Below are 115,343 nucleotides of genomic sequence, written 5' to 3' on the forward strand. Positions count from 1 at the left end.
TGTGCTCACGAGTCTGCGGCATCGGGCCGTCAGTCGCAGCAACAACCAGAATTGCGCCGTCCATCTGCGCAGCACCGGTGATCATGTTTTTCACGTAGTCGGCGTGCCCTGGGCAGTCAACGTGCGCGTAGTGACGGGTCGGGGTATCGTATTCAACGTGAGACGTGTTGATGGTGATACCACGTGCTTTTTCTTCCGGTGCGTTATCGATCTGGTCGAATGCACGCGCGCTACCACCGTAGGTTTTAGCCAAAACGGTAGTAATAGCAGCGGTCAGCGTTGTTTTACCATGGTCAACGTGGCCGATAGTGCCGACGTTAACGTGGGGTTTTGTACGTTCAAATTTTTCTTTAGACACGGCGATATTCCTTACTCTAATGCTCTCTCCCTATGGAGAGAGCACGGGATCAATGTGTTAAACCCGGATTATTTACCACGGGCTTCAATAACGGCCTGAGCTACGTTGTTCGGCGCTTCAGCGTACTTCAAGAACTCCATGGAGTAAGAAGCACGGCCCTGAGTCTGCGAACGCAGATCGGTAGCATAACCAAACATTTCAGACAACGGAACCTGGGCACGAACAGACTTGCCAGTTGCGATATCTTCCATGCCTTCAATCATGCCGCGACGACGGTTAAGGTCACCGATTACGTCACCCATATAGTCTTCCGGCGTTTCAACTTCAACCTTCATGATAGGTTCAAGCAGAACAGGTTTCGCTTTACCGAACGCTGATTTAAACGCCAGAGAAGCAGCCAGTTTAAACGCCAGTTCGGAGGAGTCGACATCGTGGTAAGAACCGAAGTGCAGACGAACTTTGATATCAACTACCGGATAACCCGCCAGAGGACCAGCTTTAAGCTGTTCCTGGATACCTTTATCAACGGCAGGGATGAATTCTTTAGGAATTGAACCACCCACGATGTCGTTAACAAATTCGTAGCCAACACCACCTGGTTCCAGCGGGGACATGTCGATAACAACATGGCCATACTGACCGCGACCACCAGACTGTTTCGCGTGTTTACCTTCAACGTCCGTAGCAGTTTCACGGATAGTTTCACGGTAAGCAACCTGCGGTTTACCAACGTTAGCTTCTACGTTGAACTCGCGACGCATACGGTCAACCAGGATTTCCAGGTGAAGCTCACCCATACCTGCGATGATCGTCTGGCCAGACTCTTCGTCAGTCCATACGCGGAAAGACGGGTCTTCTTTTGCCAGACGTCCCAGAGCCAGACCCATTTTTTCCTGGTCAGCTTTGGTTTTTGGTTCAACAGCAACGGAGATAACCGGTTCAGGGAACTCCATACGCTCCAGAATAATCGGTGCGTTTGGATCACACAACGTATCACCCGTCGTTACGTCTTTCAGACCGATTGCCGCAGCGATGTCGCCCGCGCGAACTTCTTTGATCTCTTCACGCTTGTTGGCGTGCATCTGAACGATACGACCGAAACGTTCACGTTGCGCTTTTACTGAGTTCAGTACGGTATCGCCGGAGTTAACCACACCGGAGTACACGCGGAAGAACGTCAGGTTACCCACAAACGGGTCGCTGGCAATTTTGAATGCCAACGCAGCAAACGGTTCTTTATCGTCAGAATGACGCTCAGCCGGCGTATCTTTACCGTCGTCCAGAATACCGTTAATTGCAGGTACATCGGTCGGAGCCGGCAGATACTCAATAACCGCGTCCAGCATTGCCTGTACGCCTTTGTTCTTGAACGCGGAACCGCAGGTAACCAGAATGATTTCGTTGTTCAGAACGCGCTGACGCAATGCTTTCTTGATTTCTTCTTCGGTCAGTTCTTCACCGCCGAGGTATTTGTCCATCAGCTCTTCTGACGCTTCAGCCGCAGACTCAACCAGATTCTGGTGCCATTCCTGGGCCAGATCCTGCATATCAGCCGGAATCTCTTCATAAGTGAAGGTAACGCCCTGATCGGCGTCATTCCAGTTGATGGCTTTCATTTTCACCAGGTCAACAACACCGGTGAATTTTTCTTCTGCGCCGATCGCCAATTGAATTGGAACCGGGTTTGCTGCCAGACGCGTTTTGATCTGGCTGACAACACGCAGGAAGTTCGCGCCCATACGGTCCATTTTGTTAACGAACGCAATACGCGGAACTTTATATTTGTTAGCCTGACGCCATACGGTTTCAGACTGTGGTTGAACACCACCAACCGCACAGTAAACCATTACTGCACCGTCGAGTACACGCATGGAACGTTCTACTTCAATCGTGAAGTCAACGTGTCCCGGGGTGTCGATGATGTTAACGCGGTGTGGTTCAAACTGCTTAGCCATACCAGACCAGAAAGCGGTAGTCGCAGCCGAGGTGATAGTGATACCACGCTCCTGCTCCTGCTCCATCCAGTCCATGGTAGCCGCGCCGTCATGAACTTCACCGATTTTATGGTTTACACCTGTGTAGAACAGAATACGTTCTGTCGTGGTGGTTTTACCGGCGTCGATGTGTGCACTGATACCGATATTACGGTAGCGTGCAATGGGTGTTGTACGAGCCATTTGTTTCCTCTATATCCTAGGGCGTTCAATTTCGTTAACCCAAGCGGGTTGGCTTTTTGAAGCGCCCGCCTGGTTAGCATAACTACAGCGAAGGGATTACCAACGGTAGTGAGCGAACGCCTTGTTGGCTTCAGCCATACGGTGAACGTCTTCACGTTTCTTGACAGCAGTACCTTTGTTTTCTGCTGCATCAGAAAGTTCGTTCGCCAGGCGCAGAGCCATGGATTTATCACCGCGTTTACGAGCAGCTTCAACGATCCAACGCATTGCCAGAGCATTACGACGAACCGGACGGACTTCAACTGGTACCTGATAAGTAGAACCACCAACGCGGCGCGACTTAACTTCGACAGTCGGGCGCACGTTATCCAGAGCGACTTCAAAAGCTTCCAGATGATCTTTACCAGAACGCTGAGCCAGGGTCTCCAGCGCGGTATAGACAATTGCTTCTGCAGTAGATTTTTTACCATCTACCATCAGGATGTTTACAAATTTAGCCAACAGTTCTGATCCGAACTTCGGATCCGGCAGAATTTTACGTTGACCAATGACGCGACGACGTGGCATGGGAATACTCCGTTGTTAATTCAGGATTGTCCAAAACTCTACGAGTTTAGTTTGACATTTAAGTTAAAACGTTTGGCCTTACTTAACGGAGAACCATTAAGCCTTTGGCTTCTTCACGCCGTACTTGGAACGGGCTTGCTTGCGGTCTTTAACACCTGAGCAGTCCAGCGCGCCACGAACGGTGTGGTAACGCACACCTGGCAGGTCTTTAACACGACCGCCACGGATCAGGATCACGGAGTGTTCCTGCAGGTTATGACCTTCACCACCAATGTAGGAGGTGACTTCAAAACCGTTGGTTAAGCGAACACGGCATACTTTACGCAGTGCGGAGTTCGGTTTTTTCGGAGTGGTGGTATATACACGGGTACATACACCACGTTTCTGCGGGCAGGCTTCCAGCGCCGGAACGTTGCTTTTAGCAACCTTCAGGGAGCGCGGTTTGCGTACCAGCTGGTTAATTGTTGCCATTCAAAAAGCTCCTGGTTTTTGCTTCGTAAACACGTAATAAATCGTCGCATACTTGCGCAAGGCAAAGTATGAGGACGCAGAATTTTAGGGCTGGCAGTGGAAGGAGTCAAGAAATATACAAAAAATCAGCGCTACCAAGCCAGCTGTTGCGGATGTTGAACCGTCAATTGAACAAACTGATTATAGCCAATTAATACGGCACCGCGTGAAATTCGTGCAGTAATACCCCTGGCTTCGGCATCGTTCTGAATAACATACAAAGGGATAGCCGATTCATAGAGGCGTTTCTCTATATCCGTTTCGGCCAGTGCGGCAATCACCCCGTCCTGCATTAAAACCAACACATCTCCAGATTTCAGGCAGCGCAGAAGCGCGTCCATGTCACTGTGATAGGGGGAATGTGAAAGCGTGTGCAACATAAATAAGAACGCCTGTCGCTAAAAGGAGAGAACCGAATGATAATCGGCCAGCTTGTCGTGTAATGCTTCGGGGTCAAGCAATTGGATATCCAGAACCCAATCAGTCGCCATATCGATACCACGCTGCCGTATTGATGTTTCGCATGCGTAGCAATGTTCAATGTCGTAAAGAGGCAGCACACCAAAAGTCGCGATATAGTTACGCATCAGAATCTTTTCAGGCTGCTGTGCTGGCAAAAGTTGCAATACACCATCACCGATAAAGAATACGCCAATTTCTTCGGTTAGCGCGGACATCGCTAAAAGCGCATCCAACCCTTCACGGCCAGAGGCGCTGCCGTGAGGTGAATGACTGAAAACAAAAGCAATACGTTTCATAGCGCAGCCTTAAGGACACATTAAAACTGTATGACCCGATCGCATACCAGTACGGATTGAGCCAACGTTCCCAAACCGCTCAGTGTAAAGCCGGCTTGCAGGTTGGCGCTACCCAGCTTGAGTTGTTCAGCCTGCTGCCGATCCGTGACACCACGCCGCAACGCGGCAGCAATACAGACGTTCAGGGCCACGTCATGTTCCTGCCCCAAGCGTCGCCAGGCGCGAACAAGATCAAATTCATCGCTTGCCGGTGACGTCAGCTGATTGGCATTCAGCACACCTTCACGATAGAAAAACACGCTTTCCAACCGATGACCTTCCGTCAATACCGCTTGCGCGAACTGAAAAGCGCTGCTCGCCTGCTGTGTTCCGTAAGCGGGCCCGGTCACCAACAGACAATAACTCAAACTCAGCATCCGCGATCGTGTCCGCTGAAATCGCCGCTTTTAAACTGACGAATATAGAGATACACCGTGTGTTTGGAAATATTCAGACGCTCGGCGACCTGATTAATGGCATCTTTAATATCAAAGATGCCTTTCTCATACAGGTTCAGCACGATCTGTCGATTTTTGGCATTGTTGGAAACGTTGCGATCGGCATTCACTTCCTCAATGGAGAATTCCAATGTTTGAGCCACGAGATCGTCAACCGATGAGGCAAAGTTGACCGACGAAGCCACCTCGTGCATTTCGGGTGGAATGAATGTTTGAACAATCTGAGAAAAAGGCACATCCAGATTCATATTGATACAGAGTAATCCAATCACTCGCTGATCGCGGTTGCGAATGGCAATCGTGACTGATTTCATCAGCACGCCGCTTTTAGCGCGGGTGAAATAAGCCTTGGATACACTGCTGTCCTCTCCGGCCATATCATGCAACATACGCAATGCAAGGTCGGTGATCGGCGAGCCGATTTTCCTGCCAGTATGTTCACCGTTCGCAATCCGCACAGCAGAGCATTTCAGATCTTCAAGCGAGTGCAGAACAATCTCGCAATGCTCACCGATTAGCATGGCCAGACCATCGACCACCGCTTCATACGATTTCAGGATCTCATAATCCGTCTGGCTAAACGGACGTTCATCCAGCAAATCAAGGTCATAAGATTCGCCGGATACAAGCGAATTAGACATGGCAGACACCACCCTCAACGTCATCTATTTATTGTATTGACAGGGGACATAGTCTAGCAAATGTCCCCTCTCTCGTCCCCGAATTTAACGGCGTCGTTTCCAGACGTTGAACCCACTCATCTTTTATTGAACAGATAAAAAAAACCGCAGGCACATAACCTGCGGTTGATACGGCGTCGTCATTCAATCAATGAATTATTGCGCGCTTTTTTCATCAGCAGGTTTTTCTGCTTTGGCATCATCCGCTGCTTTCACGTCAGCTTCAGATTTGATATCCAGCAGTTCAACGTCAAACACCAGTGTAGAGTTGGCAGGAATGCCGGGCACGCCGTTTTCACCGTAAGCCAGTTCTGGTGGAATAACCAGCTTGATTTTCCCGCCTTTCTTCACGTGTTTCAGACCTTCAGTCCAGCCTGGGATGACACCATCCAGACGGAAAGAAAGTGGCTCGCCACGTTTGTAGGAGTTATCAAACTCACTGTTGTCCACCAGCGTACCTTTGTAGTTAACCACCACGGTATCGCTATCTTTTGGCGCGCTACCGCTGCCTTCTTTCTCAACCTGATAAAGCAGACCGGATTCGGTTTTCTTCACGCCTTTCTCTTTGGCGAAAGTATCACGATACTTCGTGCCTTTGTCTGCGTTATCCTTCGCATCCTGCTTCATTTTGGCTTCTGCCGCCGCTTTTACCCGGCCTTCAAAACTTTGCAGCGTTTTCTCGATCTCTTCATCATTCAGTTTGCTCTTATCGGCAAACGCATCCTGAACACCGGCAATCAGTTGATCTTTATCCAGTTTGATACCCAGCTTTTCCTGCTCCTTCAGAGAATTGTCCATGTAACGCCCCAAAGATGCACCTAACGCGTAAGCCGCAGCCTGTTCATCATTCTTGAATTTGGCTGTCGTCGCCGTATCAGACGCCTGCGCCGTTTCCGCCGCCAGCACATGGCCGGCATTCAGCGTCAGAGCCATTGACATTGCTAACAGCGTTACTTTAAACAGTGATTTCATCCATTTCTCCAGCATCTGGAGCAACGCGCTCCAGCCATCATTAAAAATAAATTCGCGCCTACTATAACTGTGCAAATGAAGACAACACAACGACACGCGCGACAAACCTTTGATAAAAAAACGTCTGGAACGTTTTTTAACGCCGCGGGTGGCGGCCCGAAGGGCGACGGGCAGGATAGTCCGCCGTAAAACATCGCTGCGCTATGTTGACCTGAAGAACAAATCCCACTTACAGGGCAGACCCAAATCCTCAGATAGTCTATTGCTCCCTATTCCGACCGTTTTTACTACCAGAAGTTTCCGCTTTCTGACAAACTCTAAGAGAAGAAGAAGTAAGGGGAATAGCCATGTCACCGTTTTTACTTGAAGAACGGCTCGAACTACTGGAAAGCCGTCAGGCCTTTCAGGAACTGACGATAGAAGAGCTGAATCAAACCATCGTTCAGCACGAGCGAGAAATTAGCCGGTTACGTGAGCAAATGCGCCTGTTAACGGAGAGATTGCGGACTCAGCAAACTTCGTTAATCGCATCACAATCGGAAGAAACACCGCCGCCGCATTACTGATTTCAGACCGCTTAGCGCATCAATACATGAATCGTCAGCCGTAAAAAAACCTCAGAGCAATAGCCACTGCTCTGAGGTTATCTATACATCCTTCGCTTGGCGGGCAAAGCCAATCTTCATCCGCACAACGATTTCTGTCGGCCGTCGTTCTAAACGGATTAGTGGCAGCCGCACCCGCCATGTCCGCCACAGCCGCCTTTACCGTGTTCATGGTCATGATCGTGATCGTGGCCATGACCGCCACAGCAGCCGTCACCGTGCTCATGATCGTGCTCACCGTGGACATGTCCATGAGCCAGTTCTTCTTCAGTTGCTTCGCGGATCGCGATAACTTCAACATTGAAGCTCAGATTCTGGCCGGCCAGCATATGGTTGCCGTCAACCACAACGTGATCGTCTTCTACTTCCGTGATTTCAACCGGAACCGGACCCTGGTCGGTTTCAGCCAGGAAACGCATACCAACCTGAAGCTCATCCACGCCCATGAAGACATCTTTAGGAACGCGTTGAACCAGGTTTTCGTCATAGTTGCCGTAAGCATCATTGGAACCAATGTTCACATCGAAACGCTCACCCACACCACGACCTTCCAAGGCGTTTTCCAGGCCGGAAATCAGCGAACCATGACCATGCAGATAGTCCAACGGCGCACTCACCGGAGACTCATCAACCAATACACCATCTTCTGTACGTACCTGATAGGCCAGGCTGACCACCAGATCTTTTGCTACTTTCATGATATCTCCTACCGTTGGAAATCAAACTGGCGCAAATTGTAGCTGAAAAAAATCCCCCTGTACCGTCCGGAATCAAAAATCGTCGGGAACGACTTTTAACACCGCTTACGGTATCCAACCCGCCATCAATCAGGATGAAAAATGCCGATGATTTCCTGAGCCGGTCGTTCCGGCGCAGTTGGCGGTATATCCCGTTGACTTTGGTGGTAACCACATTTTACGCAAGTTACAATTTCTGTTTCGTCTTCACGCCCTACGGCCAGCGTATCCAGCGCCTGACATTGGGGACAGACGGCCCCAGCGATAAACCGTTTACGCATTGTTCATGACCTATTGTTCCTGCATTCCGCTATTCCACTTCATCCCAATCGTCAGGCCGACGCCGTTCACGCTGCATTTCCCGCTGGAAAATATCTTCCAGCTCGCGACGCGCCTCTTTGACGCGGGATATCTGGGCAACATCGCTTTGCAACTGCGGCATGAGTTCACGCAGCATACGCATATCCAGACGCCGGAAATGCTGCTGGGCGCGAAATGCCTGATGAGGATGCATTCCTAACGACATCAGCGCCTTGCGACCCAATTCCAGCGCACTGGAAAACGTTTCACGCGAGAAATGCCTGACGCCAGCCTGCAAAAGCTCATGCGCCTCAACGCGCCCGCGCGCCCTGGCCAAGATTTCCAGATGAGGAAAATGCTGTTGGCACAGACGTACAATCTCCATGGTATCTTCCGGCGCATTACAGGTAATAACAATCGACTGCGCTTGCGCCGCCCCTGCCGCCCGCAGTAACTCCAGCTCCGTCGCATCGCCATAGTACACTTTATAACCATAGCTTCTCATCAGGCTCACTGCGCTGATATCGCGCTCTAATACCGTAATCCGCATTTTGTTTGCCATCAACAAGCGGCCGATAACCTGTCCGAAGCGGCCAAACCCCACGACAATGGCCTGCGGCTCATCATCTGCAACGTAGGGCTTCTCGTCGGAGACGTCCTGTAGGTTATAACGACGCGCCAGAATACGGTCAATCGCCTGCATTAATAGCGGCGTCGTCATCATGGATATCGTCACCGTCACCAACAGCAGCGGCAGTTGTTCGCCTTTCAGGACGTTATACGTCGAAGCGGCCGAAAACAGGACAAACGCGAACTCTCCGCCCTGGCTCAAAACACCGGCAAACTGCAAACGCTCCGAACGACGCATCCGGTTGATCCGCGCCAGAACATAAAGCACCGTACCTTTGACCGCGACCAAAACCAATACGGCAACCAGCACCTTGACGATATGGGTATAGAGAATGCCCAGATTCAACGCCATCCCGACAGAGATAAAAAACAGCCCCAGCAACAGCCCTTTAAAGGGTTCAATGGCGATTTCCAGCTCATGACGATACTCACTTTCCGCCAGCAATACGCCCGCAATAAACGTACCGAGCGCCATGGAAAACCCCAGCGTTTCCATAAAGAGCGCAGAACCCAACACCAGCAACAGCGCGGCGGCGGTAAAAACTTCACGCACGCCGGACGCCGCAATGAAGCGGAACAACGGGCGCACCAGATAGCGGCCGCCGATCAACATCCCCACAAAGGCTGCGACCTTAAGCCCTATATGATTCCAGTCATCCACTTCGCCCTGAACCCCGGCCAAAATCGGGATCAGCGCCAGAGCGGGAATCACCGCCAAATCCTGAAACAGCAGCACAGAGAAACCAAGCTGGCCTGATTCGCTGCGGTTCATGCCTTTTTCACGCATCAGTTGCAGCGCCATCGCCGTAGATGACATGGCAAGGCCGACACCGCCGATCAAGGCCGACTGCCAGGAAAAATCCGTCAGGTAAAGCGCGCCCCCCAATATCACCGTACTCAGACCGACCTGCGCCGCCCCCACGCCGAAAATGGAACGCCGCAGCGTCCACAGCTTGGTCGGATTTAGCTCCAGACCGATGATAAACATCAGGAAAACCACACCCAGCTCAGAGAAATGCAGGATCGCATCGACATCCCGGATAAAACCCAATCCCCAGGGGCCAATGGCGATCCCGGCGATCAAATATCCCAATACCGCACCGATCCCCAATCGTGCCGCAATAGGTACGGCTACCACCGCCACAAATAAAAACAGCACCCCGGCGGTCAGTAGCGCAGAACTCTCCATAATTATTGTTCCTTTTTATCGAGAGGGGATGCCAGCCATTCACCATAAGCCCGGGCGTAACTTGCCAAAACATCAGGTTGCAGACGACGCGCCCAGTAAACAATCATCGGTTGCATCCAGTGCATACGGCACATTCCCGCCGTCAGCTCAAAAGGATGCAGCAGGTCCCCGATAGGGAAACGGTTATTACCTTCAGCCCGATAGGCATACTCAGGCTCTCCCGTGGTAATCACCGAACGCCAGTATTTTCCTTCCAGCGCATTGCCGCCAATACCATTGGCAAAACCGCGCGACAAAACCCGATCGAGCCATTCCTTCAGCAAGGCCGGGCAACTATAGGTATAAAATGGGTGTTGAAAAACAATTACGTCATGCTCACGCAGCAGCCGTTGTTCATGGTGAATATCGATAAAAAAATCAGGATAATGCGCGTACAGATCGTGCACCGTTACATTATCCAACTGCTGTGCCGGTTGCAGTAAAACCCGGTTGGCTACCGAGTCCTGTGATTCCGGATGGGCATACAGCAGCAAAATCTTCGGTGGCTGCAACATCATTCCCCTCCAAGGCGTCGTCATGGTAAGCGTTTTCCGTTACCATGCAGCGCAACGACTACAAACAGGACGCCGTGAGTCCTGCTATCATGTCCATAATTTAACATACTCTGAACATATGGCGCTTTATGATTGTTTTCTCTTCGCTGCAAATTCGACGTGGCGTGCGCGTTTTATTGGATAACGCGACAGCCACGATTAATCCGGGTCAGAAAGTCGGTTTGGTCGGTAAAAACGGCTGCGGCAAGTCTACGCTGCTATCATTACTAAAAGGTGAAATCAGCGCCGACGGCGGCAGTGCCACGTTCCCTCAGAATTGGGCGCTGGCATGGGTGAATCAGGAAACCCCGGCGCTGGATGTCCCGGCGCTGGACTACGTCATTGACGGCGATCGCGAATTTCGTCAGTTGGAAGCCGAACTGCACACCGCCAACGAAGAGAACAACGGACACGCCATTGCAACACTGCACGGTAAACTGGACGCCATTCAGGCATGGACCATTCAGGCCAGAGCCTCAAGTTTGCTGCATGGGCTCGGCTTTTCTCAGGAACAACTACAGCAGCCCGTCAGCGCGTTTTCCGGCGGCTGGCGCATGCGTCTCAACCTGGCGCAGGCGTTACTTTGCCGCTCTGACTTGCTGCTGCTGGATGAACCAACCAACCACCTCGATCTCGATGCCGTCATCTGGCTGGAGAAATGGCTGAAAAGTTATTCGGGTACGCTGGTGCTGATTTCGCACGACCGTGATTTCCTCGATCCCGTCGTCAATAAAATCCTGCATATCGAGCAGCAAACGCTGAACGAATACACGGGCAACTACTCCTCTTTTGAACGCCAACGGGCAACCCGGCTGGCGCAACAGCAATCGCTGTATGAGCATCAACAGGAAAGAGTGGCGCATTTGCAACACTATATTGACCGTTTCCGCGCCAAAGCAACCAAAGCCAAACAGGCGCAAAGCCGGATAAAAATGCTGGAGCGGATGGAGTTGATTGCCCCGGCCCATGTGGATAATCCTTTCCGTTTCAGTTTCCGCCCGCCTGAATCGTTACCAACCCCGCTGCTGCGCATGGAAAAAGTCAGCGCCGGCTACGGTGATAAACTGATTCTTGAGTCAATCAAACTGAATCTGGTGCCTGGATCGCGTATTGGACTACTCGGTCATAACGGTGCGGGCAAGTCCACGCTGATCAAACTGCTGGCGGGAACGCTTGCCCCGATACACGGTGAAATCGGCCTGGCTAAAGGGGTAAAACTGGGATATTTCGCCCAGCATCAGTTGGAGTTTTTACGCGCCGATGAATCGCCATTACAGCATTTGGTGCGTTTAGCGGAACGGGAAACCGAACAGCAACTGCGTGATTACCTCGGCGGTTTCGGTTTTCAGGGCAATAAAGTCACGGAAATCACCGAACGGTTTTCCGGGGGCGAGAAAGCCCGGCTGGTACTGGCACTGGTCGTCTGGCAGCGTCCAAACCTGTTGCTGCTGGATGAGCCGACCAACCACCTCGATCTGGATATGCGTCAGGCACTGACCGAAGCGTTGATCGATTTCGAGGGCGCGCTCGTTGTGGTATCGCACGATCGACACTTGATCCGATCGACGACGGACGATCTTTATCTGGTCCATGACCGTAAAGTCGAGCCTTTCGATGGCGATCTGGAAGACTATCAGCAATGGCTGGGCGGCCTGCAACGTCAGAATAATGCCGCAGACGAAACGCCGAAAGAGAATACAACCAACAGCGCACAAGCCAGAAAAGAACAAAAGCGACGAGAAGCAGAGCTGAGAACACAAACGCAGCCGCTGCGTAAGCGGATCGTCAGGCTTGAACAGCAAATGGAAAAACTGGGCGACGCTTTAAGTGCGATCGAGGCACAGCTGGCAGACAGCGAACTTTATGATATCAGCCGCAAAGCAGAGTTGACTGATTGTCTGCAACAGCAAACCAAAATCAAAACGGATCTGGAAGAAACGGAGATGGCCTGGCTCGACGCTCAGGAACAGTTGGAGCAAATGAATCAGTCGTTGTCATAGTTGTTCCCGGTTGCGAGCGGGTAAGGCGGTTATCAGCTCGCAACTCTCGGATTCTTAACAACAGACGGTTCTCAACAACGGGCGGCTAATGCCAAATCAGTAGTACACAAGCCGCAGTCAGCAGACCCATCGATACATTAAAAATCACCCAGGATTTCTTACTGCGGAGCAGACGGCCAATCAAGGTACCAAATCCCAGCCATATGACGCCCGACACGGCATTCACCAGCACCATCCCAATGCTGATCGCAATGACTGACTGGTTATATCCCTCGCCCGCCAGACTGAAACTGGCGACTGCCCCCAGCGCCATCAGCCACGCTTTCGGATTCAAAAACTGTAGCAGCCATCCCTGATAGAGCCGCACCGGCTGAGGCGGCGCAATGGATGTTTCGAGTTTCTCGTAGGCCGCCGTGGCAATTTTCCACGCCAGCCAAAGCAGATAGGTACTGCCGAGCACCTTAAGAACCCAGTGCAAAGAGGGGTAGACCAGAATCAGACTACCGACGCCAAAAGCCACCATCAGCAAAATACTCTGCATCCCCAGCATGATCCCCAGCATCAGCCACAGCGAGCGTAGAAAACCAAAGTTGGCGCCAGAGGTCGTCAGCAACATATTATTCGGTCCGGGCGTAATCGCAGCAACCCAGAGAAAGCCTAACATCGAGAGAAATAAACTCAGTTCCATGGAGTGGGCGCCCCTCGCCCGACAGCATTGATTTGATACCGTTTTTGTCGTGTGCTTTGCAAGCACCTTAATTTTTAGCAAATTACGATCTTCAGCTTCAACAACTATCGGCTTCACCACATGATGGTTTCTGACAAATAGTCGTTTTTAAAAATAGTGATTAACTGGCAGCATCGAAGCTAACAGTGTGATATTGATCGCACAAGATCTGACAACAAGATTTTATTTACATTATGTATGACGTTTTTCGCCCGCTTAGCGGCGCCAGTAACCCCCATCTTCAAACGCTGCTGCCGAGGCTGGTGCGCCGCAGAGCATTGCTACAGCCTATCTGGCAACGGCTTGAACTGCCTGACGGCGACTTTGTCGATCTGGCCTGGAGCGAAGACCCGACACAGGCCCAACATAAACCTCGAGTGGTGCTGTTTCACGGTCTGGAAGGCAGTTTCCATAGCCCGTATGCGCATGGTCTGTTACATGCCTGCCGACAACATGGCTGGCTGGCCGTTATCATGCATTTTCGCGGGTGCAGCGGTAAACCCAATCGAATGAAACGCATCTATCACTCCGGCGAAACGGAAGATGCCAGCTACTTTCTGCAATGGTTGCAGACCACGTTTGGCGAAGTCCCTACCGCAGCGATTGGTATTTCCCTGGGCGGCAACATGCTGGCCTGCCTGATGGGCAAACAGGGCGATCGGTGTCTGTTATCCGCCGCCGTGATAGTTTCTGCCCCCTTGATGCTGGAACCCTGTAGCAGGCGTATGGAACAGGGGTTCTCTCGCGTTTATCAGCACTATTTGCTGCGTTTGCTGAAGCAGAATGCGGCCCGTAAACTGGTCGCTTACCCCGGCACGCTGCCCGTTCAGTTGGCACAGTTGAAAAAAATCAAACAGCTGCGGGAATTTGATGACGTGATTACTTCACCGGCGCACGGATTCAGCGATGCCGCCGATTATTACCACCGCTGTAGCGCCCTGCCCCTGCTGCCGCAGATACGAAAGCCGCTACTGATTATTCAGGCAAAAGACGATCCGTTCATGACCGAAGATGTTATTCCCGATTTTTCCCAGTTACCGTCTAATATTGAATATCAACTGACGGATTATGGCGGACATGTGGGTTTTGTCGGCGGATCGTTTCTGAAGCCGGAAATGTGGCTTGAACAGCGTATTCCGAGTTGGCTTACCCCGTTTCTGGATAATGTTTTTTCTGGATCTCTTTATTTTGGAAAAGAATCGTGATTATTCCCTGGCAACAACTCGATCCTGAAACGCTGGATAACCTCATCGAATCTTTCGTGCTGCGAGAGGGAACCGACTACGGCGAGGAGGAACGCTCGCTGGCGCAAAAAGTCGCTGACGTTCGCCGGCAGTTGGAATCTGGCGAAGTCGTGCTGGTCTGGTCTGAATTGCATGAAACCATCAACATCATGCCTCGCGGCCAATTTAACGTCGGTGAGCATCACTCGTATTGAACGAATAAACATGCTAAAAGCCATGTATATAAAACAATGGATATCCGTTCCCTTTTTTGATGACGCTCGGTCTCTGTGATGGAGATGCGGATGAGCGCCACCATCACGGAGTTACGCGTCTCATGTCACATAAACATCCAATTATTGCTGTCACCGGCTCCAGCGGTGCGGGAACCACTACCACCAGTCTGGCGTTCCGTAAAATTTTTCAGCAGTTAAACATGCGGGCCGCCCAGCTTGAAGGGGATAGTTTTCATCGTTATACCCGTCCGGAAATGGATATGGCCATTCGCAAAGCGCGCGATCTTGGCCGGCATATCAGCTACTTTGGCCCTGAAGCCAATGATTTCAGCTTGCTGGAACAGTCATTCATTGAATATGGCCAGCATGGTCAGGGGCAAACCCGTAAATACCTTCACACCTATGACGAAGCCATTCCCTACAATCAGGTTCCCGGCACATTCACGCCGTGGGAACCCATGCCGGCACCGACCGATGTGCTGTTTTATGAAGGCCTGCATGGCGGAGTGGTTACTGACCAGCACAATGTGGCTCAGCACGTTGACCTGCTGGTGGGCGTGGTGCCCATCGTCAACCTCGAATGGATTCAAAAACTGATTCGTGATGTCAATGAACGCGGGCATTCACGCGAAGCCGTCATGGATTCCGTCGTGCGTTCCATGGAAGATTACATTACCTATATCACACCGCAGTTTTCACGCACGCATATTAACTTCCAGCGCGTTCCCACCGTGGATACGTCCAACCCGTTTGCTGCCAAGTCCATTCCTTCGCTGGATGAGAGCTTCGTAGTGATTCACTTTCAGGGACTGGATAATATTGATTACCCTTATCTGCTCGCCATGTTGCAAGGGTCATTCATTTCTCATATCAATACGCTGGTTGTCCCTGGTGGAAAAATGGGGCTGGCGATGGAGTTAATCATGGCGCCGCTGGTACAACGACTGCTGGAAGGGAAAAAGATCGAATAAGCCCGCGGCGGCACGATAAATGAAGCGCATCGCGCCACCACGATCGCAAGCATATCAGTTAGGGCGAAGGTTACCCCCCAACCTCATGGCTGTGCGTGACTTCAACGGACTGACCCAACATCAATGCAACAGAGCAGTATTTCTCGGCTGACAGCGCCACGGCTCGTTCTACCGCTTGATCGGTCAGCCCTTTTCCCGTCACGATGAAATGCAGATTAATATGGGTAAACAGACGCGGGGCTTCCGTTCTCCGTTCTGAAGTCAATTTCACTTCACAATCGACAACATTGTGACGTCCTTTTTGCAAAATCGACACGACATCAATCGCGCTACAACCACCAACCGACATCAAAACCATTTCCATCGGACTCGGCGCCTTATCACCCGCATTACCATCCATCAGAATCTGATGCCCTGATGAGGATTCGCCAAGAAACGTTAAGCCTTCAACCCATTTAACCCGTGCCTGCATGGTGCCTCCATTAAAAAATTTTTGAAATTTTATACTGTTACTATACAAAAACATCCAATAACCGGAGCTTTATCATGCTGAAGCGAGACAACACAAGACACTTCCTTCAAGCTGTGTTAAAAACGAGAATAGAATCTGCCTTTTCTGGACAAACTCAGATACAAGGAAGATGATGGCGTCGCCAGATATCAGGTTCCAGTATATTCCCTGACGTCATTCTGCTCACACGGATTTTGATTTTTTAGCAGTAACCACGCCGTACAGGGAACTCTGAGCCCTGTGATTTGCGCAGTGAATTACAACAGAGGATGATAGCGAATGGTTCTCGGCAAACCGCAAACAGACCCAACTCTCGAATGGTTCCTTTCTCATTGCCATATCCATAAGTATCCATCGAAGAGCACGCTTATTCACCAGGGTGAAAAAGCAGAAACGCTTTACTACATCGTGAAAGGCTCTGTCGCAGTGCTAATCAAAGATGAAGAAGGCAAAGAAATGATTCTCTCTTATCTCAATCAGGGAGATTTTATCGGCGAGCTTGGCCTGTTTGAAGAAGGTCAGGAGCGCAGTGCCTGGGTACGGGCAAAAACGGCTTGTGAAGTCGCTGAAATTTCTTACAAGAAATTCCGGCAGCTGATTCAGGTCAATCCAGATATCCTCATGCGTCTGTCCGCACAAATGGCGAGCCGTCTGCAGGTTACGTCGGAAAAAGTCGGTAACTTGGCTTTTCTTGATGTGACAGGCCGTATTGCTCAAACGTTGTTGAACCTGGCGAAACAACCCGATGCCATGACGCATCCGGATGGCATGCAAATAAAAATTACCCGTCAGGAAATTGGACAAATTGTTGGCTGTTCGCGTGAAACCGTGGGCCGCATTCTAAAAATGTTGGAAGACCAGAACCTGATCTCCGCACATGGCAAAACGATTGTCGTTTACGGCACTCGTTAAATCCTACTTAACCCGACAAAAAAAGCGTGAAGGCAACTTCACGCTTTTTTAATGATTTCAGGGCAATGACACATTAACCTGCGGCATTAACCACTTGCTCAACGGCTTTCGCAAACTTCGCCATTCCTTGTTCGATATCCTGCTCCTCAATAATCAGCGAAGGTACAAAGCGAATCACATTTGGTCCCGCCATCAGCACCATCACCCCTTGTTCCGCGGCTGCGGCTAAAAAGTCGCCTGCCCGCCCATGCCATTCCGGTTTCAGTTCAGCGCCCAACAATAAGCCCATGCCACGAACCTGCTCGAAAATACCGTACTGATGGTTAATCTTTTCCAACGCACTGATAAATCGATCGTGACGCTCCGCCACCCCCGCCAACACTGCTGGCGTATTGATCGTATCCAGCGCCGCTTCCGCCACGGCGCAAGCCAGAGGGTTACCGCCATAGGTCGTACCGTGTACGCCGACCGTCATCACAGAGGCAATGTCTTCGGTCGTCAGCATCGCACTGATCGGGAAACCGCCGCCCAACGCTTTCGCCGTGGTCAGGATATCCGGCGTAATACCGTAATACATATAGGTAAACAGTTTGCCCGTTCTGCCCATTCCACTTTGCACTTCATCAAAAACCAATAGCGCCTTATGCCGATCGCACAATTCACGCACGCCTTGCAGAAACTCCGGCGTGGCAGGCATGATTCCGCCCTCGCCCTGCACCGGTTCCAGCACAACCGCACAGGTGTGGTCATCCATCACCGCTTTGACCGCCGCCAGATCGTTAAAAGGCACATGCACGATATCCGCGGGTTTGGGTCCAAAACCGTCGGCATATTTTGCCTGCCCGCCAACCGAGACGGTGAATAACGTTCTTCCATGGAACGCGTTATAAAACGCAATAATCTTGGTTTTATATGGGCTATGGCGTTTGATCGCATAGTGGCGCGCCAGTTTAAAAGCCGCTTCGTTTGCCTCGGCCCCGGAGTTAGCAAAAAATACCCGATCGGCAAAGGTCGCATGAATCAGCTTGCTGGCAAGACGTAGCGCCGGCTCATTGGTAAAAATATTGCTGGTGTGCCACAGCTGTTCTCCCTGCTGTTTCAACGCGGCAACCAGAGCAGGATGGCAATGGCCAAGCGCGGTAACCGCAATACCGCCAGAGAAATCAATATATTCCCGCCCTTGCTGATCCCATACCCGGCTTCCCTTACCTTTCACCGGCACAAACTGCGCTGGTGCATAAACCGGCAGAATCACTTTATCGTGAGTTTCTCTCGTTACTGCTTTGTTCTCTGTAGCCATTTGCTGCCCCGCTCTGATATCCCATTGTTCCGAATGAAAATATAGTCATTAAATATGCATAAAAAATCAAATTCAGGCAATATTAAATCACCAACGCCGGGCAATTACTTGCTATACGATTAGATTTTAAGGAAATTATCCAGAAACTGATGCCCCTGCTGACTAAGTATGCTTTCAGGATGGAACTGTACTCCTTCCAATGGCAGTGCCCGGTGTCGAATTCCCATGATCTCATCGCGTTCACCGTCGCACTCGCTCCAGGCCGTCACCTCAAAGCAGTCAGGCAACGAGTCCGCCTCAATGACCAGCGAGTGGTAGCGCGTCACCGTCAGTGGCTGAGACAATCCGGAAAAAACCCCCGTCTTGTTATGGGTGATGAGAGAGGTTTTACCATGCATGACCTGTCTTGCCCGTACAACGCGCGCGCCAAATGCCTGCCCCAGCGCCTGATGACCAAGACAGACGCCCAGAATCGGTAATTTATCGGCGAAATGGCGGATCACCGCCAGTGAGATACCGGCTTCATCCGGAGTGCAGGGCCCCGGGGAAATCACCAACCGATCGGGCCCAAGCTGTTCGATATCCGCCAATTTCAGCTCATCGTTACGCTTGACCAGAACGTCGGCGCCCAACTCACAGAAATACTGATACAGGTTATAGGTAAAGGAGTCGTAGTTATCGATCAGTAACAGCATGCTTCGCCTGAAATCCTCATTTAAAAAACGCCCTCACGTCTACATACCACCACAAAGTGACATTAATCATACATGGCAACGATGATAAATCGCAGGGCTCGTAACGTCGGTCACCGATCAGATGACGCCGGGTTACAGCAACGGGCGAGCTCGCTTGAATAAGTGGGTTTCGCGATGACCAATGTAAAAAAGGCCAGATTCTGGCCTTTCTTCATGTTCTCGATCCAATATGTCGTTCGGCTCAGGGCAGCACTTTCGCTGACTGAATAACGATAGGTTTGGTTGGCACATTCTGATAAGGGCCGACGTTTTCAGTCTGCACCTGAGAGATCTTATCCACGACTTCCATGCCTTTCACCACCTTCCCAAAGACGGCATAGCCGAAATCGCGCTGACCATGATCGAGAAAGGCGTTATCTGCCACGTTAATAAAGAACTGGCTGGTAGCGCTGTCTTTTTCCGCCGTACGCGCCATAGAAATGGTACCGCGCAGGTTACGCAAACCGTTGTCCGCTTCGTTCTTGATCGGAGGATTAGGGGCTTTCTGTTTCATATCACTGCTAAAACCCCCACCCTGAACCATGAAGCCCGGGATCACACGATGGAACGTCGTACCGTTATAGAAACCGCTGTTAACGTACTCAACAAAATTTTTCACCGAGACCGGTGCTTTTTGATTATCCAACGCCAGTTCAATATCCCCGGCCGACGTAGTCAGCTGTACGTGCGTGGTGCCAGAAGCGGCCAATACCGGAGAGAGCGCGGTCAGTGAAATAAAGGCTGCTGCCGCAACCAGAGTACGTTTGAACATTGAGAATTCCTTTTTGAAGAGGCCAACTACAGAAAGCGTAGTGATTGTAAATATCCACACTCTTCAAAGCCACCCATTTACCTTTTTTTACGTAGCAAAGTCCGATTGTAACGAGCGGTTAAGCACAAAACCCATTGCGGGAGCGTTTTCAACGTCGCCTGCGACGGCCCAAAGGGTGGCGGGCAGGATAGACCGTCATAAAAAAGAGCTGGCACTAAAGTCAGCTCCAGAGGTTTTATTACATGATATGAAAGAGAATTACCCCATACGTTCCGAACGCACAGCCAAATCGCGGCTGTACTGACGGCTGGCATCCACCAGCATCGTGGTATAAGCATTCTTTGGCGTATCCCGGGTTAAATCGCCAATATCCAGCGTTTCGAGTATTCGTCCGTATTGCATCACCGCGACCCGATGGCATAAATGAGAAATAACGCCCAGATCGTGCGTGACCAACAGATACGTCAATCGCTCCTGCTGTTGCAATTCAGCCAGCAGATTAAGAATTTCCGCCTGCACGGAAACATCCAGCGCAGAGGTCGGCTCATCCAGCAGCAACACCTGAGGTTCCAGAATCAAGGCGCGGGCAATCGCCACACGCTGGCGCTGCCCGCCCGAAAGCTGATGCGGATAGCGGCGGCGAAAGTGCGTCCCCAGGCCTACTTTCTCCAGCAGCGTATCAATACGATCGTCACGGTCGTTAAAACGGTGGATTGACAGCGGTTCTTCCAGAATCGCTTCCACCGTATGACGAGGATGCAGGGAGCCATAGGGGTCCTGAAAGACCATCTGCACTCGACGGCAGCGATCCTGATCGATACGGTGCGCCAGTTGCTGACCATCAATCAGTAAACGTCCTTGCCAGTGATTAAACAATCCGGCCAGGCATTTCAGCACGGTCGTTTTACCCGAGCCTGACTCACCGACCAGACCGAAAATATCACCATCGTCAACGGTAAGATTCACGTCATACAGAACCTGATTCTGTGTACTTCCCTGACCAAACGACAGATTAAGGTTATTCACTTCAATCATGGGTCTGTTCATATTCGTGGACTTGTTCATCGTCGCCATACCGGCTCCTTACTCATTAATCCAGGCGGGATCGCGGTTCATCACAGGCAGGCGCGGACGCGGATGGTCAATATCCGGTAGCGAATTCAGCAAACCACGGGTGTAAGGATGCCGTGCATTATCCAGATCGGCGGCGGCGATGGACTCCACCACCCGCCCGGCATACATCACCAGCACCCGATCGCAGAAGCTGCGAACCAGATTGATGTCATGGCTGATAAAAATCAGCCCCAGCCCACGTTCGCCGACCAGATCGTCGAGCATTGCCAGCACCTGTAAACGCACAGAAACATCCAGCGCCGACGTCGGTTCATCAGCAATCACCACTTCCGGTTCGGTGATTAACATCATCGCAATCATGATGCGTTGCCCCTGCCCGCCTGAAATTTCATGGGGATACAGGTTATATACCCGTTCCGGCTGGCGGATGCGTACCACGTCCAGCATCGCCATTACTTTTTCCTTCGCTTCGCGGCGTGAAACGCGATGATGAGCCAGATAGGCTTCTGCGATCTGATCGCCAACGCAGACCACCGGATTCAATGAATATTTTGGATCCTGCATAATCATTGAAATGCGTTTCCCGCGGATCTGACGCATCCGGGCCTCATCTGCTTTTAGCAAATCCGTGTCGCCGAAACGTAGCCGATCTGCCGTAATACGCGCGCTGTGCGGGTGCAAACGCAGCAAGGCGCGCCCCACGGTTGATTTACCCGAGCCTGACTCGCCGACAATGGCCAGCTTTTCACACCCCAGCGAGAAAGAGACACCGCGCACGGCATCGGTGACCACCTCGCCATTGACAAAACTTACCCGCAGATTTTCAACGTCCAGCAGCGGATCCGCCGGCGGTACGCGCCGGGAAAGATTATTCAGTTCTGGGATCGAGGATGTCACGTAGGCCGTCTCCAAGGAAATTGAACGCCAGGCTGTTGATCAAAATCGCCAGCCCCGGAATAGTCACTAACCACCAGCACTCCATCATGTAACGGCGACCGGCCGAAATCATGGCTCCCCACTCAGGATCGGGCGGCTGAGCCCCTAATCCCAGGAAACCCAGTCCGGCGGCGGTCAGAATAATACCCGCCATATTCATGGTGATACGGATAATTACCGATGGCAGACACAGCGGTACAATGTGATGCAGCAGAATGCGAAGAGAGGATGCCCCTTGCAGTTTCACGGCAGAAACAAAATCGGCATGACGCAAGGACAGCGTTTCGGCCCTTGCCAGACGGGCAATCGGCGGCCAGGCGGTTAGCGTAATCGCGATAATCACATGCTCCAGCCCGGGACCAAGCGCAGCCACAAACGCCAGCGCCAGCACCAGACTGGGGAAAGAGATGAAAATGTCGGTGATGCGCATCAGGATGGTATCAACGATGCCGCCGTAATAACCCGCGACCACGCCCAGCAGCAGACCAATAGGCCCAACGGTTACCGACACCAGCGCCACAATATACAGCGTGATGCGCGAACCATAGACCAGGCGGCTAAAGACATCGCGGCCAAACTCATCGGTGCCAAACCAATGGGCGGCGCCCGGTGCCTGTAACGCATTGGCCAGGTCCTGCACCAGCGGATCGTGCGTGGCGATCCACGGTGCGAAAATCGCCACCAACAGCAGCATCAGCACAATAGCGGAACCTATCGCGGTCAGCGGGTTACGCATCATCAACAGCAGAAACCCGGCGATCCGTGCACCGCGCAGCCTCAGGCGGCCCACTCGCTTTTCGGGTGGCGTGCGCGCGATCGATTTACCAACGGTCGATTCACGAACTACCGGCGGCTCAGAGGAAATATTCATGCGTTCGTCCTCGGATCAAAAATTTGATACAGCATGTCCGACAGCAGGTTGAGAGTGACGAAAATCAGCCCCACCAGCAGTACGCATCCCATAACCGCGTTCATATCTCCCAACAGCAGACTGCCGGTCAGATAAGAACCAAAACCCGGCCATGAGAATACGGTTTCGATCAGCACCGCCCCTTCCAGCAGTGAGCCATAAGCCAGCGCCACGACCGTCAGAAGCTGCACCAGAATATTGCGAAACGCGTGGGCCCAGACGACCCGGAATTCAGACAGACCTTTTACCCGCGCGGTAATGATGTATTCCTGCGAGAGCTGCGCCAGCATAAAGCTGCGCGTCATGCGGCTGATATACGCCAGAGAATGAAACCCCAGAATGGTGGCAGGCAATACCAGATGGTTCAGCGCGCTGCGAAAAACCTCCCAGTTTCCTTCCAGCATCGCATCCAGCAACAGCAGGCCGGTACGATTTTCCACCAGACCGTCATACGCCATGTCCACCCGTCCGGCGCCGCCGACCCAGTTGAGCCAGGCATAAAACACCAGCAGCCCCATCATCCCGACCCAGAATATCGGCGTGGAATAGCCAGCCAGACTGATAAAGCGCACAACGTAATCCGCCCATTTGCCGCGTCTTGCCGCCGCCAGCACGCCAAGCGGCACGCCTAAACCGGCACCGACGATAATCGCCATCGTGGCAAGCTCAACGGTGGCGGGGAAAACCCGGATAATGTCGTCCATTACCGGTCGCCCCGTCAGAAGCGCATTACCGAGATCGCCGTGCATGAGCGAATTGAAGTAGATAAAAAACTGCACATACAGCGGCTTATCCAACCCCAGTTGCTGATAAACCTGTTGATAAGTACTTTGGTCGGCATCCTGTCCGACAATCGCCAGAACCGGATCGATTGGCATCACGCGGCCAATCACGAAGGTCAGGATCAATAATCCGAACAGCGTGACGACAACCTGAAACAGACGTTTTGCCAATCGACGCAATATCCCACCCGGCTTGATCCAGTCAGAGAAAACCATGTTCTTTCTCCTGATATCCCGTTAACGGCGACGTTAAGTCCCCACTAACGCAGTTATGTCGTTTTTGACGTTCCCGAGCGGGATGATTAGCCGGCAGCAGCCCGGCCAATCATCCGCGGAAAGCGTGGAAACTAGCGCTGTTTATAGACCTCGCGCAGCTGTGTCGTAGAGGACGGATGCGGCACATAGCCTTTCACGTCTTCCCGCAACACGATGGAATCGATCATCTGCGACACCGGAATGATGGCCGGAAACAGTTCTTCATAACGATTCTGGATGTTGATATACATCTGCTTCTGTTTCTGAGGATCTTTCTCCAACAGCGCCTGATCAATCATGTCGTTCAGGGGTTTATCGTAGAAAGAGGTGCGCCAGCCCTGGAAATTGGTCAGTTTGGCCTCGTCGCTGTTATCCGGATTGTAGACAACGGAGCGCAGGCTGGAGTGAGGATGCGGATCGACGCCGCCGCCGCCGCGGCCAACCAGCATATCGAATTTACGATCGCGCATTGCGCCATAAACCTGATTACCGGTACCGGAGATAATTTTGGCTTTGATGCCGGCCTGCGCCAGCGTTGACTGCACCGACGTCGCCAGATTCAGGAAAGGCTGATCCGACAGCACACGCAGCGTGGTTTCAAATCCATTCGGATAGCCCGCTTCCGCCAGCAGCGCTTTTGCCCTCGTCACATCCAGCTTGTAGCCGGGATCCGGCAGCGTGGCATCCATCCCTTGCTGGATGGGACGCTGGTGGTAGAAACCGTAACCGGTCATCACCGTTTTGTTAATACCATCATAATCAATGAGATAACGAACCGCTTCGCGCACCTTGGGCTTCGCGAAGTATTCATTCTTCAGACTCATCGCGACGTAATACAGCGTGCCTTTTTTCACCTCATCCACGACAACGTTCTTGTCCTGTTTCAGGGCGTTAATATCCGGCACCGACATCCCGGAAGCGACATCAATATCGCCTTTTTCAATCATCAGGCGCAGCGCCTGCGACTCGGTCATATGACGGAAAATGACGCGTTTCATTTTGGCATCACCGTGCCAGTTGCCCTCAACCCGGCTGATGCGCAACACATCTTTCGCCTGCCATACATCCAATTTGAACGGGCCAGATCCCGCTTCGTTAGTTGTCAGCCAACCGTTGCCCCAGTCGCCGTTTTTCTCATGCGCCATCACCGTTTTGCTGTCCAGCACCGATCCGCTGCCCAGCGTTGCCAGCGAATAGATAATCAGTTTGGGATCGTTTGGTTTGGGTAATTCGATTTCGATCGTATGGTCATCTTTGGCGCGGATCATTTTCTCCACGTTTTCCGCCGTGAAGCCATAGGATTTCCAGGTCGTGGCCTGCGCCATGTTGAGGTTAAGCAGCCGCTTCATCGACCAGGCGAAATCTTGCGCCGTAACAGGGTTGCCGGAATGAAATTTCGCGTTGTCCACCAGATTGAAGGTAATGACGTTGCCGTCATCGCTCACGCTCCAGCTTTTCGCCAGAGCAGGCTGGACGCTACTCAGGTTTTCCGGATCGAGCACCACCAGCGAGTCATACAGATTGACGATAATGCCCACCACTTCGTTTCCCGTCATCGCGGCCGGATCGAGCGAGAGCATATTGTTCATGTTCATACCGACGATCAGCTGATCGTCCGGCGTTTTGGCTGACAGCATGGCCGGTGTTACGGCCATACACAGGGTACTTAACAGTAGGGTACGGAGTATTGCTCGTGCTTTCATTATTCTTCTCCAGGTGTGGAAGTATGGAAGACGACAACTTTTTATTTTTTAAAGGGTTCGTTCTTTCAGATCGGACGAAAAATTTTATTCTTTGCTTAAGGTATGCCCCTCAATCCAGTCAAAATTGATATCTTCTCCCAGTCCCGGACGCTGGGGCAGATGCACAAAACCCTCGTCATCCATCGGATCAACAATCGAATTCAGGTAAGCGGCAGGTTTGTCGTAATCAAGGAAGGGGTGCAACAGTCCGCGCTCATACCAGCGGCAGTTCTTGATTGCACCGACCACAGCCAGATTCGGTGCGCCGTTGCCATGAATTTCGCAATCCATACCGAAGGCTTCCGCCAGGCTGGCGACCTTCATACACGGCGAGAGGCCGCCCACGCCTTGTACGCCCGCGCGCAAAATATCGCATGCGCCTTCTTTCACCCAGTCAGCACGGCTGAAGTACTTGCCTGACAGGCTTTCCGGTCCAATCACATCGATATCCAGATTTTTGGTCAGCCAGCTGTAAGACGCCATGCTCTGTTCTTCCATCGGCTCCTCAAACCAGGTGAAACCCAGCTTCTGAAGCTCACGGCCGATATACAGCGCATCGCTGCGGCTGTACCAGTGGTAGCCATCCAGCATCAGGCAAATATCCGGACCGACCGCTTCACGCACCGCGGCGCACGCCCTCACGTCCATCTTCGGGCTCGGCGCAAACGATACTGGCGGCATCCAGGTGTGCAGCTTGATCGCTTTATAACCGCGTTGCACCAGTTTCTCGGCGAACTGGCCGTACTCTTCCGGCGTGGATAAACCGCCTTCCAGCTCATCGCCGCACATCGTGCTGCCGTAGGCAGGCACTTTTTCACGATAGCCGCCCAACAGCTTATGAACCGGCATATTCAGCACACGGCCTTGTAAATCCCACAGCGCGGATTCGGCGATCGACAGTGCGCGATCGGTCAACTGGTTGGCGCTGCCGCGCTGCCAATGCACCAGATCCTGCCAGAGACGCTCACGATCAAACGGGTTTTGCCCGATCAAGACCTTACGGAAAAATGCATTCACGATATGCGGGCGAATCACTTCCGGCGGAGCAAATGCATAACCCTTATGCCCCTCGTCCGCGCTGATGGTCAGCAGGGCCAATTTGGCCTGATTTTCAGCCCCCGGATGTGAATGCCCCGCGCTGTCAGACACCCGGCGAGTAGGGTAAGTAAAGACGGTGACATCAATTGACTCTATTTTCACGTTGTTACCTGCCTTGATATTTAATACGACTCATGTACATGATTCGCAGCGATAAACTGCATTAATTAAAGGATAACGTCGCGGTATGTGCCCGGCCCGGATAAGAGGAAAAGCACCTATCTGTCTGGTTAGACCAAACAAAGCGATCAACATCACAAAAAGAAACTACGTGTTAATAAAAAAAAAATAGTGTTTTATTTTTAATTATTAAGGTTGTTTCTGCGTTAGTCATTAGGCATTTTCTTTCATATGAAGAAATTATGTTATGGATTACTGGGCAAATGCCCATATCCTTGTGAGCATTATCACTAGAAAAATGGAAGACCACATTTTAAGAATGGGTAAAATTCATGCAGACAACGGCTCTCCCTCTTCTGGGTCGATAGCTCATTCAACCGATTTTCCAACCGTACCCCGGGTAAGAGCCCGTCCGTCGTTATCGATGGCAATGCACAAATTAAACATTTATCCATCGCGGAAAGCGTAACCGCCGTTGATAATATGCCGTCATTAACATCATGCTACGCGCCCTGCCGCAATGGCGGGGCGCTTCTGCTGACCCGAATTTATTAAGAGGCGCCACATGGATTACCTGCCAATATTCTGCCAGTTACGCGATAAACATTGTTTGTTGGTAGGGGGAGGAGAAATCGCCGAACGAAAGGCGCAGTTGCTACTGGACGCAGGTGCGATTCTCACGGTGAACGCGATCGGCTTCAATGAACAATTTCTGACCTGGCAGGAAGCAAGCCGGGTAACCCTGGTACAGGGTAGCTTCCATCCGGATTTACTGAATGGCGCCTGGCTGGTCATTGCCGCCACCGACGATCGCGAGGTCAATAAACAGGTTTACGATCGCGCCAGCAAACTGCGGATCTTCTGTAATGCGATCGACGATGCACAAAATGCCAGCTTTATCATGCCCTCGATTATCGATCGCTCTCCCCTGATGGTCGCCGTGTCATCCGGCGGTACTGCGCCGGTTTTGGCTCGCCTGCTGCGTGAAAAACTGGAGGGGATCCTGCCCCAACACCTCGGCAAACTGGCTGCATTGGCAGGTGAACTACGTCAGCGCGTCCAGAGCCGCTTTCGGCATGCCGGAACGCGACGCCGTTTCTGGGAAAAACTGTTTACTCACGATAGGCTGGCTCAGGCGCTGGCCAATAACGACAGCATCAGCGAACAGCAGCTAACCGAACAGCTTTTTTCAGCACCGCTGGATGACAAAGGCGAGGTGGTTCTGGTGGGCGCCGGTCCGGGAGATGCCGGGTTATTAACGCTGAAAGCCTTACAGCAGCTACAGCTGGCAGATGTTGTGGTCTACGATAGACTGGTCTCCCGCGATGTACTGAATCTGATCAGGCGTGACGCCGAACGAATCTTTGTCGGTAAAGCATCTGGTTACCACACCATTCCACAAGAGCAGATTAACCAGCTGCTGGAAGAAAAGGCGCTGGCCGGCAAACGGGTCGTGCGGCTGAAAGGCGGCGATCCCTTCATTTTTGGCCGTGGCGCCGAAGAGCTGGAACATCTGCAACTGGCGGGGATCCCTTTTTCCGTCGTTCCGGGCATTACCGCCGCCTCCGGCTGTGCGGCATACAGCGGCATTCCCCTTACCCACCGCCACCATTCGCAAGGGGTGCGACTGATAACGGGCCATGTCCGGCATGACGCCGAGCTCGACTGGTCCAGTCTGGCGGGTGAAAAACAGACGCTGGTGTTCTACATGGGGCTTCAGCAGGCGGAATATATCCAGCGCAAATTGCTGGAACAACGGTTACCTGAAACCGTACCGGTGGCGCTGATCGAAAACGGCACCTCAACCACGCAGCGGGTCTTTACCGGTCAGCTTTCGCAACTTGGCGAACTGGCAAAACAAGCGATAAGCCCGTGTCTGATTATCGTTGGCAGCGTTGTCAGCCTGAGAGAAAAACTGAACTGGTTTGCCCGTCAGCCCAAATAACCCGCCGATTATCCTTTCGTTATTAAACCGCCGTCCAAAACCGGATAGCGGTCGCCTTGCACCGCACAAAAGCAATGCACCATAAAGGAGCATAAAAATGCACTTTATTGTCACATTTCCTTGCAAAGAGGAAATTCGGTGCTTTACCACCCGCCCTATCTAGCCTATTTTGAAGACGTTCACATTAATTAATAAGCAAAATATATGAATAAATAGTCAATTGACGAACAGGTAAAATATGGCCTGGATATTGCTTCGCATCCTAAGCACTTTAGTGTGAGAACCATGGCGAATGGCGAATAACCGATCGTCTGTTACTACCTGATCATGTCTCTTTGCTTTATGGGCAACACGTTCTCTAGCTGAGTTATCTATCTGCATCGTCGTTCCCGAACAGGATGTGCGGTCCTCTGATCACAAAAACAGTTCTGATCACCGCGTATTTAATGACAGAACAATAAGAAGTTGGGAGCTATTCGTGGAAGAAATAACTTTCTGGCAACTCATCAGTTTTGGTGAACATGGCTGGGGGAAATTATTACTGATTGGTACCGGCATGACGCTCGCGCTGGCAAGCTGCGGTTTTCTGCTTGGCGCATTCATCGGTACGCTCGGCGCATGGTCAAAAATCTGCGGTAATCGCCCAATTCGCTATCTGGCTGATGGTTATACCACCATCACGCGCGGCATCCCGGATCTGCTTATTATCTACCTGCTTTACTTTGGCGGCAGTTCCGCGTTAACCATGCTGGGCAAACTCTTTGGCAACGAGGGCTTTATCGGCTTCCCCGGTTTTCTTGCCGGGGTGTTTGCCGTTGGCGTCTCTTCCGGAGCACAACAAACGGAAGTTTTTCGCGGCGCATTCTATGCCGTATCCCGCGGTGAAATCGAAGCCGCCAAAGCCTGCGGTATGCCAACGCTGCTACGACTTCGACGTATCATTGTGCCGCTTTTGCTGCGTCATGCTATTCCGTCGCTGGGTAATGTCTGGCAGCTGGTGTTAAAAACCTCCGCTCTGGTATCGGTTACCGGCGTTGCCGAACTCCTGACCCAATCGCAGACCGGCGCGGGCTCAACGGGCAAACCGTTTGATTTCTTTATGGCTGCCGCCATTCTGTATCTGATTATCTCTATCTGTTCTGGCTGGATCATGCGCCGGGCGGAGTCCTATTATTCCCGGGGTGTGAAACGCTGATGGATTTTCCTTTTATTTATGAAACGTTTCTGGAGATTATTCCCGGTATTCCGCTCACACTGCAACTCGCCATCGGTTCCGTATCATTAGGTTTCTTTCTGGCGTTGGGGCTGGCGTTAATGCAGCTTTCCACTTACCGGATACTGCAATCCATTGCACGGACCTATGTGCTGTTTTTCCGCGGCACGCCGCTGCTGGTACAGCTCTTTCTTATCTATTACGGATTGGGGCAATTTACCTGGGTGCGGGAAAGTGTTCTATGGCCGGTACTGCGTGAGCCCTATTGGTGCGCGCTGCTGTCGCTCAGTTTATGTACCGGGGCTTACGCCAGTGAAATCATTCGTGGCGGACTGCAATCCGTACCCGACGGACAAATCGAAGCGGCCCGCGCCTGCGGCATGCCCAGACGCATGATTTTCAAGCGCATCATTTTCCCGCTGGCGATCCGTCAGGCGTTGCCCGCTTACGGTAATGAATTGATCTCCATGATCAAATCAACCTCGCTGGCATCCATTATTACGCTGATGGAAATTACCGGTATTGCCGCGCGCATCATTGCGGAAACCTACCGGGCACTCGAAGTTTTCCTGGTTGCCGGGGCGATCTATTTATTTATCAACCTTATCCTGACACGTCTGCTGATGTGGGCCGAATTTACCATGACCCCACATTTACGTGCGCCTGGCGCATCATCGACTGCCAAAAAAATTAAGAAACTGGGAGATCTTCAATGACCACACCCGCCATCAGCCTGCGCAACATTCACAAAAGCTTTGGTTCTCTGGAAGTGCTGAAAGGGATCTCTTTTGAAGCCAGTCAGGGTGAAGTGATTTCTATTCTTGGCTCATCCGGCTCCGGGAAGTCCACCCTGCTGCGCTGCATTAATATGCTGGAGCTTCCCGATCAGGGAGAGATCGTCGTCGCCGGTGAATCCATTGAAATGAAACCCAACCGCAAAGGACAACACCGACCGTCGAATCCGAAACAGATTGACCGCATACGCAGCCAGCTCGGGATGGTCTTTCAGAACTTCAACCTGTGGTCACACAAAACGGTTCTGGAAAATATTATTGAAGCGCCGGTTCATGTGTTGAAGCGTCCACATGCTGAATGCGTGGCGCATGCCGAGCAACTGCTGGAAAAAGTGGGGTTGGCGGACAAGCGGCATTACTACCCTTCCCATCTGTCTGGCGGCCAGCAGCAGCGCGCCGCGATTGCCCGCGCACTGGCCATGGCGCCCAAGGTTATGCTATTCGATGAACCCACATCGGCGCTCGATCCCGAACTGGTCGGCGAAGTGTTACGCGTCATGCGTACGCTGGCAGACGAAGGCATGACCATGCTGGTGGTCACGCATGAAATGGATTTCGCCCGAGAAGTCTCTAACCGCGTGGTGTTCCTGCATCAGGGTGAAATTGAAGAGCAGGGTACGCCGGAGCAGGTTTTCACCGCCAGTCAGTCCGCCCGCTTCAGGCAATTTATCGCCAGTTGGTAAATCATCTACTTGACAGATAGTCAAACTATAACACCGGGAGAACACCATTATGATGAAGTCAAAATTAAAAACGATCGTCTGTTCACTGTGTCTGGCAGGCACGCTGGCCGCTTCATTCGGCGCATCGGCTGAAGAGAAAAAATGGACGACGGTGCGTATCGCCACTGAAGGCGCTTTCCATCCTTATAATTTTACCAAGCCAGACGGTACGCTGGATGGTTTTGAAATCGATATGTATAAAATTCTGTGCGATAGCATGCAGGTGAAGTGCGAAATCATCGTGCAGCCCTTTACCAGTACCATTCCGGCACTGAACGCCGGCAAGTTTGACGCCATCATCTCCGGTATGTCCGCTACAGACAAGCGTCGGGAAGTCATCGATTTCAGCCAGCCCTACTCGCAAACCGGACAAACTTTCGCCGTGCTGAAATCCAGTACGTTAGCCAAAGAATTCCCTGACGAAGGCAAACGCTTCTCCATGAAACCTGAGGATGAAGCGGCATCCGTAGCGGAAATTGAAAAACTGAAACCGCTGCTGAAAGGCAAAACCATTGGCGTACAGTCCGCTTCAATCGCCAGCACGTTCCTGGATAAGTATTTAAAAGGCGTCATGACCGTACGTGAATACAAAACCACACAGGAACACGATCTTGACCTGAAAGCCGGACGCGTCGATCTGGTTATTGCTTCCGCCGCCTACCTGAAAGGCGTGACTGAAAAACCCGGCAACACCGACATCGTCACGCCCGGACCGCTGTTTATCGGTGGCATCCTGGGAAGTGGCTCTTCCGTTGGCCTGCGTAAGAGCGATCCTGAATTAAAAGCCATGTTCAACGCGGCCATTGAGAAAGCTAAAAACGACGGCACGCTGAAACAGCTGAGTGAGAAGTGGTTTGGCATGGATACGTCACCACTCTGAGTCTCTCAGAACATGAAGTCCACGCCTTGTCATAACAAAATGAAGAGCATATAGCGCATGAACCTAACACAGACTGAAGAGGTACTGCCGCCAGTCGATCGTCAAACCGTGGAAGAGATCTGCGGATTAATTGCGGCTAAACGGCAACAGTTTTTTACCCTGAGTGATGGCATATGGGATACGCCAGAACTGAACTATCAGGAATACCGTTCCGCCGCACAGCATGAAGCGGCGCTGAAAGCAGAAGGTTTTCACCTGACGAAAGGCATTGCCGGTATGCCAACCGCATTACTGGGGGAATTTGGCGAAGGAAAGCCGGTCATTGCGATCCTTGGTGAATATGACGCGCTGCCGGGGTTAAGCCAGCAGGCGAACGTTACAGAACCCGCACCGTTGGAAAACGGCGGTAACGGGCACGGTTGCGGACATAATCTGTTGGGCACGGCCGCATTACAGGCCGCAACCGCCGTCAAAGACTACCTGCAAAAACACGCGATGCAGGGAACCGTGCGTTTCTATGGCTGCCCGGCAGAAGAAGGCGGATCGTCAAAAGGCTTTATGGTAAAAGCCGGTGTGTTTGACGACGTCGATATCGCTATCTGCTGGCATCCGGCGACGTTTACCGGCGTCAACAGCCCGGTATCACTGGCCTGCAACGAGCTGAATTTTTACTTTAAAGGCCGCTCCGCCCATGCGGCCAGCAGCCCGCACCTGGGACGCAGCGCGCTGGATGCCGTCGAGTTAATGAACGTTGGCGTTAACTATATGCGTGAGCATATGCCCTCTTCCGCCCGCGTACATTACGCCATTACCGACAGCGGCGGCCACGCGCCTAACGTAGTTCAGGCCAATGCAACCGTTCGCTATCTTGTTCGGGCGCGGCAATTGCCAGAGCTGCATCAGCTGGTCAAACGGGTGAAAAAAATCGCCGAAGGCGCCGCGTTGATGACCGAAACCGAAGTCAGCCACGAAGTGCTTAGCGGCGATGCCAACCTGATCGGCAACCCGCCGCTGGAACAGCGCATGCATGAACACTTGCTGACGCTGGGGCCAATTGAGTTTGACGAACACGATCGCCAGCTCGCCGCTAAATTTCAGACCGCGATGACAGAGGAAGACATTGCGAACTCTTACGCTCGGTTTGGTGTAAAACCACAGCCGGGTCTGGCACTGCACGACGATATCTATCCGCTTTATAGCCCCAATGAAGCCTTTATCGGCTCCACGGATGTGGGAACCGTAAGCTGGGTGGTACCGACCGTCCAGATCCGTAGTGCAACCTATGCTATCGGCACGCCGGCCCACTCATGGCAGTTGGTCGCGCAGGGTAAAACGGAAGCGGCGCACAAAGGTATGGAATATGCCGCCAAAGCGATGGCGTCACTGGCTATCGATCTGATGTTGACGCCGGAGTTGATCGCTCAGGCCAAAGCCGACCATCAAGCCAAGCTCCGGCAGACGCCGTTCGAGAACCCAATTCCGGATGATGTGTTTCCACCGCTGCCGCAGTAACTGAATAAAAGCCGTAAGGCTATCAGAGAAAGAAGGGTAATCAGGAGGCAAAAGCCTCCTGATTATTATTTAACCTTTACGGACGAGGGACAAATCCAACCGCGTTATACACTTTCTTCAGCGTTTCCTGGGCACGGGCGCTGGCTTTCTCCGCGCCCTCACGCATGACCTGCTGCAAGAAGGCCTCGTCATTACGGAAGCGATGATAACGTTCCTGTAGTTCTGTCAACATGCCGGACACCGCATCGGCAACGGCGCCTTTCAGGTGACCATACATTTGGCCGCTGAATTCCTGCTCCAGCTCGGCGATGGTTTTTCCTGTCACGGCAGAAAGAATGTCCAGCAGGTTAGATACCCCGGCTTTATTCACGATGTCGTAGCGCACAACAGGCGGCTCATCGGAATCCGTTACCGCACGTTTGATCTTCTTCACCACCGACTTCGGATCTTCCAGCAGACCAATCACGTTGTTACGGTTATCGTCCGACTTGGACATCTTCTTGCTCGGGTCCAGTAGCGACATCACGCGAGCACCTGACTTCGGTATAAACGGTTCAGGGATTTTGAAAATGTTATCGCCGTACAGGCTATTGAAACGCTGGGCGACGTCCCGGCTCAGTTCCAGATGCTGTTTCTGATCTTCCCCCACTGGCACCTGAGTGGTTTGATACAGCAGAATGTCAGCCGCCATCAGCACGGGATAATCAAACAAACCCGCGTTGATATTTTCTTCATAACGCGCCGATTTATCTTTAAATTGCGTCATGCGGCCCAGTTCACCGAAATACGCATAACAGTTCAGCACCCAGCTCAGTTGGCTATGTTCCGGTACATGTGACTGCACAAAGATAGTGCTCTTCTTCGGGTCAATCCCGCAGGCGAGGTAAAGCGCCAGCGTATCCAGCGTCGCTTTGCGTAACTGCTGCGGATCCTGACGCACCGTAATGGCATGCAAATCAACGATGCAATAGATGCAATCGTAGTCATCTTGCATATTAACCCACTGACGTAGCGCCCCCATGTAGTTACCAATGGTTAATTCGCCAGACGGCTGTGCACCGCTAAATACGATGGGTTTGCTCATGCTAATGCTTCCTGATTTTTTAAAGATGACGGCCCGACAAGGGGCAATAGATCGGCAAAACGGTCCAGCACGACGTCAGGATGACTCAATTCGATCGCTTCACCATAGTTATATCCATAAGTCATGCCGACGCAGGGGCAGCCGGCCGCCTGAGATGCCTGAATATCATTACGCGAATCACCCACAAACAGCAATTCGCTGGCGCGGAGTCCCAACTTGCCCAGGACCAGATACAAGGGCGCGGGGTGCGGCTTTTTGGCCACTACATCGTCGCCGCCGATAATCAGCGAAAAGTATTCGTCAATGTCCAGCGACGCCAACAACGGCGCAACGAACGGCGTGGGTTTGTTGGTGACCACCGCCATTGGCAAGCCTTGCTGCGCCAGCGCCGCCAGCGTCTCTTTCACCTGAGGGAAAAGCGTACTGCCACTATCCACGGTTTCAGCATAGTAGCGGTCAAACCGTTCCCGGGTCTCACTCAATCGCGATGCGGTTGGTTCAACACCCGCCCAACGCAGCGCCCGTTCAACCAGTACGTCCGCACCATTACCAATCCAGGTCGCCACTCGCGCTTCACCCGCCGCGGGTAATGATTGCGCCTGTAGCGCTAAATCAACGGCGGCGGCCAACCCCGGGGCACTGTTAATTAGCGTACCATCCAAATCAAATGCCAGCCCGCGAATCGGCGTCATGTCAGTCATGCCCCACCCTGCTCAATTCACCGCGCATCTGTTCAATGACGGCACGGTAGTCCGACGCACCAAAAATAGCCGAACCGGCCACGAACATATCGGCACCCGCCGCCGCGATATCACCAATGTTATCCACTTTGACGCCGCCATCCACTTCAAGCCGGATGTCATAACCGCTGTCATCAATCAGCTTGCGTACCTGACGCAATTTATCCAGCGTCCCCGGAATGAAGGATTGGCCGCCAAAGCCCGGGTTGACGGACATCAATAGGATAATGTCCAGTTTATCCATGACGTAATCGAGGTAGCTGAGCGGGGTTGCCGGATTGAAAACCAGGCCCGCTTTACAGCCATGATCTTTGATCAATTGCAGAGAACGATCGACGTGTTCCGACGCTTCCGGGTGGAACGTAATGAAACTCGCTCCCGCTTTGGCAAAATCGGGGATGATACGATCAACCGGCTTCACCATCAGGTGCACATCAATCGGGGCGGTAATGCCATAATCCCGCAGGGATTTCAGCACCAGAGGACCGATAGTCAGATTAGGGACATAGTGATTATCCATCACATCAAAGTGCACCACATCAGCGCCAGCGGCCAGTACGTTAGCCGTATCTTCACCGAGCCGGGCAAAATCAGCCGACAGAATAGACGGGGCGATTAAAAACGGTTTCATTTGCTTCTCCAAACGATAAGTCTGAATTTCTGCTGCCGGAGCGTCCGTTTACCCATCCTCCGCTCAGCGAGAATTATTGAACATAGTTATTGAACAATACGACTGTCCAGCCAATCATCTTTCCGTTTCCCGGAACCCTGCTGTGCTTGGCGTCGGCAAATTAACAGTACAAGGCCAATAGCTCGTTTACTTTACTACGTCCCAGAATATTACGGCTAATCGTTCGACGCGCCTTGACCACATAAAGTGAAGCATCCTGATACCATTCACGGGTTAACACCGTATCATGATTGGAAATCAGCACCGGAATCTGACTTTCAACCGACAAACGCTGCGCCAATCTGGCCAGGTTCTGCTGATCGACATGATTAAAATTATTGGTGTGATACGCCGTAAAATTCGCGGTTGCCGACAGCGGGGCATAAGGAGGATCGCAATACACAACCGACCCCGGCTCCGCTTTAGTCAATGTTTGCTGATAATGTTCGCAGACAAACGTTGCACTTTTGGCCTTAAACGCAAACCAGCGAATCTCTTCTTCCGGAAAATAAGGTTTCTTGTAACGCCCGAACGGAACGTTGAATTCACCGCGCATGTTATAGCGGCACAGGCCGTTATAACAATGACGGTTCAGGTAAAGAAACAATACCGCACGACGGTAAGCATCTGTACAAAGATTAAACTCTTCACGCAGCAGATAAAACGTCGTTGACGTATTAACTTCCTCCGTAAACAACTTACGAGAGTCACGTACAAATTCGTCAGTGTTTGACTTGACGATATTATACAGGTTGATCAGGTCGCTATTAATATCTGCCAATATGTAGCTGTCGTACTCTGTATTCAAAAATACAGAACCCGCGCCAACAAAGGGCTCGATAAGGCAGTCTCCTGCGGGTAAATAGCGACGAATCTCTTCTACCAGCGGATATTTACCACCAGCCCATTTTAAAAAAGCGCGGTTTTTCTTCATGCCGTCGTTAGTTACTCATACGTTTCAGAGCCGCGGATTGTACTCTGTGTCAGACAGCACATCAGGGCTAAAATTGGTGTTACTTATTCAAGTCCTGCTTCACCTGACGGATCGGCTTAACCCATGGTTTTTTCGCTTGTACATCAGCAGGCAGTGTTGTAATAGCCTGTCTTGCTTCGGCAGGGGAAGCATAGACTCCGCTCACTAACACATACCAGGATTTTCCGTCACGTTTAGTTTCATAGACCCACGAATGGCTAAGATTATGCTGTTTGGCGTAGGCTGCCAGCGTATCTGAACGAGATGCGCTGCTCAGCTGCAAAGTAAAATGGCTGTCAGGTGCGGTCTGTATCGAACGACCTGATGCAGGGGACGCATTGGCAGGCTTGCTGGTTACTGCGGGAGACGTCGCCTTCGGCGTCCCCGTGGTCGCAGGCCTGCTGCTGTGAGTATTTTTTTCCACCGGTGGCATCTTCGCAGCCGGTACGAGCGTCGCGGGAGCCGACGGCAGCGTGGTTCCCGTCGCGCCTTGAGAGAATTCGTCGACACGGCCCTGCTGCTGAGAAAGCGCATCCGTAATATTACCCGGTAATTCAATGCGCTGCTGACCGCTCGGCTGCGGCTGGACGGCGGCTTCCGTCGGCGTGCCGGAAATAGGCGGCGCACTCAGCGTCTGTGGCGCATGAGTTGCCTCCCCCGGAATCGCAGCAGGATTTTCAGTGGATGTGGCGGGCTGTGAATCTTGCGTCATCGAAGACGATGAAGAGAGATCGATGCTCTTTTCATCGCCGCTTTGGCTTTGAGCCTGAGACGTCTCTGGACGAGAAGGCGCCTGTAAAGCAGAACCAATCCCAATAATCAGCAATACCAGCACCAAAATCCCGATGCCAATCATCAGGTGTTGTCTGGAAAGCGTGATTTTCGGTGCGGAAAAGCGGCTGCTTTTTTGCTGACGTGTGGGTCGACGGTCACTGGTATCAGGCTTCAGCTCATCTTCCGGCTTAAACTCATCCATTTAAAACCCCCCAACTGAAAGGCTAAAATCCGCAACATTATCCTCGTTACGAATTGTTAAATCATAATGCATTGTATTTTATTAACCATAAACCATCGGCGCTCATCTGTCGTTAACACTTGTTATTTCGTTAACACGACAGTGAAACACTCAGGCAAGACAATCAGCTATCGACGCCAGCACAATATCATGCGCCACGCCACCACGGACTTCTGAATGACCAATAGATGTCGGCAGCACAAGACGCAGCTCACCCGCCAGCACTTTTTTATCACGCATCATATGGGGAAGATAAGATTCCGGCGTCATCTGCGCCGGCCCATTCACTGGCAAGCCGGCCCGAACCAGTAATGATTTGATTCGTTCGATATCGTCGACAGCAAACTGTCCGAGACGCCGGGCGGTATGAGCCGCCATCACCATACCGGCAGCAACCGCTTCGCCATGCAACCAATTACCGTATCCCATTTCCGCTTCTATCGCATGACCGTAGGTATGCCCAAGGTTAAGCAACGCGCGCACGCCACTTTCGCGTTCGTCAGCGGCGACCACCGCCGCTTTCAGTTCGCAGCAACGGCGGATACAGTAAGCCAGCGCATCATGCTGCAATGAACGCACCGCTTCAATGTTCTCTTCCAGCCAGAAAAAGAAATCACGATCCAGAATAATGCCGTACTTGATGACCTCTGCCAGACCCGACGACAGTTCGCGTGCCGGTAAAGTATTCAGACAGTCCAGATCAATAACAACGGATACCGGCTGGTAGAACGCGCCAATCATGTTTTTACCCAGCGGGTGATTCACCGCGGTTTTACCGCCAACAGAGGAATCAACCTGCGACAACAGTGTGGTCGGCACCTGGATAAAACGGACGCCCCGCTGATAACTCGCGGCGGCAAAACCGGCAAGATCGCCAATCACACCACCACCCAAGGCAACAATGGTGGTATCACGACCGTGTGGCTTGGCAAGTAATGCGGTAAATACCTGATCCAATACGGTCAGAGATTTATATTTCTCGCCATCCGGCAAGATGACCTGATCAACATGGACACCGTTTTGTTCAAGCACACGGCGCACACGTTCAAGATAGAGAGGGGCCAATGTCTGGTTGGTTACCAGCATGGCCTGATCCCCGGCCTGCAACGGCATAAAAGAAGCCGAATCATTAAACAATCCGGCGGCTATCGTAATGGGATAACTACGTTCCGCTAATGTTACGGTAATTCTTTCCATGCTCGCTCAATTGCCTGTTAAAAATCAGCATGATATAAAAACCATGCGTTACAATCAGTTGCTTTCCAGCATGTTGATGATCTGGTTGGCAACTACCTTGGCGCTTTGTTCGTCAGTTCGGATAGTGACATCGGCGATTTCCTCATACAGCGGATTCCGCTCTCTCGCCAACTCTTCCAGCACTTCGCGCGGCGGTGATTCAACCTGAAGCAACGGACGCTTTTTATCACGCTGTGTACGGGCGAGTTGTTTCTCGATCGTCGTTTCCAGATACACGACGACGCCACGCGCGGAAAGGCGATTGCGTGTCTCACGAGACTTGACCGAACCACCGCCTGTTGCCAGAACGATACCTTGCTTTTCCGTCAATTCATTAATAATTTTCTCTTCTCGATCGCGGAAGCCTTCTTCGCCTTCCAAATCGAACACCCAGCCCACATCAGCTCCGGTGCGTCGCTCAATTTCTTGATCGGAGTCGAAAAACTCCATATTGAGTTGCTGAGCTAACTGACGGCCAATAGTGCTTTTGCCGGCACCCATAGGCCCAACCAGAAAGATATTGCGTTTCTCTGCCATGTTTTTTGGTATTACTAAGACAATTCGTTAATGATAACCCGCCCCGCCAATCAACCCAGCGACGGGACCTAAACTGAAACCTCATGAGCGATAGTGCGAGAATCAGACAAAAAATTATCTCAATACTCAGGGTAGTTTGGCAACCGAATAAAATGTCACACCTTAGCCAAGCGGATAATATAGTGTGTTTTATCGACATTTTCGGTGGAACAACACTTCAGTGCTCAATTCGCTAACCCTTGTAAGCTAAATCCGCCGCAGCGTCAAACTTAGAAGCCATGAATCAATCAAAATATTACACCGTTGTCATGAAAACACGACGTTGCGCTGCAAATAAGAAGCCCGGTGAATTCAGCACGCGCCCAATCCCCGCCTTATGACAGAGCGGTTGAGCGGAATAAGACGCACGCCGACAGAGTACCGATCTTTCCCCGGCGGCCCCCGCAACGCCTCCCTCATCTTACATGTCCATTCACCCGCTCCACGGCAGCGAACAAGACTTTCCGCTATTCGCTTTTTACCACGAGGGAATTAGCGTCGGCGTGATAAAAATAACCAACTCCCTTCGGGTATGTTGCTGCGTATTGTTTTTGAATAAATGCCCCAATACCGGAATATCGCCTAAAGCGGGCACCTGACGACGACTGTTCTTCTTCTGTTGCTGGAAGATCCCGCCCAAAACGATGGTTTCACCATCGGCCACCGTGACCTGCGTTTGTATTTCCTGCTTATCAATCGCCAACGCTTCACCATTGTCACTCTGCTTTATCGTCTGTCCCGGCATATTCTGGCTGATCTTCAAATTTAGCGTGATGCGCCCGGCCCGCAGAATACTGGGGGTCACTTCCATCCCCAAAACAGCCTCCTTAAACTCAATCGACGTTGAGCCACTGGCGCCGCTGGAAACCTGATAAGGGATTTCCGTTCCTTGTTTAATACTGGCCGTCTGCTGATGCGCGGTAAACAGCCTGGGACTGGCGATGATTTCAAGCTGATTTTCCTGCTCTAACGCCATTAACTCCAAATCAAGCAATCGGCCATTCAACCGAGCCAGATGAAACCCGGCATTTACCGCCGGCGTTTCGACAGGAAGGCTGACATTGAAATTGTTTAGCCTGAGCGCCTTGTTCGCCATCTCACTACTTCCCAGCCCCCAGCTCACCCCCAGCTCTTGCAGGTTCTCACTGCTGATCGTCACAATATGTGCAGCCAATTGCACCTGTGACAAAGGTAAATCCAGTTCACTCACCCAGGGTTTGAGCTGTGCTAACGCGGATTCCGTATCGCGAATCAACAGCGTGTTGGTTCGCTTGTCCACCGTCACGCTACCGCGCGCCGTCAGCAACGCCCCTTTTTGTGCCTGAACGCTGGTTGCCACCTCGGTTGCATCCGCATACCGCAACGAAACAGAAAGGTTCTGCAGCGGTTGCTTTTGGGTTTGTTGAGCGAGCGATTCCTCTTTTTGACGTTCGACTGCCTCAAGATGTCCGGCAGGATAGACCAACAATACATTGCCATCACGTTCTACTGTCAATTGCCCCATGCGCAAAACGATATCCAACGCCTGTTGCCAGGGAACCTCCGCCAGCCGAACATTCAGTTTGCCCTCTACTCCGGGAGCGACAACCAGATTTAACTGTTGATGATCCGCCAGCGCCTGAAGCACCCGTTGAATAGCCGTATCTTCAAACGCCATAGATACCCGCTGCGCTGCCCTTGCCGGGGCCAACAGGCTGATAAACAGTAACGTTAGCACCATCATTTTCTGTACGAACACAAACCGACGCTTCATAACCTTCCTTGTTGTAGACAGCCGTTGCCAAACCGAACCGTGCGCCTAGTGAGCGACGAGCTTATTAATGAACGGGGATGCCAGAGAAACCATCGCTGGCAAGCCATCACAGCTTCCGGTCCTCGCCACCGGCGTTAATTGCATCCCCGATTTATTCAGTTGGCTGACCTGCCAACTGCCCGGCGGGATCACTTCGCCTTGCTTCAGTTTTATCCATTGGTCGTCTGACTGTTCCAGCCATCCCACCCAATGCTCGCCAGTACCGATCACACCTTTCATTTGCCATTGCTGCGTCGCATTGATTTGGGAGCAGGCTGCGATAGATAAGGGGTGAAAAGGATCGCGGCGAATTTCCAGCGCATTGCCCGACACCGGAGCCAGAGTACATAAGGCAATGGGCAACAGCGCTATACGGATGCGACCGATCACCTTATTCAACTTTCTTACCCCGCCCGATTGTGGGTCTCATTACGGTCATTTCGACATGCAACGCCCTGTCCGTATATGATGAACTTTCCGTTGATTTCACAACCAATTGATCCATTCGCAGCACATAGGGCAGCGAAATAAACTGACGTACTACGTTTAACAGCCCCTGATAATCTGAACGGAAGGTCAATATCCAGGCGGTTTCCTCAGCGATAAGCGTTGATTGCCGCACAGCGGGCTGCCAGGAAAGCAGTACGGCGCCAGACCGGGAAAGCGGTTCCGTCGCCAATTGCGCCACCCTATCCACATGAAATGGTGCCTTACCCGTTGTCCATGCGGTTAACTGCGTTTGCATGTCGGCAAGCGCCGGCATTGTGGCCAATTGCTGCTGAATATTTTGTATACCGAGAGATTGCTCGCCAATCTGCTGTTCGACATCCGCCATCTCCCGCCTGACCTCCCCCAACACCAGCCAGTTCCCCAGCAAGATAAAAACCGTCATCAGAGCAATTTGCGCTATCGCCAGTAGCCAAAATGGCTGACTTATCCAGACGGTCCAGTTAAGCATTGGGTTAGTCATGTGCAACTCCACTGCCAGCAGGCTCTTCGGTTTGCCAGTCAGCCTGAAGGGCAAAATGCAAGAGCGAACGCCCGTTCTGCTGTCTGAGCGCATTGAGAATACGAACTCTCCCCATTGAAGGGTGGCGACCCAACGCCCGGTTCAGGTTGACAATGTCGGTATAGTTTTCACTCATCCCGGCGATCGACAGGTGTGTTCCACGATCGGCGATCTCCGTCAGCCAAAGACGTTCCGGCATCATCAATGAGAGCTGTTCCAGCAGACTGAGATAGCGTTGATTGTGGCGATTCCCTGCCGCGTCAACCTCATGCTGTGCCTGATGCTGCTGTAGCTTTTCCCATATCTGGCGGGTCTGTTGATATTGTGCAACCCATTGCTGGCGCTGTGCGGATACGTCGCCCAGCTCACGCAGTAACAACGTATATTGCCGATGCCAGAGCGAGTAAACGATCCCGAATAGAACGGCGGCCAACAATAGTTGTAGCAGCAGCGCCATCAGCCAATTACGTGCGCGGCGCCATAAACGCCGCTGACGCCAGGGTAAAAAATTGACCAGCAGCATATTCAGGCATCTCCGGGGCGTAAAGCCAGACCACCCGCAATAACAAAAGCTGGGGGAAAATCAGGTAGTGGCGGCTGCATGTGGTTAAACGCCACCAGCGGTGACCATGAAAGTAACGCATCAGACTCGCTCCCCGTCGTAAAAGAAGAGGAGGTACTACTGTAATAGGCGACATCATCAATCTGCTGCCCGTACCGGGCGCTGACCCATGGCAGAATCGCGGACTCCTCCGTCCATTCATCGCCGTGAATCATGCCGAAATGAAAGGCATGATTCAGCGGAGAAACCCAAAGCCATCCGTCTACCAGACGATGCAGGAAAATTCGGTTGTTTTTGAGTCCGGCAAGGGCCGCCATACAGCGAATGGCGCAAGCCGAAATATCAACGACCTCAGGATGCAGATCCACGGCATGCAGACATTCAAGCCAACGCGCCAGTTCGCTTCGCCGCGCGGCGGTAATTAATAAAGAACCGGGCGCGTGCGGATCCTCACGGTAATCCATTGATAGCGAGTCACTGCTTATCGGCAGCTTGCGAGCCGCCATGCTCTCGATGTACCAACTGCGTTCAGGCTCTCGCAATCGGTTATCCGGCGCAGACAGGCGCTGTTGCAATACCTGTTGGGCAGGAAAAGCGACACGTAGTGAAATATGACGGGGCAACAACCGACGCCATTTCAGCAAGACCTCACAAAGTGCCTCAGTATGGTGTAAACTACCCGAGCGTAATGTGTCGTCCGGTAATGGGAACTGCCACCAGTGGCGCAGTTGCCAGCCGTAGCGGCGATGCTGAACCGCCAGCGCGCGCATGAAACCATTTTGTATATCCAATCCAACCCGCCAGATGTGATAAGCCATGTTCAACCCGATATCCTTATTTAATACACCCAATCGCTTTTCAAGCTGCAGGGTATAAAAGAACGTATCCACAGTGCTGGCTTACCTTTATACTAGCGCGCGATTGTTTATAAACTGTCCAAACGCTATTGAATGGAAAATCTCAGGTGAAGTTCGTAAAGTATTTACTCATCCTTGCAGTGACTTGCATCCTGTTGGGAGCAGCCTCGATATATGGTTTGTACCGTTATATCGAACCACAGTTGCCCGATGTCGCCACGCTGAAAGACATTCGGCTGCAAACCCCCATGCAGGTATACAGCGCCGATGGTGAGCTGATTGCTCAATTTGGTGAGAAACGCCGCATCCCGCTGAAACTGGATCAAATTCCTCCGGTAATGGTTCACGCCTTTATCGCAACGGAAGACAGCCGTTTCTATGAGCACCACGGCGTCGATCCGGTGGGGATTATTCGTGCCGCTTCGATTGCGTTAACATCCGGCCACGCTTCGCAGGGGGCCAGCACCATTACGCAACAGCTTGCCAGAAACTTTTTCCTGAGCCCGGAACGCACGCTGATACGTAAAATCAAGGAAGTCTTCCTGGCGATCCGTATCGAGCAACTGCTCACCAAAGATGAAATTCTTGAGCTCTATCTGAACAAGATTTATCTCGGCTACCGGGCTTACGGCGTCGGAGCCGCGGCACACGTTTACTTTGGCCGCCCTGTCGATCAGTTGACGCTGAGTGAAATGGCGATGATTGCCGGTCTGCCGAAGGCGCCTTCAACCTTTAACCCGCTTTATTCCTATGACCGCGCGATAGCTCGCCGTAATGTGGTGCTGACCCGCATGAGAGATGAAAACTACATCACTCAGGCTGAGTATGACGCCGCGCGTAGCGAGAAGCTGGAAGCCAACTATCATGCGCCGCAGATTGCCTTCTCCGCACCGTATATCGCCGAGATGGCGCGTCAGGAAATGGTGAAACGTTATGGCGACGACGCTTATAACGACGGCTACAAGGTCTACACCACCATTACCAGAAAATTACAGCTGGCGGCACAGGATGCTCTGCGTAATAACGTCATAGCCTACGACATGCGCCACGGCTACCGCGGTCCGGACAAGGTGTTGTGGAAAGTGGGCGAAAGCGCCTGGGATCAGGCGAAAATTGTCGCCACGTTGAAAACGCTGCCGGTCTACGGCCCGATGTTCCCCGCCGTCATCATCAACACCACCGCCGATAAAGCCATTGCGGTGATGTCTGACGGCAGCAACATTTCTCTGCCAATGGCCGGTATGCGCTGGGCTCGTCCTTATCGCTCCGATACCCAACAGGGACCGACACCTAAACGCGTCACCGATGTCGTGCAAACCGGTCAGCAAGTGTGGGTGCGTAAGGTAGATGATGATTGGTGGCTGGGACAGGTGCCGGATGTCAACTCCGCGCTGGTCTCCCTCAACCCAACCAACGGGGCGATTGAAGCGCTGGTTGGCGGTTTTGACTTCAACCAAAGCAATTTCAATCGTGCGACACAGGCGCTGCGCCAGATTGGTTCTAACATCAAGCCTTTCCTTTACACCGCCGCCATGGATAAAGGCCTGACGCTGGCAACCATCCTCAACGACGTACCGATTACACGCTGGGATCCGGGCGCAGGTTCGGATTGGCGGCCTAAAAACTCGCCGGCAACCTATGACGGCCCGATCCGGTTGCGTCAGGGTTTAGGACAGTCCAAGAATGTGGTAATGGTTCGTGCCATGAGGGCCATGGGCGTCGATTATGCTGCCGATTACCTACGGCGTTTCGGCTTCCCTGAACAGAACATCGTTCATACCGAGTCGCTGGCGCTGGGAGCGGCGTCTTTCACCCCGCTTCAGGTGGTACGCGGTTATGCCGTGATGTCTAACGGTGGCTATCTGGTTGATCCGTATTTCATCACCAAAATCGAGAGCGAAGCCGGCGGTACCATCTTTACCGCCACGCCGAAAGTGGTCTGCGATACCTGTAATTTGCCGTTAGTGTATGGTGAAACATCGCGTTCTTTGATGTTGTCTGCCGATAGTATGGAAAACGTCGCGACCTCTCGGGAAAATCCGCAGGGTGTACTGCCAATGCCGCAACTTGAGCCGGTTACGCCACAGGAAGCCCAGCAAAGTACCGCACAACCTTATGCTCCACATGTGATCAGTACACCGTTGGCCTTCCTGATCAAAGATGCGCTGAACAGTAACGTCTTCGGTGAACCGGGTTGGATGGGGACTGGCTGGCGTGCCGGTCGTGAACTGAAGCGTCGTGATATCGGCGGAAAAACCGGCACAACAAACAGTTCCAAAGATGCCTGGTTCTCTGGCTACGGCCCGAACCTGGTTACCTCTGTCTGGATCGGCTTTGACGATCACCGCCGGGATCTCGGCACCAGCAGCGCGTCTGGCGTCATTAAGGATCAGATTTCAGGCTATGAAGGCGGTGCAAAATCCGCTCAACCCGCCTGGGACGACTTTATGAAGGTCGCACTGGCTGACGTACCCGAACAGCCTTTGACGCCGCCGCCCGGTATCGTCAGCGTGACGATCGACCGCAGCAGCGGCAGATTGTCCAACGGGGGGGGAAACAGTCGCTCCGAATACTTTATTGAAGGAACGCAGCCGACCGAATATGAAGTGCATGAAGTTGGCACGACACTGATGGATAACGGACAAAGCGAAGAACTGTTCTGAGGCGCCTCAGAACACAAAAGGCGCAGATTTCTGCGCCTTTTTGCTTATCATACGTCGATTAACGCGATGAACGGTTCAGCCAATCCTGAGCTAAAAACAGAGCGCTAACGTTACGCGCTTCCCGGAAGTCGGGGTCCTGTAGCAGCGACATCATGTCGCTTAAGGGCCAGCGCACTTTCGGCATCGGTTCCGGCTCATCGCCTTCCCGGGTTTGCGGATATAAGCCGCGGGCCACCACGATATTCATCTGACTGGAAAAATAAGAAGGCGCCATCGTCAATGTCGCCAGCAGATCCATTTGTTCTGCGCCAAATCCGACTTCTTCCATCAGTTCACGGTTGGCCGCCTCAAATACCGTTTCACCTGGATCAATCAGCCCTTTTGGGAAGCCAAGTTCATACTGTTCAATCCCCACGGCATATTCGCGGATCAGCAACAGTTCATCGTCAATGATCGGCACAATCATCACGGCCTGACGCCCGGAAGGTCGCATCCGCTCATAAACCCGGCGTACGCCGTTGCTAAACTCCAGATCGATGGATTCAACATTAAACAGGCGTGAACGCGCAACCGTCTCTACCTTAAGGATTTTGGGTTTTTGCAGGTTATGACTCATAATGGCCCCATAGGAATATTACGACCAGAACGACACCTTAATCCAACCTGGATGAACGATAGCCACTACCTTCACCCCGCATGCTGGCGTGCCGCTAATGAAAAAGGATCGTTAATATTCTTCTTTGATCTTGCTCACATTGTGCGTTAACAACCCTCTCGCTGCAACTACTGCGATTGTGAATTACTTTTCCGTAACATGCCATATACATTAGCGAATTTAAAACAATCGCCAAAAGTCAATATCGTGGCGAAAAATCAGATGATCCTTATTTTAGCGACTCCCTCTGCTTGTTACTATCATCCCCTTACGCAGTGAGTTTCCGTTGTTTTTTAATTATTAATCCAAAAAAACAAGACCATACGGGTTATCATCGATTGCATAGGTTTGTTAAACTCTGGCAACGACAAGGAGCAGGCTGCTTTGGAATGGAGATAAGATGAGCACAATATTTACCATCCTGGCTATATTGTTTGCCTGTCTAATCGCTGTCGGTGTTTTTATTATCTACCGTATGCGCGAGCGTTTGCCATTCGTTAAGCCATTGCCTGCGACACAATCGTTACCTCGCCAGCTGACGCTGGAAGAACGTCAGGTTGTTGAACAGTATCTCGCTCAGGAAAACACGCAGAAAACGGCGCCGCTTGATACGCCCAATGCGCAGCCGCGACTTCCCCGTTCATTACAAAGTAACCGGGTTTATCCGATTACCCATACCATCACGCGCTATGGTCTACGTACTGATTCACAAAATAAGTGGCGCTATTATATTGATACGCAGGAAATTCACCTGCCCCCCAGTTGGGAACAATATATTACCGAGAATAACAGCGTTGAGCTGATCAAAACCCGTTCCATCCCCCTGGTCATTTCCCTGAATGGACATTCGCTGGCAGAGTGCATAGACACGCCCGAAGCCATGTCCGTGCCAAATATTCCGATGCTTAACGCATCCATCAGTCAGGAAGAGAATGAACACGCCGAGCTGATTACCATCCGCAAGGAAACCCGGGAGGAGCATGCCATCCACCATTCCGGCGGTTTGAAAGAAGCCGCCGTGCTATGTCTGTCGTTTTTATTGTTATTTATCAGTCTGAACAGCCCCATCCCCCTGCTGCCCTGGCTCACCGGCACCGCCGCTTTACTGGCGGCCTGGGCTATCTGGCAGCTTTTTCGCTCGCCTTCCCACAAGGAATTGCGGGATGTTCACTGCCTGCACGGTACACCGCAGAGTCTCGGACTCTTTGGCGAATCCAATCAGGGGTTAGGTAATATCTCGCTCGGCAATATCGACCTGATTTATCCGCCGCATTGGCAACCCTATATCGGTAACGATCTGGGACGAAAAACCGATGTTGATATCTATCTGAACCGGCAGGTCATCCGACAAGGCGAGCACCTGTCATTGCATGATGAAGTGAAACACTTTCCCTTACAGCCATGGGGGAAAAATCTGCTGCTGGCAGCGGGGTCGTTCCTCAGTCTGATCCTGTTAATCACTAATGTTCCACTGGAATTGCCATTAAAACTCAGCATGGCATGGCTTCAGGGAGCGCAACATATCAAAGTAGTTCAGGTGGATGAGTTGGAAAAGATACCACTCAAAATCGGTGATACGCTGGAAGTACAAGGATCGGGGATGTGCTATGTCCCCGCCGGGATCCAGCCCGCGGCAACGCCGCTGAGTTATGCCTTTACCCCTTTTGATTGTTCCGCAATTTACTGGAATCACGCGGATCCATTGCCGCTGCCGGAATCAGACATTATTGAAAAGGCGTCCGCATTGCTGAAGACCGTGAATAGCCAGCTACATCCGCAAACGGATAAAGACGGGCAGATAAATTCGCAGCTTGCTTCCGCCATTCAGAAATCAGGCATGATTCTGCTGAATAACTTTTCGGATATCGTACTGAAAACACAGACCCTTTGTGAACAGGAAGGCGATTGTATCCGTCTGAAAAATGCCCTCATCAATTTAGGCAACGTCAAAACCTGGGATGTCCTGGTAAAACGGGCCGATTCGGGTGCGCTGAAAGGCATGAATGTACTGTTGCGCCCGGTTAGCGCGGAAGCGTTGGAATCACTCGTCAACAGCTCAACCGATTTTTTCTTCTATCAGGAAATCAATAACGCGGCGGACTCACTGAATAGTCCGCCGCCGGGAGGGTTCCTGATTCGAAGCGATGAAGGACGCCAGTTGGTCAGCCATCCTTTGCCGCCGATGCCGCTGAGCGAGTATCGGGCTTCAGACCAATGGCAAGAGCTCCAACGGCTGTCCGCTATGTTGCTGCACACGCCGTTTAATGCCGCCGGTGTGATTACTCAACTCAATACCGACGCCAACGGCACGCAGCATATCAGCCTCCATAGTGAGCCGGATATGATTACGCTATGGCGCTATCTGGGCAGTTGCCTGCTATTGCTGCTTTTCTCTGTGATTCTGCTCGTCAATCTGGCGCTGCTCGTCACCAAAATACGCAAGAGTCAACAGCGGATAACCAGCATTCAGCATTACTATGCCGAACGTTTTCATACGGCAGGGGCATTGCCGGACAATCGCTCCCCGCTATCCTGATCGTCATCCCTGCCAATTATCATCAAGGGTTATGTTACTCTGACAAACATACGCATTAGTTTCTCCGCCATACACCGGCGGCGTTATAGGATTATCGGGTTCTGTTTTTATCGGTAATCGTTCTGCATCTGGAGTAGCTATGAGCCCTGACTTCGACTGGCCCAACATTGACACCGTCATTCTGGATATGGATGGCACCCTGCTGGACCTGGCTTTTGACAATTATTTTTGGTTGCAGCTCGTGCCGCAATCTATCAGTGATAAACACGGTATCAGCGTTGAGCAGGCAAAGCAGGTGATCGCACGGGAATATCAGGCCGTACAACACACGCTGAACTGGTACTGTTTTGATTACTGGAGTGAACGGCTGGGGCTGGATATCTACCAAATGACGACGGATATCGGCGACCGTGCCCGCCTGCGTGAAGACACCACGCCGTTTTTGTCGGCCCTGCGCAATAGCGGAAAACAGACCATACTGCTGACAAACGCCCATCCGCATAGTCTGGCGGTTAAAATTGAACATACCGGGCTGGATCAGCACCTTGATTTATTACTTTCTACCCACACTTATGGGTATCCGAAAGAGAATCAGCAGCTATGGCAGGCTGTACAGCAACAAACCGGGTTTAATCCTGCCAGGACGTTATTTATTGACGACAGCGAGCCGATTCTGGATGCCGCGCAAACGTTCGGTATTCGCTACTGTCTGGGCGTCAGCAATCCCGACTCCAGCCAGCAGGAAAAATCATTCCGGCGATATCCATCCATGAATGATTATTTTGCGCTGCTACCGTCGCTGCACCGCTCGATGAAGCTCGGATAATAGGCTGAGTAGCGTCACGAAGCAGTAATCAGGAGGATTCATGATGAAAGCAACCGACAAGACTGACGATGCCGTTCGTCTGGATAAATGGCTATGGGCCGCGCGCTTTTATAAAACCCGGGCTATCGCGCGCGAAATGATCGAGGGCGGCAAAGTGCATTACAACGGGCAGCGCGGCAAACCGAGCAAGCTGGTTGAGTTGAACGCCGAGATCAAGTTGCGTCAGGGGAATGACGAGCGAACCGTCATTGTGCTGGCGCTCAGCAGCCAGCGCAGAACCGCGGCAGACGCTCAGGCGTTATATCAGGAAACGGACGGCAGCATTGAGAAAAGGGAAAAGCTGACTCTGGCGCGAAAAATGAATGCGCTGACCATGCCACACCCGGACCGTCGTCCTGACAAGAAAGAACGACGGGATCTGATTAAATTTAAATACAGCGATCGGAAAGATACCCTATAGATTTTGGAAAGATGGCGGGTATCGATCCTCTGTCGCCACAGCGAGAAAATATTATGACCACTCATGACCAACTACATCGTTATCTGTTTGAAAATTATGCCGTTCGTGGCGAGTTGGTGACAGTAAGCGATACCTATCAGCACATGCTGGCCAATCATGACTACCCGGCAGAAGTACAGACTTTACTGGGAGAAATGTTGGTGGCGACCAGCCTGTTGACGGCAACGCTGAAATTCAGTGGTGATATTACCGTCCAGCTCCAGGGTGACGGTCCGCTCAAACTGGCCGTGATTAACGGTAATCATCTACAGCAAATGCGCGGAGTGGCTCGCCTTCAGGGTGACATCGCCGCCGGGAGCTCACTCAAAGAGATGGTGGGCAATGGCTATCTGGTCATTACCATCACGCCGACCGAGGGCGAACGCTATCAGGGCGTGGTTGGCTTAGAAGGAGAAACCGTGGCCGAGTGTCTGGAAAACTATTTCCAGCAATCAGAACAGCTTCCAACCCGGCTGTTTATCCGCACTGGTCAGCACGACGGCCGTATGGCGGCGGGTATGCTGTTGCAAGTACTGCCAGCGCAGAATGCCGGCCGCGACGATTTCGATCACCTCGCGCAGCTCACTGCCACCGTCAAGGCGGAAGAGTTGTTTACCTTGTCTGCACACGACGTACTGTACCGTTTGTACCATCAGGAAGACGTCACGGTATATGAACCGCAGGCGGTATCCTTTCAATGTCACTGCTCACGCGAGCGTTGTGCGGATGCATTAATCACGCTGTCCGATCAGGAAGTCAACCACATTCTGGAACAGGATGGTGAAATCGACATGCACTGTGATTATTGCGGTAGTCATTATATTTTCAATGCGAATGATGTTCAGGCGCTTCGACAGCATTCATCAGATAGTCTTCTGCATTGATCGCTTTACGGGTACGTTGTGCCCGTTTCATCTATTAAATTTCAGCTAGATCAGATTGGTTGTTTTTTCAACACCATAGGCAAACAAAGTTATTAATGAATTTATTTAACTTTATGATTGCTATCGCGGTTAAAATAAGCTCACTCCCCTACAATCGTTGTCAGTACGAATATGAATATAACAATTGAGGAGTAGCTATATGACTGTCAAAGGTATAACCCCACAAGCTCTCACTACTTATGGAATCCAAGACGTTCGCGATATTGTCTACAATCCCAGCTATGAGTTCCTGTTTAAGGAAGAACTCTCCCCTACCCTACAAGGTTACGAACGCGGCATAGAAACCCAACTGGGTGCCGTTGCCGTCGATACCGGTATTTTTACGGGTCGTTCCCCCAAAGATAAGTACATCGTTCGTGATGATGTTACCCGCGACACCGTGTGGTGGTCCGATCAGGGGAAAGGCAAGAATGACAACCATCCGCTGAGTCAGGAAATCTGGACTCACCTGAAACAGCTTGTCACCCAACAACTCTCCAGCAAACGTCTGTTCATCATTGATGCCTTCTGCGGCGCCAATCCGGATAGCCGCCTGAAAGTCCGTTTCATCACAGAAGTCGCCTGGCAGGCGCATTTCGTCAAAAACATGTTTATTCGTCCAAGCGATGAAGAATTACAGGGTTTCGAACCTGATTTCATCGTGATGAATGGCGCCAAATGCACTAACCCACAGTGGCAGGAACAAGGGCTGAACTCCGAGAACTTCATTGCTTTCAACCTGACCGAACGCATCCAGCTAATTGGCGGCACCTGGTACGGCGGCGAAATGAAGAAAGGAATGTTCTCCATCATGAACTACCTGCTGCCACTGAAAGGCATCGCCTCCATGCACTGTTCGGCGAACGTGGGCGAACAGGGCGATGTAGCCGTGTTCTTCGGTTTGTCAGGCACCGGGAAAACCACCCTGTCGACCGATCCCAAACGTAAACTGATTGGTGATGACGAGCACGGCTGGGATGACGACGGCGTGTTCAACTTTGAAGGCGGCTGTTACGCCAAAACCATCAAGTTGTCCAAAGAAGCAGAGCCGGACATCTATGGCGCGATCAAGCGGGATGCCCTGCTGGAAAACGTCACCGTGCTGGCCGATGGCAGCGTTGATTTCAACGATGGTTCAAAGACTGAAAACACCCGCGTGTCTTATCCGATCTACCACATTCACAATATTGTTAAGCCGGTATCCAAAGCCGGACATGCGACCAAAGTGATTTTCCTTACCGCGGATGCGTTCGGTGTATTACCGCCGGTTTCCCGTCTGACGTCAGACCAAACGCAGTACCATTTCCTGTCTGGCTTCACCGCTAAACTGGCCGGTACCGAGCGTGGCATCACTGAACCTACGCCAACGTTCTCCGCCTGCTTTGGCGCGGCATTCCTGTCGCTGCACCCAACGCAGTATGCCGAGGTGCTGGTCAAACGCATGAAGGCCGCCGGCGCACAGGCGTACCTGGTTAACACCGGCTGGAACGGAACCGGGAAACGTATCTCCATTAAGGATACGCGCGGGATTATCGATGCCATTCTGAACGGCAGTATTGATGATGCAGAAATGCATACGCTACCGATCTTCGATCTGGCGATCCCAACCTCGCTACCGGGTGTTGATCCTGCGATTCTTGATCCGCGCGATACCTATGCCGATCGGGCGCAATGGCAGGAGAAAGCGGAAGATCTGGCTCATCGGTTTATCGCTAACTTTGATAAATACACTGATGCGCCGGCAGGCGCGGCGCTGGTTTCAGCAGGTCCCAAGCTGTAACTGCATGAAAAACGACCAAAGGCGCGGTAATCCGCGCCTTCATGCCATTAACAAAATTAGATTTTACTCGCCCTTTTTGGGGCTCGCCCTACGGGCCGCCACATGTGGCGTTTAAAACACTTCCGCGTTTTATAGGGGAAACACGGAGATAAGGTTCCCATAGGGACGCCTCGCCCGTGTATCTCAGGCTTACAGACGACTTTGTCGGTCATCTCTTTTTTTATTTGGAAAATATCACTCTTTACTGGCGCTATTCTCTGCGGCGGAAATAGCAAACGGCAGCGGCAGATAAGCACGCACGCACAGTCCGCCACGTTCGCTGGCGCTGACATCCAATGCGCCGTCGTGAGCATCAATAATCCGCTGCACAATCGCCAGCCCCAGCCCCGTGCCGCTGGTGGTACGCGCACTGTCGCCGCGCACAAAAGGCTGGAACAGGTGTTTCAGTTGCGCAGGTTCGATACCTTCGCCATCGTCTTCTACCTGGAACCAGGCTCGCTGTAATTCCCGTCCCGTACTGACTTTAATCCAACCGTTGCCATAACGGGCCGCGTTGACCACCAGATTCAGCGCCGCGCGCTTAATGGATAACGGACTGACGCGAACTAACAGCTCGCCCGCGGAAAAATCACTGTCGATATGGCGTTCATAACCACTTTCAGCCGCGACCACTTCGCCCATAATCGCGTTCAGATCGGCCACCTCGGTCTGCATCTCCTGGCCGGTGCGCAAGTAGTCAATAAACTGCTCAATAATGGCATTACACTCTTCAATATCCTTATTGATCGACTCTGCCAGATAGTCGTCATCCTTGTTCATCATCTCCGTCGCCAGACGAATACGCGTCAACGGCGTGCGTAAATCATGACTCACCCCGGCCATCAGCAAGGTACGATCGTCGGCCAGCAGCTTCACACCGGAAGCCATCTGATTAAAGGCGCGGGTAACGGAGCGCACCTCCGAAGCGCCGTATTCACGTAGCGGAGGGGGAATAATCCCTTTACCGACCTGCAAGGCCGCATGCTCCAGCTCCACCAACGGACGGTTCTGGACGCGGATAAACAGCCAGGCGCCGCCGATCACCAGTAACATGATCGCCAGCGTATAGCGGAAAAGCGGGGAAAAATCGCCTTGGTGAATTTCTGTCAGCGGCACGCGCACCCAGATATCCGGCGACAGCCAGGTTTTCAGCCAGACCACGGGGGTATTTTTGCTGACCTCGACCCGGACATCCGTCGGACCGCCCAGCTGTTGCGCCATCTGCTGGCTCAGAAACTTATAGTGCTGCGCCCATCGCAGGCCACTCTCCTCCGCCGCCGCGTTGGTATATAACGATATACCCAGTTCGCGGTAAATCTCACGCCGGAACGCCGGTGGCACCTCAAGTGTGGTGCCATCCTCCAATTGCAGGCTGTCGGTCATCAGCATTCGGACTTCGTACGCGAGTACCTTATTAAACTGCTGTAAACTCGGCAGGATCGCGAAGTTCAATACCACCAGATAGGTGGTGACCAAACTGACAAACAACAGCGTCACAATCAGTAGTAACGTCCGGGCAAATGAGCTGCGCGGAGAAAAGCGCCATCGCATCATGCCTTACTGCCGTCCGGTACAAAGACATAACCCAGTCCCCAGACGGTCTGGATATAGCGTGGATGCGCCGGATCTTCTTCCACCATGCGTCGCAGACGTGAAATCTGTACGTCGATGGAACGCTCCATCGCACTGTATTCCCGTCCACGGGCCAGATTCATCAGCTTGTCACGGGACAGCGGTTCACGCGAATGGCTGACCAGCGCTTTCAGAACGGCGAACTCACCGCTGGTGAGCGGCATAGGTTCGTCATCGCGGAACATCTCACGGGTTCCCAGATTCAGTTTGAATTTGCCAAAAGCGATAATGGCCTCTTCCTGCGATGGCGCGCCTGGCAGTTCATTCGCCTGACGGCGTAACACGGCGCGAATACGGGCCAGCAGTTCACGCGGGTTGAATGGCTTGGGAATATAGTCATCCGCGCCGATTTCCAGCCCGACGATACGGTCGACTTCTTCCCCTTTCGCCGTCACCATAATGATGGGCATCGGGTTACTTTGACTGCGCAAACGACGGCAAATGGATAAACCATCTTCACCCGGCAGCATCAGATCCAGCACCATCAGGTGAAATGATTCGCGAGTCAGCAAACGATCCATCTGTTCAGCATTGGCAACGCTCCGTACCTGAAAACCCTGCTCGGTCAGATAACGTTCCAATAGCGCACGCAAACGCATGTCGTCATCTACAACCAGAATTTTATAGTTCTCTTGCATTCTCTTTCTCCAAAGGCGCAATAGCCGCCGATGCCGCTATTGTTCAGAATCATACGAATTACTGACAGTCGTTTCTGGTATACATTCGAGGCAAATTGTTACAAAGCATATTAAACTACGTGTAATCAACCAGTTTCGTACGCAATTATAGCCGTTCAGAAATGAATCCATCGTAATTCATTGTACCGCTGCTACCAAGATCTCAATCATGCGTCTTATTATCGCCAATCCAGCCTGATTTACGCCTCTGAAAGAATCGTTGATATAATGCCGGACACCCCATCCGCTGCCATGAGATTGAAAACGCGTGAAAACGAACCTGATCACCCGGGAAGGATACAACAAACTCAAAGCTGAACACGATCATCTCTGGAATGTAAAACGCCCCGAGATCACCAAAATCGTATCATGGGCGGCCAGTCTGGGAGATCGTTCAGAAAACGCCGATTACACCTATAACAAGCGTTTGTTGCGTCAGATTGACCGCCGCGTTCGCTACCTGCGCAAATGTCTGAGCGAGCTGCAAATTGTCGATTATTCTCCCCAGCAGGAAGGAAAAGTTTTCTTTGGCGCCTGGGTTGAGATTGAAAATGAAGCGGGTCAGGTAAAACGCTTTCGTATTGTCGGACCGGATGAGATTTATGGAGATGTAAAAGATTACATCTCCATTGATTCTCCCATGGCGCGCGCCCTGCTGAAAAAAGAGGTCGATGAGGAATTTACCGTCGCCACGCCGGACGGCGTCAAAGCGTGGTGTGTGAACGCCATTGAGTACATCAAAATAGAACAGGAATAAATCGTTTGTTCTTACTAGTCTCTTTAGTAGGTTAGCGACTCCCCTGACAAAGGGGGAGCTGGGAAGGAGTATGGGTGGCAAAGCGCGAACGTTGTCAACCGTCTGACCGGCTCTTGCAGAGCAAGCCAGCCATGAGTAAACGGCGTAACGGCGCGATACCTGCTGATCTTTTCACCCGTTTATTTCTACGCTGACATAAATGTGTCACCTCCATCCCTTACCTTTGCCAACGATGAGCTATGGAGAACAATTTATGTTTAGCTTAGATGCCATCCTGCAAGACCTTGCCCCCCATCGTCACACGCCTTCCTGGCAGAAAAACCTATTACGATCGTTATTATTCGAGAATGAAATCCAGCAATTTTCCCAGCGTTATCCCCATCTAAAGGGATTGGATCTGGTCGAGCAAATTCTGGATCACTTGCATCTCAACTGTGAAATGATCGAAGGGGATTTGGAAAATATTCCCAGTCAGGGGCCGGTGGTGTTGGTTGCCAACCATCCGATTGGATCACTGGATGGACTGGCGCTGCTGCGCACGGTCGCCAGCGTCAGGCCCGACGTGCGTATCGTGGCCAGCCAGTTGCTCTCTTACGTTGAGCCGCTGAAAAACCTGTTCTTTTCCGTCGATAACTTTAATAACCGCACCAAGCGCCAGCAAATTACCGCGATACAGCAATATCTGAATAATGATGGCGCGATTATTGTGTTCCCGGCAGGGGAAGTGTCCCGTATCAGCCTGAAAGGCATCCGCGACGGTCACTGGCACAGCGGCTTTATCCGCATGGCGAGCAAAGCGCGCGCCCCCGTCGTCCCTATTCACATCAGCGGGCGCAACAGCAGCCTGTTTTACTTCTCTTCGCTGATCTATCGACCGCTTTCCACCCTGCTGCTGGTCAGGGAAATGTTTCGTCAGCAGGGCAACAGACTCAAGATTCGCATTGGTGCCCGCATCCCTTATGTCACCTGGAATCAGGGCGACTGGCAGGCCAACGATCTTGCCGCCCGTTTTCGCCGTCACGTTTATCGGCTGGGACAGGGAAAACCCGGCTGTTTTTCTGGTGAAAAACCCATTGCATTAGGCGAAGATCGCGTGATGTTGAAGCGGGCGTTGGCTGACTGCGAAATGCTGGGCACCACCCCGGATGGAAAGATCGTCTACCTGTACCAGCGAGGTAAAGAAGACTACGTTCCGATTCTGCGCGAACTGGGACGCCTGCGGGAAATTGCCTTCCGGGCCGTTGGGGAAGGCTCCGGCCAGCGCCGCGATCTGGACAGTTACGATGACGATTATCTGCACCTGATTCTGTGGGATGAACGGGATCTGGAAATTGTCGGCGCCTATCGTTTTATCCCGACGGCCCGACAGATTGCCGGGAAAGGGAAAAACGGCCTCTACAGCCACAGCCTGTTTCACTACGGTGAAGAGATGGACCCGATACTGGCGTCCGGTATTGAACTTGGACGCAGCTTCATCCAGCCTAAATACTGGGGCAAACGCGGTCTGGACTACCTCTGGCTAGGCATCGGCGCTTATCTGGCACGCTACCCGGAGTATCGCTATTTATTCGGCCCTGTATCGCTGTCCGGCACCCTGCCGCCGACGGCCCGCGATCTGCTGATCGCCTTTTATCGCCTGCACTTTGCGCCCGACCAACCCCTGGCCCAATCGCGCCGTCCTTATCCGGCCTCCCTGCCCGATGTACTGAAGCAATTTGAAGGCACGGACTATCAGCAGGACCTGACGCTGCTGAAAAGCATGCTGGGCAACATCGGCTGCGCCATTCCGACGCTGTATAAACAGTACTCGGAAATCTGCGAGCCAGGCGGTGTCCGGTTTATTGATTTCGGTATCGATCCAGATTTCAACAACTGTATCGACGGGCTGGTTCTGGTGGATTTGCAGCAGCTCAAAGAATCCCGCTATCAGCGCTACATTGCACCGTTCAGGGAAAAGATGCCGGAGCAGCCTCGTGCAGAAGGATGACCATGCGTTAATCCCCGGCCAACAACATCAGTTCACAATTTTACCGCTCCCTTACCCGTCTCGATTAGCGTAATGCGTGTATGCTTTTTTTAGTGTAGTGATTCGCGATCGGGAACATGGTCATTCATCAGAAAGGAGCGAAAAAGTATGAAACAATCCGTTGCCGCTTTAGTAGCAAAAACCCTGGAAAGTGCTGGCGTAAAACGCATTTGGGGCGTAACCGGGGACTCGCTGAATGGGTTGAGCGATAGCCTGAACCGCATGGGCACCATCGAATGGATGCCGACGCGTCATGAAGAGGTGGCGGCATTCGCCGCCGGCGCCGAGGCGCAGATTAGCGGCGAGCTGGCGATTTGCGCCGGCTCATGCGGCCCCGGCAACCTGCATTTGATTAACGGTCTGTTTGATTGTCACCGCAACCACGTGCCGGTTCTCGCCATCGCCGCACATATTCCTTCCAGTGAAATCGGCAGCAACTACTTCCAGGAAACCCATCCGCAGGAGCTGTTTCGCGAATGCAGCCACTACTGCGAGCTGGTTTCCAATCCTGAACAGCTGCCGCAGGTGCTGGGCATCGCGATGCGCAAAGCGATTCTTAACCGCGGCGTCTCCGTGGTGGTGCTGCCGGGCGATATCGCGCTAAAACCCGCGCCGGAAGAGGCGACATCAGCCTGGTATCCGCCACAGCATCCGATTATTCGGCCAAACGACAGCGAAATACGCAAGCTGGCCGATCGGCTGAATGGGGCAAAAAATATCACGCTGATGTGCGGCAGCGGCTGTGCGGGCGCGCATGATGAAGTGGTGCAATTGGCCGCCGCGCTGAAGGCGCCGGTGGTACACGCGCTGCGCGGCAAAGAATATATTGAATATGACAACCCGTACAGCGTCGGCATGACCGGTCTGATTGGCTTCTCATCCGGCTATCACGCGATGATGAATGCCGATACGCTGGTACTGCTGGGTACGCAGTTCCCTTATCGCGCCTTCTACCCGACCGACGCCGCCATCATTCAAATCGATATCAATCCCGGCAGCCTCGGTTCGCACTGCCATGTCGATATGGCGCTAATTGGCGATATCAAATCCACGCTGACCTCGCTGCTGCCACAGTTGGACGTGAAAACCCATCGCGATTTTCTCGACAACGCGTTGGAGCACTACGCCGATGCGCGTAAAGGACTCGACGATCTGGCAACGGCCAATGATAAACAGGCGATCCACCCGCAGTATCTGGCACAGCAGATCAGCCACTATGCCAGTGAGGATGCCATCTTCACCTGTGACGTGGGTACGCCGACCGTATGGGCCGCACGCTATCTGAAGATGAACGGCAAACGCCGGCTTATCGGCTCGTTCAGCCACGGTTCGATGGCCAATGCGATGCCGCAGGCGCTGGGCGCGCAAGCGATCGATCGTCAACGCCAGGTCATTTCGATGAGCGGCGACGGCGGGTTCAGTATGCTGATGGGCGATTTTCTGTCCGTCGCCCAGCTTAAGCTGCCGGTGAAAATCGTCGTGTTTAACAATAGCGTGCTGGGATTTGTCGCCATGGAAATGAAAGCCGGCGGTTACCTGACGGACGGCACCGAATTGGAAAATCCCAACTTTGCCGCGATCGCCAACGCCTGCGGCATCAAGGGCATTCGCGTGGAGAAAGCCTCTGAGCTGAACGCCGCGCTGGAAGAGGCGTTTGCCTACGACGGCCCGGTGTTGATCGACGTTATCACCGCCACCTCGGAGCTGGCGATGCCGCCGCAAATTAAGCTGGATCAGGCAAAAGGCTTTAGTCTTTACATGCTGCGCGCCATTATCAACGGACGCGGCGATGAAGTGGTTGAACTGGCGAAAACCAACTGGCTGCGCTGACACCGCATCGGCGCTGACCGGGGCCGCCCGCCTGAGTGGCAAAGCGGCCGCCTGATTCAGCGTATTATAAAGCAACGGTCCAGAGCATCACGTTACGCGCCGAACCTCGCGTTATTCATCCCGCCGGGAAACGTAGTCCCGGCGAGGTTCACCGGTATAAATCTGGCAAGGACGATAAATCTTCATCTCCGGCTGGGTATGCATTTCATTCCAGTGCGCAATCCACCCGATGGTCCGGCCCACGGTGGAAATCACCGTAAACATCGACGGCGGCAGCCCCATCGCTTTGAGGATCACCGCGGTATAGAAATCTGCGCTGGGATACAGTTTGTTTTCCAGGAAATAAGGATCGGTAATGGCGATATGCTCCAGTTCAATCGCCACCTGAAGCAAGCTGTCTTCCATACCCAGTTCGCCCAGCACCTCGTAACAGGTTTTACGCAGGATCGCCGCACGCGGATCGAAATGCTGGTATACCGAATTGCCAAATCCCATCAGGCGTAACGAATTGTGCCCGTCTTTTGCGCGCTGCACGAATTCCGGAATACGATCCACGGTTTTAATCTCTTCCAGCATACGCATGCAGGCCTCATTCGCACCGCCGTGCATCGGCCCCCACATGGACGCCAGGCCAGCAGCGATACAGGCAAACGGATTGGCGCCGGATGATCCTGATGCTCTGACCGCCATGGTGGACGGACACTGGCCGTGATCGGCATGCAGAATCAGAATGCGGTTCATCGCGCGTTCCAGTACCGCATTCACCTCATATTTCTCTGCGGGAATGGAAAACAGCATATGCAGGAAATTACCGGTATAGGACAAGGAATTGCGGGGATAAACAGCGGGCTGTTCGATGGAATATTTGTAGCACATCGCCGCCAGCGTCGGCATTTTGGACAACAGACGAACGGCGGCCAATTCACGATGCTCCGCGTTATTAATATCCAGCACGTCATGGTAGAAAGCGGCCAGCGCCCCCACCACCGCACACATCAGCGCCATCGGGTGTGAATCACGGCGAAACCCGCTGAACATGCGGGCGATCTGCTCGTGGATCAGGGTATGGCGGGTAATGTTGTTGGTGAATTTCTTATATTCTTCCGGCGAAGGCACTTCACCATGCAGGAGAATGAAACAGACTTCGGTAAAGTCACATTGCTCCGCCAGTTGCTCAACAGGAAACCCCCGATGCAGCAGTACGCTGTTCACCGCATCAATATAGGTAATGGCAGATTCACACCCGGCGGTGTTGGCAAATCCGGGATCGTAGCTGCATAACCCCTGCGCGCCAAACGGACGGATATCCACAGCCTCTTTCCCCATCACGCGGGAATGCATTTCCAGCGTAATCTTTTCTTTCCCGTCTATTGCCAACGTGGACTGTTTTGCTGTCATGAATCTTTCTCCTGCCGAATGAATAATCGTGTTCGCTATAGAGCAAATATACCCAATCAATCTCATTTTTATCGGTGAACTGCATCAGTTCGGCTCCACCGCAGTTGCGGTGACAGCACGACTACCCAGCTTATTTAATACGCTAAAATCGCCGATGGGTTGCAAGAATCTGACGTAATATTGATTCAGGTAAAGTTTGCTACCTGTTCAGTACGATAACGCAGCCCGCGCTTGCCGCATACAAGTCGGCCAAGTACACGGGATAGTAACACCTCCGCAGACTCAATGGGGACAGGCTGGCATTTTTCGCTGTCAATCCGTATAACTGTCCCCCTGTTGTTTAACCCATTAATTGATGACGATTGATATCAGACCTATGAATGATTCATTAAGCCAGATTATTGCCAGCGAATTGCAGGCTCGAACGGAGCAAGTGGACGCCGCCGTCCGGCTGCTGGACGAAGGAAACACCGTCCCTTTTATCGCACGTTACCGTAAAGAAGTGACCGGCGGGTTGGACGACACCCAATTACGCTTGTTGGAAACACGCCTGAGCTACCTGCGTGAACTGGACGATCGGCGCCAGACTATTCTGAAATCCATCGACGAACAGGGAAAATTGACCGACCAGCTCGCCAACGCCATTAACAACACGCTAAGCAAGACCGAACTGGAAGATCTCTATCTGCCGTACAAGCCTAAACGCCGGACTCGTGGACAGGCAGCCATTGAAGCCGGGCTTGAGCCGTTGGCGGATAGCCTGTGGCAAGATCCGTCTCAGGCACCGGAACTCGCCGCTCAGGCTTACGTTGATGCTGAAAAAGGCGTGGCAGACACCAAAGCGGCGCTGGATGGCGCGCGTTATATTCTGATGGAACGCTTTGCGGAAGATGCCGCGCTGCTGGCGAAAGTCCGTCACTATCTGTGGAAAAACGCCCATCTGGTGTCCCGCGTGGTGGAAGGCAAAGAGGAGGAAGGGGCGAAATTCCGTGACTATTTCGACCACCACGAACCCATTGCCCAGGTACCGTCCCACCGCGCGCTGGCCATGTTCCGCGGACGCAACGAAGGGATTTTGCAACTGTCGCTAAACGCCGATCCGCAGTTTGAAGAAGCGCCGCGTGAAAGCCACTGCGAACAGATTATTATCGATCACCTGAACCTGCGTTTGGGTAATGCGCCAGCGGATAGCTGGCGGCGGGCCGTCATCAACTGGACGTGGCGAGTCAAAGTGCTGCTGCACCTTGAAACTGAATTGATGGGCAGCGTGCGGGAAAAAGCGGAGGACGAAGCGATCAACGTGTTCGCCCGCAATATGCACGATCTGCTGATGGCGGCGCCCGCAGGCATGCGAGCGACCATGGGGCTCGATCCCGGTCTGCGCACCGGCGTGAAAGTGGCGGTGGTGGATGCCACCGGCAAGCTGGTCGCCACCGAAACGATTTATCCTCATACCGGGCAAGCCGCCAAAGCCGCCGCCGTCGTCGCCGCGCTGTGCATCAAGCATCAGGTTGAGCTGGTGGCGATTGGCAACGGTACCGCTTCACGTGAAACCGAGCGTTTCTTCCTCGATACGCAAAAACAGTTCCCGGATATCCATGCGCAGAAAGTGATTGTGAGCGAAGCCGGGGCATCGGTGTATTCGGCATCCGAACTGGCCGCACTTGAGTTTCCCGATCTGGATGTATCTCTGCGCGGCGCGGTTTCCATCGCCCGCCGCTTGCAGGATCCGCTGGCCGAACTGGTGAAAATCGACCCGAAATCCATCGGCGTCGGTCAGTATCAGCATGACGTCAGCCAAAGCCTGCTGGCGAAAAAGCTGGATGCGGTGGTGGAAGACTGCGTAAACGCCGTCGGCGTTGATCTGAATACCGCCTCCGTCGCGCTGTTAACGCGCGTTGCAGGCCTGACCCGGATGATGGCGCAGAATGTGGTCGCCTGGCGTGACGAAAATGGCCGTTTCCGCAGCCGGGAACAGTTGCTGAAAGTCAGCCGTCTGGGGCCAAAAGCGTTTGAACAGTGCGCAGGGTTCCTGCGTATTAATCAGGGTGATAACCCGCTGGACGCCTCTACCGTTCACCCGGAAGCCTACCCTGTCGTAGAGCGTATTCTGGTGGCCACGGAACAGGCGTTGCAGGATCTGATGGGCAACCCCAGCGCGCTGCGCAGTCTGAAACCCGCTGATTTTACCGATGAACGCTTTGGGGTGCCGACCGTTACCGACATCATCAAAGAGCTGGAGAAACCGGGCCGGGACCCGCGCCCTGAGTTCAAAACCGCCAACTTTGCCGATGGCGTGGAAACCATGAACGATCTGCTGCCGGGCATGATTCTGGAAGGGTCGGTCACCAACGTAACCAATTTTGGCGCATTTGTGGATATCGGCGTACATCAGGACGGTTTGGTGCATATTTCATCACTTGCCGACCATTTCGTCGACGATCCGCACAAGGTGGTGAAAGCCGGGGACATTGTGAAGGTCAAAGTGATGGAAGTGGATCTGCAACGCAAGCGTATCGCGCTGACCATGCGGCTTGACGAGCAACCGGGAGAAACCGCAGTACGACGCGGCGGCAACAGCGGTGGGCGCGACCACAATGCGCCTTCACGTTCAGGCGCAGGCAAGTCACGGCCTCGCCCGGCCAATACGTCATCTGCCGGCAACAGCGCCATGAGCGACGCACTGGCGGCGGCGTTTAAGAAACGCTAACCAGAGGGAAACACGGGGATGGGGTTTCCACAGGGATGCTCCACTCCATGGTCGCCCCAGATATCCCGATCTTAACCCAGCCATTCCCTGCGCCTGAGAGGGGCCAAACCCCGGTTGGCTCCTCTCCCCGTCAAGGTTCATATCGCTACGCAAACAGGTTCAGAGCCTCATTCCCCTCGCAGCGCCATGGCGGGCGATTGTCGATAGGCCAGCATGGCGGGAAGCGTGAGCACCGCAGCGGCAATCAGCAGCAGTATCAACACAAAGTGGATATCCTCCAGTCCCAGCGTGACTGGCAGGACAAAACCACTCTTCTCACTCATGATCACCGCAATGGCCCGGGCGGCAACATAGCCGATTACCACCCCCAGCAGCACGCCCGCGCTGACCAGTGACATCAGCCCACACCAAATCAGTGTAAAAATGCCATAACGCGGGGCGCCAAACGCCCGCAGCGCGCCAATTTGCTTCTGTCGCTGTCTGAGATGGACCACGGCCACCATCGCCACGGCGACGCCCACCAGCCCCTGCGTACCCAGAGTGATATACACCAGCAGTTCACGAATATCACCCAGAATTCCGTAGAGTTTCACCAGCACTTCGCCAGGGAAAACCGCCAGTGTCGTGTTGTTGCGATACAGTGAACGCAGTTGATAGGCGCCGGCGATACTTTTGGGTTTCACCACTATCGCAGGGATACCCGCCTGATGCGCGTGACCGTGTTCATCCGCCTCAGCGTGTTCGTCATCATGCTGCGTTTCATCATGATGTTCATCCGTCTCGCCTTCGCCATGCTGAGCGGCGTCAGCCGCATGGTTCTGGTCTTCATCGTGATGAACGGCGCCTTCGTTATCATGAGCATGGTCTTCGTCATGAGCATGGTCCTCGTCGTGATGAGAACCGTCTTCATCATCATGAACATGGCCGGGCGGCTGAATACCGTGCACTCGCCATACCGCATTGACCGGCACCAGAATCGCCTTATCCCAGGCGCTGCCGTCCGCTGGCAGCACGCCGACTACCGTATATGTCACCGAGTCATGCGCATGTGCGCCTTCGGTTCCGACCTGCCCGTGAATCGGGCTGAAGGTATCGCCCAGCGTCAGGCCTGTTTGCGCGCCCACCACGGCTTCAAATCCATCGTCAAATACCCGCCCGGCGACCAATTGACGTTTACCGTCATCCGTCACCAGCGGCGGCGTCGTCCCTACGATCGGCATCCCCTGATAGAAATCGCCGAAGGCGACGGGCGCCGCCCAGGCAACCAACGGATTTTTCGTCAGGTCATCCAGTATGCTGGCGGGAATCAGCGTCAGCGCTGACGGCTGCAAAAAAACCGACGACAGCACCAGTTGCGTTTCACTGCCCGGCGCGCCCACCACCAGATCAAAACGATCGGCCGCTTTCGCGCTGCCCAAACGCAGTGCCCTCTCCTGCAAACTGACGGAAATACTTAACGCCGTCGCCACGGCAATCAGCAATACCACGACCAGAACGCCCGGCCACAGACGCCGCCAGTCCACCCAAATAAGACGCCATGGGATCATTGTTTTTCCTCCTGTGACGAGCTGTCCGCCACCAGGCGTCCTTTTTCCAGTTGAATACGGCGGGTCATCTGCGATGCCAGACGCGTATCGTGGGTAATCGCGATCAGCGTAGCGTGATGGGTGCGGGCCAGCTCGACCAACAAGTCGGCAATCTGCTCGCCGCTGTGCGCATCCAGACTCGCCGTGGGTTCATCCGCGACAATGATTTCCGGCGCGCTGAGCAACGCCCGGGCCACCGCCACCCGCTGTTTTTCGCCTCGGGACAGCACCTCAACCGGACGGTTTCCGGTATCCAGCCCGACCTGTGATAACAAATCGGCCGCCCGTTGCCGGAGTGAGGACGGTAAGCGCCAGTGATGAAACTGGGCCGGCAACAATACGTTATCCAATGCGCTTAAGCCGGGGAAAAGATGAAAATCCTGCATCACCAGCCCAACATGCCTGGCCCGCCAGCGATCGCGTTCCGCTTCATCAAGCTGACGAATATCCTGCTGCTGCCATTGCACCCGGCCTTCTCCACTGTTGTCCATCCCGGTAATGGCATTAACTAATGTGGTTTTACCGGAACCGGAAGGCCCCATCACCGCGACTCGCTCACCGGCAGCGACAGACAGCGCCGGAATATCCAGCACGGCATCCGGCGTATCGGGGAACCTGACGCTCAGGCCCTGGATCAATAACTCCGCCATCGACTCTCCTACAGGGTATCGAACGTTGCTTCACGCAGACGCAACAGGCTGACAAAACCGCTTTCCGGATCGGTCCATGAACCGTGTTCCAACACGCCTTCTACTTCAATCATGGTGTTGTTCTGTACGAAGGTTTGCCGCTTGGCCAGATAGACCACCACAATATCTTCAGGCCAGTCGGCGTCGGAGGAACAGAAAGGACAGAGCGCCATCGGCATTTTGGTCAGAACAAAGAATTGAGATTCCGCTTTCAGCGGCGGCGCCATAAAACCGCGCATCGTCACCCGTTTGCCGGATAACGATTTAACGTCATCGGAAAACACCAGACCCAGCACGCCATAAGAAGCGTACAGCTTATCGAAAGAAAGCTCAGGCGGCGCCGCCTTCACGGGAATGGCGCAGATCAGCGACAGCAACATCAGCGCCGTCCGCAGCCAAAAGGATAAAAGCGGGGTTTCCCCCGCTCGGTCGTGTTTCACATTATTCATATTGGGGAATTACTTCTTATCCTGCGGTCTTACCGCCAGAGCATCCACAATGACCCGGAACAACTCAGAGTTCTCCATATAACCCCGAATCCGTTCGGCGCCCGGCCCGCTGGCCTGAATCACCATATCGTCTACCGCATGCACGCCGGTATCGGTCGCTCGTGGCAGAATACCTTCGCGGAACACCGCGCCCGGTACTTTCTCATAGGCTTTGTTTGCAACATATTCATCCTTCTCGTTCTTAATTGCCGGCACAAAGGTGCCATCCAGTTTCGGACGGAAGGTTTCGTAATAGTCAGGGTAGTTGTTGAAGAAGACCGCCAGACGCTTGGAAACATTCACATCATCCGGGTAACCATCTTTATTGGCGTCTTTGTAGTTCGGGTAGCCAGCATCTTCATACACGCCGACTTTCTCACGCATATCAGTACCGGGTTTTTCATCATCGACCGTGCCGATAATGGAGATACCGTGCGTATGGTCGCCCGTCACGATGATCAGCGTGTCCGGGTTTTGCTCGGCAAACTTCTGCGCCAGCGCCACCGACTGATCCAGCATGATGGTGTTATAGAACGCACGTTCCCAATCCAGCGGATGCGATGCTTTGTCGATCAGCGCGGATTCCACCATCAGAAAGAAACCGTCTTTGTTTTTGGACAGCACATCCAGCGCCGCCTGCGTCATCTCGGTCAGATCCGGCTGGTTGGGGAAGTTTTTGGCGACATCATTTTTCAGGAACCGACGATCCAGCACGCCATCCATGTTGCCGGTGTGGAACAGCCCCAGCAGTTTGGTGGCCTGCGCCGCATTTTGTTTCAGGGTTTCGGCATCCGTTGCCAGCGCATAACCCGCCTGCTGGAATTTTTCGACGTAGTTGTTTTCGTCTTTACGTTTAGAACCCGGCGTACTCTTGGGCAGGAAATAGGCCGAACCGCCACCCAGAATCACACTGGGTTGCACGTTATAAAACATCTCGACGATCTCGGCTTTGTCTGCGCGACGGCGGGTGTGGGACACCACCGCGGCAGGGGTCGCATCTTCGATTTCGGCGTCACTGACCACACCGACAGACATTTTCGTTGAGCGGGTAAGTAACTCCCCCAGCGTTTCCTGTTTCGGGTGCTCCAGCGAGTTTTTACTGCGGCTGACGTAAACGCCCAGCGCATTCACACCGGATTTATGACCCGTCATGTAGGCGCTCATGGTGTTGGCACTGTCGGCGGCAATCGAGTCCGTACTGGAGGTACCGGCGAACGCCATATATTGCAGATCGTCAATCGCCAAACGACCGTCGGCTTTCCCTTCCGTCACGCCTTTGGACAGGATGCGCGCCCCGGTGCGGTGGGCAACGGACAGGCCGTCACCGATGAACAGAATTACATTTTTGGCTTTACGCGCTTCCGGCGTTTGATAAACGTCCCATGTCACCTGGGTCTTCTTGCCGTTGGCTTCAGCCTCTACTACATATTTTCCGGCATCAGGCAAATGCACATCGCGCAGCCAAACCGTCGAAACACTGGCACCGTCTTCGCGGTCAACAAAGGTGGCCGGTTTTCCCAACACCTGCTGATAATCCTTACCATTAATCAGGATGCGGATATCTTCTGGTTTGAGAACTTCATCAAACTCAACTTTAAAATCGAATTTACCGCCGGCCAACATGGTTGCACGGTCGATAGGATAAATGGCCTGTGCCTGCGCTATCCCCGGCAGGGCGGTAGCAAACAGCAAAGGCAGTAACCAGCGAGCTTTCATCGTGATGTCCTTGATTGCGAGATTAGCAGGACATAACGTAGTTACCTTTTTTTACAGTTTGATGAATTTCAGCATAATTCTTCGGGCTGGCTCCCCGTCAGGCTAACGCGCCCGCTCTTTCAACGGAAAACGCCGGCGAACCACCACGAAGAACAGCGGAACAAAAAAGATGGCGAGGATCGTGGCCGACGCCATCCCGCCGATCACGCCGGTCCCTACCGCATGTTGACTGGCCGATCCGGCACCGCCGCTGGTTGCCATCGGCAGTACGCCAAAAATAAACGCCAGCGATGTCATCAGTATCGGCCGCAACCGCTGGCGGGAGGCCTCCAGCGTCGCTTCGATCAGATCCTTCCCTTGTTGGTTCATCTCGTTGGCGAATTCCACAATCAGAATGGCGTTCTTTGCCGAAAGCCCGACCACCGTTAATAATCCCACCTGAAAATACACGTCGTTCTCCAGCCCACGCGCCCAGGTGGCGACCAGCGCCCCCAGAACGCCAAGCGGCACGACCAGCATCACCGAAAAAGGCACGGTCCAACTCTCATACAGCGCCGCCAGACACAGGAACACCACCAGCAGCGAAATGACATACAGCGCCGGCGCCTGCGCGCCGGTCAACCGCTCCTGAAAGGACATGCCCGTCCATTGCAGACCGATTCCCGCGGGCAGTTCAGCCACCAGCGACTCCATGATATTCATGGCGGTACCGGTGCTGACGCCCGGCGAGGCTTCTCCGACAATCTCCAGCGATGAGTAGCCGTTGTAGCGTTCGAGACGTGGGGAGCCGATCTCCCAATCCGTGTGCGCAAACGCGGAGAAAGGCACCATCCCGCCATCGTTGTTGCGAACGTACCACCGGCTGATATCATCCGGTAACATGCGATACTTCGCGGCGGCCTGAACATAGACCTTCTTCACCCGTCCACGGTCAAGAAAATCATTAACATAGGTAGAACCCCAACCGGTTTTCAGCGTATTGTTGATATCGCCAATCGAGACGCCCAACGCTTGCGCCTTGCGCTGATCGACATGAATTCGCAACTGCGCGCTGTCGTCCAGACCGTTATGGCGGACGCGAGTCAGTTCGGGATTATTCCCCGCCATCGTCAGCAACTGATTTCGTATCTGCATAAACTGTTCATGTCCCAGCCCGGCGTGATCCTGTAGTTGCATGGAGAACCCCGCCGCGTTGCCCAATCCGTTGATGGACGGTGGACTACTGGCAAATACGCGCGCTTCGTTGATGTCACGGAACGCCTTGGTGGCGCGTTCAATAATGGCAAAGGAACTGCTCTGCGAACCAGAACGCTCCGCCCAATCCTTGAGCCGTACAAACAGTCGGGCCACATTCTGCCCGTTACCACCCGGCCCGGAACCGATAGTGGAAAAGACCGATATCACGTTGTCTTTTTCTTGCGTGAGGTAATACTGCTCGATCTTATTGACCACCTGCAAAGTCTGCTGCTGAGTCGAGCCCGACGGCAGTTGTACCTGGGTGCTGAAAATACCCCGATCTTCCTGGGGCAGAAAAGAGGTCGGCAGCCGGAGAAACAGGAAAGCCATGATGCCGATAATGCCCAGATAAAACAGCAGCCAGCGCCCGCCGTTAGTCAGAATTTTACCCACGCCCCGTTCATAGCGCAGCGAATTACGGGTAAAATTACGGTTAAACCAGCCAAAAAACCCTCTGCGTCCGTGCTGCTGGCCTTTGGCAAGCGGCTTGAGCAGGGTGGCGCACAGCGCAGGCGTCAGGATCATCGCCACCAGAACCGACAGGATCATCGAGGTGACGATGGTGATGGAGAACTGACGGTAGATCGCCCCGGTGGTGCCGCCGAAAAACGCCATCGGGACAAACACCGCCGACAGCACCAGCGCAATCCCCACCAGCGCGCCTTGTACCTGCCCCATCGATTTGCGCGTCGCCTCTCTCGGCGAGAGCCCTTCCTCGCTCATCACCCGCTCGACGTTCTCTACCACCACGATGGCATCATCCACCAGCAAACCGATAGCCAGCACCATCGCAAACATGGTCAGGGTATTCAGACTGAATCCGCAGGCGTAAAGGACCGCAAACGTACCGAGCAACACCACCGGCACGGCGATCGTCGGGATTAGGGTCGCGCGAAAATTCTGCAAGAACAGATACATCACCAGAAAAACCAGCAGAATCGCTTCAAACAGCGTTTTTACCACATCGGTAATAGAGGCTTTGACAAAAGGCGAGGTTTCAAAGGCGATTTTGGCTTCCAGTCCGTGTGGAAAATACGCCGACAGTTCTTCAATACGTTCCCTGACTCGTTTATCCGTCTCCAGTTCATTGGCGCCTGAGGCAAGTTTTACCCCAAGCCCGGACGCGGCCTGACCGTTATAGCGGCTGAGAAAATCATAGCGCTCGGCCCCCAGTTCCACCTCCGCGACATCCCCCAGCGTCACGGCGGAACCATCCTTATTCACGCGCAGGGTGATATCGCGAAACTGCTGCGGCGTCTGCAATAGCGACTGGGCGTTGATGGCGGCATTGAGCGCCTGATTATCCACTGACGGCACGCCGCCTACCTGCCCCACCGAAACCTGACTGTTCTGTGACTCGATGGTATTCACCACATCGTCAGTGGTCAGCGCGTAATCCACCAGTTTGAGCGGGTCAAGCCAGATGCGCATCGCATACTGCGACCCGTAGGCGTCCACTTCCCCCACGCCGCTGATACGGCTGATGGGTTCCTGAATATTGGTTGCAACATAATCGGAGATATCCTGCTTATCCATGCTGCCGTCGGTAGACACAAACGCGATCATCAGAATGTTGGTATCGCCGGTTTTACTGACGGTTACCCCTTGCTGCTGTACATCCTGCGGAAGTTTACGAATGGCCGACTGAAGCTGGTTTTGCACCTGCTGACGAGCTTCATCGGGATCGGTGCCGGCTTCAAACGTCAGCGTGACTCTGGCTTGCCCGGTACTGCTGCTATCGGAGGCCATGTACATCAGGTTATCCAGACCGGTCATACTCTGCTCGATAACCTGCGTGACGGTATTTTCCAGGGTCTGCGCCGACGCCCCCGGATAGTTCGCGGTGATACGTACGTTGGGCGGCGCGAGATCGGGATACTGTTCAAGAGGGAGCGATTTAATCGCCAGCATACCGCACAGGCTGAGAAGAATAGCCAACACCCACGCAAAAATCGGGCGATCGATGAAAAAACTCGCCATTTCTTTCAGACTCCTCAGCCATATTCCGAAGGGGTAAATCCATGCACAGCCCACGTAAGAGAATATAGGAAGGGAACCCCCTTGCCTACAGGGCGACAGATTACCTTACCTGTCAGGACCGTAGAAATCGTGGAGAAATTGAGGAGAAAATGTAAATTATCGTCTTTGTGCTCTAAATAATTCTAGCTACAGGAAGGCGGCAAGTGCAGGACAAATTCGCCGGGAGCAGATTTGAACGCTGCTTGCAGCGGACCCTTTGGGGCGAGGCCACGGATGGGCCGAGTAATGGTACGTGCAACTTAACGTATGGCGGGTATATGCGTCAGGGATGCCATCCCACTTCAGTAACCGCAACTCATCTATACGCTGTCCAAACCTGAGCGGCGTTAAATAAAGCGCTTAAATATACTTTGAACATCCTGATAATTATCAGCAGCAAGTAAACTCTCTACAATTGATAAGTCCTTTGTAATACAAGCCAACTCTTCAAAAATCGATTGGAAAGATGTTTTATTTCTAATATCAATAGATAACATTAAAATTATTTGTACCTTATCGTTTCCCCACTCAATGGGTTTTTTCAACGTTATCAATCCAATACCCTGCTTTAAAACATTTCCTTCAAAAGCATGCGGGATCGCAAAGGTATTACCAATTGATGTCGGCGCTAACTTTTCACGTTCAAAGACTGAATTTATATATGTATCTTTAACATAACCATAATCAATCATTTGACGGCCGAGTAAATTAATGACTTCATCTTTTGAGCGACAATCACTTTTTAAAATAGTGATCCCCTCAGCAAGTTGGCTAAATAAAGAATGATAATATTCTTTATCTTTCATCAACGATTTAACTTTATCCGGATGTAACTTATTTTCAATCAATATGATATCTTTACTACTCAACATTGGCGAAACATGCAAAACATCAATATTATTCAAAGTAAGTGGCACTGTTGATATAACAAAGTTTTGTTGTGAATGCTCTAATTCACTATCAATACGAGATATTGGAATTATTTTATTAACAATGATATTAGGGAAAATACTCTTCAATTTCGCCTGGAAAAATTGGGATGTTCCGGTCCCTGAACCACAGACCACTGTCACCGAGGGTCTTTCCACCGCACGCAATGCCTTTTTTCGTTCCAGACTGGCACCAAAATATAATGCTATATCGCAGATTTCATCTTCACCCAGATTTATCTTATACTCCAGATAGAGTAACTTGGCTATATACGTTGCCACTTCAAATTCATAAACCAGATCTTCTTTAATAACATTCTTTAAAGGATTCTCTAAATGAACCTGATTCTGGATACGATGAAACATCGCCTTGAGGTGGACAAACAAAGCTCGAATAAAAGTATCATCTTCACTAATATTTTCAAGATACGTTTCACCCGCTTTTATGACGATGGCTTCCCATACTTCAAAGGATAAATCAGATTTACCGGAGTCATCCATAAGATTAACTTTGGAATCACCTAATAATTTAGCCCCGGTAATATTAAGCAGGATATAAGATTTATCACCATCAAGCAGTTCTACACCAAAATATTCATTTAGTCTTTTAGATAAAAACTCACAGATCTTCCATTCATCCCGGCTTTTATCTCTTTTAAGCTCCTCTTGAGAAACCGGGCAAATAGCGCCTTTCCGTAGCCTTCTGACTATAATCGACAAATGAATCATCAAATCAGTATAAGAGGCATCTGAAAGGATGAAGTTAAAATTCTCTTCAACCTCTTGTAAAATAGTGTTAATAACTGATAAATCAATGTTAGCAAAGAATGGTTGTAACTTACTTAAAACCTGGTTTCCCTGGTGGGATAAAATTTTTCTCATTATATTAGCACGAGTAATTCTTAATTGACTTTCATTACCAAACAATCTAATTCCATATTTTGCTTTTTTTTCCAATCGCAAAGACTGCTGTTTAAAAAATGGTGAAAGCTTATTTATATCATTAACAATCGTACTTTTACTCACAAATATAGCTTCAGATATTTTCTCCATAGAGATAAATCCTTCAGCATCTAATAACTGAATAGCAACGTAATATTTTCTAATATCCGGAGAAATAGATGCTTTGATGTCGTCATTAATCAACAGGTCATCCAGATATTTTCTTCCCTCTTCATTATATGATAACCATATTCCCTTCCCTGTCTTACTTTCAATCATGCAGTTGCCATTTTGTAATTCTAGTTTTAAATTTTTAACATCATCTTTAATTGTTCTTGAACTAACATGAAGAGAGTTGGCCAACTCGGTCGTAGTCATGGCATTTTGGCTACTATATAATATAGTTAGAATTTTTCTTTCACGAGGCAGTAACATCTCTCTCTCCTAATATTGTACCAAACATATAATCATCTTTTTATAAAGATACTATTTATGTCAAATCATTTACATTAGTCAAAAACATTGTATAGATATCCTCTATCTCATTAGCGCTTAACTTTCCCAGCTGTTCTTGATGAATATTTTTAATGGATTCAAACAGTTTTAATCTATTAGTAATAACTACATCTTTAGTCAAGCTGTTTTTTATTTTTATGATACTCTTATCACTAAAAACAATTAATTTATGCGTATCACACGCCCTCCCGGTCAAAGCCTCCCATTTAGCTGAAAACTCATTCATCAATTTTATTGGGTTTTCAATTTTTCTCACTTGAGTTAACATCTTGCCGGTGGATTTATCTTTATCTGCTTGGATGAGGCTAAAATCATTCACTGACTTACCGATAATTTCACCAATATAGTTTTTAATTTGCAGCAAGTAAACACCACTTGACAACATAATAACAATATAGGCTTGCGGATCGTTATCATCATGCGATCTCGCCATTTGGAAACATATTCTATGGTCGCCTAACTGGCTTTTAAGCCAATAGCTTTGAGACATTCTTTGTAAATTTTTACGACGATATAAAAATTCAATGAAACTGGAATAAATTTCCGTATAAAAACTATTACGCCAAAATTTAAACAGCTGACGGAATTTTACTGCTGTCAAAATAATAAAGGTGACAAAAAAACCAGTCGTTAACTCAGTCCAATTATAAAACTCCATTGAGTCCTATATGAAAACATCCCGCTTGCATGAGTTTCATTGTTCTGATTTTGACAAAACAGACCGCATCGCTATACCGACCTTAGGCTGACTACGAGAGATTTACTGACTCATGCCTGATTCTCCTGGCCAGAGTTTAGTGGGCTCAAGTCTCGGTTTTACCTGCCAATGCCATCACTCCGATTATCAACGCAAACTTTCAGCATCCACCCTGTTTTAAAGAGTTAATATTTGTCAGAAATTATCGTTAATATGACCTAGCACTGATGTCATCTTTCTGATACTCACGGCTATGCGGTGGATCCTCCGGCCTCAGGGAACACAAAACATTCCGCTATGAGCATTATAATAACAATACCGAAAGTCCGCGAAGATCCACATCTGGTTTTTCAACTTCTGCATATCAGGTAAAATAATTGGATATGCACTCATTTCATTCTTTTAACAATTATTCGTACTCTGGTCCACTGTGTTTAACAAAGGTATATCTGTTGCTCGATCCGATTAATCGCATATAATTTTTTACAAAAACTTTCATCGAATTTTGCGCCGCAATACACAAATCCATATAATCAATTTCAGGATTCTCTGCCAGCGTTGTTTTCATCGCAGCCGTAATGTGTTTCATCAAATCAGTACAAACATTAATTTTGTTGATACCTAACGCAATAACCTTACGGATATTCTCTTCACCAGCACCACTACCACCGTGTAATACCAGCGGAATATTCAAGGTTTCTTTTAGAATTTTCAATTTATCAAAATCAAGAACAGGCGTAATGCCTTTGGGATAACTACCATGGGCGGTACCAATTGCCACCGCTAAACAATCACATTGAGTACGCTCAACAAACGCTTTAGCCAACTGATGATCGGTATACAAGTCAGCACGTGACTCATCAGCATTGGCGGTAGAACCAACGTGACCTAATTCAGCCTCAACAGATTTTCCGGCAGCGTGGGCAAGATCAACAATGGTTTGAGTTCTTCTTACGTTTTCTTCAAAATCATAAGAAGAGGCATCAATCATAACACTGGAGAATCCATATTGGATCGCAGCGGCAATATCTTCATAATTCACCCCGTGATCCAAATTGAATGCAATTGGTACATTAGCTTTTTCTGCTAAATTTTTTATCATAGGAGCCATGATGTAACCATGACCGTGAGCTTTCATCTGCCGTGGTGAAATATTAATAATAATTGGAGAACACTCTTCTTCTGCACTCTCGATACACGCTTTTACTTGTTCCATATTAATACAATTCACCGCCATAACCGCATACATATTTTTGTGCGCATGAAGAAGCATGTCTTTCATTGAAACGTACATAATATTCCCTCAAAATCCAATCGTTATTGAATATAGAAAAATGTTTATTTTCTATGTTTCACTTTCGGTTTTGAGAGTAACATCGTTCTGTTACCCTCAATCATTAGCAAGTTTTTTACTCTTCAACGGTTAATGGCCTTCTCACTATGGCATAAAGCACCCCGGTAATAATGCCGCCCAATGCCCATAAGCCAATAAATAATAGCGGGTTAGATAACATCGGAATGACAAACGCGCCACCATGCACCGCAGGCGACTCAATACCAAATGCCATACATAATCCACCAGTGATGGCGCCACCAATCATACAACACAGCGTGACTCGTAATGGGTCATTAATTTGGAATGGAATAACACCTTCCTGGATATAACAGGTTGAAAGAATAAATAATGTTTTTCCTTGTTCTCTCTCCGCATCAGTAAATTTCTTTTTGCCGCCCAGGAAGGTAGCCAGGCCGATACCCAGCGGTGATGTCATACCTGAACACATTTTTGCTGAAGTTGGAATAAAAAAACCACTGGCATTCAAAGCATTAACGAACGTTGCTGCGGTTTTATTTACTGGGCCGCCATTATCACAGCACATCATCGCACCAATAACGGCACCAAGGACAAATCGAGAGCCGCCATTTAATGAAGTCAGCAATTCAGTTAACGCTTTCATAAAAATGGCAATAGGCGTGCCAAAAACATAATACATTAACAACCCAGCAATCAGGGTTACAAATACGGGAATAACCAATATTGGCATAACCCCTTGTAATACTTTAGGTACGTTGATTTTTTTAATCGCCAACGTCAAATAGCCAGCAATAATACCGCCAACCAAACCACCAACAAACCCTGTGCTTAGATTTAATGCCAATGTTCCCATCGCCAAGCCTGGAGCCAGGGCCGGTTTGTCTCCCATGGCATAAGCGGTGAAACCAGCAATCGCCGGAACAGTAAAATTCATTAATGCCGTGCCAATCAGAAAAATAACCTTTGCCAACGAGTCAACCTGGTCCATATGGGAGCCAATGTCATATCCTCCCATTGCTTTTGCTATCGCCTGTAATATTGCCCCTCCGACGATAATGGGTATCATGTAGGAAATACCCGTCATTAAAGAGTCTTTGATAAAGGACAGTTGACTTTTCTTATTCGATGTTTTGCGTTTAATTTCAGCCATTATGCTAATGCCTCCATTAACTCTTTAATAACCGCCTCAGGATGACGCACCGCTTCACTAACACCCACGTTCAATGTGGGTAAGTCTTCAAATCTATCGGCATTACGAATTCGGACATCACTGGCGATAATACAAGCGTTTGCACGATTGATATCATCTATAATGATTTCATTTTCAATACCTTGTGCCCCCTGGGTTTCGACTTTTATTTCCAATCCGGCTTGTTCAGCCGCTTTTTTCAAATTAGCTGCCGCCATATAGGTATGCGCAATACCTACTGGACAACTCGTTACACAGACAATATACATATATTCCCTCATCTATAATTATTTAAACATTGTTTTACTTCATCGACTGTCTTTGAATTTAATAAACTTTTTCTAAAATCATCATCAGTTAAACAAACTGCCAATTGCGATAGCATTTTTAAATGTAGGTTGTCGGAGGTATTAGGAGCGGCTAACATAATTATGTATTCTACCCGTTGATCATCAAACGCATCCCACTCTATAGAATCGCATAATTTAATTAAGGTAAAGGCTACTTCTCTCACGCAATCGCTTTTACAATGAGGAATAGCTATCCCCATACCAATTCCGGTAGAGTGTTCTTTTTCTCGCTCAAAAACACCGTTTACATACATATCCTTGTCATTAATCTTTCCCGCTTCAAACATTAACTGCCCTATCTTGGATATCGCATCATTCTTATCTAATACGTGAAAATCAAACTTCACCAATCGCTCATCAATCATGGATACTAAATCCATCTCTAACCTCCACCTCAAATTTTTGATAAAACTAATTTCTCTATACCTTCATCCTATCAAGGGGGGGCAAACCCTAACAAATTAATAAATTGCATTAACATAGTGCAAGAGTAAGTGAAATGATTAGTGTTTTATTAATGTAACTATATGTATTTATTGCATGTATTTTTTGGAAAAATAAATTTAAAAAAATAAATAATAAGATATTTAATCAATAACTGTGATCAACTTATCAAAAAAAACCTTCACAACTCTACTCTTTTATTATTACGCTATTCAGTGCTAAAAAATTACGTTTCAAAAGACTATGCGTATACGAAATCACTATATTAGTGAAATTTATTCAATTTTTATCTTACCGAGTTAATCTATAATTTGAAAAACGATACAAAGTAGCCGTTAATGACATGAGGTAAAAAATGATAAATTTTGAATACCATAATCCAACAAAGGTCATTTTTGGAAAGAACTCCGAATCTAATGTAGGAGCAGAAATTCATGCTCGTGGATTCAAAAAAGTACTCATTCATTTTGGTGGTATTTTTTTGTATGAAAATGGGGTTCTTGATCGGGTGCATGAAAGTCTGGCGGCATATGGTATTGAATATATTGATTTTGATGGCGTTGTGCCTAACCCCAGATTAGCATTAGCGCAAAAAGGTGTGGAATTATGTAAAGCTGAAGGCGTTGATTTCATTCTTGCCATTGGCGGCGGCAGTGCTATTGACTCATCCAAAGCAATTGCATATGGATTAGTTAATGATTTCAATTTAGAAGATCTATTTTTAGGCAAAGCAACAACCAGCAGCATTGCACCTATCGGTTGCATTTCAACTATTGCAGCAACGGGGTCTGAAACCAGCAACTCGACGGTGGTGACGATCACAAATTCTCTCGGTGAAAGTTTTAAACGTTCATATAACCATGACTGTGCCCGGCCTCTATTTGCAATCATAAATCCCGAATTAACGTATTCCGTTCCGACTTACCATACTGCAAGCGGTGGAGCTGATATCATGTTCCACACGATGGAACGTTACTTTACCAGGACGAAAAATGTCGAACTAACCGACAGAATTTCTGAAGGTTTACTGGTAACGGTAAAGAATGAAGTCGAAAAAGTATTAAAAAAACCGGATGATTACAATGCCAGAGCTAATTTAGCATGGGCTGGCAGCATATCCCATAATGGATTGACGGGGACTGGCAGAGAATCGGATTTTCCGGCTCATAAAATCGCACAAGAGTTGAGTGCGGTTTATGATGTTATCCATGGGGCTAGCCTTACCGCTATCTGGTCAACCTGGTCCCGCTATGTTTACAAAACAGATATTCCTCGTTTCGCTCAATTCGCTACCAACGTATTTGGAATTCTTCCCAATTACCATGACTTAGAAGAAACGGCATTATTAGGTATTGAAGCATGGGATGAATGGTGTAAAAAAATCGGCATGCCTGTAACGCTTTCAGAGCTGGGCGTTTATCCTACCGATACTGAAATTGAGTATATGGCTGAAAATGCAGTTGCTACAGGAAATGGCAGCATCGGGAAATTTTTCAAAGAACTAACGAAAGAAGACATAATCAATATTTACTATAACGCAAAATAGATTCTCTTCTAAAAAATCATTAACACCGGATGTTTTCATTTTTATTTTTTTAAATAAGGTTGATTATATATGCTGAAAGAAAAAATAACGGTTAGAAATAAAAACGGATTACATGCCAGGCCGGCAACAATATTGGCAAAACTGTCACGCAGATACCAATCAAAAATTGAACTCGTCTATAAAGATAAGATCATTAAAGTAAAAGGTATTGTTGGCATACTATCGGCTGGTATCAGTGGTGGTTCGACGCTTGAAGTTGTTTGTGATGGGGATGACGAACAAGATGCCATGTGTGAGATAAAAGCGCTTTTTGCATCGGGATTTGGAGAAGAATAGTAATACTCGGTTATCACGTTAGTAATGAGAATGCCACCCTGATTAATTTATTAAACAGGGTGGCATTCTCATTTATAAAACCCAACCTAATAAGCACCAAATTTGATTATCACTAGCTTAGTGCAATTTTTTGTTTTTACATTTATAGACCCTCGACCTACCATATTAATATAATAACGGGGAGATACCTATGATTAATGGTAAAGATTTGTGGAATAATACTATTCTGCGAGACATGGGAATTAGGAAAATCCATAACCGTAATCTTTTCACTTACCTGAATATGCCAAAGAATTTCTACGAAACCCTTGTTAATACTGTATCCCGCACACCTGACAAGATTGCATTTTACGATAACTGGGGGCGAGCCTATTCGTATGTCAATTTCTTAGAGTCAGTTGACAAGTTTTCTCTATATTTGAAAAAAGATAAAAAAATCCATCAGGGTTCCCATGTTGGTATTTTACTATATAATAGCATTGAGTTTTGTATTGCTTTTTATGCCATAGCAAAATTAGGCGCCATCGCTGTCCCTCTTCCTACCAAATACCGAGAAACAGAGCTTACGCCATTAGTTGATAAATCAAATCTTGATATACTTATCATAAATGAAGATTTTAATCATTATTTCCAGCATTTAATCAATAAAGATAAACGCGTCATATCTGAAGGTGAAAAAGACGGTATTGGTTTTAGAAAGTACATAGAAGATATTGTATTGAGCAATAGCGATTCAGACTCCGTCGGAGATTTAAGTGATGAAATCATTATTATGTTTACTTCCGGAACAACATCACAATCCAAGGGGGTCGTTCTTAGAAATTACAATGTTATTCATGCAATCATTACCTATCAGCGTATTCTGGACATTGCACCAGAAGATAAAACCATTATCCCTATTCCAATTTATCACATCACAGGGTTAGTTGCTCTTCTCGGCTTATTTGTTTATGTTGGAGGCGAGATCCATTTATACCGATACTATGATGCAAAAAGAATTTTAGAAGGTATTGTTAGCAACGAAATCACTTTCATGCATGGTTCGCCCACTGTATTTTCAAAGCTACTTGATTTTAAAGATGAAAATTATAATCTTAAAAGCCTGAGAATCCTTGGCTGTGGTAGCAGCTATACACCATTGGCACAACAACAAGCGTTTCATCAATGGCTCCCTCACACTAAATTTATTGTTATTTATGGCATGACTGAAACATCATCGCCAGCTTTTATTTTTCCTAATGACACACCCACCAGTATTTATGCTACAGCATCAGGGAAACCTATTCCAGGTATTGAAGTTAAAATCCTGGATGAAGCAGGTCTTGAATTACCACATAACCAAATAGGCGAAATCTGGCTAAGAGGCAGCGTGGTATGTGAAGAATACTATCAGTTAGATTCATCTCTAATTGATAATGAGTTCTGGTTGAATACCGGTGACATGGGGTATTCCAATGAAGATAATTATATCTATGTTGTTGATAGAAAAAAGGACATGATCAATCGCGGTGGCGAAAAAATTTGGACTAATGATGTAGAACAGGAACTACTGCTGCTCAAAGAAATAAAAGACTGTGCCGTAGTAGGTATTCCTGATGAAGTTTATGGCGAGGTCGCCGCCGCAATAATAGTACTTAAAACATCATATAAGATTAGTGTAGAAGAAATAAAGTCCCGTCTTAAAAAATCCCTGGCAACTTTCAAAATTCCAGAAAAAATTATTTTCAGCAATGAAATACCTAAAACACCAGGGTTAAAAGTTGATAAGAAAAAAATAAAAGGAATATTTTCAAATAAATAATAATTTTTATAACCATCAATATCATATTGACTGAAAATATTATCACTAAGAAGGATAGATAAACATGTTGAAAGCAAATTTTATCACCGCACAGGATGCTGCGGAAATGATTCAAGATGGTGACACATTATGTACAATTGCGATGACATTAGTTGGTGCCAGTGAATCTATTCTTAAACAGATTGAATCTCGTTTTAAAACAACAGGACATCCTAAAAATATTACTTTGCTACATTCATGTGGGCAGAGTGACCGCTCTCGTGGCATACAGCACCTGGCTTATGAAGGACTGGTAAAGCGTATTATAGGTTCACACTGGGGATTGCAACCCAGGTGGATGGATATGATCGCGAATTCACAGGTTGAGGCTTATTGCCTTCCACAGGGGCAAATTGCCCAGCTTTATCGTAGCATGGCCGGTGGTCTGCCGGGGAAAATGTCCAAAGTCGGTTTAGGAACATTCATTGACCCACGCGATGAGGGCGGGAAAATGAATGAAAGGACCAAACCATTAGAAAATATTATCGATATCATCACTTATGATGATGAAGAGTATCTTTTTTATAAAGCAATCCCGCTCGATGTGGTCATTATCCGGGGAACGACCTGTGACGAAATGGGAAATTTGACTACAACTGAAGAAGCGATGAAATTGGAGATACTGCCGGCAGTACTGGCAGCAAAACGTTATGGCGGTAAAGTTATTGCCCAGGTAAAACAAGTGGCAGAAAACGGGACATTAAATCCCAAAGATGTAACCGTACCCGGTGTTTTTATTGATGCCATTGTCGTATGTGATACCCCTCAGGAAGACCACCGTCAAACGTCTTCCTGGTTTTTTGACCCCTCCTATTCTGGCCAATTAAGAGTCCCTGCCAGCCAGATAACCCTGGCTCCATTTAATGAAAGAAAGTTTATTGCCCGCCGCGCTGCAATGGAATTAAAAAAGGGTGATGTATTGAATGTCGGGACAGGCATTCCTAACGATATGGTTGGCCGAATTTGTAATGAAGAAGGGATTAATGACGATATTATGATCACGGTCGAATCTGGCATCTATGGTGGTAATCCTGCCGGAGGGATCGACTTTGGTATCGGGCAAAATTTGGTTGCCATGATTACGCATCAGGAACAGATGGATTATTACAATGGCGCTGGCGTTGATATTACCTTTATGGGGTTAGGGGAATTAGATAAAGAAGGAAATGTAAATTCAACGAAGATGGGAACCCGCTGTACTGGAGCCGGTGGCTTTATTGATATTACACAGAATGCAAAAAAAATCGTCTTCTGCGGCACCTTTACAGCTAATGGCGCAAAATACCAATTTGAGGATGATAAATTAATTATTCTCGAAGAAGGTAAAGTTAAAAAAATGCTGAATCATGTTGCACAAATCTCTTTTAACGGAAAAATTGCCCGACAAAAAAACCAGGAAGTCATTATCGTCACTGAACGCTGTGTCTTCAAACTGGTTGAGCAAGGCGTAGAACTGATTGAGATAGCACCAGGCATTGATTTGAATACTCATATTTTATCTCAAATGGAATTTAAACCCATTATTAGCCCAACGTTGAAAACAATGAATAAGGGCTTATTCAATAAAGAAAATATCTTTGGTTTAAAAAGCCTTATTGCATAAATAATAGAGGAATATTTACATGACCAAAAAAATAGCAGTAATTGGCGCAGGACTAATGGGTAGTGGCATCGCCCAAACATGCGCCCAAGCCGGCTTCAGCGTTGTCAATATTGATATATATTCAGGAACGTTAGTCAAAGCAAAAACATCAATAGAAAAAGTTCTCGATAGAAAAATAGCTAAAGGAAAAATTACAGAAAAAGAAAAAAATGATATTTTTTCCAGACTAATTTATAGCTATGACTTTAATGACGTAAAAGGGGCTGAAATTATTATAGAAGCAGTTCCTGAAAAAATAGAGTTAAAAAGGGAAATATTTTCAAAAATTGATAAAATAGCGGATCAAGATACTATTATTGTTTCCAATACATCAGGTCTCAGCATTTCTGAAATCGCCAGCACAACACAAAGGCCAGACAAAGTAATGGGTATCCACTTCTTTTACCCTGCACCAGTCATGGCACTGGTTGAACTTATTCGTGGTATTGCCACTAGCGATGATACCTATGAAAAGCTCAAAGCATTCGCTGTTGCGATCGGAAAAGAATATGTTGATTGCCCTGAACTGCCAGGTTTTATAGTCAACCGTATTTTAGTTCCGCTAATGAATGAAGCTGCATTTTTAATTATGGAAGGTTGTAAACCGGAAGATGTCGATACCGCGATGAAACTGGGTGCAAATCATCCGATGGGGCCACTGGAACTCTGTGACTTTGTCGGAATTGATGTCATGTTGGCAACCATGACAGGTTTATATACCGGTTTCAAAGACAGTAAGTATCGCCCCTGCCCTATTCTGGAAAATATGGTGAAAGCGGGTCATCTGGGACGGAAGTCCGGCATAGGTTTTTACCATTACAACTAATGATCAGAGAGAAAAAGATATGTCTGAATTAAAAGAGGTCGTTATTGTGAGCGCAGTAAGAACTGCAATCGGTACGTTTGGCGGCAGTTTAAAAGATATACCAGCCATTGAACTGGGCGCTCTGGTTGTAAAAGAGGCGATTCAACGCGCGAGTATTAAACCAGAAAATGTTGATGAAGTCATTATTGGGCAAGTAGGCCAAATCGCCGAGAATGGTTTTGTCGCCAGAGCGATTAGCCTTTCCGCCGGCTTGCCCGATGAAACGACGGCTTATTCGGTTAATCGTCAATGCGGTTCAGGGCTACAGGCATTAGTGGATGCTGTTATGGAAATTCAAACCGGACAATCCGATATTGTCGTCGCGGGTGGTGCGGAAAACTTATCTCAATTACCTTACTATATTAAAGATGCTCGGTGGGGGACAAAAATAGGGCATAAGGTATTCGAAGATGGTGTCATTGATATTTTAACCTGGCCTTTAGGACCCTATCACAATGGTACAACCGCAGAGAATGTTGCGGAAGAATATAATGTAACGAGAGAACAACAGGACCGATATGCACTGGAAAGTCAACGACGTGCAGTAAAAGCTATTAATGATAAAAAATTTGTTGATGAAATAGTGCCGGTTGAATTAAAAGATAGAAAAGGCAATACCACTTTATTTGTTACGGATGAAGGTCCAAGACCTGACACATCTTATGAAAGATTACAGAAACTATCTCCTGCATTTAAGAAAGGGGGAACGGTAACGGCGGGAAATTCTTCAACATTAAATGATGCTGCCGCCGCACTCGTTCTTATGTCCAGAGAGAAAGCAGAAGAATTAGGCTGTAAGCCCTTATTGACAATAAAAGGCTACGCTATCGCCGGTAATCGTGGTGAAGTAATGGGATATGCACCCAAATTATCCAGTGAAAAGCTTGCCAGAAAGTTAAATCTAGATTTGAAATCCATCGATATGTTTGAAATTAACGAAGCATTCGCCTCGCAAGCCTTTGCCGTTCAACGAGATTTAGGGTTGGATCCCAGCAAAGTAAATATCTACGGTGGGGGGATCTCTATCGGGCATCCCATTGGCGCCACTGGCGCGGTCCTGGCCGTTAAAGTCGCCTATGAGCTACAGCGCTCAGACAAAAAAGATGCCATGATTAGCATGTGTATTGGTGGTGGGCAGGGTATTTCAATGTACTTCACTAAACCTTGAATAACATAGAGGGTGTCACTTTAATGAAAATTAAAGTGACACAGATAGTTCACCCAAAAACGGCAGGACATCCGGTAACCCACCGACCAGCTCATTTTCTTCCCAGACGAAACCGTCAGGCTGCCATCGTCCGTTTTGCAAACGCCGCTACCGCCGCGACAAACGCCTCAGGGTGTGAAATAAACGGCGCATGCGCCGCTTTGGGGATCACCAATGATGAGGTATTCGGCCACCGTTCATCCAGCAGACCAGCCACTTTGCGCGGCACCAGCCCATCCAGAGCGCCATACAACCGCAGAAACGGCAGTGTCAGCGAGGCCAGAGGTTGACGCAAGTCGACCTGACGCAGAATATCCAACCCGCCATTCAGCACCTCGACAGACGGCATCGGTTGTTCCAGCACCACGCTTTTTAGTAATCGGGCATCCTGTCGGGCGCTGTCCGTTCCCAACGTTTGCAAAGCCAGAAAACGTTCGACCGTACGTTGAAAATCATCGCTGAGCTGCTGCTGAAACCCATGCAGCACCTCCGATTTGATCCCCGGCCAGTCGCTCTGTGTGCTAAAACAAGGGGAAGACGCCACCGTCACCAGACCCGTCACCCGCTGCGGCGCGCTTAATGCCGCCTGACTGGCAACCAGCCCGCCGAGTGACCATCCAAGCCAGATGGCTCGTTCCGGCGCCTGCGCCAGCACAACGTCCGCCATCGCTTCCAGCGACAAAGGCCCAAATCCCCGACTTCTTCCATAGCCGGGCAGGTCTACCAGATGCAGACGAAAATGCGGCGCCAGTTGCGCTGAAATGCAATGCCACACCTGGGCATTCAGCCCCCAGCCGTGCAGCAACACAAGTTCCGTTTTTCCTGCACCTTCGGTCTGCCAATACAGCGATGTCATCAGTTATCTTCCTGCTTTCGGGAACCTATACCCCGTAGATTTCGAGGGCAGCCAACGCGCCCGCACCTTGAAAGATGACGGGTACACATCTTAACATTTCAGGGAAAGCGTTATGTTAACCATCGCCGCCCACTGTTGGCTATGCCAATTACCGCTTTATCATAGCCGACATGGCATCTGCTCATTTTGCCAGCGTCACTTACCTCCTCCGCCCCTGTGCTGCCCTCGCTGCGGTTTACCTACGGGCGATCCGACACGGCAATGTGGCCGCTGTCTGCAACATCCGCCGCCATGGCAATCGATAACCTTTGTCAGCGACTATATTCCGCCATTCAATGCGCTACTGAAGCTGTTTAAATTTCACGGGAAAACGGAGCTGGCCGCCGTACTTGCCCGACAGATTTTATTAGTCTGGTTGAATGCCTATCGGGAACATGCGTTGCGGGAAACCGGACCTCAATGCCGGCCCGACATTCTGTTTACCGTTCCATTGCACAAACAACGCCAGTGGTTACGTGGGTTCAACCAGACTGAACTGTTAGCGCGTCCGCTGGCGCGTTGGCTTGGCTGTGAATATGCACCGCAGGCGATTCGTCGCTTGCGTCAAACTCGCATTCAACAAACACTCAGCGCCGGCGCCCGGCGTAAGAATCTACGGGGCGCGTTTGTCTGTCCGGTATCACTGGTCGGCAAGCAGGTTGCATTACTGGACGATGTGGTCACCACGGGCAGCACCGCCGCGGAAATCAGCCGTTTGCTGCTGGCTCGTGGCGCAAGTCGCGTTCAGGTATGGTGTTTGTGCCGAACCTTGTAGTTCGGGGGAGGATGGGCGTATTATAACTGACAAGCGTAGTCAACCATTGAGTTTAACATTATGATCCGTATTACTGATGCTGCTCAGGAACACTTTCTGAAACTGCTGGCAAAACAGGAAGAAGGCACGCAAATTCGTGTTTTCGTCATTAATCCCGGCACACCGAATGCGGAATGTGGCGTGTCCTATTGCCCGCCGGATGCGGTAGAAGCCAGCGATACCGAACTGAAATTTGAAAAAATTTCCGCGTATGTAGATGAACTCAGCGCGCCCTATCTGGAAGACGCAGAAATCGACTTTGTTACCGATCAGCTGGGTTCTCAGCTGACGCTGAAAGCACCGAACGCCAAGATGCGTAAAGTGGACGACGATGCTCCGCTGATAGAACGCGTGGAGTATTTACTGCAATCGCAGATTAACCCGCAGTTGGCCGGTCACGGCGGCAAAGTGACGTTGATGGAAATCACCGACGACGGTCTGGCGATCCTGCAATTCGGCGGCGGCTGTAACGGCTGTTCAATGGTCGATTACACGCTGAAAGAAGGGATTGAGAAAGAGTTGCTGCAAAAATTCCCTGAGCTGAGAGGCGTGCGCGACCTCACCGAGCACCAGCGCGGCGAGCACTCCTACTACTGATTTTCTGCCGCTATTGACGGTCCGGGCGATTCGCGCCCGGACCTCGCGTTTCACTTCTTCGGTTATTCCTACTGCTGTTCGACCAGTCATCGCCTGAAATCCTGTTAGCGAATAAAACAGCATGTGGACCTTTTACCCGAACCAACATAAGCCTTGAACGCTGCAACAACTTACTTAACCGGCGCACCACGCCGTAAATCGATATCGCGTATCAGCCGTTCCAGATAGCGATCGGTAAAGATGGATTCCAACGTGCGGGTCAGCTTACGCCGCCAGTTGGGATACTCTTGACTGGTGCCAGGCACATTCACCGGCGTCGCCATATCCAGCCAGTCTTCCAGTTGAAAACCCACCAGTGCGCTGGCGCTGTCGGCAATGTAACGCTGAACTCCCCGGTTAAGCGGGGCGCCCATGGTTGTCAGCGCCGAATTTCGCCCTACCCTCTGCGGCAGCAGGCCGTGCTGGTGCAATGCATTTAACAACCCCTGCTTGGCGTTTTCACGCAGTTGGATTTGCTGTTGCAATAACGCCGGATTCGGGTACAGCCCCAGATCCTTGCCCAGCGATAAATCCACCGCCTGCCAGTAACCGCGCAGCGTGGGAAGATCGTGCGTGGTGATGGTCGCCATTGACTGGCGAAGGTAGTCGGCAGGAGGACGGAAGACGTTTTTGTCATCCTTTTCAAAAAACAGCACCTTGTAGGAGTACACCCCGCAGTCCTGCAACTTGCTAACAATTTCCTTCGGCACCGTCCCCAAATCCTCGCCGATCACCAGACAGCGATGCCGCTGGCTCTCCAGCGCCAGCACAGCCAACAGGTCATCGACCGGGTAATGGACATAGGCCCCGTTTACAGCAGATTCCGCTTTGGGTATCCACCACAGCCGCAGCAGCGCCATGACATGATCGATACGCAATGCGCCGCAATTCGCCATATTGCTGCGTAACACATCAATGAAAGGCTGATAGCCACGGACCTGCATCATATTGGGGTTCATCGGCGCCAGCTGCCAGTTTTGCCCCTGCGGCCCCAGCGGATCGGGCGTCGCGCCGATGGAGGCTTCCAGACAGTAAAGCTGACGCTCGTCCCAGGTTTCCGCGCCGCCCTGCGCCACGCCTACGGCCAAATCACGATACAGGCCAATAGGCAGACCGAGCTGTTTACTGTGTGCGAAACATTCTGCCAGCTGTTCGTGAGCCAGCCATTGCAGCCAGCAATAAAACATAATCTCATCGGCCTGCTCACGACGAAATGACTTCACCGCTTCGCCATGCACATCATGATAACGGGCGGGCCACTGGAGCCAATCGCCATAGTTTTCGCCCTGATGTTTCAGATGAGCCTGTAATGCATCAAAGGTGGCCTGCAACTGCAAGCTTTGTCCGCCGTTAAACACGAACTGGCGGAACGCGATGGTTCGCGGATCCAGTGAACTCCGGTTATTAAAATAACGAAAGGCCAGCCGCAGCGCCGTGAGTTTCAACGACATCACCGGCTCATAGTTGACCCAGCGCTCCGCACGCAGCGCCGTTACCGCATGCTGGGTGTCGTCAAGCTGCCACCACTGTTGTGCTTCAGCGCTCTGCTGGAAATCGTCCACCCGGTTAACATCAATATAAATCACGTTCAGCCAGTGGCGGGAAGAGGGGCTATATGGGCTTGCGGCGTCAGGATTGGCCGGATACAGGGAGTGCAGCGGATTGAGGCCGACAAACACCCCTCCCCGGCGGGCAATCTGCTCAACTAACTGGCGCAAATCACCAAAGTCACCAACGCCCCAGTTGTTTTGTGAGCGCAGGGTATAAAGCTGGACGGTAACGCCCCACCAGCGTTTACCCTGCATGATGGCATCCGGTTCATAGCAGCGCGGCGGCGCGACGATAATGCGGCACGACCAGCGCCGATCCGCCTGAGTCAAGGTCAGATGGTGATATCCAAGCGGCAGAGATGCCGGGAGCGCCAGCGTCGTTCCCCCCGTCATCCGTCCCTGAACTTGTCCACCGTTCTCATACATCAGCGTCCAGCCAAATTCGCCGCTACCGGTCAGCGCAATGACGGCGTCTCGTCCCTGAAGAAAAACTTTCACCGGGGGCAAAGGCGCATCGTCATGTCCAGCCACATCCATCATCGCCAGAAGCTTATCTTTGATCGATGCCTCGACAAGACGTTCATTGCCGTAAGCATCGGTATATGTTTCTGCAATACCCGTCTGCTGGATTGCCGGTTTATCCACCTTGAATACCCTCTTACTTTTCCTTAACGACACGCTTGCCAAATGCGCTTCTGGTAGTCGCGAATTGCCCGATCAGAGCTGAACATCCCCATTCTGGCGGTATTAAGCACGCAACGACGCGTCCATTCATCCGACTCCCGGTATCGTGCATCCACATCCTGCTGTACCTGACAGTACGGGGCGAAATCAGCCATTAACATATAGGGATCGCCCGCTTTCAACAGGCTATTCAATAACGGTGCAAACGCTTGCTTATCTCCCTGACTAAAGTCGCCACTGGCCAGTTCAGCCAATATCTCACGCAATAACGGCGTTTTTTCAATGTAGTCCGACGGATCGTACCCCTGAGCCTGCAAGGCTTTTACCTGCTCCACCGTATGACCGAAGATGAACATATTCTCAGCGCCAACCTGCTGAGCCATTTCAACGTTGGCGCCATCCAGCGTTCCCACCGTCAGTGCGCCATTCAGCGCCAGTTTCATGTTGCCGGTACCGGACGCTTCTTTACCTGCCGTCGAAATTTGCTCAGACACGTCGGTGGCGGGGATCATCCGTTCAGCCAGCGACACGCGGTAGTCGGGAAGAAACACCACTTTAAGGCGATCGTGACAGCGGCGGTCCCGATTGATTTTCTCCGCCACCTGGTTAATGGCATAGATAATATTCTTTGCCAGCACATAGCCCGGTGCGGCTTTTGCGCCAAACAGAAAGACGCGCGGAACTATATCCAGATGCGGGTTATCGCGCAATTGACGATACAACGAAAGAATATGCAGTAAGTTCAGGTGCTGACGCTTATATTCATGCAACCGCTTAATCTGCAAGTCAAATAGCGCATTTGGATCGAGTATGACGCCATAATGCTGCTTAAGATGATCCGCCAGCCGCACTTTGTTGTCATATTTGATCTGCCGGTAACGTTCACGGAATCCGGCATCCTCGGCGTAGGGTTCCAGCCCCTGTAGGACAGGCAAATCGTTGACCCATTCCGTCTGCAACGTCTCATCAATCAGCGCCGACAGGGCGGGGTTACACTGTTTCAGCCAGCGTCGGGGGGTTATGCCGTTGGTGACGTTATGGAATTTTGCAGGCCACAGGTGGTGATATTCCGGGAACAGGTCTTTTACCACCAGTTCAGAATGCAGCGCCGCCACGCCATTGACCGCAAAGCAGCTCACCACGCACAGGTTGGCCATCCGGATTTGCCGCTGGTGGCGAATCGCAACTTTCGCCCAAATCCGCCTGTCGCCCGGCCACACGTTTTCAACCTGCGTTTTGAACCACGCATCAATTTGCCGGATGAGGGAGAGGTGGCGAGGCAGAAGCCGGCCGAACAGGCGCTCATCCCAACGCTCCAGCGCTTCCGGCATCAACGTATGGTTGGTATAGGCAAATGTGCGTCCGGTTATCGACCAGGCCTCGTCCCAGCTCAGCTTGTGCTCATCCAGCAGCAGACGCATCAGCTCAGGGATCGCCAACGTCGGATGGGTGTCGTTAAGCTGAATAACTTCGTAATCGGGCAGTTCGTGCAGACTTCTTCCCGCATCCAGATGCCTGCGCAGGATATCGGCCACGGAACAGGCGCATTGAAAATATTGCTGCATCAGGCGCAGACGTTTACCTGCCGCATGGTTATCATTCGGATACAGCACTTTGGTCAGACTGGCGGCGGCGATACCGGCCTGCTCGGCTTTAAGGTAGCGTCCTTCGTTGAACAACGTCAGGTCAAACGGGTGACAATGGGTCGCCTGCCAAAGACGCAACGGCTGCGCAATGCCATTGCGATAGCCAATCACCGGCAAATCGCAGGCTTCCCCCCGAAAGATAAAATCAGGCAGCCATGATTTACTACCGTCATCATGCTCTTGCAGTTTTCCGCCAAAGCCGACATCCACGGCCAGCCCGGCCCGTTGGAAAAACCATGGATAGCTATCGCGATGCCAGTCATCGGGCGTTTCCTGCTGGTGCCCCTGCGAAAAATGCTGACGGAACAGCCCATACTGATAATTCAGACCATAGCCGGTGGCGGGCTGTCCGACAGTCGCCATGGAATCCAGAAAGCAGGAAGCCAGTCGCCCCAGACCGCCGTTGCCCAGACCGGGATCGCTTTCCTGCTCCAGCACATCACTCAGGCTAATCCCCTGTTCGGCCAGTACCGCCGCGGCATCGTCGTACCAGCCCAGATTCAGCAGGTTATTGCCTGTCAGACGACCGGGGAGAAACTCCATCGACAGGTAATTAACATGGCGCAACGGTGGCGACTCGGATGATGCGGCGTGAGAGGCGGGGAGAACGGGCTGGGCGGCCAGTTGCTCAGCCAGCGCCACGCTGACGGTACGCCAGCGTTGTTCCGGGGTCAGCAGCGTGAGGGAGGCGACCCCGAAATATTGCCGCTGGCGCAGTAAGGAGGCGGCGAATTGGGATGCATTGAATGAAAAAGATTGCGCAGATGAAAACAATGACATGGTGCCTCTCCCCTTCTGATCCATCACGGAAAAGGCACCTCTGGATCAGCACAACTCCAACTGCACCTTATGTTGTTCGATAATTTTTTGCACGCTGGGCGGTGGTAGTTGATCGGTAAAAAGATAGTCGATCAAATCCATGTTGCCCAGATTTACCATGGCATTCCTGCCAAACTTGGAATGGTCCGTCACCAGCATGACACACCGCGAGTTTTCAATAATAGCGCGCTTTGTACGCACTTCATGGTAGTCAAACTCCAGCAATGAGCCATCCATGTCAATGCCGCTGATGCCCAAGATACCGAAATCCAGACGAAACTGAGAGATAAAATCCAGCGTCGCTTCGCCCATAATGCCGCCATCACGGGTACGCACTTCCCCGCCCGCCAGAATCAGACGAAAATCCTCTTTGCCCGTCAGCAGCGTCGCCACATTCAGGTTATTAGTCACGACGCGTAAACCCTTATGCTGCATCAGCGCATAGGCCACCGCTTCCGGCGTGGTGCCGATATCAATGAACAGCGTGGCGCCGTCCGGGATCTGGCTTGCGACCCGGCGGGCAATCCGCGCTTTTTCATCAGACCACATCATTTTACGGTCATGATAGGCGGTATTCACCGAACTTGAAGGCAACGCGGCCCCGCCGTGGTGGCGGTGAATTTTATTCTGCTCGGCCAGATCGTTCAGATCGCGGCGAATCGTTTGCGGGCTGACCGCAAAATGATCGACCAGTTCTTCCGTACTGACATAACCTTGACGACGGACCAATTCAATAATGGCGTCATGTCGTTGTGTTTGCTTCACGTTCATCCCCTAACATGTCCGGATTTACCGGGGGTTCGTTTTATTATAAGTATCCCAAAAGGCCATCAATAACCCGATTACCAACCCTGCGACATGAGCCGCGTTGGCTATCGACATACCTAAAATATCGAAATATCCGGCTATCAGCCACAGTAACGCAAACGCCATCAGGCTGCGCGGCATAGACAAATAGCCGCCGGGTTCTCTTTCTCCCCGCAACCAGACATAGCCCATCAGGGCATACACCACACCGGACAATCCGCCAAAGTAGATGCCGCTGAACCACGACTGCGCCCAACCGCTGACCAGCGAGGCCGCCAGGGTAATCACCAGTAACTTACGGGTGCCCAGCACCTTTTCGACCGGCCCCCCCAGATACCACCACCACATCAGATTGAACAAAATATGCAAGACGGAAAAATGCAACAAGACATGACTGAACCAACGCCACAGTTGCCACCCCTGCCCGGCGTCCGGGTATGCGAGCAGCGTCATCACTCGCTCGTAGCCCGAAATCTGCATCAGCGTAAAAACCACAACCGACATAATCATGATCGATAGCGTCAGCGGTCCCGCCTGTTGTTTGAGGGTTTGCAGATAAGAAAAACGCCGGTATTGAATGCCGGAACCGGTTGAGCCCGCCTGCCAGCTTGCCGCCTGATAGCGGGGATTAAGCGGGTCATGCAGGAAAACATCCAACGCCTGCTGCACCTGCGTCAGTTGAGTTTCATCTGCCAGCCACAGCTCGGCTTCTTGTCCCGTGGTACGCATTTCCAGACTGACGCTCTGCGTATGCATGTAATCCACAAAGGCCTGAGCCAGACGTGGGTTGGATAGCGCGATAACTCGAATTGCCATAGTTGATTTATCACAGTGTCGTGGACGGATTGCGCGTAAAAATATCACATATCCGCAAGGATGAGTGCGCGAGAATATGTTTTCACCACCATGGGGGTCATGCCGTTCATCCAAAACCCCGTTCAACATAACAACGCTAAATCATTTCACTCCCTTTTTGGTAACCAAATTACTTATTTTTGTTTACTTCCGTTTCGGCTTGTTTCCTATGACATCAGTCACTTTTTAATCAACGGGACTACTTTACTCTCTTGCCATAAACAGGGAGGAGTTATGTTTCTCGAAGAAAGGCGAAATCGGATCCTTACCTACCTGGACAGACACGGGCGGGCAAGCGTGGAATTTCTGGCTAAGGAATTTGCCGTGTCCAGAGAAACCATCCGCGGTGATTTGAATGCGCTGGCGCGCATGAACCTGATTCAACGCTGCCACGGTGGCGCAATCGTTACACGTCGCAGCTTACAGTCCGAACTCATCACGACAAGCGGTGAGAACTTTGAGGTTCTGCTTAAGCGGCTGGGAAAGCAACCCCGGCCGCCAGGCGTAACAAACAAAGGAAACAGGATGAACGGCAAGGTTTGTATTCTGGGATCGTTTAACGTCGATATTGTCGCCAAGGTGGCGCGTTTCCCTAAAGGAGGCGAATCGCTGATGGCGCAGGGCAGCACGCTGGGGCCGGGCGGAAAAGGCGCGAATCAGGCGATGGCAGCCAGCCGGGCAGGATCGCGCGTCCATTTTGTCTCCAAAGTAGGCAAGGATCAGTTCAGCCAGTTTGCCTATGACCACCTCGCGTCTTCAGAGATTCTTTCGTTTACGCTTTATCAGTCCGAAACGGAGCCGACAGGTAACGCCATCATCTATGTTTCGCAACAGAATGGCGAAAACATGATTGCCATTCATCCCGGCGCCAACCAAACGATTAATGAAGATGAAGTCGCCGCCATCACGCCGGAACTCGCCCACGCCGATGTACTGCTGCTCCAGTTGGAAAACAATTTTTCCGCCACGTTGAACGCAATGAAACTGGCTAACACATTAGGTAAAAAAGTCATTCTCAACCCCGCGCCCTATTCCAGCGACATTCTGCCTTATCTGGAATATCTCGATGTCATCACGCCAAATGAAACTGAAGCTTCGCTGCTGTCCGGAATCGATGTCCACGATCTGGACAGCGCGAAAATGGCGGCGCAGAAAATTGCCGATCTGGGCGCCAGGTGCGTGATTATTACCATGGGCGCGCGGGGAGCGTTGCTGCTTGAGGGCAAACAGTTCCAGCATATTCCGGCTTTTCCAGCTCTCAGTATTGATACTACCGGCGCGGGCGATGCGTTTAACGGCGCGTTAGCGGCCGCCATCGCCAACGGACAAAATCTGGTTCAGGCCGCGACCTACGCTTCCGCCTTCGCCTCTCTGGCCGTTGAACGTGAGGGCGCCGCGAATATGCCGGAGCACCGACAGGTCAAGGTCAGGATGTCACAACATTGACCGCTAACCAATAGAATTTACTCATAATTTCATTCCGTCAGGAGTAAACAATGAAAAATATCGACGGCATTGTCCCAGTCATGCTGACCCCGTTTACCGAAAATAACGACATTGATTATCCCGGTCTGGAAAAGCTTATCGACTGGTATCTCGCAAAAGGCGTCGATGCGCTGTTTGCCGTCTGCCAGTCAAGCGAGATGCTGTTCCTCAGCCTGCCGGAGCGCGTGGATCTGGCGCGTTTCGTAGTGGATAAAGTCGCAGGCCGCATCCCGGTGATTGCTTCCGGGCATATCAGCGACGGTCTGGACGATCAGATCCGCGAACTTACGGCAATGGCCGAAACCGGCATCGACGCGCTGGTGCTGGTGACCAATCATCTGGACCCGGAAAACCAGGGCAGCGACACATTTTACGCCACGCTGAACAGCCTGCTGGCCGCGTTGCCAGCGTCAATGCCTTTAGGTCTGTATGAGTGCCCGGCGCCCTATCGCCGTTTGCTGAGCGATGATGAACTGTGCTACTGCGCCAATACCGGCCGCTTTGTGGTGCTGAAAGATGTGAGTTGCGATCTGCCAACGGTAACACGCCGGGTCAAACTGGTTGCCGACACGCCGCTGAATATCATCAATGCCAACGCGGCGATTGCTTTTGATGCCATGAAAGCCGGCTCCAAAGGCTTCAGCGGCGTCTTCACCAATTTCCACCCTGAATTATATAGCTGGCTTTACCATCACCATAAAAGCCACTCCAAACTGGCTCAGGAACTGGCAACCTTTCTTTCGCTTGCAGCAGTGACAGAAACCCTGGGCTATCCCAAAAATGCAAAAATTTATCACCAACATCAGGGAACCTTCGGCAGCGCTTACTGCCGGGTCAATAAAGATGACGTGCTGGAGAAATATTGGGGATTGGCTGTGATCCTCGAGCAAATCCGTAGCGGCACAGAACATTACCAAAACAAAATAAATCTTATGAACTAATCCCCCCTTTCCCTCATACCTCTACGAGAAGGACACACCGATTATGAAACTCATTCGGTTAACGGCGTTAAGTACCCTCTTGCTCTCCTGCTCCGCCCTCGCGGCGTGGCCGGAAAAACCAATCACGATTATCGTCCCCTGGGGCGCAGGCGGGAATACCGACACGGTGGCGCGTCTGGTTGCCCAGGGTCTGCAAAAAGAATTTGGCGTGAACGTCAATGTGGTCAACCGCACCGGCGGTAGCGGCGTGGTCGGCCATGATGCGATTAACCGCGCCAAACCGGATGGCTACACATTGGGTATTGTGACGGTGGAAATCGCCATGATGCACCACCAGAAAATGACGAATCTCAGCTATCAGGATTACACCCCCATCAGCAGACTGGCGGTGATCTACGGCGGACTACAGGTTGCCAAGGATTCGCCTTATCAGGATGCCAACCAGTTAATCGATGCCATTAAGCAGCAGCCGGGTAAATTACGCGCGTCGGGCAGCGGTCTGAAATCCGTTTGGCACCTCAATACGTTGGGAATGCTGAAAAGCGCCAATCTGCCGGAAAATGCCGTCCGATATATTCCCTCACAGGGCGCCAGCGCCGCGCTGCAAGAGCTGGTTTCCGGAGGGGTTGATTTTGTGACCTCTTCACCCGGCGAAGCCAAGAGCATGGTAGATGCCGGTATGGTGCGCCATCTGGCCATCATGTCCAATCAGGCTTCCGAGCTCTATGCCAATATCCCCATTTTCAATCAGGCAACGCCGTATAACTGGTCGCTGACAACGTGGAACGTGCTGTCTGCTCCGAAAGACCTGCCTCCAGAGATCACCGACAAACTGACCGACGCGATGAAAAAGGTTTATGACTCCGGCGAACTACAAAAATTTGCGAACAATCAGGGTTTTGAAGTCAGCGCGTTGTACGGTGACGACCTTTATCAATTCATGAAGGAAGAAGACGCTCAGTTTGGAAGCCTACTTTCCGACGACAAATAAAACAGGCAGGCGCCATGAAAATGGCGCCTGAAAAACATGCCGAAGTTATCTTTATTACTCCCGCTGCTTTTCCTGCTGTTCGGCGCAAGCGTTGCCGCTTATGCCTTTATTCAACTCGGCGATGTGGCCGATTTCGGCGCAGGATTTATGCCGGCCATCCTCGGCTGCCTGCTCGTATTGCTATCCATTCTGGATCTGACAACCGTTCGGTTAACAAAACGTCGGGAGCGTTTTTCAACGTCGCTTATGGCGGACCAGACGCCCGCCATAAAAAAAGAACATCGCCAGCCTTCAGACGCCAAAAGGCATGAAATCACGAGCGTATGTCTGGTGGCGCTCACTGTCGTTTTCTATATTTATTTCGTTGAATTATTAGGATTTATTCTAACAACCAGCATCATTATGGCCAGCCTGCTCGCGCTCTTTCTGTCCAAACACAAAGTTATTGCTGTCGTGGCCGCCGTGGGGCTTTCAAGCGGCATTTACTATTTGTTTTCCAACATATTATTAGTGCCACTTCCCTCCGGCAGTATTTTTTAAGGACGTGTGACGATGGATATCCTGATTAACGCCAGTGAATACATTACCCTGAACGCCATCATCGCCATCTTCGCCGCTGGCCTGTTCGGTTTATTTGTCGGCGCGATACCCGGTCTGACCGCCACCATGGCCGTCGCCCTGCTGGTTCCTTTCACCTTTTTCATGGATCCTATTCCCGCGCTGGCCATGATGATCTCGGTTGGCGCATCCACCATCTACGCCGGAGATATACCCGGTGTGCTGCTGCGTATTCCGGGGACGCCCGCCTCTGCGGCGTATGTGGATGACAGCTATGCGCTGAGCCAACAGGGAAAAACCAACCACGTACTTGGACTCGGCCTGAGCACCTCGGTGATCGGCGGCATCATTGGCGCCATTGTGCTGACGTTCGCATCGCCGTTATTGGCCTCCTTCGCCCTGAAGTTCAGCTCGTTTGAATACACCTGGCTGGCGTTGCTCGGGCTCAGTTGTTCAACGTTGATTTCAGGCCAATATGTGGTCAAAAGCCTGATGGCGCTCCTGCTGGGACTGGTTTTAGCCACCATCGGCTATGATGAGTTCACCGGACAACCGCGTTTCACTTTCGGCAACGTCGCACTGTTGGAAGGGATCAGTTTTATTCCGGCCATGATAGGCATGTTCGCTATCGCCAACGCGATTGAATATTACGCCAGCCGCCACCGTGACAGCGTGCAACAAGCCAGCGCCGCGCCGCCGCCAGCGGAAAAATCATCATTCAATATCCTATCGGGAATAGGTCCTTCACTGAAAAAGAACCGGGTGGGTATTGTTCGCAGTAGCGCCATCGGCACGTTGATTGGCGTACTCCCCGGCGCGGGCGCCGATATTGCGGCATGGATCTCTTATGCGGTGGCGAAAAAGTTTTCCCGCCAGCCGGAAAAGTATGGCAAGGGTTCGGAAGAGGCCGTTATTAATGCCTCATCAAGCAATAACGCCAGCCTGGCGGGAAGCTATATCCCCACGCTGGTATTCGGCATCCCCGGTGATTCCGTGGCCGCGATTGTGATCGGCGTACTCTATATGAAAGATATGCAACCGGGGCCTTCCCTGTTTATCTTCCACCCGGAAAAACTCTACGCCATTTTCATGCTGTTCTTTATCGCCAACCTCGCGCTGCTGCCGCTGGCCATGATCGTGGTGAACTTCCTGAAGCGCCTGATCTCCGTGAATAAAGATATTGTGTATCCGGTGGTGATCGTATTCAGCATCGTCGGAGCGTTCGCGATGAACAACTCCATGGCATCCGTGGTGGTCATGCTGGTGATGGGGATTGTGGGTTATTTCTTGCAGAAATATCACTACCCGATTGCGCCAGTCATCCTGGGTATGGTGCTCGGGCCGATGTTTGAGAAAAGTCTGCTGTCTTCCTTGCTGAAGTCAGATGGCAATCTGATTGCCTTTGTGGAGCGTCCGATCTCCGCTTTCCTTGCCGTGCTGTTTCTGATTGTTGTCATCATGCAGGCCAAAAGCATCATTCAGGTATTCAAAAACAGCCGTGGATAAGCAGAGAAATAAATACAGGAAACGGCCTGCCTGTTCAGGCCTGACCCTGTTCAGCATCCTGCGGGTAACGGTTTTGCCAGGCTTCAAAGCCGCCGTCAATGCTGAATACCGACTCAAAGCCCAGACTGATAAGATACTGCGCCGCATTGCGGCTGCTGATCCCGTGATAGCACATCACCATCACCGGCGTTGCAAAATCGGCTTCGCGAACAAAATCTGACAGCGTTTCGTTAGTCAAATGTGTGGCGCCGGGTACGTGAGCAACGGCAAAACTCTGCTGATCGCGGATATCGACGACAATGCCCCCCTGTTGCCAACGGGAATAGGCTTTTTCTATATCAATCGCTTCAAATTGTTCCATCAGGCGTTACAACCACGTTAATCACAAGGATCATTATTGTAACCTGACAGGCGGCAGAGTAAACCAGACAAGTTGCGGGGCAATACCGAAAACCCGCTCATCACACCAATATCACGTCCACGCCCTGTTCACGCAGCTGCTCGATAATCTGTGCGTTAGCCTGCTGACCGGTAATCACCACGTCAATCTGCTCCACCCGGCTGAACAGCATCCCGGCGCGTTCGCCAATCTTGCTGCTGTCCACCACCACCGCCAGCTTACCGACATAACGCAACATCTTCTGCTCCGCCATCGCGGTCAGCATGTCCGTTTTATACAGGCCTTCCGCCGTCAGCCCCTTACCGCTGGTGAACATCCAGTGCCCGGCATACAGGCTGGCGTCGCCTTCCTGCGGCGCCAACGTGATGGATTGGCTTTTATTATATTGCCCGCCCATGATGACGACGCTGTCGTGCTCTTGTTCAATCAGGTAATTCGCCAATGGCAGGTAGTTGGTTATCACCTGCACGTCTTTGCCGCAGATCTCCTGCCCCAGTAAAAATGCGGTCGAGCCACAATTAATCACCACGCTTTCGCCAGGGCGGCACAGCTGTGCCGCCGCTTTGGCGATACGCATTTTCTCATCCAGATTCTGCGCCTGATAAATGTTGAGCGGGGTCCAGGTTGGCCGGGGGACATTCACCGCTTCAGCGCCATTGCGAACTTTCCGCAACTTACCTGACTCATCAAGTTTGTTGATATCGCGTCTTGCTGTGGCTGGAGAGACGTCAAAGTTCTTGATCAGATCGGCAACCGTCAGTTGCCCTTGTCGTTGCAGAAAATCAATGATGGCATTATGGCGCTGAGATTCAGTCATGCTTGCCCCGCTAAATGGATACTGAATACCGATTATAATGAGCACCTCCGGTAATTTGAATCATAACTTATCAAAAGTACGCACGGGATATCATCAATACATGACGATGGGTGCAAAAACAGATAAGGTCCGCGCCCGTTCAGGCCGGAAGAACCAGGGCGAGCCGATCATGTCCGAATGACAGAATGGCGTCCCGCCCTGATGTTTTTACAGGAAGGATTTAAACGGCAAATCCGGCTCCATGGTAAAACAATCCTCAAACCCGCGCGGATAGTGGTACTCCAGCTTGTCTTTATCCTGCGGCCAGGTGAACTTGCCGCCGACCTGCCAGATAAACGGTTTAAAACCATATTGCAGCCGATCTTTCTTCATCTCCCACAGCACCCGGATTTCCTGCGGATCGGCCTGAAAATTCGACCAGATATCATGGTGGAAAGGGATCACCACCTTGGTGTTCAACGCTTCAGCCATGCGCAATATATCGGCGCTGGTCATCTTATCGGTAATACCGCGCGGGTTCTCGCCGTAGGAGCCCAACGCCACATCAATCTGGTGTTCATTGCCATGCTTGGCGTAATAGTTGGAATAATGCGAATCGCCGCTGTGATAGAGATTACCGCCCGGCGTTTTGAACAAATAGTTCACCGCGCGCTTATCCATGCCGTCCGGCAAGACGCCCGCGGCCTTTTCCTCAACGGGCAGCGTAATCAATGCGGTACGATCAAACGCGTCCAGCGCATGAATTTCAACATCCTTGATAGTGATAACGTCGCCGGGTTTCACCACAATGCAGCGTTCACGCGGTACACCCCAGCCGATCCATATATTCACGCAGCTTTCCGGACCAATAAAGGGCACATTGCCGTCACAGTTTTTCAACACGGCCGCGGCCACATTCACATCAATATGGTCATTATGGTCATGCGTTGCCAGCACGGCGTCAATCTGACGAATGGCAAAGGGATCAAGGACAAACGGCGTGGTACGCAGATTGGGCTGCAATTTCTTCACCCCCGCCATACGCTGCATTTGGTGGCCGGATTTCATCAGCGGATTGGCATGGCTCTGTTTACCGGTCCCGCACCAGAAATCCACGCAGATATTCGCCCCTTCCTCAGATTTTAACCAGATACCGGTACAGCCCAGCCACCACATGGCGAATGAACCCGGTGCGACCTGTTCCTGTTCTATTTCTTCATTCAGCCAGGTCCCCCACTCCGGGAAGGTACTCAGAATCCATGACTCTCGGGTAATGCTCTCGACTTTACTCATAGTGTGAACCTCGTCATCGACATGTTGGTGCGTTATCAAATTTTGAAATCAAAATAAAATCACTAAATGACAATATATGATTTTATTGTGAGAAAATATCACCGTTTTATCGCGATGACAATCGTGACATTATCACGAAATTTCCCATGGCTCAGACAGCAACCCGGTGTCCCGTCTCCTTAAAATTATTTCAATAAATAAATAACTATATGAATATAAACAATAAAAATAAAAAACCAATTGATAATACGAGAATATTGACAAGCAAAAAAAGATAATTGCGAAGCTTCTCACAAATAATCAAAAAATGTCTTTTGGTGATTATTAGTGATTGGTAGAGTGAATGCGCCCTACAAAAAATGCCTGACCGCGCCAGCCTTTTCGGAAACGGCGCGTAACAGGATGACCAAAAGCCGAACGGAGTGCTTATGGAAACCCTCTATAATATCTTTACGATTTTCTTTAATCAGGTCATGACCAATGCCCCGCTGCTGCTGGGGATTGTGACGTTTCTCGGTTATTTACTGCTGCGTAAAAGCGCCACCGTCATCATTAAAGGCACCATCAAAACGATCATTGGTTTTATGCTGTTGCAGGCAGGTTCCGGAATTCTGACCAGCACTTTCAAACCGGTCGTCGCTAAAATGTCTGAAGTTTATGGCATCAGCGGCGCCATCTCAGATACCTATGCTTCCATGATGGCGACCATCGAACGGATGGGCGACGCCTATAGCTGGGTCGGCTATGCGGTATTGCTGGCGCTGGCGCTGAACATTGTTTACGTCCTGCTGCGCCGGATCACCGGCATCCGCACCATTATGCTCACCGGCCATATCATGTTCCAACAGGCTGGGCTGCTCGCCGTGTTCTTCTATATTCTCGGCTATCCGATGTGGACCACCATCATCTGTAGCGCCGTGCTGGTTTCCCTGTACTGGGGCATTACCGCAAACATGATGTACAAACCGACGCAGGCGGTAACGGACGGCTGCGGTTTCTCCATCGGACACCAGCAGCAGTTCGCCTCCTGGATTGCCTATAAGCTCGCGCCCTATCTGGGAAAAAAAGAAGAGAGCGTGGAAAATCTGAAACTTCCGGGCTGGCTGAATATCTTCCATGACAACATTGTCTCCACCGCGATTGTCATGACGGTATTCTTCGGCGCGATCCTGCTTTCTTTCGGTCTGGACATCGTGCAGCAAATGGCAGGGAAAACCCACTGGAGCATTTATATCCTGCAAACCGGCTTTCAGTTTGCCGTCGCCATTTTCATCATCGTACAAGGCGTGCGGATGTTCGTTGCCGAACTTTCTGAAGCCTTTAACGGCATATCCCAACGATTGATCCCCGGTGCGGTATTGGCTATCGACTGTGCGGCAATCTACAGCTTTGCCCCCAATGCCGTGGTCTGGGGGTTCATGTGGGGCACCATCGGTCAGTTGATCGCCATCGGCATCCTGATCGGTATCGGCTCCCCCATCATGATCATTCCCGGCTTCATTCCAATGTTCTTCTCTAACGCCACCATCGGCGTATTCGCCAACCATTTCGGCGGCTGGCGCGCGGCGACGAAAATTTGTCTGGTCATGGGCATGATCGAAATCTTCGGCTGTGTCTGGGCGGTAAAATTGACCGGGCTGAGCGCCTGGATGGGCATGGCGGACTGGTCGATTCTGGCGCCGCCGTTAATGCAGGGGCTGACATTTGGTCTGTGGTTCATGAGCGTCGTCATCGTCATTGCGCTGATTTACATGGTCTTTGCCAGCCGGACATTGCGCGCGGAAGAAGATGCGGAAAAGAAACTCACTGAAACTCACGTGAACTGATTCTGGAGAAACCATCATGACGGTACGAATTCTGGCGGTATGCGGCTGCGGACAAGGCAGCTCCATGATCATGAAAATGAAAGTCGGCCAATTTCTGACCGAACAGGGAATCGATCATAGCCTGAATAGCTGTGCGGTCGGTGAATACAAGGCTGAGCTGAGCGGCGCGGACATCATCATTGCCTCTACTCACGTTGCCGATGAGATCACCGTCAGCGGCAATAAATATGTCGTCGGCGTACGCAATATGCTTTCCGCGGCTGACTTCGGCCCAAAACTGCTGGACGTCATCAAAGCGCATTTTCCGGCGGACTTAAAGCAATAGGGAGCGACGATGAAACTACGTGATTCATTGGCGGAAAATCGTTCCATCCGCTTGCAGGCCGAAGCCAGTACCTGGCAGGAAGCGGTAAAAATCGGGGTTGATCTGCTGGTCGCGGCCGATGTCGTCGAGCCGCGCTACTACCAGGCCATTCTGGACGGCGTAAAACAATTCGGCCCTTATTTCGTTATCGCGCCCGGACTCGCCATGCCTCATGGCCGCCCGGAAGAGGGCGTCAAAAAAACCGGCTTTGCCTTGGTCACCTTGAAAACGCCGCTGATCTTCAATCATGAAGACAACGACCCGGTGGACATACTGATCACCATGGCGGCCGTTGATGCCACCACCCATCAGGAAGTGGGCATCATGCAAATCGTCAATCTGTTTGAAGATGAAGCCAATTTTGACCGCCTGCGCGCCTGCCGCACCGAGCAGGATGTATTGAATCTGATTGACCAGACCGCCGCGGCGGCATGCTGATTGAGGAGTTTACTGATGTCTCATTTACCGATGTTACAAGTTGCGCTGGATAACCAGACGCTGGCTGATGCCTATCAGACCACCCGATTGATTGCCGAAGAAGTGGACATTATTGAAGTCGGCACCATCCTGTGCGTTGGCGAAGGGGTTCGCGCCGTGCGCGATCTGAAATCCCTTTATCCGCACAAGATTGTGCTGGCGGATGCAAAAATTGCCGACGCCGGAAAAATTCTGTCGCGCATGTGTTTTGAAGCCAATGCAGACTGGGTCACCGTCATTTGCTGTGCGGATATTAACACTGCCGCCGGCGCACTGGCGGTCGCACGCGAATTCAACGGCGATGTTCAAATTGAATTGACTGGCTTCTGGACATGGGAACAAGCACAGGCCTGGCGTGATATCGGCGTCCAGCAGGTGGTGTATCACCGTAGCCGGGATGCGCAAGCCGCGGGAATTGCCTGGAGCGAGGCCGACATTATCGCCATTAAACGTCTGGCGGATATGGGCTTCAAAGTGACCGTAACGGGTGGGTTGGCGCTGGCAGATTTGCCTTTATTCAAAGGTATTCCTATCCATGTGTTTATCGCCGGCCGCAGTATTCGCGATGCCGCGGACCCGGTAGCAGCAGCGCGTGAATTCAAACACAGTATCGCCCAGCTTTGGGGTTAAGGTGATCTCATGCTCACGAAAACCGTTCCGCTCGGTATTTATGAAAAAGCACTGCCGCCGGGTGAAAACTGGCTGGCGCGTCTGCAACTGGCGAAAACGCTGGGTTTTGACTTTGTTGAAATGTCAGTAGACGAAAGCGATGGCCGACTGGCGCGTCTTGACTGGAGCCGTGAGCAACGCCTGGAACTGGTGAACGCGATTGCCATCAGCGGCGTCCGGGTTCCGTCGATGTGTCTGAGCGCCCATCGGCGTTTCCCACTGGGTTCGGAAGATGACGACACCCGCAATCAGGGGCTGGAAATCATGTTCAAGGCGATCCGTCTTGCACAGGATGTCGGCATTCGCGTCATTCAGCTCGCCGGTTACGATGTTTACTACCAGAAAGCGAACGACCTCACCCGGGAACGTTTTCGCCACGGTCTGCAACTGGCCGTGGAAATGGCCAGCCGAGCGCAGGTCACGCTAGCGATGGAAATCATGGACTACCCGTTAATGAACTCCATCAGTAAAGCATTGGGCTATGCCAACTACCTCAATAATCCGTGGTTCCAGCTTTACCCGGATATCGGCAATCTTTCCGCCTGGGATAACGACGTACAAATGGAGTTGAGAGCGGGGAAAGGCCATATCGTGGCGGTGCATGTTAAAGATACCCGCCCCGGCGTCTTTAAAAATGTGCCGTTCGGCACCGGCGTGGTTGATTTCGCACGCTGTTTTACCACGCTCAAGGAAAGCGGCTACTGCGGCCCCTATCTGATCGAAATGTGGAGTGAAACGTCACCCGACCCGGTCAAAGAAGTCACCGCCGCACGCGACTGGGTTAAACAGCAGATGGCCCAGGCCGGTTTGCTGGTGGAGGAAGTCACATGATACAACAGCTAAAACAGCAGGTTTTTGATGCGAATATGGCGCTGCCGCGCCACGGTCTGGTGACTTATACCTGGGGCAACGTCAGCGCCATCGACCGGCAGCGCCAGGTCATCGTCATCAAGCCCAGCGGCGTCGCCTACGAGGTTATGCGCCCGGACGATATGGTGGTGGTTGATATGCGGGGAGCGGTGGTGGAAGGCGACTACCGCCCCTCTTCCGATACCGCCACCCATCTGGAACTGTATCGCCGCTATCCGCAAATAGGCGGGATCGTTCATACTCATTCCACCCATGCGACCGCCTGGGCGCAGGCCGGGCTGGCGATCCCCGCGCTGGGTACGACCCATGCCGATTATTTTTATGGTGATATCCCCTGTACCCGACCGCTAACGCCACAGGAAGTGGAAGCAGACTATGAGCAAAATACCGGCGTAGTGATTGCCCAAACGCTCGGCGACGGCAATCCGTTACATACACCGGGGATCATCGTTTATCAGCATGGGCCTTTCTGCTGGGGCAAGGATGCCGACGAAGCGGTCCACAATACGGTGGTAATGGAGGAAGTGGCGAAAATGGCCTGGATAGCCTGTTCGATTAATCCGCACCTGCATCCGATTGACGATTATCTGATGAATAAGCACTTCAGCCGCAAACACGGTCCCAATGCTTATTACGGGCAACGGTGAAATCATGCCGGCCGTTGAATTCGGCGGACGGCAATCCTGGGATCTCAGGGAAAAAGATTGATGAGTTTGACGGTGAACGATGATTTACCATTCACCTGATCCCACGATAGCGTTTATTCGGCGGTAATGGTAAGCGCCTTCAGGCTATCACTCATCGGCCATTGTAAATTGATATCCTTGCCGGGTATCGGCTGAGTAAACCAGCGTGAATAGATACTGTTCATTTCGGCACTGCGATAAATATTGCGCAGCGCCGTATTAACGGCCTCTCTGAAATCGTCATCATTGAGGCGCACCATAAAACCATAGGGCATCTGTTCACTCACCGGCTCGGAAGAGATCGTATAATCCTGCGGATTGGGGGATGCGGCAATCATGGTATAGAGCAGAATATCATCCATAGCAAAAGCGGACACTTTTTCCTGACCGACCAAATCGAACGCCTTCTGGAGCGTATCAACCGCGACAATGGACAAATTCAGCATTTTTTCCCGGTTAACCTGGGTGATCTGGCTGACGTTCACCGTACCCAATGCGACGCTAACGCTCCTTCCACGCAGATCGGTCAGCGTGCGCAGGTTATTTTTAGCCAGAGCGACATAATAAGTGGTAACGAAAAAGTGGCTGTGGGTAAACGCAACGCTACGGCGACGTTCGGCATTATTGGTACTCGCCACGCATTCAATATCAATGGCCCCGCTATTAAGTAACTGCACACGGTTGCTCGGCGTGCGAAACACATATTCTATATTAAGCCGCTTCAGCCCAAGCTGCGCCTGTAGCGCTTGCGCTACCCGCTCACACAGATCGATGGAATAACCTATGATGCGTCCGTCAGGGCCGACATAGGAAAAAGGCGGTGTAATACCGTAACCGATGCGCAGAGTTTCCGTTTGCCGAATTCGTTCCAGCGTTGAAATAGACAGTTCGGCACGCGCCAGGCTGCTTTCCGCGATAGCTAACAGCAGTAGCAGAGAAAGAAAAGTACGGTATAAGCGTTTACCACGTTCACGCATACATCATTCTCCTTTAGTCTAAATACTCTTTCGGATCGGCAAAAAGTGACTTAAGGTGCGGAGGCATAGGAAAATTCAGGTTTATTCCGTCTGGCGGGACGGGAGCAAGGAACCATTTGGCATAAATGTCATCAATTTCGCCATCGGTGAAAATAGTGCGCAGTTCCGCGTTCACCACGCGTTTGAAGGCCAGATCGCCCGGCCGAATCAGAATACCATAGGGCTCAGACCGGCTTAATGCATCTTCTGAAATCACAAAATCCGCCGGGCTGGGGGAAGAAGCGATCAGCCCGGCCAGCAGAATATCATCCATCACAAAAGCCGAGGCTTTGCCGTTCGCAACCTGCGCGAACGCTTCCTCATTGGTTTTTTTCAACATAATGGAAATATTGAGTCTCAGACGGTGATTCAAGGCAATCAGTTGCCCGACGTTAATCGTTCCGGTCGCTGCCGACACGCTGCGCCCGGCCAAATCGCCGATATGGTTAATCCCTGAGTTTGTCTTCGCCACAAAACGCGTGGCCGTTACGAAATGAGGAAAAGTAAACTCGGCCATCTTGCGCCGTTCGGCGCTGTTGGTCGTCGCTGCGCATTCAAGATCGATCCCCCCGTTTCTGATGAGAAGAAAACGCGTGGCGGTCGTCACCGGAACAAACACGATATGAATCTCATTCAGCTTCAGATACGTTTTGATCCCCTCAACAATTCGCAAACAGAGATCGACCGAGTAACCCGTCGCGTTGCCGTTCACCACATAAGAAAAAGGGAGCTCATCGGTACGGTGCCCGAGCTTTATCGTTTTGGTTGCCGCAATGTTTGTCAGAGTGCTCTCACTGCCTGGCGGACTCACCGCCCCAGCCAACTGCCAGGGAAGCAGACAAACGATCGCAATCATCGCGCCCAGCCTGACAAAAGTGCGCCAATTGCGATACCAAATCACGACAACACAGAAAAACCTCGTTCTTTGTCTCTGCATATCATCCCTGCCTTCACTAACCAATGATTCAGATCTGAATGGGTCGAAAGTGGTTCCGCGCCACGCTGGTGATTGGCTCGGTATTCCCCAAAAGCGCCCCTTGCATATATTGGCACCCGGCGCTGATTAACCATTGCCGCTGCTGGTCGGTTTCCACCCCTTCCGCCGCAGCTTCCATCCCTAAGCACTGCACCAGCCCGATAATCGTACTGACGATAATCTGGTTCGCTTCACGCTCTGCCAGACCTGCTATCAACCCTCGTCCCAGCTTCACTCTGGTGAAAGGAAAATCAGTCAGGCAATCAAGCGAGGCGTAGCCCGTTCCCAGATCATCCAGCGCGATGCCGATCCCCAGCCCGCGGATCGCCTGTAGCACCGGCAGAGCAACCTCACGATCCAGCATGACGGATTCCGTCACCTCAATTTCCAGACAGGAAGGCGGCAGGCCGCTTTCTGCCAATGCGCAGGCCAGGATCTCCACCAGTCCGGAGCGGTTAAGCTGAACAACCGATATGTTCACCGATACAAACCGACCATCCATATGCGACGCGGCGTCGGCGCAGGCCCGTCGGATAATCCATTCACCCAGCTTGACGATCAGCCCGGATTTTTCCGCCAGCTCAATAAACGCATCGGGCAACAATAACCCATGTTCGGGATGACGCCACCGAATCAATGCTTCATAGCCGACGATTGTTCGATCGGCGCGACACAATGGCTGGTAATAAAGCTCAAACTCATCGCGTTCAATCCCACCCTCGATATCCCAGTCATGGCGATTATGACGCGAATTCGACATAGTCATGCCAAATTCAAAAAAATGGTAATTACCTCGCCCGGTATTTTTAGAGGTATACAGCGCGAGATCGGCGCACTCCATCAGGACACGGGCCGTATCGCCATACAAAGGGGCGCAGGCAATACCGATACTTATGCCGACATGCATTTCGTTGCCGTCGTAATAAAAAGGCGAAACAATCTCTCTGATAATCTGTTCGGCCAGCAGGTGTCCCTCCAGCACCTGTCTACGCCGCACCATTTGGATCACGGCAAATTCATCTCCTCCCAGTCTGGCGATAAAATCATCGCTTCCAAGCAGCACGGTGATGCGTGAGCTAACGTTGATCAACAGTTCATCGCCAGCGGCATGGCCGAACGTATCATTGACGGCCTTAAAACGATCGAGATCGAGCAGCAGCAGGTTAAAATGCACGCCCTTCGACATCAGTTTCGCAATAGCCGTATCAAGCGCCAGACTGAAAAAGGTGCGGTTTGGCAAACCGGTCAGGGAATCATGGTGCGCCATATATTCCATTTTCTGCGCCGTTTCTTTCACCTGTTGCAGATATTCCCGTTCAACCACGGCCTGCCTCAGCTTCTCGATCGCCGCCGCCAGACGGCCGATTTCATCATTTCTCTCCAGAAAGGGCGTGATATTGCCCGTGTCATCTTGCGCAATGCGGGTCACCGCCTGGATAAGCACAGGTACTGAATAAAAAAACTGTTTCACGGGGAGCATGATGATAAAACCCGTGACGATCAATATCGCCAGCAGGGCAAATAGAGAATGGCGCAATAGCGTATTGTGGATTTTATAGAGATCCGGTTTCCCGCCGATGCTGCTCACAATCGCGCCAAGGATGTTGCCGGAGGGCGTAAATACCGGAAGAATGCTGGCAAAATACACCTGCTGTTCAATGCGGATAAAACCGGAGAATGCGTTTCCCAGCGCCTCGGGCGTTATGGCTTTCCCCGCTTCGGATTCGAGCATACTGCCGCCGGCAACGCCGTCCGCATTCGTTATGCTGATAAATCCTTCTTGTTCCGTATAGCGGAAAAGCCAGACATCATTACGCGTTTGGGTCGCCGCCATCGCCAACACATCGGCAGGATTGAACCCCGTCTCAAGGATGTATTCATCATCGCCTAAAAAACGATCGGTTACGATTCTGACAACCTGACCCGACTCGTTCACATTCACAGTAATCGACGTATAAATACTGCGAATAATATAACTGGTAATATGGGCGTTCATTTCCGCCTGGCGTCGCCATTGTTCCTGCGAGCTTCTGTCTACGATCATCCAGCCCGCTGCGGCGCCGATGACATAAGAAAAAACAATGCCGACAACAATAAATAATGTGACTTTTCCCAGAATTGAGCCATACCCAAACCGCAGGCCCCGCGCTGATGACTCGCCATCATTCGGTATGTCTCTATTTACTGCCTTATTTAATTGGATTCGTGGCATGATCAGTCAAAACTCTTATATTGGTTATATCCGCCCCGGAAAATAAAAATAATTAAATATTTTCAACCAATTACAGATTTTTCATTATAGGCAATAGTTATCCACGAGTTATATTAAATAACGGGTTTTGGCCGATAGGAATCATTATCAAAGATCGTTAAAAAACGGCTAACGCGCCTGATCACAATAAACTCAGCATATTATAAATATATAGACGCCTGCATTTGTTATACCATTAAAAATTAAGTTAACAATGGTTTATTCAAAAATAGTTTATCCTTATATACCCAATAAATTTCAAGCGTCAGGACAAAACGTTGTCATTTTGAACAACGCAACGCGTTGGCTCTTTACGGGCGAAACCCAAAAACAGGTCGAGTAACACGGCCAGCGTACCTGCAAGCTTGCAAGACGACGGGTATGACACGCTCCCTTCTTTTATCGATAGCCAACGTCAAATTGTTATCTTCATCACGCATAAATGTTTTTATTTGGTTAACTATTGGCTGCATTGTTTGTTTTCGATTACTATAATGTTCGAAATCGAACATTTTGTTTATTTTGACGGTGGAGGAAGAAACGTGGAAACCAAAGATCTGATCGTGATCGGCGGCGGTATTAACGGTGCAGGCATCGCCGCAGATGCGGCCGGGCGCGGATTATCTGTCCTGCTGCTGGAAGCGCAGGATCTGGCCTGCGCCACTTCCTCCGCCAGTTCCAAATTGATTCATGGCGGCTTGCGCTATCTTGAGCACTATGAATTCCGGCTGGTCAGCGAGGCGCTTTCCGAACGTGAAACGCTGCTCAAAATGGCTCCCCATATCATCTTCCCGATGCGCTTTCGTCTCCCGCACCAGCCGCATCTGCGTCCGGCCTGGATGATTCGCATCGGTCTGTTTATGTATGACAATATTGGTAAGCGCGTCAGTCTGCCCGCCAGTAAAGGATTGAAATTCGGTGCTGAATCCGTGCTGAAGCCGGAACTGACTCGTGGATTCGAATATTCGGACTGCTGGGTTGACGATGCGCGACTGGTGGTACTGAACGCGCAGGAAGTGGCAAAACGCGGCGGCGAAGTTCGCACGCGTACCAACGTTGTCAGCGCACGCCGCGAACAGGGCCTGTGGATCGTGGAAGCCGTTGACTCACTCACGGGCGAGACGTTCACCTGGCGCGCCAAAGGTCTGGTTAACGCCACTGGTCCATGGGTGAAGCAGTTCTTTGATGACGGTTTGCGGTTAAAATCACCGTACGGCATTCGCCTCATCAAAGGCAGCCACATCGTGGTGCCAAGAGTACACACCCAGCCTCAGGCTTATATTCTGCAAAACAAAGATCACCGTATCGTATTTGTGATCCCGTGGCAGGATGAGTTCTCGATCATCGGCACCACCGATGTGGAATATCATGGCGATCCGCATAATGTGAAGATCGACGATAACGAAGTCAGCTATCTGCTGGACGTGTATAACGATCACTTCAAGAAGCAACTTACTCGTGAAGATATCGTCTGGACCTATTCCGGTGTCCGCCCGCTGTGTGATGATGAATCGGATTCGCCGCAGGCCATCACCCGTGATTACACGCTGTCGGTGGAAGATGACAACGGTCAGGCGCCATTACTCTCCGTATTTGGCGGCAAGCTGACGACCTACCGCAAGCTGGCGGAGCATGCGCTGGATAAGCTGCAAAAATACTATCCTCAGGCTGGTAAAGCCTGGACCAAGAATGCGGTATTGCCAGGCGGGGATATCGCCGGTACACGTGAAGATTACGCCGCCGCGCTGCGTCGCCGCTTTAACGTGCCGGAAGCGCTGGCGCGCCGTTACAGCCGCACATACGGCTCAAACAGCGAACTGATTCTTGCGAATACCAACGGGATCAGCGAATTGGGCGAGAATTTTGGTCATGACCTGTATGAAGCGGAATTGCGTTATCTGGTGGAAAAAGAGTGGGCCATTACGCTGGATGATGTCATTTGGCGTCGGACCAAACTGGGTATGCTGCTGAGTGAAACGCAGAAACAGCGCATCAGCGAGTGGCTGGATACCTACCGCCACCAGGTGGCTAAAGTCAGCTAACCCTGCTGACACAACATTAAGCAATTTGCCATTCATAATCCCTTCCCGTCCTCCCTCTTGTCAGGGGGAGGAACAGCTAACCCATGAAAGATGCTGGACTTGCTTTCTCTTCGCCGGTGGAGGGAAAGCAAAAATTGACCGCGCCATGCAGTCCATTATTCTTTATCTTGAAAGATTCTTCATGAATTAGGGTTTATATCATTTTTTATCGGCTATCTTATATTCGGTTATGCCGGTATAAATCAAAAAAACGAATATCGCCGGCTTGATATTTCCTCATTTTAAAAAAACAATCTCGCCAAAATAAGAATCACCATTAACGGTTCTTGATTTTATTTCACCATATTCATTGAGTTACCTTTATTTATACTTTAGAGACCCTCATTAATATTGAGTAATAAAGGTCTCAAATAATAATAAGAATCAATAACCTTAAAAATATTCAAAATAAATACTTTCTATGACGTTAATCACAGAATAAAAAACATTATAACCACATCATTAATATGGCTAATCAGAAACACTACTATG

General features: G+C 51.1%; 104 protein-coding genes. 42 read left to right on the plus strand and 62 right to left on the minus strand.

Annotation, left to right across the window (positions count from 1 at the left end; genetic code table 11):
• The 9 genes from B4923_RS12445 to fkpA all read right to left on the minus strand — a co-directional run.
• Positions 1–358: GTP-binding protein (locus B4923_RS12445; RefSeq protein WP_040175987.1), on the minus strand; the 358-nt coding region annotated here is incomplete at its 3' end.
• 68 nt (positions 359–426) lie between these two features.
• Positions 427–2,535 (minus strand): elongation factor G, encoded by a 2,109-nt coding sequence (gene fusA, locus B4923_RS12450; protein WP_109054692.1) that lies wholly within the window; start codon positions 2,533–2,535, stop codon positions 427–429.
• Between the two features lie 96 nt (positions 2,536–2,631).
• Complete coding sequence (gene rpsG, locus B4923_RS12455) at positions 2,632–3,102, minus strand: 30S ribosomal protein S7 (protein WP_009111198.1); 471 nt, start codon at positions 3,100–3,102, stop codon at positions 2,632–2,634.
• Positions 3,103–3,198: 96 nt separating this feature from the next.
• A complete protein-coding gene (gene rpsL, locus B4923_RS12460; RefSeq protein ID WP_109054693.1) occupies positions 3,199–3,573 on the minus strand; it encodes a 30S ribosomal protein S12 in 375 nt (124 codons plus the stop codon).
• Positions 3,574–3,704: 131 nt separating this feature from the next.
• A complete protein-coding gene (gene tusB, locus B4923_RS12465) occupies positions 3,705–3,992 on the minus strand; it encodes a sulfurtransferase complex subunit TusB (protein ID WP_109054694.1) in 288 nt (95 codons plus the stop codon).
• An 18-nt stretch (positions 3,993–4,010) separates the two neighbouring features.
• A complete protein-coding gene (gene tusC, locus B4923_RS12470) occupies positions 4,011–4,370 on the minus strand; it encodes a sulfurtransferase complex subunit TusC (protein WP_109054695.1) in 360 nt (119 codons plus the stop codon).
• Positions 4,371–4,390: 20 nt separating this feature from the next.
• Positions 4,391–4,786 carry a sulfurtransferase complex subunit TusD gene (tusD, locus tag B4923_RS12475; protein ID WP_109054696.1) on the minus strand — a complete coding sequence of 132 codons (396 nt, stop codon included), beginning with the start codon at positions 4,784–4,786 and terminating at the stop codon, positions 4,391–4,393.
• Positions 4,780–5,508 (minus strand): helix-turn-helix transcriptional regulator, encoded by a 729-nt coding sequence (locus B4923_RS12480; protein WP_170116055.1) that lies wholly within the window; start codon positions 5,506–5,508, stop codon positions 4,780–4,782. Before B4923_RS12480 ends, tusD begins: the two co-directional genes overlap by 7 nt.
• Positions 5,509–5,703: 195 nt before the next feature.
• Positions 5,704–6,519 carry an FKBP-type peptidyl-prolyl cis-trans isomerase gene (gene fkpA, locus B4923_RS12485; RefSeq protein WP_109054698.1) on the minus strand — a complete coding sequence of 272 codons (816 nt, stop codon included), beginning with the start codon at positions 6,517–6,519 and terminating at the stop codon, positions 5,704–5,706.
• 347 nt (positions 6,520–6,866) lie between these two features.
• Between fkpA and B4923_RS12490 the strand changes: the two genes are divergently transcribed.
• Complete coding sequence (locus B4923_RS12490) at positions 6,867–7,085, plus strand: SlyX family protein (protein WP_109054699.1); 219 nt, start codon at positions 6,867–6,869, stop codon at positions 7,083–7,085.
• A gap of 158 nt (positions 7,086–7,243) precedes the next feature.
• Here the strand turns inward: B4923_RS12490 and slyD are convergent, their stop codons facing one another.
• From slyD to kefG, 4 genes are all read right to left on the minus strand, one after another.
• Positions 7,244–7,822 carry a peptidylprolyl isomerase gene (gene slyD, locus B4923_RS12495; RefSeq protein ID WP_109054700.1) on the minus strand — a complete coding sequence of 193 codons (579 nt, stop codon included), beginning with the start codon at positions 7,820–7,822 and terminating at the stop codon, positions 7,244–7,246.
• Positions 7,823–7,947: 125 nt separating this feature from the next.
• Entirely contained in the window at positions 7,948–8,142 is a 195-nt protein-coding gene (locus tag B4923_RS12500) for a YheV family putative zinc ribbon protein (RefSeq protein WP_109054701.1), read from the minus strand.
• A gap of 29 nt (positions 8,143–8,171) precedes the next feature.
• Positions 8,172–9,980: a glutathione-regulated potassium-efflux system protein KefB gene (gene kefB, locus B4923_RS12505; protein WP_109054702.1), complete on the minus strand. Its 1,809-nt coding sequence runs from the start codon at positions 9,978–9,980 to the stop codon at positions 8,172–8,174.
• 2 nt (positions 9,981–9,982) lie between these two features.
• Positions 9,983–10,534 carry a glutathione-regulated potassium-efflux system ancillary protein KefG gene (gene kefG / locus B4923_RS12510; RefSeq protein WP_170116060.1) on the minus strand — a complete coding sequence of 184 codons (552 nt, stop codon included), beginning with the start codon at positions 10,532–10,534 and terminating at the stop codon, positions 9,983–9,985.
• 128 nt (positions 10,535–10,662) lie between these two features.
• Here kefG and B4923_RS12520 point away from each other — a divergent pair, with 128 nt between their 5' ends.
• Positions 10,663–12,573 carry an ABC transporter ATP-binding protein gene (locus B4923_RS12520; protein ID WP_109054704.1) on the plus strand — a complete coding sequence of 637 codons (1,911 nt, stop codon included), beginning with the start codon at positions 10,663–10,665 and terminating at the stop codon, positions 12,571–12,573.
• A gap of 85 nt (positions 12,574–12,658) precedes the next feature.
• Here B4923_RS12520 and B4923_RS12525 read toward each other — a convergent pair whose 3' ends face one another.
• On the minus strand, positions 12,659–13,261 hold the full coding sequence (locus tag B4923_RS12525; protein ID WP_109054705.1) for a LysE family translocator: 603 nt from the start codon (positions 13,259–13,261) through the stop codon (positions 12,659–12,661).
• A gap of 233 nt (positions 13,262–13,494) precedes the next feature.
• Between B4923_RS12525 and B4923_RS12530 the strand changes: the two genes are divergently transcribed.
• From B4923_RS12530 to B4923_RS12540, 3 genes are all read left to right on the plus strand, one after another.
• A complete protein-coding gene (locus B4923_RS12530) occupies positions 13,495–14,505 on the plus strand; it encodes a hydrolase (RefSeq protein WP_109054706.1) in 1,011 nt (336 codons plus the stop codon).
• Positions 14,502–14,738 carry a YheU family protein gene (locus tag B4923_RS12535; RefSeq protein ID WP_109054707.1) on the plus strand — a complete coding sequence of 79 codons (237 nt, stop codon included), beginning with the start codon at positions 14,502–14,504 and terminating at the stop codon, positions 14,736–14,738. The genes B4923_RS12530 and B4923_RS12535 overlap by 4 nt, the downstream gene beginning before the upstream one ends.
• A gap of 122 nt (positions 14,739–14,860) precedes the next feature.
• Positions 14,861–15,730, plus strand: a complete 870-nt coding sequence (locus tag B4923_RS12540; protein ID WP_109054708.1) for a phosphoribulokinase — start codon at positions 14,861–14,863, stop codon at positions 15,728–15,730.
• 70 nt (positions 15,731–15,800) lie between these two features.
• On the opposite strand, the gene B4923_RS12545 is transcribed toward B4923_RS12540, so the two are convergent.
• On the minus strand, positions 15,801–16,202 hold the full coding sequence (locus B4923_RS12545) for an OsmC family protein (protein WP_109054709.1): 402 nt from the start codon (positions 16,200–16,202) through the stop codon (positions 15,801–15,803).
• A 318-nt stretch (positions 16,203–16,520) separates the two neighbouring features.
• Between B4923_RS12545 and crp the strand changes: the two genes are divergently transcribed.
• Positions 16,521–17,153, plus strand: coding sequence for a cAMP-activated global transcriptional regulator CRP (gene crp, locus B4923_RS12550; RefSeq protein WP_004090925.1), 633 nt, complete (start codon positions 16,521–16,523; stop codon positions 17,151–17,153).
• Between the two features lie 73 nt (positions 17,154–17,226).
• Here crp and argD read toward each other — a convergent pair whose 3' ends face one another.
• The 9 genes from argD to B4923_RS12595 all read right to left on the minus strand — a co-directional run bounded on the left by argD (position 17,227) and on the right by B4923_RS12595 (position 26,858).
• Positions 17,227–18,453 (minus strand): bifunctional acetylornithine/succinyldiaminopimelate transaminase, encoded by a 1,227-nt coding sequence (argD, locus tag B4923_RS12555; RefSeq protein ID WP_109054710.1) that lies wholly within the window; start codon positions 18,451–18,453, stop codon positions 17,227–17,229.
• A 119-nt stretch (positions 18,454–18,572) separates the two neighbouring features.
• Complete coding sequence (locus tag B4923_RS12560; protein ID WP_109054711.1) at positions 18,573–19,148, minus strand: aminodeoxychorismate synthase component II; 576 nt, start codon at positions 19,146–19,148, stop codon at positions 18,573–18,575.
• 241 nt (positions 19,149–19,389) lie between these two features.
• On the minus strand, positions 19,390–19,959 hold the full coding sequence (gene ppiA / locus B4923_RS12565; protein WP_109054712.1) for a peptidylprolyl isomerase A: 570 nt from the start codon (positions 19,957–19,959) through the stop codon (positions 19,390–19,392).
• Positions 19,960–20,217: 258 nt separating this feature from the next.
• Complete coding sequence (locus tag B4923_RS12570) at positions 20,218–20,994, minus strand: ABC transporter ATP-binding protein (RefSeq protein WP_211313956.1); 777 nt, start codon at positions 20,992–20,994, stop codon at positions 20,218–20,220.
• A gap of 48 nt (positions 20,995–21,042) precedes the next feature.
• Positions 21,043–21,930: an ABC transporter ATP-binding protein gene (locus tag B4923_RS12575; protein ID WP_211313951.1), complete on the minus strand. Its 888-nt coding sequence runs from the start codon at positions 21,928–21,930 to the stop codon at positions 21,043–21,045.
• Positions 21,902–22,708, minus strand: coding sequence for an ABC transporter permease (locus tag B4923_RS12580; RefSeq protein ID WP_245929583.1), 807 nt, complete (start codon positions 22,706–22,708; stop codon positions 21,902–21,904). Before B4923_RS12580 ends, B4923_RS12575 begins: the two co-directional genes overlap by 29 nt.
• Positions 22,709–22,836: 128 nt before the next feature.
• Positions 22,837–23,877 carry an ABC transporter permease gene (locus tag B4923_RS12585; RefSeq protein ID WP_109054715.1) on the minus strand — a complete coding sequence of 347 codons (1,041 nt, stop codon included), beginning with the start codon at positions 23,875–23,877 and terminating at the stop codon, positions 22,837–22,839.
• Between the two features lie 131 nt (positions 23,878–24,008).
• Positions 24,009–25,619, minus strand: a complete 1,611-nt coding sequence (locus B4923_RS12590; protein WP_109054716.1) for an ABC transporter substrate-binding protein — start codon at positions 25,617–25,619, stop codon at positions 24,009–24,011.
• A gap of 84 nt (positions 25,620–25,703) precedes the next feature.
• Positions 25,704–26,858: a mandelate racemase family protein gene (locus B4923_RS12595; RefSeq protein ID WP_109054717.1), complete on the minus strand. Its 1,155-nt coding sequence runs from the start codon at positions 26,856–26,858 to the stop codon at positions 25,704–25,706.
• Between the two features lie 583 nt (positions 26,859–27,441).
• On the opposite strand from B4923_RS12595, the gene cysG reads away from it, so the two are divergent.
• The 6 genes from cysG to B4923_RS12625 all read left to right on the plus strand — a co-directional run bounded on the left by cysG (position 27,442) and on the right by B4923_RS12625 (position 33,942).
• Positions 27,442–28,821, plus strand: a complete 1,380-nt coding sequence (gene cysG / locus B4923_RS12600; protein ID WP_109054718.1) for a siroheme synthase CysG — start codon at positions 27,442–27,444, stop codon at positions 28,819–28,821.
• 478 nt (positions 28,822–29,299) lie between these two features.
• Entirely contained in the window at positions 29,300–30,016 is a 717-nt protein-coding gene (locus B4923_RS12605) for an ABC transporter permease (protein ID WP_109054719.1), read from the plus strand.
• The gene (locus tag B4923_RS12610; RefSeq protein ID WP_109054720.1) at positions 30,016–30,750 is read left to right on the plus strand and encodes an ABC transporter permease; all 735 of its coding nucleotides are present in this window, start codon (positions 30,016–30,018) and stop codon (positions 30,748–30,750) included. Before B4923_RS12605 ends, B4923_RS12610 begins: the two co-directional genes overlap by 1 nt.
• Entirely contained in the window at positions 30,747–31,511 is a 765-nt protein-coding gene (locus tag B4923_RS12615; protein ID WP_109054721.1) for an ABC transporter ATP-binding protein, read from the plus strand. Before B4923_RS12610 ends, B4923_RS12615 begins: the two co-directional genes overlap by 4 nt.
• 49 nt (positions 31,512–31,560) lie before the next feature.
• Positions 31,561–32,430, plus strand: a complete 870-nt coding sequence (locus tag B4923_RS12620; protein ID WP_109054722.1) for a transporter substrate-binding domain-containing protein — start codon at positions 31,561–31,563, stop codon at positions 32,428–32,430.
• A 57-nt stretch (positions 32,431–32,487) separates the two neighbouring features.
• On the plus strand, positions 32,488–33,942 hold the full coding sequence (locus tag B4923_RS12625; protein ID WP_109054723.1) for a M20 family metallopeptidase: 1,455 nt from the start codon (positions 32,488–32,490) through the stop codon (positions 33,940–33,942).
• A 76-nt stretch (positions 33,943–34,018) separates the two neighbouring features.
• On the opposite strand, the gene trpS is transcribed toward B4923_RS12625, so the two are convergent.
• From trpS to pilM, 12 genes are all read right to left on the minus strand, one after another.
• Positions 34,019–35,026: a tryptophan--tRNA ligase gene (gene trpS / locus B4923_RS12630; RefSeq protein WP_109054724.1), complete on the minus strand. Its 1,008-nt coding sequence runs from the start codon at positions 35,024–35,026 to the stop codon at positions 34,019–34,021.
• On the minus strand, positions 35,023–35,727 hold the full coding sequence (locus B4923_RS12635; RefSeq protein WP_109054725.1) for a phosphoglycolate phosphatase: 705 nt from the start codon (positions 35,725–35,727) through the stop codon (positions 35,023–35,025). Before B4923_RS12635 ends, trpS begins: the two co-directional genes overlap by 4 nt.
• Positions 35,720–36,397 carry a ribulose-phosphate 3-epimerase gene (rpe, locus tag B4923_RS12640; RefSeq protein WP_109054726.1) on the minus strand — a complete coding sequence of 226 codons (678 nt, stop codon included), beginning with the start codon at positions 36,395–36,397 and terminating at the stop codon, positions 35,720–35,722. Before rpe ends, B4923_RS12635 begins: the two co-directional genes overlap by 8 nt.
• Positions 36,398–36,557: 160 nt before the next feature.
• The gene (gene dam / locus B4923_RS12645) at positions 36,558–37,370 is read right to left on the minus strand and encodes an adenine-specific DNA-methyltransferase (RefSeq protein WP_109054727.1); all 813 of its coding nucleotides are present in this window, start codon (positions 37,368–37,370) and stop codon (positions 36,558–36,560) included.
• A 79-nt stretch (positions 37,371–37,449) separates the two neighbouring features.
• Positions 37,450–38,385: an SPOR domain-containing protein gene (locus tag B4923_RS12650; protein WP_109054728.1), complete on the minus strand. Its 936-nt coding sequence runs from the start codon at positions 38,383–38,385 to the stop codon at positions 37,450–37,452.
• 150 nt (positions 38,386–38,535) lie between these two features.
• Entirely contained in the window at positions 38,536–39,621 is a 1,086-nt protein-coding gene (gene aroB / locus B4923_RS12655) for a 3-dehydroquinate synthase (protein WP_109054729.1), read from the minus strand.
• Between the two features lie 54 nt (positions 39,622–39,675).
• The gene (gene aroK / locus B4923_RS12660; protein WP_109054730.1) at positions 39,676–40,197 is read right to left on the minus strand and encodes a shikimate kinase AroK; all 522 of its coding nucleotides are present in this window, start codon (positions 40,195–40,197) and stop codon (positions 39,676–39,678) included.
• 517 nt (positions 40,198–40,714) lie between these two features.
• The gene (hofQ, locus tag B4923_RS12670) at positions 40,715–41,956 is read right to left on the minus strand and encodes a DNA uptake porin HofQ (protein WP_425428627.1); all 1,242 of its coding nucleotides are present in this window, start codon (positions 41,954–41,956) and stop codon (positions 40,715–40,717) included.
• Positions 41,957–42,034: 78 nt separating this feature from the next.
• Positions 42,035–42,418 carry a HofP DNA utilization family protein gene (locus tag B4923_RS12675; RefSeq protein WP_245929586.1) on the minus strand — a complete coding sequence of 128 codons (384 nt, stop codon included), beginning with the start codon at positions 42,416–42,418 and terminating at the stop codon, positions 42,035–42,037.
• A 1-nt stretch (position 42,419) separates the two neighbouring features.
• A complete protein-coding gene (locus tag B4923_RS12680; RefSeq protein ID WP_109054731.1) occupies positions 42,420–42,998 on the minus strand; it encodes a hypothetical protein in 579 nt (192 codons plus the stop codon).
• Entirely contained in the window at positions 42,991–43,560 is a 570-nt protein-coding gene (locus B4923_RS12685) for a PilN domain-containing protein (RefSeq protein WP_109054732.1), read from the minus strand. Before B4923_RS12685 ends, B4923_RS12680 begins: the two co-directional genes overlap by 8 nt.
• A gap of 2 nt (positions 43,561–43,562) precedes the next feature.
• Positions 43,563–44,417 (minus strand): type IV pilus biogenesis protein PilM, encoded by an 855-nt coding sequence (pilM, locus tag B4923_RS12690; RefSeq protein WP_109054870.1) that lies wholly within the window; start codon positions 44,415–44,417, stop codon positions 43,563–43,565.
• A gap of 146 nt (positions 44,418–44,563) precedes the next feature.
• On the opposite strand from pilM, the gene mrcA reads away from it, so the two are divergent.
• Positions 44,564–47,119 (plus strand): peptidoglycan glycosyltransferase/peptidoglycan DD-transpeptidase MrcA, encoded by a 2,556-nt coding sequence (gene mrcA / locus B4923_RS12695; RefSeq protein WP_109054733.1) that lies wholly within the window; start codon positions 44,564–44,566, stop codon positions 47,117–47,119.
• Positions 47,120–47,177: 58 nt separating this feature from the next.
• Here the strand turns inward: mrcA and nudE are convergent, their stop codons facing one another.
• Positions 47,178–47,735, minus strand: a complete 558-nt coding sequence (gene nudE / locus B4923_RS12700; protein WP_109054734.1) for an ADP compounds hydrolase NudE — start codon at positions 47,733–47,735, stop codon at positions 47,178–47,180.
• A gap of 439 nt (positions 47,736–48,174) precedes the next feature.
• Here nudE and B4923_RS12705 point away from each other — a divergent pair, with 439 nt between their 5' ends.
• The 5 genes from B4923_RS12705 to pckA all read left to right on the plus strand — a co-directional run bounded on the left by B4923_RS12705 (position 48,175) and on the right by pckA (position 54,338).
• Positions 48,175–50,310, plus strand: coding sequence for an intracellular growth attenuator family protein (locus B4923_RS12705; RefSeq protein WP_109054735.1), 2,136 nt, complete (start codon positions 48,175–48,177; stop codon positions 50,308–50,310).
• Positions 50,311–50,449: 139 nt separating this feature from the next.
• Complete coding sequence (gene yrfG, locus B4923_RS12710; RefSeq protein ID WP_109054736.1) at positions 50,450–51,136, plus strand: GMP/IMP nucleotidase; 687 nt, start codon at positions 50,450–50,452, stop codon at positions 51,134–51,136.
• 40 nt (positions 51,137–51,176) lie between these two features.
• Entirely contained in the window at positions 51,177–51,596 is a 420-nt protein-coding gene (hslR, locus tag B4923_RS12715) for a ribosome-associated heat shock protein Hsp15 (protein WP_109054737.1), read from the plus strand.
• Positions 51,597–51,649: 53 nt separating this feature from the next.
• Positions 51,650–52,519 carry an Hsp33 family molecular chaperone HslO gene (gene hslO / locus B4923_RS12720; RefSeq protein WP_109054871.1) on the plus strand — a complete coding sequence of 290 codons (870 nt, stop codon included), beginning with the start codon at positions 51,650–51,652 and terminating at the stop codon, positions 52,517–52,519.
• 199 nt (positions 52,520–52,718) lie between these two features.
• Positions 52,719–54,338: a phosphoenolpyruvate carboxykinase (ATP) gene (gene pckA / locus B4923_RS12725; RefSeq protein ID WP_109054738.1), complete on the plus strand. Its 1,620-nt coding sequence runs from the start codon at positions 52,719–52,721 to the stop codon at positions 54,336–54,338.
• 234 nt (positions 54,339–54,572) lie between these two features.
• On the opposite strand, the gene envZ is transcribed toward pckA, so the two are convergent.
• Positions 54,573–55,931, minus strand: coding sequence for a two-component system sensor histidine kinase EnvZ (gene envZ / locus B4923_RS12730; RefSeq protein WP_109054739.1), 1,359 nt, complete (start codon positions 55,929–55,931; stop codon positions 54,573–54,575).
• Positions 55,928–56,647, minus strand: a complete 720-nt coding sequence (gene ompR, locus B4923_RS12735) for an osmolarity response regulator transcription factor OmpR (protein ID WP_109054740.1) — start codon at positions 56,645–56,647, stop codon at positions 55,928–55,930. Before ompR ends, envZ begins: the two co-directional genes overlap by 4 nt.
• 307 nt (positions 56,648–56,954) lie before the next feature.
• On the opposite strand from ompR, the gene greB reads away from it, so the two are divergent.
• The 3 genes from greB to poxB all read left to right on the plus strand — a co-directional run bounded on the left by greB (position 56,955) and on the right by poxB (position 61,299).
• Positions 56,955–57,443 (plus strand): transcription elongation factor GreB, encoded by a 489-nt coding sequence (gene greB, locus B4923_RS12740; RefSeq protein WP_109054741.1) that lies wholly within the window; start codon positions 56,955–56,957, stop codon positions 57,441–57,443.
• A gap of 253 nt (positions 57,444–57,696) precedes the next feature.
• The gene (gene olsF / locus B4923_RS12745) at positions 57,697–59,430 is read left to right on the plus strand and encodes a bifunctional ornithine lipid synthase OlsF (protein WP_109054742.1); all 1,734 of its coding nucleotides are present in this window, start codon (positions 57,697–57,699) and stop codon (positions 59,428–59,430) included.
• Positions 59,431–59,577: 147 nt separating this feature from the next.
• Complete coding sequence (poxB, locus tag B4923_RS12750; protein ID WP_109054743.1) at positions 59,578–61,299, plus strand: ubiquinone-dependent pyruvate dehydrogenase; 1,722 nt, start codon at positions 59,578–59,580, stop codon at positions 61,297–61,299.
• 111 nt (positions 61,300–61,410) lie between these two features.
• Here poxB and B4923_RS12755 read toward each other — a convergent pair whose 3' ends face one another.
• The gene (locus B4923_RS12755) at positions 61,411–62,697 is read right to left on the minus strand and encodes a citrate synthase (RefSeq protein ID WP_109054744.1); all 1,287 of its coding nucleotides are present in this window, start codon (positions 62,695–62,697) and stop codon (positions 61,411–61,413) included.
• A 376-nt stretch (positions 62,698–63,073) separates the two neighbouring features.
• Here B4923_RS12755 and B4923_RS12760 point away from each other — a divergent pair, with 376 nt between their 5' ends.
• Positions 63,074–65,407: a Tex family protein gene (locus tag B4923_RS12760; protein ID WP_109054745.1), complete on the plus strand. Its 2,334-nt coding sequence runs from the start codon at positions 63,074–63,076 to the stop codon at positions 65,405–65,407.
• A 167-nt stretch (positions 65,408–65,574) separates the two neighbouring features.
• Here B4923_RS12760 and B4923_RS12765 read toward each other — a convergent pair whose 3' ends face one another.
• The 11 genes from B4923_RS12765 to B4923_RS12815 form a co-directional block, all read right to left on the minus strand.
• The gene (locus tag B4923_RS12765) at positions 65,575–66,954 is read right to left on the minus strand and encodes an FtsX-like permease family protein (protein ID WP_109054746.1); all 1,380 of its coding nucleotides are present in this window, start codon (positions 66,952–66,954) and stop codon (positions 65,575–65,577) included.
• Entirely contained in the window at positions 66,951–67,643 is a 693-nt protein-coding gene (locus B4923_RS12770) for an ABC transporter ATP-binding protein (protein WP_109054747.1), read from the minus strand. Before B4923_RS12770 ends, B4923_RS12765 begins: the two co-directional genes overlap by 4 nt.
• Positions 67,644–67,651: 8 nt before the next feature.
• Positions 67,652–68,131 carry a hypothetical protein gene (locus B4923_RS12775; RefSeq protein WP_109054748.1) on the minus strand — a complete coding sequence of 160 codons (480 nt, stop codon included), beginning with the start codon at positions 68,129–68,131 and terminating at the stop codon, positions 67,652–67,654.
• Between the two features lie 9 nt (positions 68,132–68,140).
• The gene (locus tag B4923_RS12780) at positions 68,141–69,886 is read right to left on the minus strand and encodes an alkaline phosphatase (RefSeq protein ID WP_109054749.1); all 1,746 of its coding nucleotides are present in this window, start codon (positions 69,884–69,886) and stop codon (positions 68,141–68,143) included.
• A gap of 102 nt (positions 69,887–69,988) precedes the next feature.
• Positions 69,989–73,102: a multidrug efflux RND transporter permease AcrD gene (gene acrD, locus B4923_RS12785; RefSeq protein ID WP_109054750.1), complete on the minus strand. Its 3,114-nt coding sequence runs from the start codon at positions 73,100–73,102 to the stop codon at positions 69,989–69,991.
• A 386-nt stretch (positions 73,103–73,488) separates the two neighbouring features.
• On the minus strand, positions 73,489–75,447 hold the full coding sequence (locus B4923_RS12790; protein WP_109054751.1) for a BglG family transcription antiterminator: 1,959 nt from the start codon (positions 75,445–75,447) through the stop codon (positions 73,489–73,491).
• A 55-nt stretch (positions 75,448–75,502) separates the two neighbouring features.
• The gene (locus B4923_RS12795) at positions 75,503–76,186 is read right to left on the minus strand and encodes a hypothetical protein (RefSeq protein ID WP_109054752.1); all 684 of its coding nucleotides are present in this window, start codon (positions 76,184–76,186) and stop codon (positions 75,503–75,505) included.
• Positions 76,187–76,634: 448 nt separating this feature from the next.
• Complete coding sequence (locus B4923_RS12800; protein ID WP_109054753.1) at positions 76,635–77,519, minus strand: class II fructose-bisphosphate aldolase; 885 nt, start codon at positions 77,517–77,519, stop codon at positions 76,635–76,637.
• 115 nt (positions 77,520–77,634) lie between these two features.
• Positions 77,635–78,690, minus strand: a complete 1,056-nt coding sequence (locus B4923_RS12805) for a PTS fructose transporter subunit IIC (RefSeq protein ID WP_109054754.1) — start codon at positions 78,688–78,690, stop codon at positions 77,635–77,637.
• A complete protein-coding gene (locus B4923_RS12810; protein ID WP_109054755.1) occupies positions 78,690–78,998 on the minus strand; it encodes a PTS fructose transporter subunit IIB in 309 nt (102 codons plus the stop codon). Before B4923_RS12810 ends, B4923_RS12805 begins: the two co-directional genes overlap by 1 nt.
• A gap of 8 nt (positions 78,999–79,006) precedes the next feature.
• Complete coding sequence (locus tag B4923_RS12815) at positions 79,007–79,459, minus strand: PTS sugar transporter subunit IIA (protein WP_109054756.1); 453 nt, start codon at positions 79,457–79,459, stop codon at positions 79,007–79,009.
• Between the two features lie 419 nt (positions 79,460–79,878).
• Between B4923_RS12815 and B4923_RS12820 the strand changes: the two genes are divergently transcribed.
• The 6 genes from B4923_RS12820 to B4923_RS12845 all read left to right on the plus strand — a co-directional run bounded on the left by B4923_RS12820 (position 79,879) and on the right by B4923_RS12845 (position 86,920).
• On the plus strand, positions 79,879–81,069 hold the full coding sequence (locus B4923_RS12820) for an iron-containing alcohol dehydrogenase (RefSeq protein WP_109054757.1): 1,191 nt from the start codon (positions 79,879–79,881) through the stop codon (positions 81,067–81,069).
• A gap of 69 nt (positions 81,070–81,138) precedes the next feature.
• Positions 81,139–81,405 carry an HPr family phosphocarrier protein gene (locus tag B4923_RS12825; RefSeq protein WP_109054758.1) on the plus strand — a complete coding sequence of 89 codons (267 nt, stop codon included), beginning with the start codon at positions 81,139–81,141 and terminating at the stop codon, positions 81,403–81,405.
• Positions 81,406–81,595: 190 nt separating this feature from the next.
• A complete protein-coding gene (locus B4923_RS12830) occupies positions 81,596–83,206 on the plus strand; it encodes a class I adenylate-forming enzyme family protein (protein ID WP_109054759.1) in 1,611 nt (536 codons plus the stop codon).
• Between the two features lie 67 nt (positions 83,207–83,273).
• Positions 83,274–84,848, plus strand: coding sequence for an acyl CoA:acetate/3-ketoacid CoA transferase (locus B4923_RS12835; protein ID WP_211313957.1), 1,575 nt, complete (start codon positions 83,274–83,276; stop codon positions 84,846–84,848).
• 19 nt (positions 84,849–84,867) lie between these two features.
• Positions 84,868–85,713: a 3-hydroxyacyl-CoA dehydrogenase family protein gene (locus B4923_RS12840; protein ID WP_109054761.1), complete on the plus strand. Its 846-nt coding sequence runs from the start codon at positions 84,868–84,870 to the stop codon at positions 85,711–85,713.
• Positions 85,714–85,732: 19 nt separating this feature from the next.
• A complete protein-coding gene (locus B4923_RS12845; RefSeq protein ID WP_109054762.1) occupies positions 85,733–86,920 on the plus strand; it encodes a thiolase family protein in 1,188 nt (395 codons plus the stop codon).
• Positions 86,921–87,035: 115 nt separating this feature from the next.
• Here B4923_RS12845 and bioH read toward each other — a convergent pair whose 3' ends face one another.
• The gene (gene bioH, locus B4923_RS12850) at positions 87,036–87,815 is read right to left on the minus strand and encodes a pimeloyl-ACP methyl ester esterase BioH (RefSeq protein ID WP_109054763.1); all 780 of its coding nucleotides are present in this window, start codon (positions 87,813–87,815) and stop codon (positions 87,036–87,038) included.
• Positions 87,816–87,927: 112 nt separating this feature from the next.
• On the opposite strand from bioH, the gene gntX reads away from it, so the two are divergent.
• On the plus strand, positions 87,928–88,629 hold the full coding sequence (gene gntX / locus B4923_RS12855; RefSeq protein ID WP_109054764.1) for a DNA utilization protein GntX: 702 nt from the start codon (positions 87,928–87,930) through the stop codon (positions 88,627–88,629).
• Positions 88,630–88,689: 60 nt separating this feature from the next.
• Positions 88,690–89,265 (plus strand): Fe-S biogenesis protein NfuA, encoded by a 576-nt coding sequence (nfuA, locus tag B4923_RS12860; protein ID WP_109054765.1) that lies wholly within the window; start codon positions 88,690–88,692, stop codon positions 89,263–89,265.
• A gap of 170 nt (positions 89,266–89,435) precedes the next feature.
• Here the strand turns inward: nfuA and malQ are convergent, their stop codons facing one another.
• Genes malQ through glpG form a run of 4 tightly spaced genes read right to left on the minus strand, consistent with a single transcriptional unit; the run spans position 89,436 to position 95,626 of the window.
• On the minus strand, positions 89,436–91,499 hold the full coding sequence (malQ, locus tag B4923_RS12865) for a 4-alpha-glucanotransferase (RefSeq protein ID WP_211313952.1): 2,064 nt from the start codon (positions 91,497–91,499) through the stop codon (positions 89,436–89,438).
• A 23-nt stretch (positions 91,500–91,522) separates the two neighbouring features.
• Complete coding sequence (gene malP, locus B4923_RS12870) at positions 91,523–93,964, minus strand: maltodextrin phosphorylase (RefSeq protein ID WP_170116056.1); 2,442 nt, start codon at positions 93,962–93,964, stop codon at positions 91,523–91,525.
• Positions 93,965–94,009: 45 nt separating this feature from the next.
• Positions 94,010–94,768: a DeoR/GlpR family transcriptional regulator gene (locus B4923_RS12875; RefSeq protein ID WP_109054873.1), complete on the minus strand. Its 759-nt coding sequence runs from the start codon at positions 94,766–94,768 to the stop codon at positions 94,010–94,012.
• A 24-nt stretch (positions 94,769–94,792) separates the two neighbouring features.
• Positions 94,793–95,626 (minus strand): rhomboid family intramembrane serine protease GlpG, encoded by an 834-nt coding sequence (gene glpG, locus B4923_RS12880; protein ID WP_109054767.1) that lies wholly within the window; start codon positions 95,624–95,626, stop codon positions 94,793–94,795.
• Positions 95,627–95,899: 273 nt separating this feature from the next.
• On the opposite strand from glpG, the gene rbsK reads away from it, so the two are divergent.
• The 5 genes from rbsK to B4923_RS12905 are packed head-to-tail and all read left to right on the plus strand — an operon-like array spanning position 95,900 to position 101,146.
• Positions 95,900–97,111 carry a ribokinase gene (rbsK, locus tag B4923_RS12885; RefSeq protein ID WP_109054768.1) on the plus strand — a complete coding sequence of 404 codons (1,212 nt, stop codon included), beginning with the start codon at positions 95,900–95,902 and terminating at the stop codon, positions 97,109–97,111.
• 50 nt (positions 97,112–97,161) lie between these two features.
• A complete protein-coding gene (locus B4923_RS12890) occupies positions 97,162–98,091 on the plus strand; it encodes a dihydrodipicolinate synthase family protein (protein WP_109054769.1) in 930 nt (309 codons plus the stop codon).
• Positions 98,092–98,134: 43 nt separating this feature from the next.
• Positions 98,135–99,082 (plus strand): tripartite tricarboxylate transporter substrate binding protein, encoded by a 948-nt coding sequence (locus B4923_RS12895; protein WP_109054770.1) that lies wholly within the window; start codon positions 98,135–98,137, stop codon positions 99,080–99,082.
• A 36-nt stretch (positions 99,083–99,118) separates the two neighbouring features.
• Positions 99,119–99,622: a tripartite tricarboxylate transporter TctB family protein gene (locus B4923_RS12900; protein WP_109054771.1), complete on the plus strand. Its 504-nt coding sequence runs from the start codon at positions 99,119–99,121 to the stop codon at positions 99,620–99,622.
• Positions 99,623–99,634: 12 nt separating this feature from the next.
• Positions 99,635–101,146 (plus strand): tripartite tricarboxylate transporter permease, encoded by a 1,512-nt coding sequence (locus B4923_RS12905; RefSeq protein ID WP_109054772.1) that lies wholly within the window; start codon positions 99,635–99,637, stop codon positions 101,144–101,146.
• Between the two features lie 34 nt (positions 101,147–101,180).
• Here the strand turns inward: B4923_RS12905 and glpE are convergent, their stop codons facing one another.
• The 3 genes from glpE to ulaG all read right to left on the minus strand — a co-directional run bounded on the left by glpE (position 101,181) and on the right by ulaG (position 103,635).
• Positions 101,181–101,507 (minus strand): thiosulfate sulfurtransferase GlpE, encoded by a 327-nt coding sequence (gene glpE, locus B4923_RS12910; protein ID WP_109054773.1) that lies wholly within the window; start codon positions 101,505–101,507, stop codon positions 101,181–101,183.
• 100 nt (positions 101,508–101,607) lie between these two features.
• The gene (gene ulaR, locus B4923_RS12915; protein WP_109054774.1) at positions 101,608–102,363 is read right to left on the minus strand and encodes an HTH-type transcriptional regulator UlaR; all 756 of its coding nucleotides are present in this window, start codon (positions 102,361–102,363) and stop codon (positions 101,608–101,610) included.
• Between the two features lie 207 nt (positions 102,364–102,570).
• On the minus strand, positions 102,571–103,635 hold the full coding sequence (gene ulaG, locus B4923_RS12920) for an L-ascorbate 6-phosphate lactonase (protein ID WP_109054775.1): 1,065 nt from the start codon (positions 103,633–103,635) through the stop codon (positions 102,571–102,573).
• A gap of 428 nt (positions 103,636–104,063) precedes the next feature.
• On the opposite strand from ulaG, the gene ulaA reads away from it, so the two are divergent.
• From ulaA to B4923_RS12950, 6 genes are read left to right on the plus strand one after another with little or no spacing between them, the layout of a single operon-like run.
• Positions 104,064–105,461: a PTS ascorbate-specific subunit IIBC gene (gene ulaA, locus B4923_RS12925; RefSeq protein ID WP_109054776.1), complete on the plus strand. Its 1,398-nt coding sequence runs from the start codon at positions 104,064–104,066 to the stop codon at positions 105,459–105,461.
• Between the two features lie 16 nt (positions 105,462–105,477).
• A complete protein-coding gene (gene ulaB, locus B4923_RS12930) occupies positions 105,478–105,786 on the plus strand; it encodes a PTS ascorbate transporter subunit IIB (RefSeq protein WP_109054777.1) in 309 nt (102 codons plus the stop codon).
• A gap of 9 nt (positions 105,787–105,795) precedes the next feature.
• Positions 105,796–106,263 carry a PTS ascorbate transporter subunit IIA gene (gene ulaC / locus B4923_RS12935; protein WP_109054778.1) on the plus strand — a complete coding sequence of 156 codons (468 nt, stop codon included), beginning with the start codon at positions 105,796–105,798 and terminating at the stop codon, positions 106,261–106,263.
• 15 nt (positions 106,264–106,278) lie between these two features.
• Positions 106,279–106,932, plus strand: coding sequence for a 3-keto-L-gulonate-6-phosphate decarboxylase UlaD (locus B4923_RS12940; protein ID WP_109054779.1), 654 nt, complete (start codon positions 106,279–106,281; stop codon positions 106,930–106,932).
• Positions 106,933–106,941: 9 nt separating this feature from the next.
• Positions 106,942–107,802 (plus strand): L-ribulose-5-phosphate 3-epimerase, encoded by an 861-nt coding sequence (locus B4923_RS12945; protein ID WP_109054780.1) that lies wholly within the window; start codon positions 106,942–106,944, stop codon positions 107,800–107,802.
• Positions 107,802–108,488: an L-ribulose-5-phosphate 4-epimerase gene (locus B4923_RS12950; protein WP_109054874.1), complete on the plus strand. Its 687-nt coding sequence runs from the start codon at positions 107,802–107,804 to the stop codon at positions 108,486–108,488. The genes B4923_RS12945 and B4923_RS12950 overlap by 1 nt, the downstream gene beginning before the upstream one ends.
• Positions 108,489–108,601: 113 nt before the next feature.
• Here the strand turns inward: B4923_RS12950 and B4923_RS12955 are convergent, their stop codons facing one another.
• The 3 genes from B4923_RS12955 to B4923_RS12965 all read right to left on the minus strand — a co-directional run bounded on the left by B4923_RS12955 (position 108,602) and on the right by B4923_RS12965 (position 112,731).
• Positions 108,602–109,504 carry an amino acid ABC transporter substrate-binding protein gene (locus tag B4923_RS12955; RefSeq protein WP_109054781.1) on the minus strand — a complete coding sequence of 301 codons (903 nt, stop codon included), beginning with the start codon at positions 109,502–109,504 and terminating at the stop codon, positions 108,602–108,604.
• A gap of 13 nt (positions 109,505–109,517) precedes the next feature.
• Positions 109,518–110,399, minus strand: a complete 882-nt coding sequence (locus B4923_RS12960; protein ID WP_109054782.1) for an amino acid ABC transporter substrate-binding protein — start codon at positions 110,397–110,399, stop codon at positions 109,518–109,520.
• 109 nt (positions 110,400–110,508) lie between these two features.
• Positions 110,509–112,731, minus strand: a complete 2,223-nt coding sequence (locus tag B4923_RS12965) for a bifunctional diguanylate cyclase/phosphodiesterase (RefSeq protein WP_109054783.1) — start codon at positions 112,729–112,731, stop codon at positions 110,509–110,511.
• 581 nt (positions 112,732–113,312) lie between these two features.
• On the opposite strand from B4923_RS12965, the gene glpD reads away from it, so the two are divergent.
• On the plus strand, positions 113,313–114,812 hold the full coding sequence (gene glpD, locus B4923_RS12970; RefSeq protein WP_109054784.1) for a glycerol-3-phosphate dehydrogenase: 1,500 nt from the start codon (positions 113,313–113,315) through the stop codon (positions 114,810–114,812).
• Positions 114,813–115,343: the final 531 nt, after the last annotated feature.

The sequence above is a fragment of the Brenneria roseae subsp. americana genome (assembly GCF_003115815.1).
In the GTDB taxonomy this organism is placed as follows: Bacteria; Pseudomonadota; Gammaproteobacteria; order Enterobacterales; family Enterobacteriaceae; genus Brenneria; species Brenneria roseae.

Bases quoted from the DNA above. Each gene is read 5' to 3' on its own strand.
- fusA (WP_109054692.1), bottom strand. From the start codon at position 2,535: ATGGCTCGTACAACACCCATTGCACGCTACCGTAATATCGGTATCAGT.
- rpsG (WP_009111198.1), bottom strand. From the start codon at position 3,102: ATGCCACGTCGTCGCGTCATTGGTCAACGTAAAATTCTGCCGGATCCG.
- rpsL (WP_109054693.1), bottom strand. From the start codon at position 3,573: ATGGCAACAATTAACCAGCTGGTACGCAAACCGCGCTCCCTGAAGGTT.
- tusB (WP_109054694.1), bottom strand. From the start codon at position 3,992: ATGTTGCACACGCTTTCACATTCCCCCTATCACAGTGACATGGACGCG.
- tusC (WP_109054695.1), bottom strand. From the start codon at position 4,370: ATGAAACGTATTGCTTTTGTTTTCAGTCATTCACCTCACGGCAGCGCC.
- tusD (WP_109054696.1), bottom strand. From the start codon at position 4,786: ATGCTGAGTTTGAGTTATTGTCTGTTGGTGACCGGGCCCGCTTACGGA.
- B4923_RS12480 (WP_170116055.1), bottom strand. From the start codon at position 5,508: ATGTCTAATTCGCTTGTATCCGGCGAATCTTATGACCTTGATTTGCTG.
- fkpA (WP_109054698.1), bottom strand. From the start codon at position 6,519: ATGAAATCACTGTTTAAAGTAACGCTGTTAGCAATGTCAATGGCTCTG.
- B4923_RS12490 (WP_109054699.1), top strand. From the start codon at position 6,867: ATGTCACCGTTTTTACTTGAAGAACGGCTCGAACTACTGGAAAGCCGT.
- slyD (WP_109054700.1), bottom strand. From the start codon at position 7,822: ATGAAAGTAGCAAAAGATCTGGTGGTCAGCCTGGCCTATCAGGTACGT.
- B4923_RS12500 (WP_109054701.1), bottom strand. From the start codon at position 8,142: ATGCGTAAACGGTTTATCGCTGGGGCCGTCTGTCCCCAATGTCAGGCG.
- kefB (WP_109054702.1), bottom strand. From the start codon at position 9,980: ATGGAGAGTTCTGCGCTACTGACCGCCGGGGTGCTGTTTTTATTTGTG.
- kefG (WP_170116060.1), bottom strand. From the start codon at position 10,534: ATGTTGCAGCCACCGAAGATTTTGCTGCTGTATGCCCATCCGGAATCA.
- B4923_RS12520 (WP_109054704.1), top strand. From the start codon at position 10,663: ATGATTGTTTTCTCTTCGCTGCAAATTCGACGTGGCGTGCGCGTTTTA.
- B4923_RS12525 (WP_109054705.1), bottom strand. From the start codon at position 13,261: ATGGAACTGAGTTTATTTCTCTCGATGTTAGGCTTTCTCTGGGTTGCT.
- B4923_RS12530 (WP_109054706.1), top strand. From the start codon at position 13,495: ATGTATGACGTTTTTCGCCCGCTTAGCGGCGCCAGTAACCCCCATCTT.
- B4923_RS12540 (WP_109054708.1), top strand. From the start codon at position 14,861: ATGTCACATAAACATCCAATTATTGCTGTCACCGGCTCCAGCGGTGCG.
- B4923_RS12545 (WP_109054709.1), bottom strand. From the start codon at position 16,202: ATGCAGGCACGGGTTAAATGGGTTGAAGGCTTAACGTTTCTTGGCGAA.
- crp (WP_004090925.1), top strand. From the start codon at position 16,521: ATGGTTCTCGGCAAACCGCAAACAGACCCAACTCTCGAATGGTTCCTT.
- argD (WP_109054710.1), bottom strand. From the start codon at position 18,453: ATGGCTACAGAGAACAAAGCAGTAACGAGAGAAACTCACGATAAAGTG.
- B4923_RS12560 (WP_109054711.1), bottom strand. From the start codon at position 19,148: ATGCTGTTACTGATCGATAACTACGACTCCTTTACCTATAACCTGTAT.
- ppiA (WP_109054712.1), bottom strand. From the start codon at position 19,959: ATGTTCAAACGTACTCTGGTTGCGGCAGCAGCCTTTATTTCACTGACC.
- B4923_RS12570 (WP_211313956.1), bottom strand. From the start codon at position 20,994: ATGATTGAAGTGAATAACCTTAATCTGTCGTTTGGTCAGGGAAGTACA.
- B4923_RS12580 (WP_245929583.1), bottom strand. From the start codon at position 22,708: ATGATGCGTAACCCGCTGACCGCGATAGGTTCCGCTATTGTGCTGATG.
- B4923_RS12585 (WP_109054715.1), bottom strand. From the start codon at position 23,877: ATGGTTTTCTCTGACTGGATCAAGCCGGGTGGGATATTGCGTCGATTG.
- B4923_RS12590 (WP_109054716.1), bottom strand. From the start codon at position 25,619: ATGAAAGCACGAGCAATACTCCGTACCCTACTGTTAAGTACCCTGTGT.
- cysG (WP_109054718.1), top strand. From the start codon at position 27,442: ATGGATTACCTGCCAATATTCTGCCAGTTACGCGATAAACATTGTTTG.
- B4923_RS12610 (WP_109054720.1), top strand. From the start codon at position 30,016: ATGGATTTTCCTTTTATTTATGAAACGTTTCTGGAGATTATTCCCGGT.
- B4923_RS12615 (WP_109054721.1), top strand. From the start codon at position 30,747: ATGACCACACCCGCCATCAGCCTGCGCAACATTCACAAAAGCTTTGGT.
- B4923_RS12620 (WP_109054722.1), top strand. From the start codon at position 31,561: ATGATGAAGTCAAAATTAAAAACGATCGTCTGTTCACTGTGTCTGGCA.
- B4923_RS12625 (WP_109054723.1), top strand. From the start codon at position 32,488: ATGAACCTAACACAGACTGAAGAGGTACTGCCGCCAGTCGATCGTCAA.
- trpS (WP_109054724.1), bottom strand. From the start codon at position 35,026: ATGAGCAAACCCATCGTATTTAGCGGTGCACAGCCGTCTGGCGAATTA.
- B4923_RS12635 (WP_109054725.1), bottom strand. From the start codon at position 35,727: ATGACTGACATGACGCCGATTCGCGGGCTGGCATTTGATTTGGATGGT.
- rpe (WP_109054726.1), bottom strand. From the start codon at position 36,397: ATGAAACCGTTTTTAATCGCCCCGTCTATTCTGTCGGCTGATTTTGCC.
- dam (WP_109054727.1), bottom strand. From the start codon at position 37,370: ATGAAGAAAAACCGCGCTTTTTTAAAATGGGCTGGTGGTAAATATCCG.
- B4923_RS12650 (WP_109054728.1), bottom strand. From the start codon at position 38,385: ATGGATGAGTTTAAGCCGGAAGATGAGCTGAAGCCTGATACCAGTGAC.
- aroB (WP_109054729.1), bottom strand. From the start codon at position 39,621: ATGGAAAGAATTACCGTAACATTAGCGGAACGTAGTTATCCCATTACG.
- aroK (WP_109054730.1), bottom strand. From the start codon at position 40,197: ATGGCAGAGAAACGCAATATCTTTCTGGTTGGGCCTATGGGTGCCGGC.
- hofQ (WP_425428627.1), bottom strand. From the start codon at position 41,956: ATGGTGCTAACGTTACTGTTTATCAGCCTGTTGGCCCCGGCAAGGGCA.
- B4923_RS12680 (WP_109054731.1), bottom strand. From the start codon at position 42,998: ATGACTAACCCAATGCTTAACTGGACCGTCTGGATAAGTCAGCCATTT.
- B4923_RS12685 (WP_109054732.1), bottom strand. From the start codon at position 43,560: ATGCTGCTGGTCAATTTTTTACCCTGGCGTCAGCGGCGTTTATGGCGC.
- pilM (WP_109054870.1), bottom strand. From the start codon at position 44,417: ATGGCTTATCACATCTGGCGGGTTGGATTGGATATACAAAATGGTTTC.
- nudE (WP_109054734.1), bottom strand. From the start codon at position 47,735: ATGAGTCATAACCTGCAAAAACCCAAAATCCTTAAGGTAGAGACGGTT.
- B4923_RS12705 (WP_109054735.1), top strand. From the start codon at position 48,175: ATGAGCACAATATTTACCATCCTGGCTATATTGTTTGCCTGTCTAATC.
- yrfG (WP_109054736.1), top strand. From the start codon at position 50,450: ATGAGCCCTGACTTCGACTGGCCCAACATTGACACCGTCATTCTGGAT.
- hslR (WP_109054737.1), top strand. From the start codon at position 51,177: ATGATGAAAGCAACCGACAAGACTGACGATGCCGTTCGTCTGGATAAA.
- hslO (WP_109054871.1), top strand. From the start codon at position 51,650: ATGACCACTCATGACCAACTACATCGTTATCTGTTTGAAAATTATGCC.
- pckA (WP_109054738.1), top strand. From the start codon at position 52,719: ATGACTGTCAAAGGTATAACCCCACAAGCTCTCACTACTTATGGAATC.
- envZ (WP_109054739.1), bottom strand. From the start codon at position 55,931: ATGATGCGATGGCGCTTTTCTCCGCGCAGCTCATTTGCCCGGACGTTA.
- ompR (WP_109054740.1), bottom strand. From the start codon at position 56,647: ATGCAAGAGAACTATAAAATTCTGGTTGTAGATGACGACATGCGTTTG.
- olsF (WP_109054742.1), top strand. From the start codon at position 57,697: ATGTTTAGCTTAGATGCCATCCTGCAAGACCTTGCCCCCCATCGTCAC.
- poxB (WP_109054743.1), top strand. From the start codon at position 59,578: ATGAAACAATCCGTTGCCGCTTTAGTAGCAAAAACCCTGGAAAGTGCT.
- B4923_RS12755 (WP_109054744.1), bottom strand. From the start codon at position 62,697: ATGACAGCAAAACAGTCCACGTTGGCAATAGACGGGAAAGAAAAGATT.
- B4923_RS12760 (WP_109054745.1), top strand. From the start codon at position 63,074: ATGAATGATTCATTAAGCCAGATTATTGCCAGCGAATTGCAGGCTCGA.
- B4923_RS12765 (WP_109054746.1), bottom strand. From the start codon at position 66,954: ATGATCCCATGGCGTCTTATTTGGGTGGACTGGCGGCGTCTGTGGCCG.
- B4923_RS12770 (WP_109054747.1), bottom strand. From the start codon at position 67,643: ATGGCGGAGTTATTGATCCAGGGCCTGAGCGTCAGGTTCCCCGATACG.
- B4923_RS12775 (WP_109054748.1), bottom strand. From the start codon at position 68,131: ATGAATAATGTGAAACACGACCGAGCGGGGGAAACCCCGCTTTTATCC.
- B4923_RS12780 (WP_109054749.1), bottom strand. From the start codon at position 69,886: ATGAAAGCTCGCTGGTTACTGCCTTTGCTGTTTGCTACCGCCCTGCCG.
- acrD (WP_109054750.1), bottom strand. From the start codon at position 73,102: ATGGCGAGTTTTTTCATCGATCGCCCGATTTTTGCGTGGGTGTTGGCT.
- B4923_RS12790 (WP_109054751.1), bottom strand. From the start codon at position 75,447: ATGTTACTGCCTCGTGAAAGAAAAATTCTAACTATATTATATAGTAGC.
- B4923_RS12795 (WP_109054752.1), bottom strand. From the start codon at position 76,186: ATGGAGTTTTATAATTGGACTGAGTTAACGACTGGTTTTTTTGTCACC.
- B4923_RS12800 (WP_109054753.1), bottom strand. From the start codon at position 77,519: ATGTACGTTTCAATGAAAGACATGCTTCTTCATGCGCACAAAAATATG.
- B4923_RS12805 (WP_109054754.1), bottom strand. From the start codon at position 78,690: ATGGCTGAAATTAAACGCAAAACATCGAATAAGAAAAGTCAACTGTCC.
- B4923_RS12810 (WP_109054755.1), bottom strand. From the start codon at position 78,998: ATGTATATTGTCTGTGTAACGAGTTGTCCAGTAGGTATTGCGCATACC.
- B4923_RS12815 (WP_109054756.1), bottom strand. From the start codon at position 79,459: ATGGATTTAGTATCCATGATTGATGAGCGATTGGTGAAGTTTGATTTT.
- B4923_RS12820 (WP_109054757.1), top strand. From the start codon at position 79,879: ATGATAAATTTTGAATACCATAATCCAACAAAGGTCATTTTTGGAAAG.
- B4923_RS12825 (WP_109054758.1), top strand. From the start codon at position 81,139: ATGCTGAAAGAAAAAATAACGGTTAGAAATAAAAACGGATTACATGCC.
- B4923_RS12830 (WP_109054759.1), top strand. From the start codon at position 81,596: ATGATTAATGGTAAAGATTTGTGGAATAATACTATTCTGCGAGACATG.
- B4923_RS12840 (WP_109054761.1), top strand. From the start codon at position 84,868: ATGACCAAAAAAATAGCAGTAATTGGCGCAGGACTAATGGGTAGTGGC.
- B4923_RS12845 (WP_109054762.1), top strand. From the start codon at position 85,733: ATGTCTGAATTAAAAGAGGTCGTTATTGTGAGCGCAGTAAGAACTGCA.
- bioH (WP_109054763.1), bottom strand. From the start codon at position 87,815: ATGACATCGCTGTATTGGCAGACCGAAGGTGCAGGAAAAACGGAACTT.
- gntX (WP_109054764.1), top strand. From the start codon at position 87,928: ATGTTAACCATCGCCGCCCACTGTTGGCTATGCCAATTACCGCTTTAT.
- nfuA (WP_109054765.1), top strand. From the start codon at position 88,690: ATGATCCGTATTACTGATGCTGCTCAGGAACACTTTCTGAAACTGCTG.
- malP (WP_170116056.1), bottom strand. From the start codon at position 93,964: ATGTCATTGTTTTCATCTGCGCAATCTTTTTCATTCAATGCATCCCAA.
- glpG (WP_109054767.1), bottom strand. From the start codon at position 95,626: ATGGCAATTCGAGTTATCGCGCTATCCAACCCACGTCTGGCTCAGGCC.
- rbsK (WP_109054768.1), top strand. From the start codon at position 95,900: ATGTTTCTCGAAGAAAGGCGAAATCGGATCCTTACCTACCTGGACAGA.
- B4923_RS12890 (WP_109054769.1), top strand. From the start codon at position 97,162: ATGAAAAATATCGACGGCATTGTCCCAGTCATGCTGACCCCGTTTACC.
- B4923_RS12895 (WP_109054770.1), top strand. From the start codon at position 98,135: ATGAAACTCATTCGGTTAACGGCGTTAAGTACCCTCTTGCTCTCCTGC.
- B4923_RS12900 (WP_109054771.1), top strand. From the start codon at position 99,119: ATGCCGAAGTTATCTTTATTACTCCCGCTGCTTTTCCTGCTGTTCGGC.
- B4923_RS12905 (WP_109054772.1), top strand. From the start codon at position 99,635: ATGGATATCCTGATTAACGCCAGTGAATACATTACCCTGAACGCCATC.
- glpE (WP_109054773.1), bottom strand. From the start codon at position 101,507: ATGGAACAATTTGAAGCGATTGATATAGAAAAAGCCTATTCCCGTTGG.
- ulaR (WP_109054774.1), bottom strand. From the start codon at position 102,363: ATGACTGAATCTCAGCGCCATAATGCCATCATTGATTTTCTGCAACGA.
- ulaG (WP_109054775.1), bottom strand. From the start codon at position 103,635: ATGAGTAAAGTCGAGAGCATTACCCGAGAGTCATGGATTCTGAGTACC.
- ulaA (WP_109054776.1), top strand. From the start codon at position 104,064: ATGGAAACCCTCTATAATATCTTTACGATTTTCTTTAATCAGGTCATG.
- ulaB (WP_109054777.1), top strand. From the start codon at position 105,478: ATGACGGTACGAATTCTGGCGGTATGCGGCTGCGGACAAGGCAGCTCC.
- ulaC (WP_109054778.1), top strand. From the start codon at position 105,796: ATGAAACTACGTGATTCATTGGCGGAAAATCGTTCCATCCGCTTGCAG.
- B4923_RS12940 (WP_109054779.1), top strand. From the start codon at position 106,279: ATGTCTCATTTACCGATGTTACAAGTTGCGCTGGATAACCAGACGCTG.
- B4923_RS12945 (WP_109054780.1), top strand. From the start codon at position 106,942: ATGCTCACGAAAACCGTTCCGCTCGGTATTTATGAAAAAGCACTGCCG.
- B4923_RS12955 (WP_109054781.1), bottom strand. From the start codon at position 109,504: ATGCGTGAACGTGGTAAACGCTTATACCGTACTTTTCTTTCTCTGCTA.
- B4923_RS12960 (WP_109054782.1), bottom strand. From the start codon at position 110,399: ATGATTGCGATCGTTTGTCTGCTTCCCTGGCAGTTGGCTGGGGCGGTG.
- B4923_RS12965 (WP_109054783.1), bottom strand. From the start codon at position 112,731: ATGCCACGAATCCAATTAAATAAGGCAGTAAATAGAGACATACCGAAT.